Below are 114007 nucleotides of genomic sequence, written 5' to 3'. Positions count from 1 at the left end.
CGTTGAACTGCGGGACGGTGAAAGCTTTGCCATCGCCGGCCTGATCCAGGACAACTTCCTTGACGATGCATCTCAGTTGCCCTGGCTGGGAGACGTTCCGGTGCTTGGGTCACTGTTCCGCAGCGCCGAATATCAGCGCCAGCAGTCCGAACTCGTGATCATCATCACCGCGCATCTGGTTTCTCCGACCCGCGGCGAGGCGCTGGCCCTGCCCACGGATCGGGTAAAACCGCCGAGCGAGCTTGACCTGTTCCTGAACGGCCGCGTTGCCAACACCGTGCGCGTCGGAAGTGGCGCGGCGGCGGAAGTCGCCAAGCAGGACTTCGGCAGCTCCTACGGCTACGTGTTGGATTGATTGGAAGGATGGGACCAATGAGAAAGTGGATAGTCACGTTAGGTCTTACGGTCTCCGTCGCGGCCTGCGCACGTGAAGTCGGCTATGAGATCGATCAAGGCACATTCGGAAACGCGACGCTGAACAACGTTCAGATCATGAACGGTGAACTCAGCTACGGCCAGATCCTGGCGCAGCGTTTCGCCGCCGATGTGCCGACGCAGATCAACTTTGCCTTCGACAGTGCGCAGTTGGACGCTTCGGCCCAACAGATCCTGATCCAGCAAGCCAACTGGATACGCCAATTCCCCGAAGTGCGCTTCCGGGTTTACGGCCATACCGACGCCGTCGGATCGACCTCCTACAACTACAACCTCGGCCTGCGCCGTGCCCAGGCGGTCGTTTCCTTCTTTGCAAGCCAGGGAATCTCGCGGTCGAGACTGGAAGCCCTTGTTTCCGAGGGTGAAACTCAACCGTTGATTCCCACGGCGGAACGCGAGCGGCGCAACCGCCGAACAGTGACCGCGGTTTCCGGCTTCGTCGGGCGTCATCCGAATGTGCTCGACGGTAAGTATGCGCAGGTAATTTACCGCGAATACATCAAGAGTGCCGTTCCGATATCGAACCTCTCCACAGAGAGCGGCGCGGACGTTTTCGCCGCCACTGGACAATAAAAAGAATTGGGCGGCATCGTCGCCCAATTCCTTACAATTGGTTCCTTTGCGCCCAAATCTCGCCCAACTTCCCAGTAACACTGTCAACGATAGGTGAGTTGCGGCCAAAATTGACCGCACCGGGGCAACGGCGGACCGAACCAGGCGAAATGTGTCTCCTGTGGCCTGCCGAGCCTCTTCAAAGAGGATTGTGTTAATGAGCAGCGCGACGCCGCAACCCGAATCGAGCGCCATCCTGGCCTGCACGGTCAGCAGGGACGTACAGAATTTCGATCTTCTGATCGAAGACATGGAATCCGCGCTTGGGGAACAATGGGGCGATCTTGGTTTCGCCGAAGCGCTGGCCTTCTTCACCCAACCCGAAGCGGAATCCCTGCAGTTCATCGCATTGGCCATCGACGGCGAGGATGAGGACAACCTGTCCCTGATGGGCGAGATCATCACGCAGGCCAAATCCCGCGGCATCAAGATCGTCCTCATCGCAGAGGATGTCACACCCGCATCGCTGCACCAGTTGCTTCGCAAGGGAGCGGACGAATTTGTCCCCTACCCCTTGCCCGAAGGTGAACTTCAGGAAGCGATCGACCGGATGAACAAACCGGAGCCGATTCTGCAAACACAGCAGGAAACCGTTGCGCTCAAATCCGGTGAGGCCAAGGAAGGGGCTCTGTTTGTCGTTCACGGTCTGGCCGGCGGCGTCGGCGCCACGACGCTGGCCGTAAATTTGGCCTGGGAACTCGCCACCGTGTCGGCCAAGGAGGCCCCGAAGGTCTGTCTGATAGATCTGGACCTGCAATATGGGTCGGTTTCCACCTATCTCGATCTGCAGCGCCGCGATGCCGTCTTTGAAATGCTCTCCGATACCGCCTCGATGGACGAGGAGGTCTTTGGCCAGGCCCTGCAAACCTTCAATGACAATCTGCAGGTACTGACCGCCCCGGCGGACATGATTCCGCTCGACATCATCACGCCCGATGACGTGCAAAAGGTGATCGATATGGCGCGGGCCCATTTCGACTATGTCATCGTGGACATGCCGAAAACGCTGGTTCACTGGTCCGAGACCGTGCTGAACGCGGCACATGTCTATTTTGCCCTTCTCGAGTTGGACATGCGCTCGGCCCAGAACGCGTTGCGCATGAAGCGCGCCCTTCAGGCCGAGGATCTGCCCTTCAACAAGCTTCGGTTCGCGCTGAACAAGGCGCCGAAATTCACCGACCTCAGCGGAAAGAGCCGTGTCAAGCGCATGGGCGAAAGCCTGGGCATCTCGATCGATCTGCAACTCCCCGATGGCGGGAAAACCGTCATGCAAAGCGGCGATCACGGTCTGCCGCTGGCCAGTTCAGCTGCCAAGAACCCCCTGCGCAGGGAAATCGCGAAACTCGCGCAATCGCTCCACTCCCTCGGCAGCAGAGATGCCGAAGCCGCGTAACGTCAGCCTCAGAGGGTAGAAGATGTTTTCCAGATACAAGAAACAGCCTACCGCTACACCCGTCGCGGCGCAGAACCAGGCTTCGAAATCCAGTTCACAAGCCGCCGCGGCCCCGCCCGCCGCAGCCACAACTGCAATGATCCGAAAACCGGTGCATAAAAAATCCGCCGAACCGGTGGCGGCTGACCGGGACCGCAAACGCAAAGAGCGTTTGGGCGAAATCAAAGTCGACCTGCACCGTGAACTGCTGGAAAACCTGAACCTGTCGGCATTGGAAAACGCTCCCGAAGCCGAGCTTCGCGCCGAAATCAGCGCGATCGCAAACGAGGTCCTTGAGCAGAAGAGCATCGTCCTGAACCGTGAAGACCGGACGCAGCTCAACAACGAGCTGTTCGACGAAGTCACCGGCCTGGGTCCGCTGGAAACGCTGCTGCGGGACGACACGGTCAGCGATATCCTCGTGAATGGCCCCCAGCAGATCTTCATCGAACGCGAAGGCAAGCTCGAACTCAGCGACGTCACGTTCAAGGACGAAAGGCACCTGATGCGGATCATCGACAAGATCGTGTCCGCTGTGGGCCGTCGCGTCGATGAATCTAACCCTTACGTTGACGCCCGGCTTGCAGACGGTTCGCGTTTCAACGCGATGGTTCCCCCAATTGCAGTGGACGGATCGCTGGTTTCGATCCGGAAATTCAAGAAAGACAAGCTCAGCATCGACGATCTGGTGAAGTTCGGGGCCTTTACCGAGGAAATGGCCGCGTATCTGCAGGCGGCGGTGTCCACACGCCTGAACATCATCGTTTCCGGCGGTACCGGTTCGGGGAAGACGACGACCCTGAACGCCTTGTCCAGCTTCATCGATGATTCCGAGCGTATCTTGACCATCGAGGATACGGCGGAACTCCAGCTTCAGCAGACGCATGTCGGCAGGATGGAAAGCCGCCCTCCCAACGTGGAAGGCAAGGGCGAGGTCAGCCCGCGCGACTGTCTCAAGAACGCCCTGCGGATGCGCCCTGACCGCATCATCGTGGGCGAGACTCGGGGGGCCGAGGTGATCGACATGCTTCAGGCCATGAACACGGGCCATGACGGTTCGATGACCACCATTCACGCCAACTCGGCCCGCGACGGCATCTCGCGTCTCGAGAACATGATCGCCATGGCCGGGATCGAAATGCCGATCAAGGCGGTGCGCAGCCAGATCGCCAGCGCCGTGAACCTGATCGTCCAAGCCAGCCGCCTGCAGGACGGTTCGCGCCGGATGACGTCGATCACCGAGATCACCGGCATGGAAGGCGACGTGATCTCGATGCAGGAAATCTTCCGTTTTCAACGGGTTGGCCTGACGCCGGACAACAAGATCATTGGACACTTCACCGCGACGGGTGTCCGCAGTCATTTCTCGGAACGGTTCCGTCTGTGGGGGTACGACCTGCCCCCATCGATCTACGAACCGACCACGATGTAGGAGGCCGAAAGATGCAAATCAGCATGGAGCCGGTAATCTACGGCCTCATCTTTCTTGGCGTGTTGGCACTGGTCGAAGGCATCTACCTGGTCGCTTTCGGCAAGTCCATCAGCCTGAACAGCCGTGTCAACAGACGCCTCGACATGCTCGACAAGGGCGGCGCGCGCGAGCAGGTTCTGGAACAGCTGCGCAAGGAAATGCAGCAGCACATGCGGACAAAGAGCATTCCGCTCTACTCGCTGCTGGCCGACAAGGCGCAAAAGGCGGCGATCGCGTTCACTCCAAGCCAGTTGATCATGATCATGGCCTTGTTGTCCGGCGTCGCGTTCGTCGGGCTGAGCATCGGCACGAACACGGACACGGGTCTTCGCGCCGCCATATCCGTGGCGATCGGTGTCGGCGCGGTCTATGCATGGGTGAACCGCAAGGCCAAGGTGCGCATGAGCATGATCGAGGAGCAGCTTCCCGATGCCGTGGAACTGATGGTGCGCTCGCTGCGCGTCGGACACCCCTTTGTCTCGGCCATTCAAATCGTCGCCAAGGAAGTCGATGACCCCCTGGCCACCGAGTTCGGCATCATCGCCGACGAAAGCGCCTATGGCCGCGACGTTGGGGATGCACTCAAGGAAATGGCCATTCGCCTGGACATGCAGGATCTTCGCTTTCTCGCCGTTGCCGTCGCGATCCAACGTCAGTCGGGCGGCAACCTGGCCGAAATTCTAGCCGGCCTCGCCAAGGTGATCCGCGCCCGATTCCGCCTGTTCCGCCGTGTCAAGGCCATCACCGCCGAAGCGCAATGGTCGGGCAAGTTCCTGTCGGGCTTTCCGATCTTCTGCCTCGTCGTGATCCTGGTCAACGACCCTGGCTACTACGATGCGGTCATTGACCATCCCATGTTCATCCCGGCCTGCTTTTTTGTCGGCATCATGCTGACGGCGAACCTGATCGTGATGCGCATACTGACCAACATCAAGGTTTGAGGAGGCCGGAATGGAGTTTCTGACCCGCATCAACGACTTCCTGACAGAGCATCTGGGAGAGTTTGGCCCGCTCATCGTCGTGGGCGCCTTGGGTCTGTTCATGATCCTGCTGACCATCCCGGCGATCATGAACCAGCCCGAAGACCCGCTGAAGAAACTGCAGCGGGCCAATGCGCCCAAGAAGGCGACAAAGAAAAGCAAAAAGGAACAGCTACGCCAGGCCGGGCGGAACGAGCAGTTGGAGCGGTTTGCCAATTTCCTTGAACCGCAGGACGCTGATCAGTTGTCGGCCATGCAGCTCAAGCTCCGGCAGGCCGGGTACCAGACCAAGGATGCGGTGCGGTTTTTCCACTTTGCCCAATTCGCCCTGGGGATCACCGGTCTTTTGGGCGGCGTCATTTTCGTGACGTTTTTCGCGGGCGATCAGGAATTCGACGCGCAGCAGTTGGCGATCCGGGTTCTGGTGCCCGGGGTGGTCGGATATTTCCTGCCGAAATACTGGATCACGCGCCGTGTCGAGACACGCAAGGAAAAGATCACTCAGGGTTTTCCCGATGCGCTGGACATGATGCTTGTTTGTGTCGAGGCGGGTCAGTCGCTTGACCAGTCCATCGTGCGGGTGGCGCAAGAAACCCGCGCTTCTTACCCCGAAATCGCCGAGGAGTTCGAAGTTGTCGCCTACGAAATGAAAGCCGGCAAGGAAAAGGACAAGGTGCTGCGGGACATGGGTACGCGCTGCGGCGTGCAGGACGTAAGCTCGTTCGTTACCGTGCTGATCCAATCGGCCACTTTCGGCACATCGATCGCCGAGGCCCTGCGCGTCTATGCCGGAGAAATGCGCGACAAGCGCGTCATGCGCGCCGAAGAGGCCGCGAACAAGTTGCCAACCAAAATGACCCTTGCCACAATGACGCTGACTGTGCCGCCGCTGCTGGTAATCCTCGTCGGACCCTCGGCCAAGGGCATCGCGGAACTTGGCAATATGTGAGCAGAAACCATTATGAAAATAACGGGTGCGTACGGACCCGCAACCTACCGCAAGATGTTCCTGGCCACCGTGGTTTTTGCCGCGGTGGCTTCTTGCACGGATCCTGATCTGCCCGAAGGCCCCTACCCGCCCGGAGTGGATCCTCGCGGCGAGTCCGTGGACGGGATCGAAGTCGGCAACCGTCTGATGGAGGCGGGCGAATATGAGCTGGCGATCAACGCCTTTACCCGAGCGGCGCTCGAACAGGGCATGACCACTGAAATCCTGACCTCGATAGGGACAGCCAACCTGGGTCTCGGACGCCTGAGGCAAGCCGAAGAACTGCTGCGCCGGGCGGTCGAGGGCGATCCTGACTGGCCGGTGGCGTGGAACAATCTCGGCGTCCTGCTGATGGAAAAGGGCGAGTATCCGGAAGCCTCCAAGGTGTTCGAAAAAGCTTATGCCTTGGACAATGGCGAAAGTGACGCAATCAGGGACAATTTGCGGTTGGCACTCGCAAAAATTGAAAATCCTGATAATAATGATGTCCAAGAAAAAGAAGAACTAAAACTGGTGCGGCGGGGCGAGGGCGATTTCGTCATCCGCAAGACGCCATGACACAGGCAAGAGCAGTAAAGGACGCAAAGAATGCGCCAACCTATTCTGATTCCGACCGTGATCGCGTGCGGGCTGGTTCTGTCGGCTTGCGCAAAAAAGGAAGAAGAGGCCGTCGAACGCGCCTTTCAGGAAGTCAACGTCATTGACGAGACCAACCTCAACGACGTGATGCTGAGTTCGGCCAACCCGAACGAGGCGGTCACCTACTTCCAAAGAGCCACCAGCGAGAACCCCGACCGGGCGGATCTGCAGCGCGGCCTCGCGATCTCTCTGACCCGCGCGAAACGCAACACCGAAGCGGTCGCCGCATGGTCCAAGCTGAACTCGATGTCGGGCACCACCGTCCAGGACAAGGTGAACATGGCGGATGCCCTGGTCCGCAACGGCGAATGGAAGCGCGCCGAAGAGGTTCTGAACTCCATTCCCCCGACGCTCGAAACATACGAGCGTTATCGCCTCGAAGCGATCGTGGCCGACGCCAAGAAGGACTGGAAGCGGGCAGACACATTCTACGAAACCGCCATCGGCCTGACCACCCGCCCCGCGGGCGTCATGAACAACTGGGGCTACTCCAAGCTGACACGCGGGCAATATGCCGAGGCTGAGAAACTGTTCACCGAGGCGATCCGACAGGATGGCTCGCTGTATACCGCGAAGAACAACCTCGTTCTCGCGCGCAGCGCACAGGGCAACTATTCGATGCCGGTGATCCCGATGAGCCAGGTCGAACGGGCGCAACTGCTGAACACGATGGCGATTTCGGCGGTCAAGCAGGGTGATGTCTCTACAGCCAAGAACCTGTTCAGGGATGCGATCGAAACCCATCCGCAGTATTTCGAGGAAGCAGTGCGCTCGCTGGCGGCTCTCGAGGAAACCTGATCCATGGCAATTCCGGCAATGGCGGCATTGTGGTTCCTGCCATTCGTGCTGCCCATCTGCTTTTATGTCGCCTTCACCGACATGCGGGAGATGCGGATCAAGAACCACGCGGTCTGCGCCTTGGCCCTTGTATTCCTGATCGTCGGCTTCTTCGTGCTGCCACCCTGGAGCACGGGTTGGTCCGTGGGCGCGATCGGTCCGTGGACCGTTTCATTGCCGGTCTATGTCTGGCAACTGCTGCATCTGGCCGTCGTTCTTTTGATCGGCTTCCTGCTGAGTGCCGGCGGCGCAGTCGGAGCGGGTGACGCAAAATTCGCGGCCGCTGCAGCGCCCTTCGTCTGGAGCGCAGACCTGCGGCTTCTGCTGGCCATTTTCGCCGCGACCGTTCTGGGCGCCTTTGCTGCGCACCGGATCGGAAAGCACACCGCCCTGCGCCAGATCGCGCCGGATTGGACAAGCTGGGAAATGGGCAAGCTGTTTCCGATGGGGCTGGCGCTTGCCGGGACCCTGTCCATCTACCTGATAATGGGCGCTTTTCTAGGAGCGTGACGCTCCATCAGTCCGCCCTGCCTCTGCCATTCTGCTGACACATTGCTGGACCAGATTCACCATATGCGAGTTCGGTACGCAGAATTTTGACGTGCAATTGGATAGGCGGGCATCTCTCATGAACATGCAGACCACCGACGTGATTTCTCCCCCAGCGCCCAAGGGCCTGGAGGAAATGAAGCTGCCATTGGTGATGATGCGGGACATCCTGCTCAAGACTGTTTTCCGCAAGAACGTGAACATGGTCAGCGAAATCGCCGAAGCAATCTGCCTGCCGAACTCGGTGACGCAGGAACTCGTGGACATCGCCCGCAGTCAGAAACTCCTCGAAGCGACCGGCACGCTGAACGCCAACAATGGCAACGAAATGGGCTACCAGTTGACCGATGCGGGCAAGGCGCGGGCGTTGGATGCACTCAGCCAGTCCGAATATTTCGGCGCCATGCCTGTGCCGCTGGACGTCTATCGCGAACAGGTCAAGCGTCAGTCCATCCGCAACATCCAGGTGACTCGCGATCAGCTGATCAACGCGATGGGGCATCTGGTGCTGCCCAACAGCCTTCTGGACCACCTTGGGCCCGCTGTCAGCGCCGGGCGGTCGATCCTGATGTACGGCCCGCCGGGCAACGGTAAATCCTCGATTTCCAACGGAATTCGCGACGCCTTGGGTGACAACGTCTACGTCCCCCGCGCCATCGAATATGCCGGTCAGGTCATCACGGTCTATGACCCGATCGTCCACAACGCGATCGAACAGGAGCCGGACGACCCGAACCAGTTGCGTCGCCGCAAGCGCTTCGACACCCGCTACGTTATGTGCGAGCGGCCGACCGTGATCACAGGCGGTGAACTGACGCTCAACATGCTGGATCTGGTCTACAATCCGACAGCGCGCACCTATCAGGCGCCGCTGCAGCTCAAGTCGACCGGCGGCATCTTCATCGTCGACGACCTTGGCCGTCAGACCGAACCGCCACAGGCGCTGATCAACCGCTGGATCGTTCCGCTGGAAGAGGGCAAGGACATCCTCGGCCTGCAGTCGGGCGAGAAGTTCGAGGTTCCCTTCGATACGCTGGTGATCTTTTCGACCAACTTCCACCCGAATGAGATCTTCGACCAGGCAGCGCTGCGCCGGATCTTCTTCAAGATCAAGATCGACGGCCCGAATCAGGAGAACTTCCTCAAGATCTTCGCCATGGTGGCCCGCAAACGTGGCATACCGCTGGACGAAAGCGCGCTGGTGCATCTGCTCAAGGTGAAATACCCGACGATCAACAACGTCTACGCGAACTATCAGCCGATCTTCCTGATCGACCAGATGATCGCGATCTGCGAGTTCGAAGGCATCCCCTACCAGATGAATCCCGAACTGATCGACCGGGCCTGGGCCAACATGTTCGTCAGGGACGAAGAGATCGTCAGATGATCGGAGTCGCCGGTTGCGGCCGGATGGGTGCGCCGATGCTGGCGGCCCTCCGCCGCGCCGGTTTCGACGCCAAGGGGTTTGACATCCGTCCCTCGGACGAATTCGACGACTTGTCCCCTTTTGTCACGAATGACGCCCAGGTCTTTGTCGGTGGCCTGCAAACACTGATCACGGTCGTGCGGGACATCCCGCAGACCGAAGACGTGCTGTTCGGGGCGCAAGGATTCGCCCGCTCGGAAACTATGCAAAGGGTGATCCTGTGTTCGACCCTTTCCCCGCGCTACGTCCTTGCGTTGCGCGACCGGGTGCCGGGCCATATCAAACTTATCGATGCGCCCATGTCGGGGGCCCAGATCGCCGCACAGGAAGCACGGCTGTCCTTCATGCTGGGCGGCCAGGACTCCGATCTGGACCTGGCCCAACCGCTGTTCGACGCGATGGGCACCCATTTCCATCGGATGGGCGGCTTCGGTACGGGGATGCAGGCCAAGGTCCTCAACAACCTGCTCGCCGCCTCCAACACTGCCATGACGCGCCTGGTTCTGGACTGGGCCAAGGCCGCCGGACTGGATCAGCGCAGGCTTCTTGCCCTCATTCACACCAGTTCCGGTCAGAACTGGTTTGCGTCGGGGTTCGATCAGATAGAATTCACCCGTGACGGCTACGGCGACGACAACACGATCGGTATTCTGGTCAAGGACGTGGAAAGCGCGCTGGACGCCGCCCCGCACGGTGCCGACATCGACTTGCCGCTCGCTGTTCAGCGCGTGATCCGCGATCTGAAACCGATACGATAGGACACCGTTTCCGTCCCTGTACAGCCGGGGTAATCTGCCCGCATGCCGCAGATTCCCGCCCAAATCCGAAACTGGTTCGCCGCCAAGGGCTGGTCCGTCCATCCCCACCAACAGGAACTGTTCGACAGGGCCGGAGACGCTGCGACCCTGCTGATCGCACCCACCGGCGGCGGCAAGACGATGGCCGGTTTCCTTCCGACGCTTGCCGAATTGGCGGACGGGTCGCATGTGGGCCTGCATACACTGTACGTCTCGCCACTCAAGGCGCTGGCGGCCGATATCAAGCGCAACCTGCGCGCCCCAGCAGACGAGATCGGCTTGGCTATCCGCATCGAGGACCGAACCGGCGACACTCCGGCCACGCAGAAGAAACGGCAGCGCGCAGACCCGCCCCACATACTGCTGACCACGCCGGAAAGCCTTGCCCTTCTTACTTCCTACGAGGATGCGCCCCGGATGTTCGCCGGGTTGCAGCGCGTAGTCGTCGACGAAATTCACGCCCTTGCCGAAAGCAAGCGCGGCGATCAACTTATGCTGGCGCTGGCCCGGCTGCAGAACCTGCGCCCCTCGCTTCGGCGCGTCGGTCTGTCGGCAACGGTCGAAGATCCGGCGGCCATAGCCGGTTTCCTCGCCCGCCACCCTGACCCCTGCGAGATCGTACTGGCCGACCCCGGCCCGGACCCCGACATATCCATGCTGGAGACCGAAGAAATGCCGCCGTGGTCCGGCGGCGGGGCGGCCTATGCGATTCCGGCGGTATTGGAGCAGGTCAGACGGCACAGGACGACCCTGATCTTTCACAATACGCGTGCGCAGGCCGAAATCTTTTTTCACAACCTTTGGCTGGCCAATGACGATGGACTGCCGATCGGCATCCATCATGGCAGCCTAGACAGGCAACAGCGCGAGCGGGTCGAGGCCGCCATGGTCCGGGGCGAGTTGCGCGCCATCGTCTGTACAGGCTCTTTGGATCTGGGCATCGACTGGGGTGACGTGGACCTGGTGATCCAGATCGGCGCGCCCAAGAACGTCAAACGTCTGGTTCAGCGGATCGGGCGCGCCAACCATCGCTACAACGCGCCCTCCAAGGCGCTGCTGGTGCCCGCCAACCGGTTCGAGGTGGTGGAATGCGTGGCGGCGCTGGAAGCCGTCCGGGCACACGATCTTGACGGCGAACCCCGCGGACCGGGCCCGCGCGACGTTCTGTGCCAGCACATCCTTATCGCCGCTGCCGCCGGACCGTTCGACGCCGGTGCGCTTTTCAACGAAATGACCAGCGCCGGCCCGTTCGCCGCGCTGACCCGGGCCGAGTTCGACGCCTGTCTCGAGTTCTGCGCCACCGGCGGATACGCCCTGCGCGCCTATGACCGCTGGCAGCGATTGCAGCGACGTCCGGACGGAACGTGGCAACTGCGCGACCCTCGCGCCGCGCAGCGCATTCGCATGAACATCGGCACGATCCAGGATACCGATACGCTCAAGGTCCGGCTCAGGCGCAATCGGGGCGGCAAGCCGCTGGGCGAGATCGAAGAAGGGTTTGCCGCCTCCCTCACGCCTGGGGACACATTCCTGATCGGCGGGCAGATCGTCCGATACGAAGGCCTGCGCGAGATGGTCGTCGAAGTGACCCGCCGCGCCGACAAAAAACCCAAGATCGCCACCTTCATGGGCACGAAATTCGCAACGTCGACCCAACTGAGCGACCGCATCCTCGACATGTTGGCGCAACCCGACTGGCCGCAATTGCCGCGACACACCGCCGGCTGGCTGGCCTTGCAACGCGATGTCTCGCGCCTGCCCGAGCGCGGGAGGCTATTGATCGAGAGCTTTCGGCACGACGGGCGGGAACATGTCTGTGTCTACGGCTTTGCAGGACGCAACGCGCAGCAGACGCTGGGCCTTCTGCTGACCAAACGCATGGAGGAGTTGGATCTGGCGCCTCTCGGTTTCGTGGCGACCGACTATGCGACGCTTATCTGGGGCCTCGATGCGGTAACCGACCCTCGCCCGCTGTTCCGCATCGAGGCGCTCCGGCAGGGGCTGGAGACGTGGCTGGCAGGCAACGCGGTGATGAAGCGCACATTCCGCGCCAGCGCCACCATCGCCGGCCTGATCGAACGCAACACCGCCGGGCAGCGAAAGACGGGGCGGCAGGCCACATTTTCGTCGGATATCCTTTACGACACCTTACTGAGATACGACCCTGATCACCTGCTGATGCAGATCACCCGGGAAGAGGCGATGCGCGGGCTGGTCGATTTCGGCCGAATCGAAGCCATGATCGAACGTGTGGGCGGGCGGATCGACCTGGTGCGCCTGGATCGCGTCTCACCCCTTGCCGCGCCGTTGTTCCTTGAGGTCGGCAAGGTCCCGGTACAGGGCGCCGCCGAAGAACGCCTGCTGGCAGCGGAAAGCGAACGGTTGCTGCGCGAAGCAGGGCTGGTGCAGGCAGAGGCAGGTTGAACCGCCTTGCATTGCGATGTGGAACAGGCGAAAGAACGTTCCATGAACGGCTACGAATTTTCCTTTTCCGGCCAGCGTCTGAGCGCGTTGGCTTCCGGCGCGTTGTTCTGGCCGGACCAGCGTCTGCTCTGCGTGTCGGACCTGCATCTGGGTAAATCCGAGCGCACGGCGAGACGCGGCGGCCCTGCCCTGCCGCCTTACGAAAACCGCGACACGTTGAACCGGTTGGCTGACGACCTTGACCACACGAAGGCGCATACCGTCATCTGCCTGGGGGACAGTTTCGACGATCTCGGAGCGGCGGAGTCCCTTACCGAGGCGGAAAGGTTGCAGGTTTCGACCCTTCAGGCCGGACGCAGATGGATCTGGATCGAAGGCAACCATGATCCCGGCCCGGTCGAACTGGGCGGCACGCACTTGGCGGCATGGACCTGCGATGCCCTGACGTTCCGGCACATCGCCCTGCCCCAAGCACGGTCGGAAATCTCGGGGCACTACCACCCAAAGGCGACGCTGCGTACTTCGGGCCGCTCCATCACCCGGCCAGCATTTTTGGTGGACAGGTCGCGCGTCATTCTGCCGGCCTATGGCACCTATACCGGCGGGCTGCGCAGCAGCGACCAGGTATTGAAGGGGGTGATGGGACCGGGGGCCATGGCGATCCTGACGGGCAGGCATCCTTGCTGCATACCCATGCCCCGTTAGTACGCCGGGAGCCCGCGGGTCAAGCCGCGCCCACACGCGCGGCCTGACCCCGTTTCTTACGCCGTCAAGCCCTCGGGTTCGGGAAGCCCATTGGCGCGGCAGCACGCCGTCAGGGTGTTGGCCAACAGACACGCGATGGTCATGGGACCGACGCCGCCCGGCACAGGGGTGATCGCTCCGGCCACGGCCGCGGCGCTTTCATAGTGGACATCGCCAACCAGCACGTTCTTGCCGTCGCGCTCGATACGGTTGATGCCCACGTCGATCACGGTAGCGCCTTCCTTGATCCAGTCCCCCTGCACCATTTCGGGCCGACCCACGGCGGCCACCACGATATCGGCACGGCGAACGACGTCCGGAAGATCCTTGGTGCGCGAATGCGCGATCGTCACTGTGCAGCTGTCGCCCAGCAGAAGCTGCGCCATCGGTTTGCCCACGATGTTCGAACGGCCGATGACGACCGCGTCCTTGCCCGACAGGGAACCATGGTGGTCGCGCAGCATCATCAGACAGCCCAACGGGGTACAGGGCACCATCGACTTCTGGCCGGTTCCCAAGAGACCCACGTTGGAAATGTGGAAACCGTCGACATCCTTGGCCGGGTCGATGGCATTGATTACAAGGTCCTCGTTCATGTGCCTGGGCAGCGGCAGTTGGACCAGAATGCCATGAACCGCCGAATCGTTGTTCAGCTTGTCGATCAGGTCCAGAAGGTCCTTTTGCGGGGTATCCGCGCTCAGCTTGTGCTCATAAGAGTTCATGCCGACTTCGACGGTCTGCTTGCCCTTCGAGCGGACATAGACCTGGCTGGCCGGATCTTCGCCGACCAGCACGACGGCCAGACCCGGGGTGATGCCGTGTTCTTCCTTCAGCCGCGCGACGTGATCCGCCACGTGGCCCCGTACAGTGGCCGCAAAGGCCTTGCCGTCGATGATTTCCGCTACCATCTTGATCCCTTCCTTCAAAATCCGCCCGGGCGTCGCCGCGCCCGGTCGGGCCACCCTTCATTCAGCGCCAAGCACCCGCTCCTCGCGGGCGATCGACCAGTCAATCAGAATGCGCCAGAGCCGTTCCGCCAGATCGGGATCCATCCCGGTGGCGGCGGCCTTGGCGCGTACGTTTTGAACCACCTCTTCCACCCGGGCCGATATTCGTGCCGGCAAGCCTTCGCCCGGTTTCAGTTCGGCGGCACGGTCGATGTAGCCTGCGCGTGTCGCCAGCATGTCGATCAACTGCCGGTCAAGCCTGTCTATCTGGGTCCGCAATTCCTGCATCGAAGCGCAATCCTGCGGCGGTATCAGAGGGGGCATGAGAATCTCCTGCGGCCCGGGTGGTTTCTCCCGGGCCACGGGATGTCTTATTTGACGGCTTAGAACAAGCCCTCGATCTGGCCCGCCTCGTTGAGGCGGATCGTCTCGGCAGCCGGCGTGCGGGGCAGGCCGGGCATGGTCATGATCTCGCCGCAGACCACCACGATGAAACCCGCACCGGCGCTCAGACGCACTTCGCGGACCGGGACCGAGTGGCCGACCGGCGCGCCGCGCAGGGCCGGGTCGGTCGAGAACGAATATTGGGTCTTGGCCATGCAGACCGGCAGGTTGCCATATCCGGCGGCTTCCCATTCCTTCAACTGATTGCGGATCTTGGCGTCGGCCAGAACCTCGTCTGCGCGATAGATGCGCTTGGCGATGGTCTCGATCTTCTCGAACAGCGGCATCTCGTCCGGGTAGATCGGCGAGAAATTCGCGGTGCCTGCATCGGCGAGTTCCACGACCTTCTTGGCCAGCGCCTCAGAGCCTTCCGAGCCTAGTTCCCAATGACGCGACAGGACCGCTTCGACACCATGATCGCCGCAATAGGCCTTGACCGCCTCGATTTCGGCATCGGTGTCGGTGACGAAGTGGTTGATGGCAACCACGACCGGCACGCCGAAGGACTTTACGTTCTCGATGTGGCGGCCCAGGTTGGCGCAGCCCGACTTGACCGCGGCGACGTTCTCGGCGCCCAGATCGGCCTTGGCCACGCCGCCGTTCATCTTCATCGCGCGCACGGTGGCCACGATGACCACGGCCGACGGAGCGATGCCCGCCTTGCGGCATTTGATGTTCATGAATTTCTCGGCGCCCAGGTCGGCGCCGAAACCGGCCTCGGTCACCACGTAGTCTGCAACCTTCAGGGCGGTCTTGGTGGCGATGACCGAGTTGCAGCCATGCGCGATGTTGGCGAAGGGGCCGCCATGCACGAAGGCCGGGTTGTTTTCCAGCGTCTGCACGAGGTTGGGCTGCATCGCGTCCTTCAGAAGAACGGTCATCGCGCCTTCGGCCTTGATGTCGCGGCAATAGACCGGGGTCTTGTCGCGGCGATAGGCCACGATGATGTCGCCCAGGCGCTTTTCCAGGTCCTTCAGGTCGTTGGCAAGGCAGAGGATCGCCATCACCTCGGACGCCACGGTGATGTCATAGCCGGCTTCGCGCGGGAAACCGTTGGACACGCCGCCCAGAGCACAGGTGATCTGACGCAGGGCACGGTCGTTCATGTCGACCACCCGGCGCCACACGACGCGGCGCATGTCGATAGCCTGCTCGTTGCCCCAATAGATGTGGTTGTCGATCATTGCCGACAGCAGCGAATGGGCCGAGGTGATCGCGTGGAAGTCGCCGGTGAAGTGCAGGTTCATCTCTTCCATCGGGACGACCTGTGCGTAACCGCCACCTGCAGCGCCGCCCTTCATGCCGAAGTTCGGGCCAAGCGAAGCTTCGCGGATACAGACCATCGCGTTCTTGCCGATGCGGTTCAGGCCGTCGCCCAGACCCACGGTTGTGGTCGTCTTGCCCTCACCCGCCGGGGTCGGGTTGATCGCGGTCACCAGGATCAGCTTGCCGTCCTCGCGGTCCTGGACCGAATTGATGAAGTTCTGGCTGACCTTCGCCTTGTCGTGCCCGTAGGGCAGCAGATCTTCGCTGGGAATGCCCAGCTTGGCGCCGATTTCCATGATCGGTTTCTTGTTCGCTTCGCGGGCGATTTCGATGTCGGATTTGTAGCTCATTGGGCAGGGTCCCTGATTGAAGTCCGTGCAAAACCGACGCAGGGCGTCGGTGCTGGTCACTCCATACCGTCGCGTACAAACGTATTGGATATGGATTCCGACATATTCACGCCGTGAAGCGGCGTAGCCCGGATTCGCCGGTTTCAGATCGGAAACCCGAACCCGCTATGGCTTCCATTGCCGCTGGTCCGGAACGAACAGCGTCAGTTTGTCGCCAAGCTTCAGGTCTCCGGGGCGCTCGACCCAGGCGGTGACGCCCCGCCGTCCCTCTGCTGCCGTTTTGAAAGCGGCGCCAAAACCGGGCTTGTCGGCCTCGATCTCGCGTCCCGGAAGGACGCAGGGCCGGTTCTCCATGTCCACCGTCACGGTCAGGCCGCTTTGCCCCTGCAATCTCGATGAGGGTGGTACATGCGTGAAATCCGGGATGCCCCGCACGACGATACTGGCACCCAGGAACGCGGGATCCAGATGGTCCAGCCCCATCTCCGCCGCGATCACGTCCAGATCCTCGGCGGACAGGATCGACAATTGCCGCACGTTGCGAATTTCGGTTCCCCTTGGATAGAGGTTCGTGACACGGCTGCAGGAGGGGCGGTTTATGCCCTCGTGCCGGGCGCCGCGGTCCCCCGAAAAACCCAGGTCAAGCCTGTCGACCGGCGCGGCGCGCAGGGATCCACCCGCCGCCACGTGACCAAGCCAGATCACTTGTCCTTCTAACTCGGTCCTGCGCAAACCGGACATGCCCGCCTCCCTGCTCTCGCCAACTTGACTTCACGCCTTGTTCTCTCTGAGGAGATGGGCGTCGTCAAACGGGAAAGACCCGGAATTACCCGGGTCTTTGGCAAATCATCAGGAAGTGGGTTCAGGCTCCATCCCTTCGTCGGGGGGCGACTTCTTGACCTTGGTCTTCGGAATAGCGGTGACGCTCGGCGCGCGTCCCTCATCCGAGTCGTCGCTTTCGTCGTCGTTTTCCTGGGGCGGCTCGCCTTTCATGACGCGCTTGATCTCATCTCCGGTCAGGGTTTCGTATTCCAGCAACCCTTGCGCCAGACGCTCCCATTCTTCCTTGTGTTCCATCAGGATCTCGTGAGCGCGTTCGTATCCTTCCTGGATCAGGCGCTTGACCTCGCCTTCGATCAGTTCCTTGGTATGAGCGGAAACCGAGAACCCGGCGGTATTGCCGCTATAGCCCTCATGCGCCTCGGCGTAGTCGATGTTGCCAACCTTGTCCGACATGCCCCAGCGCATCACCATGGCGCGCGCCAACTGGCTGGCTTGCTGGATGTCGCCGGCGGGGCCGTTCGACACGTGGTTTTCGCCGTACTTGATGATCTCGGCAGCCTTGCCGGCCATGGTCATGGCAAGCTTCTGCTCGCATTCGTCCTTGTGCCAGTTCAGCCGGTCCATTTCCGGCAGCGAGACCACCATGCCCAGCGCGCCGCCGCGCGGAATGATGGTCGCCTTGTAGACCGGATCGCATTCCGGCAGGACCAGCCCAACGACCGCGTGACCGGCTTCGTGATAGGCGGTCTTTTCCTTCTGATCGGCCGTCAGCACCATCGAGCGGCGCTCGGCCCCCATCATCACCTTGTCCTTGGCGTTCTCGAAATCTTCCATGGTGACAAAGCGGCGGCCCACGCGTGCGGCCATCAGCGCAGCCTCGTTGACCAGGTTCGCCAGATCGGCGCCCGAGAACCCCGGGGTGCCGCGCGCGATGATGCGCAGATCGACGTCAGGTCCCAGAGGTGTCTTGCGGGCGTGAACACCCAGAATTTTCTCGCGGCCCTTGATGTCGGGATTGCCGACCGTCACCTGGCGGTCGAACCGGCCCGGGCGCAGCAGCGCCGGGTCCAGCACGTCCTTGCGATTGGTCGCGGCAAGGATGATCACGCCTTCATTGGCCTCGAACCCGTCCATCTCGACCAGCAGCTGGTTGAGGGTCTGTTCCCGTTCGTCGTTGCCGCCGCCATAACCGGCGCCGCGATGGCGCCCAACGGCGTCGATCTCGTCGATGAAAACGATGCAGGGGGCGTTCTTCTTGGCCTGTTCGAACATGTCGCGAACCCGCGAAGCACCGACACCCACGAACATTTCCACGAAATCCGAGCCCGAGATCGTGAAGAACGGCACGCCCGCCTCACCCGCAATTGCGCGGGCCAGAAGCGTCTTGCCGGTGCCCGGAGGGCCGACCAGCAGCGCGCCCTTGGGGATCTTGCCGCCAAGGCGCGAGAATTTCTGCGGGTTGCGCAGGAATTCGACGATCTCTTCCAGTTCTTCTTTGGCTTCGTCGATGCCCGCCACGTCATCAAAGGTCACGCGGCCATGTTTTTCGGTCAGCATCTTGGCCTTGGACTTGCCAAAACCCATCGCGCCGCCTTTGCCGCCGCCCTGCATCCGGTTCATGAAATAGACCCAGACACCGATCAGCAGCAGGAACGGCAACAATGTGATGATGAAGGACTGGAACCCAGATTGCTGCTGCTTTTCGGCGCGCACCGGGATGTTCTTGTCGATCAGAAGCTTGGTAACCTCGGCGTCGGTGGGCTTGATCGTCACGTAGTCGCGCCCGTCGCTCGTCCGATACCGGATCTGCTCGCCATCCAGCGTCACCCTGCTGACATCGCCCGCGTCCACGGCGCTGACGAATTCGGAATAGGTCTTTTCGTGGCTCTGGAGCGTTCCGCCCGACCCGCTGAACAGATTGAACAGAGCGAGGATAAGCAGAAACAGGACGACCCAGAAGGCGATGTTACGAGCGTTGCCCAAGGAAATACTCCCAAATCTTTTCGGCTTCGGAGGAGACTGCCGACTTGTGCCTTAAAATAGAGATGATTGAGGCAGGTTCAATGCGATAAAAGGAAAGCAAAGAACTCTTCGTCCCCTGCCGGCAGTTCCGCCTGCCAATGGTTCGCGAATCCAGCTAGAGGCGCGGCCAGTACTTCATCACCCTTCCATACCGCCGGCGTGCCGGACAGGACCGCGTAGGGGCGGCCGGTGTCTCGCCAATCCGGGACCTGCCGCAACCCCTCTTCGCCCAAGGCGCGAACCACCGCACCTTGGGTCGCCGGGCCCGTGATGACCCAGCGGCGGTCCCATGTCTGGCCCGGCTGCGCGACGATGTCCCGGACAGCGTTGTATTCGCGGCAAAAACGCACGACCCCTCCCGCCGGCAGAACCAGGCACCCGCCCAGCACGCCGGGCAAGTCCGCATTCACCGCCGACAGGGTGTGTTGCACCGCACCGCTCCGCGGCGGATATGTGCCGCCCCCGATCCAGTTGACGATGCCCACCAGCAAGCGGCGTGAAATCTCCTCGGGCAGCGCAAGAAAACCGCTACGATCCACCAGAACATCGCCCGCGTCGATCCGCACGAGCCTGCGGGCGGTTTCCTGCGTACACCGCTCCAAAGCGTCGCGCGCCTGTGCCATGTTCTGCGCCACCCGGGCAAGTGTTCCGGCGGTGATCCCCAGCGGTTCCAGCCCGGCCAACGCTTCGCGGGCCTTGATCCGGTCAAACCGCAAATCCCGATTCGACGGGTCTTCGGCCCAGGACAACCCGCGTTCACGCAGGTGGTCACGCAGGCGCGCGCGGGTAATTCCGAGCAGAGGCCGCACAAGCAGCACACCGTTTTCCATTCGCTGATGCGGCATCGCCGCCAAACCAGTGACACCTGCGGAACGCGCAAGGCGCATCAGCACGGTTTCGGCCTGATCATCCGCCGTGTGGCCCAGGGCGACCGCCTCGACGTCATGTTGCCGCGCCCAGTCGGTCAGCAATGCGTAGCGCGCCTGCCGCGCTTGATCCTGAAGATTGCCGGAGCCGTCCCAGCCCTTCCACCGAAGGATCTCGTGCGGCACATCGAGACGTTCGGCCAATCGGGCAACGCCCGCTGCTTCTTCCGATGAACCCTCGCGCAACCCGTGATCCACAGTTGCGGCGAACAGCTTCGTGCCTTCATCCGCAGCCAGACCGGTCAGCAGGTCAAGAAGAGCGACCGAATCGCCGCCGCCCGAAACGGCGACACCCAAGCGGCGCGGCAAGGTGTCCGGAAGCTGCGCGCGGACCTCGTCCCGAAGGGATTTGGCCCCTGCCGTCAAGTACAGCCCAGCGCCGCCATTTCCTGGCTGGCCTTGGAAACCGAGTCCGAGGATGGAAAACGCACCGAAACTTCGCCCAGCGTGATGCAGGCCTGGTCGATCTGTCCAAGACGGCCCAGTGCTGCACCCAGTTCGAAAAGCGCCTGGGGCGCAACCGGGCCCTCGGAGTCACCCGTAAAACTGGCGAGGAAGGCGCGCGCGGCCTCCCGCGTGTCGCCAAGCCCTTCCAGAGCCCGCCCGCGTTTCAGGTTGGCCTCGGGCGCCAGAGGGCTGCCGGGATAGTTCGCCTCGAAATTGGCGAGCAGCGAGGCTGCGGTCTGGAAATCCCCCTCGTCCAGCGCCTTTGACGCCGCATCGAATTCGGCGCGCTCACCGACGGCCAGTTCTTCGCTGCCGCCGGCAGGGGGCACGGCAGGCGTGGGAGTGCTGACGACGGACGTTCCGCCCTGATCACCACCCAACGTCGACGTCTCACCCAGCGCGCCGAGATCGCCGCCTTCCAGTTCGACCAGCCGGAATTCGAGATCGCCGATCCGGTTGGTGCCGTCGGCGACGATATTCTCGATCCGCTGGTTCAGCTGTTCGGTCAGGCTGGTCAGGCGCTGCAATTCGGCCTCGATGGCGTCGACTCGTTCCAGAACCGAACTGCCGGCCAGATTGGGCGACGGTGCGCCGGTGGTGGAGAATTCGCGCTTTAGGCGCTGGATCTCCACGTGCAGCACCGTCAGTTCCTGCCGGATATCCGCAAGCGTCTGCTGATCCTGCGCGCAGGCCATGCCCGCCGTCGCGACAGCCGCAATCAGAACCAATGCCGCAATGCGCATCGACTTACCCCGTGGTTGCGCCGGTCAGCACCGTGACGGCCCGGCGGTTCTTGGTGTAGCAGGATTCGTCACTGCAGATCTCGATCGGGCGTTCCTTGCCGTAGCTCACGGTCGTCAGCCTGCTGCCCGCGACGCCGCGCGAGATCAGGTATTCGCGCGCCGCATTGGCCCGGCGTGCGCCAAGCGCAAGGTTGTATTCGCGCGTTCCCTGCTCGTCCGCATGGCCTTCGATGGTTGCCGAGTAGTCTGGGTTGGCCATCAGCCATTGCGCCTGGGCCTGCAGCGTGGACTGCGCCTCGGGCGACAACGTGGACTGGTCCACGGCAAAGAGCACACGGTCGCCGACCGCCTGCTGGAAATAGGCCGGCGAGCGCGGATCACTGACCGATCCGGGCGCAAGCGTGCTGCCACCGATACCGGTGCCGGTTCCGCTGCCGTCGCCCCACGAGGACGGATCGTTGTTGCTGCAGGCCGCAATCAGCGTCAGCGCGCCGAGGGCGGTGATTTTGCCCAATATGTTCATTTCCGGTTGCCTCACGTTTCCATTGTTTCTTTGTCTCTGTCTACCACACCGCCAGGCTCATGGGAACGCTACCGGGCGGTGTGATTTTCGTCAGTTCTGCAGCGGCGACCAGGACGGATCGCTGGCGCCGTCCGGCGTCCGCACCGGGCGCAGGTTGCGCCCCGAAATGTCCACCGAATATAGCGAAGATTGACCGCTTGCGCCCTGAGTTTCCCGCGTGAACATGATCACGCGGCCATTGGGCGACCATGTCGGCCCTTCATCAAGGAAGGATGCCGTCAGCAGGCGTTCTTCGCTGCCGTCAATCCGCATCACGCCGATATGGAACCGGCCCTTGTTCTGCTTGGTGAAGGCGATCAGGTCACCGCGCGGCGACCAGACCGGAGTACCATACCGCCCTTGCCCGAAACTGATGCGCGTCGCCTCGCCGCCATTCGCCGGCATGACATAGAGTTGCGGCGTGCCCGAGCGATCGCTTTCGAACACGATCCGGCTGCCGTCGGGCGAATAGCTGGGTGCGGTTTCGATGGACGGGGCGCTGGTCAGCCGTACGCTGTTGCCCGTGGAGATATCCATCCGCCACAGATCCGTGTTTCCGCCTTGCGCCAGCGAATAGAGCACCGTCTTGCCGTCCGGGGCAAAGCGGGGCGCAAAGCTCATCGTGCCTTCCTGGGTCGGCAGAACCTGCCGCTGGACCCGGTTCACGTCCAGCACGTAGATGCGCGGCGTGCCGCTTTCGTAGCTGGTGTAGAGCAACCGATCGCCCGCCGGCGAGAACCGCGGCGCCAGCACGATCGAGGAACTGTCGGTCAGGTACTGCACGTTGGCGCCGTCGTAATCCATGATCGCCAGGCGCTTGCGGCGCTGATCCTTGGGACCGCTTTCGGACACGAAGGCGACCCGGCTGTCGAAATAGGCGCCCTCGCCGGTGATCCGGCTGTAGACCTGATCGGCGACCTTGTGTGCCATGCGGCGCCATCCGTCCGTCGTGCCGGCGAATTGCAGCCCGCTGCCCAATTCCGCGCCCGAGAAAACATCCCAGATGCGGAACCGCACCGACAGGCGGTTGCCTGAAACGTTGACCGCCCCGGTCACCAGAGCCTGCGCATTGATCGCCTTCCAATCGGCGAACTGCACCGGCGCCTCGAAACTGCTGACCCGGCTGATGAAGGCGTCCGAGGAGATCTCGCGGAACAGCCCGGTTCCAGTCAGGTCGGCCGAGATCACCCTGGAAATCTCCCTGGCATAGTCCGCCGCCGCCGCGCTGTCCGGCACGAAATCCGGCACCGCGAAGGGCATCGGTTCGATAACCCCCTCGTCGATGACGATCCGGAGCGGCTGGCCCTGCGCATGTGCAGGCGCGGCCAGCAAGGCCGCGCCAAGGAAGAGGCTGGTCAGGAATTTCATCATTTGATCCGCATCCTCTCGGGATTGAATGTCATTTCGATTGCCTGCCACTGGTCATATTTGTCAGCGGGCAGGTCGTAACCTTTGGCGCCACAGCGAATGATCGCACGGCGCGCGGCGTCGAAAGCCTGTTTCGCGGCGCCGGAAGAACCGCCCGAGCTTTCGAGCATCCGGATGCTGTCGGTGACCGGCGTGCCGTCGCGGTTCATGGTGACCGAGACCACCACTGTCGTCTTGAGCGCCTCGGTGGACAGCGATCCCACGTTCCAGCAATTCGAAACAGCCACGCGCAGCGCGTCCTTTTCGCCGCCGGTCAGTGGCGGGCCGGACGGAGTCGTGTCACTCTGCTGCGCGTCGCCCAGAGCTTCCGCCAATGCATCCTTGACCGCATCATCCGTGCTTGACGACGGCTTGTCCTCGGCAACGGGCTTTGTGGGCTCGGCGGGTTTCTCGACTTCGGCGGTTTGTGCCGGCTCGGACCGTTGCGGACGTTTCGAAGGCGGGCGTGGCGACCGGTCGGGCGCGAGTTCCTTGCTTTGCTCGGCTTCGGTCACGATCTGATCGGTGGCTTCCTCGGGCGCGGTCTGCTCCTGCTGCTCGCGCGGCGTGTCAGCGCCCTTTTCGTCGGCGACCGGAGGGGTTTCCACTTCGTCGGGCTTGGCTTCGGGCGGCGGCGGCGCGACCGGCTGCGGCGCGACCTTTTCGGCCGGGCGCGGTTTCGGTTTCTTGCCTGGCGGAACCGGCAGGGCGACAACTTCGGGTTCCGGCTGCACCAGTGTCGGCGTCTGCTCGACCACCTCGGGATCCGGCGTGTCCACGACGACCTCGGGCTGCGTTTCCGGCGCTGGCTGCGGTTCCGGAGGAGTGACTGGCTCGGGGCGCGGTTGCTGCACTTCCGTCTGCTCCGGCACCTTCACCTCGTCGTCCTGTTTCGGCGGTTCCTGCAGATCCGACGGCGCGTCGGACACCACCGGCGCCGGCGTGGGCGCGAACAGTGCTGCATATTCCTCGGCCGAAATCACGGACACATCCTGTACCTCAAACGGCAACGGTTCGGACCGGAAGGTGCCGCCGAACAGCGCCCATCCGACCAAAGTCACATGGGCAATCGCCGAGATCTTGGTGCCGGTCTGCAAACCGCTGCCTCACTCTCAGCCGCCGTCCAACGTCGGCCCGCCGGTATCGGTCACCAGGCCCACATTGGAGAACCCACCGGCATTCAGCGCGCCCATGACCTGCATCACCTGTTCATAGGGAAGCCCGCCGTCTGCGCGCAGGAACACCTTGTCACTTGCGCGTTCTGCCGCAATCGCGCGCAACTTCCCGATCAATTCCTCGCGAGCGACATCCGTGGTCTGGATCTGCACCCGCCCATCAACGGTCAGGGTGACCGTCAGCGGCTCTTCGGTGTCCGACGGCAAGGCGCTGGCGGCGGTCTTCGGCAATTCGACCGGAACGCCTACCGTCAAAAGCGGCGCCGCCACCATGAAGATGATCAGCAGCACCAGCATGACGTCCACAAAAGGCGTGACGTTGATTTCGGACATGGGCCGCGCCCTGCCCCGACGCCGCCCGCGCCTGCGACCGTCGCCCCCGCTCTGTTGAACCGCCGCGCCCATCGCTCAACTGTCCAACTGGCGCGAGAGGATGGTGGCGAATTCGTCGGCGAAGGCTTCATAGCCCGCGACGATCCGGTCACTGTCCGCGCTCAGCTTGTTGTAGAAGATCACCGCCGGAATGGCGGCCAGCAAGCCCAGGCCGGTCGCCAGCAGCGCCTCGGCGATGCCTGGCGCCACCACGGCCAGGTTGGTGTTCTGTTGTTCGGCGATCTCGACGAAGGCGTTCATGATCCCCCAGACGGTTCCGAACAGCCCGATGAAGGGTGCGGTCGAGCCGACGGTGGCCAGGACCGGCAGTCCTTTCTGCAGGATCTCCGTCTCCTTCGCGATCGCGACATCCATCGACCTGTCGATGCGCGCCTGCGCGCCTGCGATCATGCCGCCGTCATTGCGATGGGATCGCCGCCATTCGATCATGCCCGCCGCAAAGATCTTCTCAGAGCTTCCCTCGGGCTGCGGCCCGGTCTGGTCGAACAGTTCGTCCAGCGGGTTGCCGGACCAGAACACCTCGTCGAAAGCGTCGGCCTCACTCCGCGCCGAACGGTAGTTGATCAGCTTCTGGATGATGATGGCCCACGACCAGAAGGACGCCACCACTAGCATCAGCATCACCAATTTCACGATAAAGGTCGCGCGGGCAAACAGCCCCCACATGGAGAAATCTATCTCCTGCGCCAGCGCCAGCGTCTCAGCTTCCATGAACCTGCTCTTTTCTGCCTTATGGCCTGTTCGTTCGGCCTTATTTTGCAGAACGCTAACGCAGTTCAAGGGGAAATACCAACAGAACCACTGCTGTTGCAGAAAATGTTACAGCAATGCGCGAATCTCTGCCGGCAGACGTACCGGTTTCCCGGCCGAGTTCATGCAGACGGCGGTGACATTCGCCCGGAACACGTCGATGTCACCGCGCCGGACCACCTGCGCCATGGTCAGCCGCGCCCCTGACAGGGCCATGATTTCTGTTTCGACGGTCAGATCGTCCTCGAACCTGGCGGTCGAGAGGTATTCTGCCTCGATTTTCCGGACTACCCAGACGATCCCGGCGTCGCGCATGGCGTTCTGGTCATTGCCCAGCCGCCGAACCCAGTCCGAACGGGCGCGCTCGATGTAGCGAAGATAGTTCGCGTGATAGACGATGCCCCCCATGTCGGTGTCTTCGTAATAGACGCGAACGGGGAAGACATGCTTCATTGCGGACGCTCCAGGCGGGCGAACAACCTCAGCGCGTGGGAGCTGTCCCGCGTCGCCCCCGGCAGGACCGGATCATAGGCGGCACGTATGAGACCGGCAATATCGGGGCGCAGGATCGTCGCGTCACCCGCCAGCGCCAAGGGCGATTGCGTTCGGAACGCCGTATCCGACCACAGTAGGATGGTCTGCGCGACCTGGCTCAGCGCCAGGGTCTCGGCCGGCAGTGCCTGAAGCTGCTCATCCATGCGCAGGAAGACGAAGGCCGCCTTGATCGCGCCATCCGCCTCGAAGCGGAACACGCGGTACTGGTTGGCGCCCGCTTCGATCAGCCGCTCGACCAAGGGGCCCAGGTCCGGGATGAGCCGGTCGAGGTCTGGGACCTCCAGCAGCTCGTTCCATTCCCGAAAAAAGAAGACCATGCAATTGGCGCCAAGTTCCGGATCGGTTTCGGCCATCTTGTGCCCGGCCAAGGCCACCACCGCCTCGAAAGCCCCCTTGACCACCGACAGTGTCTGCTCCTCGACCCCAAAGACGACCGGCACGATCGGTCGACCCCAACGGGCAAACAGGAATTCCCCGGTTTCTCGGGTGAACAGTGCTTCTATCTCTTGTGGTGTCACGCGCCGATCTTCATCATTTTGCAAATACTCCCGCCGGAGGCATAAAATCTCCGGCGCGCGGCTTCAACCAAAGAGATCGCTCTGCCGTTTTGGCATCGGCAAGCCCAGGTGTTCCCACGCCTTTTGCGCCAGCATCCGACCGCGCGGCGTGCGCTGGATCAGGCCCTGCTGCAGCAGGAACGGCTCGATAACTTCTTCCAGCGAGTCCCGGCTTTCGGACAAAGCTGCGGACAGGGTTTCAATTCCCACCGGTCCGCCCGAATAGTTCTCGGCGATCAGGCGTAGGTACCGGCGGTCGGCCCCGTCCAGACCCAGATGGTCCACCCCAAGTCGCGTCAAGGCGTTATCCGCCAGATCCCGGGTGATCCGCCCGTCCCCTTCGACCACGGCAAAGTCAACGACCCGGCGCAGCAGGCGCCCGGCAATTCGGGGCGTCCCGCGCGAGCGCCGCGCGATCTCGCGCGCGCCATCCAGTTCCGCCGGTGCCCCCAGTTTGCGCGCGTTCCGGGTGACGATCTCGTGCAATTCGTCGACGGTATAGAATTGCAGCCGTGTCGGGATGCCGAACCGGTCACGCAGAGGCGTGGTCAACAGCCCCATCCGCGTGGTCGCACCCACCAGCGTGAAGGGCTGCAACTCGATCCGCACGGTGCGCGCGGCGGGGCCCTCGCCGATCACGAGATCAAGCTCGAAATCCTCCATCGCGGGGTACAACACTTCTTCTACCGCCGGGTTCAGCCGGTGGATCTCGTCTATGAACAGAACATCCCGCGCCTCGAGATTGGTGAGGATCGCGGCAAGGTCCCCCGCCTTGGCCAGCACCGGGCCCGACGTCATGCGGAAATTCACGCCCAGCTCCCGCGCCATGATCTGCGCCAGCGTCGTCTTGCCCAGACCCGGCGGTCCATGAAACAGCGTGTGATCCATCGCCTCGCCGCGTTGGCGGGCGGATTGGATGAAGATGCGCAGGTTCGCCCGAGCCTCGGCCTGCCCGATGAATTCGTCCAGCCCCTGCGGGCGCAGCGCGCGGTCGTTGTCCTCGGGCAGAGGCTCCGGCCTTATGGTGGGATCCGCGTCGATCATCGTTCATTCACCCTTTCGGAGCCAAAAGCCGCAACGCCGAGCGGATAAGCTCTGCCTCACCCGCCTCGGGCGTGGCGGCGGCGGCTTCGGCGACAGCGGCTGCGGCCTCGGATGGGCCGTAGCCCAGGTTGGACAGGGCGGACAAGGCCCCTGCCGACGCGGCCGCCGCTCCCACCGGCTGCCTGGCGACGGGTTTGCGTTCCGGAGCGGGCGCGGCCTCGTCAGGTTCCAAAACGTCGGTGACTGGGCCGTCCATCGCATCGACTACGGTTCCACCCATCGCCATCACGCCCGGGGCCTTGTCCTTGAGGTCAAGCACGATCCGCTGCGCCGTCTTGGGGCCGACGCCCTTGGCGGCCTTGACAGACGCCCAGTCGCCCAAAGCGATCGCCCGGCTGACGCCATCGGGCCCAAGCGCCCCCAGGATCGCGAGCGAAACCTTGGCCCCGACGCCCTGCACCGAGCAGAGAAGGCGGTGCCATTCCTTCTCGACAAGCGACGTGAAGCCGTAAAGCTGCATCAGATCCTCGCGCACCACCATGTCGGTATACAGCGCGACCGCCTCGCCCACGCCCGGCAATGCCGCCATGGTCCGGTCCGAGCAATAGACGATGTACCCGACCCCGCGCACGTCGATCAGGATGTGATCTGCCGCGCGGTAGTCCAGACGCCCTGTCAACTTGCCGATCATGCCCGCGCCTCCTTCGGCCGCCCAAACTGCGCCTTGCCGTAGTAGGCGTGGCAAATGGCGATCGCCAGCGCGTCGGCAGCGTCCGCCCCTTTCGGCTGGCACCCCGGCAGTTGCAGCTTGACCATGTGCAGGACCTGCTCCTTTTCCGCATGACCGACGCCGACCACCGTCTTCTTGACCCGGTTGGGCGCGTATTCCCCGACCGGCAGTCCTGCCTGCGCCAGCGTCAGCAGCGCCACCCCCCGCGCCTGCCCCAGCTTGAGCGTTCCAGCGCCATCCTTGTTCACGAAAGTCTGTTCGATCGCGGCCTGATCCGGCGCAAACTCGGCGATGACCTCGACGATCTGGTTGTGAAGAGACAAGAGGCGTTCACCCAAATCGTCGCCGTCGGAGTGGCACAGCCCGTTGGCGACATGGCTAAGGCGGCTGCCATGCGATTCGATGACGCCCCATCCCAGGGTTCTCAACCCCGGATCAATGCCCAGAATCCGCATGTTTCGCCTCGGCCTGCTCGGGTTATGGTTCTTTTGTTCCGAATTAGCACGAACCGAGAACATTTTCCAAGCGATTTGACCTCACGCACGAAAACGACGGAACTGTCCGAAACACGACATTCCGGGCCAAATGCGCCGTTCGGCGGTTCGGAATCGACATCCGGAAACCGTGAAAAAGGCCAATGTTTCAAAGGTATTGCGCGCTGCCAAACCATTGCAGGAAACGCATGGCACACATGCATTTTCTGCACTTGCACAGTCGATCCGGCGCGACTAGATGCCCGCTCACTGAAAGAACGGAATAGTAGCTCCAATCGGAAAGGAACAGGATATGGCTGCACTGGACACCACCCGCGCCACCACCGGCTCGTTCGGCCTTGCAGGCCGTATCGGCGCAATCTTCGCATCGGTCGTGAACGCCGTTGTGGAATGGAACGACGCCCGCGTTACCCGCAACGCGCTGGCCGGTCTGACCGACCGTGAACTGGAAGATATCGGTCTCTGCCGCGGCGACATCGACGTCGTGGCCGAAGGCCGGCGTTAAGCCAACCACTCACTCATTGCCCCTCTCCTCCCTCGGGGGCGAAAAGAAAACGCCGCGTGACCTCCCTCACACGGCGTTTTTCTTTTTCCTAGCGGAGAACCTTGGTGAATTGCGCAGCCAGGAACTCGGATACGGGTTCGGCCTGCATCACCCAAGCGCCTGCCTTTTCCACCGGCGTTCCGTTGCTCAGCCGTTGAACGCGCTCGTCATAGGAAGTCGCTCCTATGGTCGACAGCAGGAATGCCTTGAACGCAAAGAACGCGCAGAGCGCCATGACGATCACCCGCGTCGGGATCGCCGAGCGAACCCGGTAGGGTTTCATGACGACCAGGCCGTCCGAGCGGACCTGCGTACGGTAGCCGCGCGACATCTTCTGGTGCTTCTTGTTCAAGCGATGAACGCGCTGGTCGAATTCCAGTTGTTTTCCGGTCATGGCAGCCTCCAAACCGCCCCCCATCAAATTCAAGGACGGTACTGAAACAATGCGACAAAACCGTGGCGGAAAACCAGAAAACTCCCTGAAAGCGTCTAATTCGCGCCCTGTTTCCTTAAAATCAGCGTCGTCCACTCACCAATCTGGTCCCGCGCACACAGATTGACGCCGTTCTCGAAATAAACCGATATGACGTCATCCGCCTGTTCATTGAGTATTCCCGACAGGATCGCATGTGCGCCGGCCTGCAGATTCGCGGCCACCTCGGGCGCCAGGGCCACCAAGGGACCTTTGAGGATATTGGCGAAGATCAGGTCGAACGGACCGGCGGCCCGCAACTCGGGATGGTCGAATCCCGCCGCTTCAAGACAACGGACGGCCCCTTCCATCCCGTTCGCGCGCAGGTTCGCCTCGGCCACATCTACGGCGACCTGGTCGATGTCGCTGGCCAGGACATCACCCTGCCAGATCCGAGCGGCAGCCATGGCCAGAACCGCGGTACCGCATCCGATGTCGGCCACTTTCGACGCCTCGAAACCGTCTTCAATCAACTTGTCCAGCGCTTTCAGGCAACCAAGCGTGGTGCCGTGATGGCCGGTGCCGAACGCCATCGCCGCTTCGATCAGCAGCGGCACGCGCCCCTCGGGCAGCTTGTCGGCGTCGTGGCTGCCATAGACGAAGAAGCGGCCCGCCTCGACCGGCGCCAGTTCCCGCCGCACATGCGCGACCCAATCGGTCTCGGGCAGTTCAGACACGACGAAGGGCTTGGACCCGAAAGCCGCTGCAAGCACCGCCAGCGCCGCGTCGTCCGGCGGGTCGGTGAAGTAGCCGCCCACCTCCCACAATCCCGACCCATCCTCGACCTCGAAGATGCCAACGCCGGTGGGTTCCGGGTCCAGGCGTTCCATCGCTTCGCCCAGCCCTTCGGCGGCGGCCTTGCCCTTCAGCGTGGTCAGAGCGGTATATGTCGGCATCAGCGTCTCCTGAATCTGTCAGGATGCGCGTAGGACCGTGGCGGCGCGAGGTCAAGCTTGGGCAGCGTCTCGCGCCCCAGCGTTCCGACATAGCGCCAACCCCAGAACGAGGCAGCCAGCCCGACGATCAGACTGCACAGCGCCTGGGCATAGATGACGCCCGGCGCGCCAAAGGTCGAGGCCAGCCATATGGCCGCCGGCAATGTCAGCACCACGTCCCGCGTCCAGTTGGTCATGGTCGCGCGCCTTGCCCGGCCCAGCGCATTGAAAGCCGCATTCGAAACGAACAGCAACGAGGCAAAGACGAATCCGCCCGCACCGACGACCGTGAATGCCGCCAGAACCTTGACCGCCGCGTCCGGCAACGCGAACCAGCCCGCTATTGCCGGTGTCGCCATGAATAGGATTGCCCACATCACCAGCGTGTATCCAAGCCCGAAGAGGATCGAGTCGCGATAGGTACATCTCACGCGGTCGAATTCCCTTGCTCCGTAGTTCTGGCCGAATATGCCGCCGATTGCCCCTGCCAGCGAAAAGATGCCGCCAAAGGCCACCACGGTCAGCCGCCCGACCACCGCCCATCCGGCCATGGCCTGATCGCCAAAGGGGGCCATCACCGTCGTCAGGATGTAGTTGCCGACCGGCGCGGCAAGTTGCGTCAGGATCGCGGGAACGGCAATCAGAAGATAGGGGCGCAAACTTCCCAGACAGTCGCGCAATCTGGGGCGGGCCAGCAGGTCATGCGGCACCGTCGCAAAATAAATAGCCATGCCGAACATCACGAACCGGAAAAGCACGACGCCATACGCCGCCCCGTCCAACCCCATCTCCAGCACGTAGATCAGGATCGGGTCGATCACCATGGCCACTCCGCCCGAGGCCAGGGTGACTGACATGGAGCGCATCGCATCTCCTTCGGCGCGCAGCGCGCCGTTGGCGATCATTCCGGCCGCCATGATGCCCAGCGAAGGAACGGTGATGGACAAATAGCGCGCGGCCAGCGCGGCGGTCTCGCCCTCTGCGCCCGAAAGGCTCACGATCTGGTGGCGGAATGCCAGGATCAGCAGGCCAACGGCGCTCTGGATCAGGAAGGCGAGGAACATCGCGCTGGTGGCTTGCCTGCGTGCCAGGCCGCGCCGCCCCTCTCCGATCCGGCGCGAGATCAGGGCGGTCGCGGCGATCATCAGACCGATCCCGACGCTGACCGACAGGAACTGGATGGCAAAGGCAAATCCGATTGCCGCCATCAGCCGCGGCTGTTGCAGTTTCGCGATCCAGAACAGGTTGGCCGCGTCCACCAGAAAGACAAAGGTGATGCCCATGGCGCCCGCCAGGGTCATGCGCACCACATGCCCCATGGTCGAACCGGTCAGGAACCGCCCTCTATTTGCCATGCGCGCTCATTCCGCCGGCGCCGGGGCAAATCGGGAGAAGACCGTTTCGTTTCCCGGTTCCGGGTGGCGCGGGATCAGCAAGGACAGCGACAGCGACACCAGCGCCATCGCCGCCGCCAAACCGAACACTGCCCCGGGCGAGACCACCCAAAGCAGCCCAAGCAGAACCGGCAGGAACACCGCGGCGATGTGGTTGATCGTGAAGGCCACGGCCGCGGTGGGGGCGATGTCCGCGGGGTCTGCAATCTTTTGGAAATAGGTTTTCAGCGCCAGCGCCAGTGCGAACAGGATATGATCGATCACGTAGAGAATGGCCGCCAGTACGACACCCCAACCGAACCAGTAGATGCCGCCATACGCGGCGAACACCGTGGCCAGCCCGGCATATTCGAAGATAAGAGTGCGGCGTTCACCGAACTTGGCGACGGCCTTACCCAGCAGTGGCGCGACCAACATGTTGATCAGCAGGTTGATCAGATAAAGCCCGGTCAATTCGTGAACTTTGAAGCCGAATTTCTCGACCATCATGAAGCCCGCGAAAACGACAAAGATCTGCCGGCGCGCGCCGGCCATGAATTGCAGCGCGTAATACAGCCAGTACCGCCGGCGCAGGATCAGTTTCTTGGTCTGCGGCGTCGGCGAATCGAACTGTGGGTAGGCGACGAGGCTGAACAGCGCCAGCAGAACGGTCAGACCGCCGGCCGCCATGAAGACCGTGTTGTAGGCCAGATCGAACCTCTCCCACGTAAGGACGATCAGCCCGTAAACCACCAGCGTCGCGGCCGAACCCGCTGCAACCAGCCATCCAAGGACCTGCGGCGCACGATCCTTGGGCAACCATTGCAATTGCAGCGACTGGTTTACCGTCTCGTAATAGTGAAACCCGATGGAACTGAAGAGGGTGACGAACAACAACCCGCCGAGGTTGGGAAACCAGGCCGTGACCGCCGTGGCCACCCCAAGCAGCACCAGCGAGATCATCGCCAGAACCTGTTCGCGGATGAAAAGGATCACCGCGATCACCCCGATCGCCAGAAAGCCGGGGATCTCGCGCACCGTGTGGAGAAGACCGATATCCGCACCGTCGAAGTCCGCCATTTCGATGACGAAATTGTTGAGCAGCGCGTTCCAGGCGTTGAATGCGATGGGCATGGTCACCGCCATGACGAACAGAAGCGTGACGGGACGGCGCCAGAGAGGCAGATTCCGCGCCTCGGACAGGGGTACGGGTTTCATCATGAGATGTCCTCTACGCCGATCGGGGTCCCTTGGCGAGAGGAATCCGGTATGCGCACATCTGATCTGCATCAAAGCAGAGGCCGGGTTGAAGCATTACATAGCAATGCGTGAATGCGATGGGAGAGTGCCGTGGACCTCGTCAACCTGGTCGAACGAATGGGAGAAGCGCCGACCGCCGCCCTGTTCGGCCTGATCACCGGTATCACCTTCGGAATCGCCGCGCAGCGGTCCCGGTTCTGTCTGCGCGCGGCGACCGTCGAATTCGCCCGCGGCCGGGTCGAGGACAAGGTGGCGGTCTGGCTGCTGACTTTCTCGACCGCGGTGGTCTGGGTGCAGGGCGCACAGCTTCTGGGGCTGATGGACTCCGCCGACGCGCGGATGATGGCGGTGCCGGGCAGCTGGTCCGGGGCGATCATCGGCGGGCTGATGTTCGGCGCCGGCATGGTCCTTGCGCGGGGCTGTTCCGGACGCCTTTTGGTGCTGGCGGCGACGGGCAACCTCCGGTCGGTGGTGTCGGGGCTGATCTTTGCGGTTGTCGCGCAGATGAGCCTGTCCGGCATCCTCTCCCCTGCGCGCGACGGGATCGCGGCGCTCTGGATCACCGACGGTGGGAGGAACATGGATCTGCTCGCCGCCCTGGGCATCCCGCATGCCGGCGGTCTGATCATCGGCGTAGCTATCGCAGCCGCGGCGCTTGCGCTGGCCTATCGGCAACGGATCGGCATTTCGCGGCTGATCTTTGCGTCGGGCGTCGGGTTCGCCGTCGCTGTGGGCTGGGTGTTGACCTATTCGCTTGCACAAGTGGCCTTCGAACCGGTCCAGATTGAAAGCGCAACGTTCACCGGCCCGTCGGCACACACGCTGATGTTCTTTCTTGAACGCGACGCCATCCTGGAATTCGACGTCGGACTGGTGCCCGGCGTCTTCATCGGCGCGATGCTTGCCGCATGGTTCGCGGGCGAAATGCGGTTTCAGGCGTTCGACGATGCCGTCACCATGCGCAAGGCCATGATCGGCGCGGCTCTGATGGGGTTTGGCGGCATGCTGGCCGGTGGTTGCGCCATCGGCGCAGGTGTCACCGGCGGGTCGATCTTTGTCGGCACGGCATGGCTCGCGCTGTTCTGCATGTGGATCGGCGCGATGGCGACCGACTACCTGGTGGATCAGAAGGCCGGAACCGTCACGGCCTGACCCCGCTCAGAAGAAACTCTGCGGGTCGATATCCACAGCCAGCCGGATGTCCCCCTTGAGCGTGACCGGCGCGATCCAGCGGGCAATGGCATCCTGCAGCGGAGCACCCTTGGGCGCCTTGACCAACAGCCGCACCCTGTGCCGTCCGCGTATCCGCGCGATCGGAGCCGGAGCGGGGCCGAAAACCTGGGCTCCGACCTGCCGCAGCGGCCCATCGTTGCGCGCGAGCGCATTGCCGATATCGAAGACCGGGCCGACCTCGGGACCCGACAGAATGATCCCGGCCATGCGCCCATAGGGGGGAACACCTGCTGCCTGCCGCCCCGCCGCCTCGGCCCGCCAGAACCCTTCCTCGTCTCCGGACAGGATTGCCCGGATCACCGGATGCTCGGGCTGAAAGGTCTGCAGAAGCGCCTGGCCGGGACGTTCCGACCGCCCGGCGCGGCCAGCAACCTGGCGCATCAGCTGAAAGGTACGCTCGGCGGCGCGCAGATCCGACCCCTGCAGCCCGAGATCCGCGTCGATCACGCCAACCAGGGTCAGCTTGGGAAAGTTGTGGCCCTTGGCGACAAGCTGCGTGCCGATGATCAGGTCCGCATCTCCTTCGGCGATTTCCTCGATCTTGGCCTTGAGCGCACGCGCCGATCCGAACAGGTCGGAACTTAGCATGGCAATGCGGGCTTCAGGAAATGTCGCCGCGGCCTCTTCTGCCAGACGTTCGATACCGGGACCGACAGGCGCCAGCTTGCCCTCGACCCCGCAGGACGGGCAGGCGTCAGGCATGGGTTTGGTCTCGCCGCACTGGTGGCACATCAGGCGCTTGAGGAACCGGTGTTCGACCATCCGCGCGTCGCAATGATCGCAACCGATCTGTTGACCGCAGGCCCGGCACAGCGTGACCGGCGCATATCCCCGGCGGTTGATGAACAACAGCGACTGTTCGCCGCTGTCCATCCGCGCGCGAACTGCCTGGCGCAGGGTCGGCGAAATCCACGAGCCCGGCTGCAGCTGCTCGGCCCGCATGTCGATCGTCTTCATTTCCGGCAGAACCGCAGCGCCGAACCGGGCCGAGAGGTCCAGACGTTCGTATTTGCCCGCCTCCGCATTCGCCCAGCTTTCCAGCGAAGGCGTGGCGCTGGCCAGAACCACCTGCGCCCCGCAGATCGCCGCACGCAGGACCGCCATGTCCCGCGCGTTGTAGAGAACGCCATCCTCCTGTTTGTACGAGGTGTCATGTTCTTCGTCGACGATGATCAGGCCAAGGTCGCGAAACGGCAGAAACAGCGCCGAGCGAGCGCCCACCACCAGTTGCGCGTCGCCCTGCCCCACCATGCGCCAGACCCGCCGCCGCTCGGTCATGGTCGCGCCCGAGTGCCATTCGGCCGGACGCGCGCCGAACCGCACCTCGACCCGGCTCAGGAATTCTGCCGTCAGCGCGATTTCCGGCAACAGCACCAACGCCTGTTTGCCCAGGCGCAGGGACTCGGCGACGGCTTCAAGATAGACCTCTGTCTTTCCCGAGCCGGTCACACCTTTCAGCAGCGTCGTGCCATATTGTCCGCCGCGCAGGGACCGGCACAGGGCATCCGCCGCAGCCGACTGATCCTCGGTCAGTTCCTTGCCCGGCAGATAAGGGTCCAGAACCGGATAAGGCAGATCGCGCGGGCTGTCCTCCTCGCGCACCGCGCCCTGCTTCACGAGGCCCTTGATCACCGAGGACGTGACGCCGGCCATTTCCGCCAGCTCCTTCAAGGTAAAGGCCAAACCGCCATAGTCCCGCAGGACTTCAAGCACCCGCGTGCGGGCATCGGTCAGCCGCTCGGGCGCACCACTACCCAACCGATAGATCTTGCGCATCGACGGCGGATCGCCAAGCCCCGGCGCGCGGGTCGCAAGCCGCAGCATCGCCGGCATAGGCGTCAGCGTGTAATCCGCAGCCCGCCCGAGAAATGCGCGCATTTCCTCGCGCATCGGCGCCGCTTCCAGAACCCGGATGACCGAGCGGATCTTGGCGGGATCGAAATTGCCCTGCCCCTGCCCCCAGACAACTCCCAGAACCTTGCGCGGCCCAAGCGGAACCTCTACGAAAGCGCCCAGGAAGCAGCCCCCTTCCGGAGCCTTGTAATCGAGCGTCCGGTCCAGCGGTTGTGTCGTCAGAACGGCCACCAGTTCGCCATGTTCGAAGTATTCCGGTCCGCTCAACTGTCGCCATTCCTCAGCAGGGGTTTCAGCAGGTGTTCCTTTGGGGTAAAGGCAAGCGCGACAGAGGCCAACCCATCAAAGGACTGCCCCCATGAAATTCTTTGTAGACACCGCCGAGATCGACGCGATCGCCGAACTCAACGATCTTGGCATGGTGGACGGTGTGACAACCAATCCCTCGCTGATCCTGAAATCCGGCCGCGACATCCTCGAGGTCACGAAAGAGATCTGCGACCTGGTCGACGGTCCGGTCTCGGCCGAAGTCGTGGCGACCGAAGCCGACGCCATGATCGCCGAGGGCCGCAAGCTGGCCGCGATCGCGCCGAACATCGCCGTGAAAGTACCGCTGACCTGGGACGGGTTGAAAGCTTGCAAAACGCTGACCGGCGAAGGGCAGATGGTCAATGTCACCCTGTGCTTCTCGGTCAACCAGGCGATTCTGGCCGCCAAGGCCGGCGCGACCTTCATCTCGCCCTTCATCGGGCGCCTGGACGACATCAACCTCGATGGCATGGACCTGATCGCCGACATCCGCCAGGTGTATGACAACTACGGCTACGAGACCGAAATCCTCGCCGCGTCGATCCGCTCGGTCAACCACGTGGCCGACAGCGCCCGTATCGGCGCCGACGTGATCACTGCACCGCCAGCGGTGATCAAGAAACTGGCCGATCATCCGCTGACCGACAAGGGGCTGGAAGCGTTCATGGCGGACTGGGCCAAGACAGGCCAGAAGATCCTCTGACGCCAAGAATACCTCGCTTGAGGACGGCGCGGGAGCCAACGCTCCCGCGCCGTTTTTTATAGCGGGCCTCGTGCGCTGTGAGTGGAGGTTCAACCTGAGCGATGCGCGAGGCGTCCAACAATCAACCGGAAAACCCGCGCGCGACTCAAGAGACACACAGATTTCCCAACCGGACTTTTTTCTGCGGCAAGCCGAACATCCCATGTTATAAGTCCCACCAACAAAAGAATAACGGACCAGACATGAGCAGCAGCCCAAAACTCGAAGACCAACTTCGCGCGGCGATTCTCGCCAAACCCGACGCCATCCTGGACGACAAGGACCTGATGCAGGCTCTTGTCGCCGCCAACGAGCGGGCTCTGGGCGAGAACATCATCGACCTGCGCGGCATCGCCATGGAGCGGCTCGAGGCCCGGTTGGACCGGCTCGAAGACACCCATCGCTCGGTCATCGCAGCTGCGTACGAGAACCTGGCCGGAACCAACCAGATCCACCGGGCCATTCTGCGGATGCTGGAGCCGATGGACTTCGAAGAATTCCTGAGCGACCTCGACGGAGAAGTGGCCGAGATCCTGCGGATCGACACCATAACGCTGGTACTCGAATCCACTCTGGATGACGAGGACCCCGCGATCAAACGTATGGGCGGGGTGTTGTGCGTGGCCGAGCCCGGCTTCATCGACGCCTACCTTACCCACGACCGCAAAGGCCCGCCGCGTCAGGTCACGCTTCGGCAGATGCAGCGGGGATCGCGCCAGATCTACGGCGAGCGCGGCGACCAGCTCCGGTCCGAAGCCTGCCTGAAGCTGGATCTCGGCCAGGGTCGGCTTCCGGGCATGATCGCGCTCGGGTCCAACGATCCGCGCCATTTCACGCCGCAGCTCGGCACCGATCTTCTGACCTTTTTCGCGGGAGTGTTCGAGCGCGCGATGCGCCACTGGCTGTCGTGAACCTGATCTCGCCCGCCTGCCGGGACGCGCTTCAGCATTGGCTGGAGAGTCAAAGGGCGCTTTCCGGCCGCGCCGAGAACACCCTGACCGCCTATCGCGGGGACGTTGCCGATTTCCTGGCCTTCATGACGGTGCATCACGGCGCTCGCGAAGGCTTGCCCGCGCTGGAGAGGATCACCGTTTCGGACATGCGGGCCTGGATGGCGCAGCAGCGTGGTGCGGGCATTGGCGCCCGTTCGCTGGCGCGCAAGCTCTCGGCCGTCAAAAGCTTCTATCGTTGGCTGGCAGAACGCGAAGGGTTCGAGCCCACGGCCGTTTTGTCCACGCGCGCTCCGAAATTCAGCAAGAAACTGCCCCGACCGCTGGCCGAGGACGCCGCCCGCGCGATGATCGATACCGTCGAATTGCAAACGGCCAGCGATTGGGCCTCCGCCCGCGACGTCGCGGTGGTCACGTTGCTCTATGGCTGCGGCCTGCGCATATCCGAGGCCTTATCCCTGACCGGTGCGGACGCGCCGCTGCCGCAGACCCTGCGGATCGTCGGCAAGGGCGGTAAGGAAAGGATCGTCCCGGTCATTCCCGCCGCGCGCGAAGCCGTGGCCCACTACCTTCGCCTGTGTCCGCACCCGCAGGAACCAGCCGAGCCGCTGTTTCGCGGTGTGCGCGGTGGAGCATTGAACCCACGCGCAATCCAGGGCGTGATGGCCAAGGCGCGGATGCAGCTCGGCCTGCCGGCGTCGGCCACGCCGCACGCGATGCGGCACAGCTTTGCCACCCATCTGCTGGCAGCGGGCGGTGATCTGCGGGCGATCCAGGAACTGCTGGGGCACGCCTCTCTCTCCACCACCCAAACCTACACAGCGGTCGATACGGCGCGCCTGATGGAGGTTTACGAGCGCGCGCATCCGAAGGCCTAGGGACACAGCCGCAACGTTTCCGCGCGCCCAATGGCGCAACCGTTTGCAGTCAGCTTGGTTTTCGGTAATGACAGGCTCATGACACCCCAGTTCAAAGCCCTTGTCGTCCATATCTTCACCGCCACCGGCGCAGTGTTCGCCATGCTGGCCATGCTTGCCGCAGTCGATGAGAAATGGAGCCTGATGTATCTGTGGCTTGTCGTGTCCTTCATCGTGGATGGAATAGACGGTCCGCTTGCGCGGCACTTCCATGTCAAGAAATACGCCCCCGAATTCGACGGAGAGCTGCTTGACCTGATCATCGACTACCTGACCTATGTCTTCATCCCGGCCTTTGCGCTGTTCAAATCGGGCCTGATGGATGGGTGGACCGGATGGTTCGCGATCATCGTCATCACTTTCGCCAGCGCGCTGTATTTTGCCGATACGCGCATGAAGACCAAGGACAATTCCTTTTCCGGCTTTCCCGGCTGCTGGAACATGGTCGTCATCGTGATCTTCGCGCTCGAGCCGAATTTCTACTTCAGCCTGGGCCTGGTGACGGTTCTATCGATCGCGATGTTCCTGCCGCTGAAATTCGTGCACCCCGTCCGCACCCAACGCTGGCGCGGCTTGACGCTGCCGATGGCCTTTGCATGGACCTTTTTCGCCGGTTGGGCCGCCTGGGTCGATTTCCACCCCGACAGTTGGGCGCATTGGGGTTTGGTCCTGACCAGCATCTACCTGATCAGCGCGGGGATCGCACAGCAGATCATCCCCGAACGGGACAATCCGCAACGTGAAGAAAGCGCGTCGTAGCGCGCGTTCTTCGCCAACCTGCCAAAGGGCGGATTCAAAGGACGTCTTCGACCTCGAATTCGGTGCCGTTATGGGTGAATAGTTCGCCTTTCTGCAGGCCCGCCATGGCCAGGTAGATCGGGCTTTGCGTCGAGATGCCCATGTAGGTTTCGCCATCGACCTCGAACCGGCTCGTCGATACGCAGACGACGAAATTCCTGTTGCTGAACTTCACCACTGCCCCCGGAGCCACGGTATCGGTCAGACGGAAGTTCGTGTTTTCGATCACGTCGATCTTCGCGTGATGCGCATGAACCGGCGCATCGAACGCAGCTGCGAGGTCGGCGTTTTCACGAGAGGCGGCAATGTCGTCCTTGTCATGGCCTTCCCGGTCGTCGAGCTGCGAGTCCTTCATGAACGCTTCGTAATGCGCTTTGGCGGTTGCCAGCTCCTCGGCCTCAAGGGACATGAGGCGATCGACGATAGCCTTCTTTTTTGCGGCGCGGTCTTGCTCGGCAGTCATTCAGCGGTGTCCTTCAAATTCGATAGTCAGGATAGGTTGTGTCGCAAATTGCGCAAATGCAACTGCTTTTCGCGTTTCAGATCAGCAGGCCAGCAGCGCCTTCGTGACGCAGCAACGCCACCTTCGTCTCGATCCCGCCCGCGCCGGAAAAGCCGCCCAATCCGCTTGCCGCCAGGACGCGATGGCAGGGGATGATGACCGGAATGGGGTTGGCCCCGCAGGCTTGCCCGACCGCCTGTGCCGGATGATCGAGGTCGCGGGCGATGTCGCCATAGGTGCGGGTGTCGCCGAACGGGATGGCGGACATCGCGTCGCACACCTGCTTCTGAAACTCAGATCCCTCGATCCGCAGCGGCAGATCGAAACGCCGCAGCTGTCCCGCGTCATAGGCCCTGATCTGCGCCGCAGCCTCGTGCAACAGGGGCGAAGCCGCGGCCCCATTGTCCTCGGCATCGTTCCAGGTCAGACGGACGATGAACCCATTCTGCTCTTCGACCACAAGTCGGCCGAAACTGGTATCGACAATGATTTTTGGCACAAAGCGAAGCTGGCAGAAGGCATGCACCTCTGCAACCGGTATGTAGTGCTGCGAGACTCTGCCATGCTTTCGGGCCTGGCTATCGCCCATTTGCTTCAACATCGCATTCCGAGCATGATGATTGCCCAATAGGGGCGGAACGATGTCATGGTAAGCACCGCGAAAATTCACTCGGTGTGCAACTGGCTGATTGCTGGCGCACAACCGCCGAAAGGCATCGAGGCTGTGGTCGAAGACTGCGCGCATCGGCTAAACGAGGCGGGTATCGGGCTTGACGCCCTCATCATCAACGGACTGTTCATTCATCCTCGCATCCGCGGCATCCAGACACGGTGGACGCGAAAAGGGGGTGTTCGACGCGTTACGTTCCTGCACGAGTACTTTGACACAGTTGATTTCAAAAAGACCCCGATCGATGGCAGCATCTCAACAAAACGCTCCATACGTCTGCGTCTGGCAGAAGCTGCAAAATCGGCGGACAATTTCGAAGCCTACAAACGGAACTACAAGAAAGCGGGATACACTGACGTTCTGGTGCTTCCACTGATCAACTTCGATGGAACCGTAACTGGTTGTGTGGAGTTTGCCACCCAAGCCCGCAATGGGTTCGACGATGAGCAAGTCACGGCCTTGCGGCGGGTACAATCGTCCTTGGCGCGGATGAAGGAGTATTTCACCGAGCGCTTGGACAAACAGATCACCCTTGCGACCTATTTGGGAGAGGCCACCAGCCAGAAAGTCCTGAGCGGCAAGATCGTTCGCGGAGAGGGTGAGACAATCTCGGCCGTGGTGCTGTTTGCCGACATCAAGGGATACACCCAGCTTTCCAACAGCATGGAGTCGCAGGATGTACTGCAACTCTTGAACCATTTCTTCTCGGTGATCGACGACTCGGTCAGCCGCAACAACGGCGAAATTCTCAAGTTTCTGGGCGACGGTGCCCTCGTGATTTTCCCGACGCCGGACGACCTGACCGCCCAAGAGGCGGCGGCGGACGGCGCATTGCAGGCCATCGCTCAGGCGCGGGAGGCCATGGCTCATGAGCACGCCACCCCGTCTCCCGAGTTTCGCGCGGCCTTGCATGTCGGGGATATCTTTTACGGCAATATCGGCAGCAGAACACGGCTAGATTTCACGGCCATCGGGCCGACGATCAATCTTTGCTCGCGTATGCTGCAGGAAGCCTCGCGCCAGAATGCCCGAACGATATGCTCGAAACAGTTCATGGACATTTCGACAATCCAAACCGGCAACCCCGTATCGTGCGAGGTCGCCGGTTTTGACGAGACCGTCGGGTTTTTTCGTTCTCGAATAAGCGATGCCCCTCGTCGGACTACGGGCAACCGCAGGTTCCAGGCTCAACCCAAGGCGTCGTTGCAACGCCCGCAGACGCCCGCATGGGCATGGCGGCCGACATCCGGCAGGATCTTCCAGCACCGCTGGCACTTCTCGCCCTCGGCCATTTCGAAGACGACGCCGACACCTTCGACCTCGGGCAGGCGGAACGCCTCGGCCGGGGCCGGATCGCCGGTCACGGTCAAGCCCGAGGTGATGCACATATCGTCCATGTCGATCTGGCGCAGCAGGGCGCGCACGCCATTGTCTTCGACATGCACGACCGGCGCCGCCTCCAGGCTGGAGCCGATGACTTTGTCCCGGCGCTGGATCTCGAGCGCGGCGGTCACCACGCGGCGCACGCGGCGCACCTTGGCCACGTTCGCCTCGTTCTCAAGGTCGCGCCACGCGGCCGGCGTTTCGGGGAAGTCCACCAGATGCACCGAACTGTCGTCGCCCGAGTACCGCTCCAGCCAGACCTCCTCCATCGTGAAGACGAGGATCGGAGACAGCCAGGTGGTCAGCCGGTGGAACAGGATGTCCAGCACCGTCCGCGCGGCACGGCGGCGCGGGCTGTCGCCGTCGCAATAGAGAACGTCCTTGCGGATGTCGAAGTAGAAGGATGACAGGTCGACCGTGGCAAAGTTGAACACCGCGCTGAAAACGCCCTGGAAATCAAACTCGGCATAGCCCTTGCGAACCTGCGCGTCCAGTTCGGCCAGACGGCTCAGCACCCAGCGTTCCAGCGGCGGCATGTCCGCCGGGTTCTCGACGCGGTCGGTCTCGGAGAAATCCGACAGCGAACCCAGCATGAAGCGCATCGTGTTGCGCAGACGCCGATAGCTGTCGGCGACGCCTTTCAGGATTTCGGGCCCGATCCGCTGGTCGGCGGTATAGTCGGTCTGCGCCACCCAGAGCCGCAGGATGTCGGCGCCGTACTGCTTGATGACCTCGGCCGGCACGATGGTGTTGCCGAGCGATTTGGACATCTTGTTGCCCTTCTCGTCCAGCGTGAAGCCATGCGTCACGACATTGCGGTACGGCGCGCGTCCCATCGTCCCGCAAGCCTGCAGCATCGAGGAATGGAACCAGCCGCGATGCTGGTCGGTTCCTTCCATGTAGACATCGGCGATGCCGTCCTCGGTCCCGTCGGCGCGGTCGCGCAGCACGAAGGCGTGGGTCGAACCGGAATCGAACCAGACGTCGAGAATGTCGAACACCTGATCCCATTCCTCCGGATCATAATCGGGGGTAAGGAACCGTTCCTTGGCGCCATCCCTGTACCAGGCATCGGCGCCCTCGGCCTCGAAGGCTTCAAGGATGCGCGCGTTGACCTTCTCGTCGCGCAGCAGAAAGCCCGGATCGGTCGGCAGAGCGCCCTTCCTGGTGAAGCAGGTCAGCGGCACGCCCCAGGCGCGCTGTCGCGAAAGCACCCAGTCGGGCCGCGCTTCGATCATCGAAAATAGACGGTTTCGGCCGGTCTGCGGCCACCATTTCACCAGCTTGTCGATCGAGTTCAGCGCACGGGTCCGTATGGTGGTGCCCATCTCGTCCTTCCCGTCGCCCACGGTCTTGTCGATGGCCGCAAACCATTGCGGCGTGTTGCGGAAGATGAGCGGTGCCTTGGAGCGCCAGCTGTGCGGGTAGGAGTGTTTGACCCGGCCGCGCGCGATCAGCGCGCCGCAGCCCGCAAGCGCGTCGATGACCCGCTTGTTGGCGTCGCCTTCCTTGCCCTTGTGGTCCATGATCTTGGCGCCGCCGAAAAGCGGCAGCGACTCGCGGAACGAGCCGTCCTCGATCACGTTGTGGGTCATCTGCAGCCCATGCTTTACGCCAAGAACGAAGTCGTCGGCGCCGTGGCTGGGGGCGGTATGAACGAAACCGGTTCCGGCCTCGTCGGTCACGTGGTCGCCGGGCAGCATGGGCACGTCATAATCCCACTCGCCCTCGCCGCCGTCGGCGCCGCGGAACGGATGGGCGCAGATCATCAGGTCAAGCTGCGCCGCGGTCACGTCGCGAAGACGCTTGAAGCCGTCGACGCGGGCCGCGCGGAACACGTCACCGGCCAGACGGTCCGACAGCAGGAACTGTTCGCCCACCTTGGCCCAGTTGTCCTCGGGCGCCTCGGTCACTTCGTAGAGGCCGTAGGACAGATCCGGGTTGAAGGCCACGGCCCGGTTCGACGGGATGGTCCAAGGGGTCGTGGTCCAGATCACCACGTTCACGCCCATAAGCTCGGATCGCCCTCCGGCCGGCTCGATCGCGCGCACAACCGGGAACTTGACCCAGATGGTGTGGCTCTGGTGGTCGTGGTATTCGACCTCTGCCTCGGCCAGCGCCGTCTTTTCGACCGGCGACCACATCACGGGCTTGGACCCCTGGTAGAGCGTGCCGTTCATCAGGAACTTCATGAATTCCTCGGCGATCACCCGCTCGGCATGAAAGTCCATGGTCAGATAGGGGTCTTCCCACTTGCCGGTCACGCCAAGTCGCTTGAACTCGTCGCGCTGGATGTCCACCCAGCCCTCGGCGAACTTGCGGCATTCCTGCCGGAAGTCGTTGATCGGAACCTCGTCCTTGTCCTTGCCCTTCTGCCGGTATTGCTCCTCGATCTTCCACTCGATCGGCAGGCCGTGGCAGTCCCAGCCGGGAACATAGCGCGCGTCGAACCCCATCATCTGGTGGCTGCGCACGATCATGTCCTTGATGGTCTTGTTCAGAGCGTGGCCGATATGCAGGTTGCCGTTGGCATACGGGGGGCCATCATGCAGGATGAAGGACTTGCGGCCGGTTTTCTCGCGCAGGCGGTCATAGACCCCGATCCGCTCCCACCGCGCCAGCCATTCCGGCTCTCGCTTGGGCAAGCCGGCCCGCATCGGAAAGTCGGTCTTCGGCAGGTTGAGCGTGTCTTTGTAGTCGAGTTCTTCGGTGGTCGTGTCGGCGCACATTCGGGGCGTCCTTCGGATTGTCTGATGCGGTTGCAGGCGATCTGGCGGTGCGAGGTCTCAAACACCTTTGCCCGGCGTCTCGATTTCTCAGAGCGCCGGGGAAATAATTCGAATGATGATGGCCTGCCTGTCGAACATGGCGGGCTTATAGGACGGGAGCGCCTATTGGTCCAGTGGTTCCGGCGCCTGCGGCGAATGGCGCAACATGGCCCAGCGGTTGAGCCAGGCAAGGCCCGCCAGGGCCAGACCCAGCGCCAGCAGCGAAAACACCCGGATCAGACCTCCGAGGCCGGAGATGTCGACAAGAAACACCTTCGCGACCGCCAGTCCGATCACCGCCAGCCCGGCCTTGCGCATCAGATCCGACCGGCGCGCGAGGGACTGGTAGAACAGCCCGGCCCCGATCACCAGAAGGGCCAGCGTGTAGGTGTAAAGCTCGGGCTGTGTGACGCCATGGCTTTCGTGCATTCCCGCCGCACCCTGCCAGAAATGCCGGATCGTCAGCCCCAGCCAGATGGCACAGAGCGCCAGCGCAGCTGCGCCGCTGACCTGCCTCATCCATCGCGGCATCGATCGGATCCTCCATACCGCAATCCCGATCAAAAGCGCCGGTAAAAGATAGGCGACCGCCAATGTGTTGACGATCGGCGGCCCAATCACCGGCGCGGTGCCGATCTCGAGCAGCGGGTTGGCTTCCGTCAGGGCTCCGCTCAGGGCTGCGACGCCCAACAGCCCGAACACCGCCGCCAGCCCGGTGCGGACCATCTGGAATCTACCTCCCAGTTCCCACCGCCGAACCTGGGCAAAGGCCAGCGCCAGCCAGATCACCGCAAACAGCCCCAGCGCCCAGTGGCTGTTTTCGGCCCCGCTCACCGTCAAACTTTCCAGCCAGCGCAGCAGCAGCAACGACAGGAATAGCCCCGCCGTGGACCAGGCCGCGCTTTCGAGCATCAGCTTTGCCGCCGGGCGCGCCAGCGGCAGCAACAGCCACAAGGCAAGCAGGAAACCGGCCAAGGTCCCACCATAGGCCAGCACCAGTTCCGGCAGCGGCGCGTTCTGGGCCCAATCCAGACCCGGATCCACAACCAGCCGATATCCCAAGGTCACCACACCCGCGTGGGTGAACCAACTCATCGGCGGCAGCGTGAATTTCCGGTCCAGCGCCGCGGCGACCACTACCGTGACGGCCAGGGCAGCCGTCAGCGCCGCCGAACTCAGGACGATGATGCAGGCAAATGCCAGGCTGGACAGCGCCGAGAGAGTGGCCAAGGCGGCCCGCATCCTGTCCGCGCCATCCGCCCGGGCAAACCGTTCGGCCAGCAGGACCATCAGCGCACCAATGGCAAGCGCGTGCAGCGCCCAGGGGTAGGCGCCGATCACGTCGGCGGGGCGCCAGCCGATTTCGAGCATGATCGCCAAAGCGGGCGCGAACAGCGCCGCCGCCCCGGCCCAGACCGCCGCAGTCTCTTCCTCTCGGTACGAGCGCCATGCCGCGGCCACCGACACCAGCGCCCCAAGCGCCACGAGCATCGTCACCAGGAACGGATAGTCCGCCTCGGGCGTTTCCGCATATGTGGCGGCGAACCGCAGATAAGCCGCACTGCCGTCGATCCCGTGCGCAAGAACGACCCAAAGCAGGCCTGCCGCCGGAAACAGGGTGGTATCCTGCAGCGCCCGTGCGCCGTTTGCCCACAGGATCAGGGCCAGCGTCATGGCGGCCAGCAGCAGAACCGCCAGCCAGAACCCCGCCTCGGTCTCGGCCCAATGCAGGGCGATGATGGCGGAACTGGCCGCTACGGCGCCGAAAGCCAGCCGCGTCGGGAATTCCGGCCAGGGATCGCCCTTTTTACGCAGGAAAACCTGGGACACCATGCGCCCGCCGTGTACCGGCACCAGGCTGCGCGCAGGCACGACAACCGCAGCCATCGCAAGCGCCACCGAATAGATCAGGTGCTCTGCATCCGTCGCAGGTGACGCCAGCACGAGCAGCCAGGCCGCCGAGTAGGCGCCGAGCAGCGTCAGGACCGAGATCCAGGCCCATCGCCGCACGGTGTCGATGCCCAACCCCAGCAGCGCGACGATCAGGAAATAGGCATAAAGCCACGATGGATCGCTCGAGGATCCGCCCACCAGAAACGGGGCCGCAAAAGCGCCAATCAAGCCGACCGCGGCCAGCAACGCGCCGTGGAACCACCCAAGTACCAACCCCAGCAGAGCGATCGCCATCATGCCCGCCAACGCCGTCTCGGGTCCGATCAGGTCGTACAACTGACGCGCCGCAAGCACGCCGCCGAACAGCGTGACCAGACCGGCCCCGGAAAAGACCGAGGGCAGGTAGGCGGTGCTGGATGCCTCGTCATCGCCGAACCTGCGGCGCAGAACCTCGCCGGCGACGATCAGGAGTGCACCGAAGGCCAGGGCCGCAGCGACCCGCGCCGCGGGCGACAGAAGCCCGGTCTCGACCCCGTATTGCACAAGAAAAATCCCGGCCAGCGCCAGCGACAGGGCCGAAACCGCGTAGAACCAGTTCTCGCGCAGCCAACTGCCCAAGGCGTCGATGCGGTCCTTTCGGAACACGACCGCACGAGGCGTCGAAGCGGTCGCAGCGGGTTTCGGAGTTTCACCAACCTCGGCACCGACCGGGCGTGACGGTCTCCAGGGGCCAGGTTTTGCCCGATCCTCGACAGGTTCAGGCTTGGCATCCGCTGGCTTCGTTTCATCCGCCTGCGGTGCTGCCTGACCGTCCGTTTCAACGGCACCGCCCATGCCAGCGAGCCGTTTTTCAAGCTCGTCGACGCGCCGTCGCAGACGGGACTGCCCCACAACTAGAAAGACGACCGTGACCGGAATGGCCAGAACGATCAGGCCGATCAGAACAAGCAGCGATTCCACAACCAGCCTCCGAACTGCAACGGAACGAGTCTAAGGCCAGCCATACCGGCAACCTAGTCCGGAAAACCATGCGAAATGAAAGCGTTGCCTCGGCCCCACAACCTGCCGCGGTAAGGGATCAGACGTGGAACAGCGATCCGACACCGAACGCGATCAGCGCGGCCGCGCCGCCGATCGCAAGCGTCTCGCCGCCCGAACGCCACCAGGGCGCCAGAGACCAACGGCTCTTGAGTGCACCGATGGCGAAGAAAACCCCCATGGTCACCCAGACGGAAACCACAAACGCATTCTCAAGCCCGAAGAGGAAGGGGAGCAAGGGGATCATGCCGGCGATGAGAAACGCCAAAAACGTCGCCATCGCGGCCTTCATCGGGTGCGGATCGACGCTGCCCAGCCCGTATTCGCCTTCCAGCATCAGGTTGATCCAGTTCTCGCGATTGGCGGTGATGGCCTGGGTCGCTTCATCCAGCACCGGCCCCGCCAGACCCTTCTGTGTCAATATCTCGCGCACCTCCTGCCTTTCGCCGTCCGGATAAAGCGCGATGTGCCGTTCCTCGATGGCTCGGATGCGGCGGATGTTGTCCAGCTCGGCCTTGGTTCCGGAATAATTGCCCGCTGCCATCGAAAATCCGTCGGCCAGGACGTTGGCAATGCCCAGCGCGACGATGACAAAGGGCGACAACCCAGCCCCGGCCACCCCGGCGACGATGGCAAAAGTGGTGACCGATCCGTCGATCCCGCCATAGACCACGTCGCGCAGCACGCCGCGCCCCGGCGGCGCGTTGATCCGGTCGGCAATCTCCTTCTGGCTGTGGCCGTGATCCGCCATGGCACCCTCTCGCGCTTTTCATGATCCTGCGCCAAGGGGGCAAAAGTGGCCTTGCGTCAGATCAACCCTTGGAAAACAACCCGCCCAGCGCGCGTTTGACCATGCCTCGGGTAGAAGGCTTGTGGCGCGGCGAAAATGGCAAGGGGCGGCAGACCTCCATCGCTGCGACGCCGACGCGCGCGCTCAGGGCGCCGTTGACCAGACCTTCGCCAAAACGGCGGGACAGCTTGCCGAGGATCGAGCCGCCAAGGATCGGCTCCAGCAAGTCGTCGCCCACCGCGACCGCGCCGGTCGCCACCAGATGCACGAAAACGGCCCGGGTCAGTCGCCAACTGCCGAGGAATCCGGCCCGCCCACCGTAGATCTCGGCGATCCGGCGGATCATTCGCAGGGAAGCGGCCAGCGCCGTCGCCACATCAGCCAGCGCCAGCGGCACCAGCGCAGTCACGGTTGCAACCTGCCGCGCGGCCGCCTCGACCTCGCGGCTGGCGGCGTCGTCGAGCGGGGCGAGGAGTTCATCCTCGGCCAATGCCAACAAGGCAACCGCATCGAACTGGTCGTCGGCCCGCTCGCACAGGCGCTCCCTTCCCCACCGGGTTTCGTCCCGGCCCTTGTAGAAGGAAACCAAACGCTCGGTGACCGCGCGCGCCTGCGCCAGATCATCGGCCGCCAGCGCCGCATCGGCGGACCGGCGCAACTCGTCCACGCGCGCAAGGCGGCCAATAGCAGCCATCTCGCGCAGCGCGATAACGAGCGCGACAAGTACCAGCGCCGCCAGCAGCCCGGTGACGATCCACCCCAGGATCGGCGCGCGTTCGACCAGCGATGTCGCGAAATCCCAGGCCGCGACGGAAACCACCGCGCCGATCACCGCCAGCGCCAGCCCCCAGAACCACTTGGTCAGCGCTGAAGGTTTGCGCGCCGCCATCCGGGCCGCCGCCTGCATCGCCTGACCCTGCGGCGGGATCATGTCCGGAACCGGAGGCGCCTGGGACACGTTCGGAGCGGATTGCGCTTCGCCTTCGAGGTCAATCAGAACCGGACCGTTGGTCATGGCCGTCGTCCTCCTTTTGCCAGACATATGTGATGTCAGGCAGGTTTTCATCGTTTCGCGCACCATCGCTGCGCCCGGCTTCGACGAACCCGTTCCGTTCGTAGAACTGGCGGGCGGCAGTGTTGGCCTCGAACGTTCTGAGTGTCAGACGCGCCCGTTTTTCCTTGGCGTCGTCCAGCAGTTGCCGCCCGACCCCCTGTCTCCGAGCCGGGCCAGAAAGATAAAGCGCGCAGATTTCCTGGCCGTCGCGCGCCAGAAATCCGAGTACCTGGGCTTGTTCCTCGACCACCGTGACCCAGCCCCGGTCGATCATCGTGCCGCAAAAGGCGATGGCTTCGGCCAGCGAATGCAGCTCGGGCATCCAGTCGTTTTCGCGCGAAAAACCGTGCAGGATTGCTCCGGTCGTGCCGGCGTCGGTACTGCGTGCAGGGCGCAGGATCGGGTTCATAGCCGGTCTCCGATCAGGAACTGCGCGGCCCTATCCAGCCGGATATGCGGCGGCCCGTCGCCCGGCTGCAACGTCAGGCGCGCGGGCGAAAAGGCCATGAAGCCATAATCCTCGGACAACCACGCCTGCGCGCCCTCCCTCGCCGGGCCCAGCAGATGGGCAGGATCCTCGGGCAGTGCGCCGGGATAGAAGGCCGCCTGCTTTTTCGTCTCGAGAAGCGTGCCCCTGACGCACGGCAGTTCCCGCCCGTCATGGCAGCGCATTTCTTCGGTGGTCGCGCGCAGGGCGGCAAGCGACAGGGCTGACGTCTCGGCCCCGGCAAAACTCGCGCGGTCACGGGCGTCGCGGGTCAGCGCCTCCATGATGGCCGTCAGCTTGGGATGCTGCAGGTGGTGCAGATGATCGGCCTTGGTTGCCGCGAACAGGATCTTCTCGACCCGTTTGCCCAGTAAAAGCTGGCTGAGCCAGGCGTTCCGCCCCGGCCGGAAGGCCCCGAGGATATCCGCCATCGCCCGACGCATATCCTCGACCGCCCGTGGACCGCTGTGGATGGCCCCCAGTGCATCGACCAGCACGATCTGCCGGTCGATGCGCGCGAAATGGTCGCGAAAGAACGGCTTCACCACCTGCGCCTTGTAGGCCTCGTACCGCCGCTCCATCTCGCGGTGCAACGATTTCCGGCGGGAAGGCCCATCGACCGGCAGCGGCGCAAACGTCAGAACCGGAGAGCCCGCCAGATCTCCGGGCAGCAGAAACCGACCTGGCGTGCAGTCATAGAAACCGGCGTCCCGCGCGGCACCAAGGTAGTCGGTGAAAGACCGGGCCAGTCGCTGCGCCACAGGTTCCTCATGCGAACCGGCCGGATCGGCGCCGCGCGCCTCTGCCAGATAGGCGGCCGCTTCCGAACGGGGTCCGATCCGCGCCAGTGTCTCCGCCGACCACTCATCATAGGACTTGTCCAGAAGGCCCAAATCCAGCAGCCACTCGCCGGGATAGTCGACGATATCCAGGTGTACGGTGCGCGGCCCCTGCAACCCGGCCAGCAGGCCAGCGGGCCTGACCCTCAGCGACAGGCGCAGTTCCGACACCGCACGGGTGCTGTCCGGCCAATGCGGCGCAGGGCCGGTGAGCGCGGCCAGATGGGTTTCATAGTCGAAGCGCGGCACGGTGTCGTCCGGCTGCGGCTGAAGATAGGCGGCCGCGATCCGCCCTTCCTGCGCGGCGGCCAGCCCGGGCATCCGCCCCCGGTCCAGGAGGTTCGCCACCAGCGAGGAGATGAACACCGTCTTGCCCGAGCGGGCCAACCCGGTGACGCCCAGCCGGATCACGGGTTCGAAGAAGGTTTCGGAAATCCGGTCTCCGACGGTTTCGACGCCGCGCACAAGGTTGTCTGCCAGAGTTGAGATGACCAAGCCGCTGCCCTGCCCTTTTCGTTTCTTTCAAGATAGGAAGGGGTTGCCCTGGTTGCCAGAGCTTTTGCAAAGGCCGGCCTTGCCGTGGCCTGCAGTGCGCGATACCAGCGGCACATGCCACGTTTCGCGTTGAAAGTCGAATACCAGGGCGCGCCTTTCGCGGGTTGGCAGCGCCAGAAGGAGCTGCCGTCGGTTCAAGGCGCGATCGAGGACGCGCTGGCGCGTCTCGAACGGGGGCCGCACATGATCGCGGCGGCCGGGCGAACCGACGCGGGCGTTCACGCCTTGGGACAGGTCGCCCATTGCGACCTCATCAAGGACTGGGATCCATTCCGCCTGTCCGAGGCCCTGAACTATCACCTCAAACCGCTGCCCGTCGCGATTCTGGCGGCCGCGCAGGTCGAAGACGACTGGCACGCAAGGTTCACGGCGACCGAACGGCAGTACCTGTTCCGCATCCTGATCCGCCGGGCCCCTGCTACGCATGACAAAGGTCAGGTTTGGCAGATCAACCAGACGCTGGACGTGGCGGCGATGCAGGAAGCGGCGGACAAGCTGGTGGGGCAGCACGATTTCACGACCTTCCGCTCGTCGATCTGCCAGTCCGCCAGCCCGGTAAAAACTCTGGACGAGTTGCGGATCGAACCGGTTGACGGATTTTCGGGGCCCGAGGTGCATTTCCACGTGCGTGCCCGGTCTTTCCTGCACAATCAGGTGCGCAGCTTTGTCGGCACGCTTGAGCGCGTCGGAGCCGGGGCCTGGTCGCCTTCGGACGTCAGGCAGGCGCTCGAAGCGGCGGATCGCGCGGCTTGCGGGCCGGTCAGCCCTCCGCAGGGTCTGTATCTGGCACGAGTCGGATACCCGGCCGACCCTTTCGCCTGACCTTATCCGGGCGGGAACAGGACCAGCGTCTGCAGCGCGGTCGCGACGGGCCCGTTCGTGTCGTATAGCACTGCCTGAGCCATGCCGATGCCATTTGCGTGCCAATGCGAAACAGATTCGGAAGCGAGCCATTCCGAGACCGGCTCGCGATGGACATGGACGGACAGGTCGGTGTTCATGAAGCCCATCTCGGTGGGCGGCGCGTTCCAGGAAATGCCGTTGCCGCAATCTGCAAGCGGGCAAAGCGACTGGATCGGCGATTGCCGCTCCCCCTCCAACAGCGGCGGCGCGCGCATCCAGATGGTCTTGGGTCCCGGATCGTGGCTTTGGCCTTTGGGATACAGGACATCGACGAACTGCGCGAAATACGGCAGATCGTGACGCGCCTGTCGGATCGGGAACGGTCCCGGTTCGGCGTCTTCAATGCGGGGGGACGGCACCTGCGCGTTCCGCACCTCTCCCATCTTCTTGCGCACAAGGTGCATCGTCGTGGCGGTGGCGCAGAGCGTCTCGTCCGGATCATGCACCGTCACGCGTGTCGTCGCCAATGTCCTCGTGTGGCGCACGGTCTCGGCCGATACCCTGAGCCCGGTCAAGGGCAAGGGGCGCAGCACGTCCACCGTCAGGCGGGTCAGCATCTTTTCCGGACCTACCTCCCGCTCGGCCGCTCGGGCAATCAGCCCCGTGACCGGACCGGCATGGCAATGGTCCGGCGACCACGGCCCCCGGACCGGGTCGTTGCCGACGAAAACGCCGCCCGCCCCGAGGTGGAAATATGATTCGCGGACCCGTTCCTTTTCCATCACGCCACCCGGGTCAGACTTTCTCCTGCGTGTGCTTCTTCAACTCGGCCCGCGCCACCTGCCGTCGATGAACCGCGTCCGGGCCGTCGGCCAGACGCAGCGTCCGCACATGAGTCCAGGCGATGGCCAGCGGCGTGTCCTGGCTGACGCCCTGCCCGCCGAACATCTGCACCGCCTCGTCGATCACCTTGAGCGCCACGCGCGGGGCCACGACCTTGATCTGGCTGATCCACGGCGCCGCCGCCCGGGCATCGCCCTGATCCATGTACCAGGCGGCCTTGAGGCACAGCAGACGCGCCATCTCGATCTCCATTCGGCATTCGGCGATGATGTCGTAATTCGCGCCCAGTTGCGCCAGCTTCTTGCCGAAAGCTTCGCGCTGCATCGACCGCTTGCACATGCGCTCAAGCGCGATCTCGGCCTGACCGATGGCGCGCATGCAGTGGTGGATACGGCCCGGCCCCAGGCGGCCCTGCGCAATCTCGAAGCCCCGGCCCTCGCCCAGAAGGATGTTCTCGGCGGGAACGCGCACGTTGGTAAGCCGGATGTGCATGTGCCCGTGCGGCGCGTCGTCGTGACCATAGACTTCCATCGGCCGCAACACCTCGATGCCGGGCGTATCCGCCGGCACCACGATCATCGACTGGCGCTGATGTTTGGGCAGTTCTTCGCCCCCGGTCTTGACCATGACGATATAGACCTTGCAACGCGGGTCGCCGGCCCCCGAAGCCCACCATTTCTCGCCGTTCAGTACGTATTCGTCCCCGTCCCGGACGCAGGACATCGAGATGTTGGTGGCGTCGGAACTGGCCACTTCCGGTTCGGTCATCAGGTAGGCCGAGCGGATCTCGCCCTCGAGCAGCGGCTTGAGCCATTGCTTCTTCATCTTTTCCGAGCCGTAGCGTTCGAACACTTCCATGTTGCCGGTATCGGGCGCCGAACAGTTGAACACCTCGGCCCCCAAGGGCGTCTTGCCCATCTCCTCGGCGAAATAGGCGTATTCGACCGTTGTCAGGCCAAACCCCTTGTCGCTGTCGGTCAGCCAGAAATTCCACAGACCCGCGGCCTTGGCCTTGGCCTTCAACCCCTCGAGGATCTCGGCCTGACGCTCGGTATATTGCCACCGATCGCCCTTGCCGATCTCGGCCTGGTATTCCTCTTCCAGCGGCATGATCTCGTCCCGCACCATCGTGGCGACGCGCTGCAAGAGCTTGCGGTTCTCGTCCCGCATCCCGAATGTCATGTTCATGAAACTGTCTCCTCCGACCGGCCTACCGGGCTTTACCTTGGGCCGAAGGATGACTTAGCTGCGCGGACAAAGTCCAGTTGCGTGACGGAACGTCACAAGCGTGAAAATGCAAGGGAGGCCGAGCTCATGGCGCTGTTGATCGAGACCGGAATGTCGGGGTGGATGACCGACGCGGAAATCGCCGAACAGGTGCGGGACCAGTTCCCCCAAGCGGACATCCGCACGCCGGATGCAATCGGAAACCCCGATGAAATCACCATGATGGCGGTGGTTGGCTTGAACCCGGAACGCGTCGCGCAGCTGCCGAACCTGCGGCTTGTCCAGAAACTTGGCGCGGGCGTGGAAACCATCGTCCGCAATCCGGCCCTGCCCGGCCATGTCCGCGTGACGCGGTTGAAACCCGACGCGCCCGCCCGCGAGATCGCCGAGTGGTTCCTCGCCTACATCCTGCGCGCACATCGCAACATGCCGATGCACGAAGCGGAACAACGCATGGCTGCTTGGACACCGGTCGAACCGAAGTACACGCCGGATACGGTCGTCGGCGTCTTCGGCCTTGGGCACATCGGTGCGCGCACCGCGCGGATGCTGCGCGATCTCGGGTTCCAGGTGAAAGGGTGGAGCCGTTCGCGCAAGGACATCGAAGGTATCGATTGCCGCGATGGCGCGGCAGCCCTTCCCGCGCTGTTGGCAGAATGCGATCACGTTTGCGCCATCCTGCCGTCGACGCCGGAGACAGTGGGATTGTTTGACGCCGGGCTTCTGGCGGCGATGAAGCCCGGCAGCCAGCTGCTCAACGCCGGGCGCGGCGATCTGATCGACGAAACCGCCCTGATGTCGGCACTGGATGCCGGGACGCCGGGGCACGCGGTTCTGGACGTGGTGCGCGAGGAACCTTTGCCCGCCGAAAGCCCGCTTTGGCGCCATCCCCGCATCACCATCACGCCGCATGTTTCGGGGTGGCACCTGGGCGACGCCATGAAAGACGTGGCCGAGAACTTCCGCCGCCTCGGCGCCGAGGAACCCCTGTTGCACGAAGTGGACCGAAATCGCGGTTACTGACGCCCTATCCGATGAATTCGTTGTAGGCCGCTTCGTCCATGTAATCGTCCATCGGCGACATGTCGGTGACCTTGATCTTGAAGAACCAAGCGTCGCCGGTCGGATCCTCGTTGACCAGTCCCGGGTTGTCGGTCAGCACCTCGTTCACCTCGACGATCTCGCCATCCAGCGGGGCAAGAATGTCGGACGCGGCCTTGACCGACTCGATCACCACGATCTCGTCGTCCTTGCTTACCTCGGTGCCCACTTCGGGCAGTTCGACAAATACCACGTCGCCCAACTGCTCCGCGGCATGAGCGGTGATTCCCACCGTCACCACGTCACCGTCGGCCTCGAGCCACTCGTGTTCTTCCGTGTATTTCATGTCCCTGTTTCCCCTGAACTGCGGTTGTTCCCTCTCCTTGCGCCAGAGCAGGCAAGGCGAGCGCATGGAATCTGCATAGTCGATTATTGCGCTCGCTCAAGCAGCGATTGGATCGGCGGCGGGACGGCACCTCAGGCTTCAGGGCGTCAGGATCCAGTTGCCGCCGGCATCCAGGCATCGCCGCGTGCGGATTTCGCGGGTCTGGCCGGTCTTTCCCGACACGACGAAATGCTGTAGATGCGCGCAATCTTCCTGCATCTCGCGAACGCGAACGGTGCCCTTCGATCCGGTGTCCGGATTGGACCATGACGCCTCCTGCCCCACTAGCGGCCGGCCCTTGGCAAACAGCGAAGCTGCGGCCGCATTCTGCATCTCGAAATCCGCCGGGCTCAGCCCCAGTTCCGCGACCATTCGCGACAGTGGCTTGGCCTGCCCTTCCGATCCCGAAAAGAACAGCGCCGCAGTCACCAGGACCGTGCATACCCAAGCTTTCATGACTGCCTCGCGAAACCGAAATCCATGTCTCGTCAACGATATCCCTCCGTAGGCCGCTTGTCCAAACCCGGCCGCCATCTTCAAAATATCCCGAACAAACCTATCAGGACACCGCCGCTAGGACCGCCCCGGCTTTGCGCTCATATTGCCCGGAAACGAACAGAGGATCCCGATGGAACGTCCTTCCTATTATGCCCCCACAGGCGGTCATCCGGGCCAGGAGCAACTCCTGACCGACCGCGCCATGTTCACCGAAGCCTATGCGGTTGTCCCGAAAGGCACCATGCGCGACATCGTGACCAGCTTCCTGCCCTTCTGGGAGGGCACCCGCCTCTGGGTCCTGTCCCGCCCGCTGAGCGGCTTTGCCGAAACCTTTTCGCAATACATAATGGAAATTCAGCCCGGAGGCGGCAGCGACCGGCCCGAGACCGACCCCGAAGCCGAAGGCGTGATCTTCGTGGTCGAGGGGGCCGTGACGTTGACGATCGGCGGCTCAATTCATGTGCTCGAAACGGGCGGATACGCCTATGTCCCGCCGGGCAGCGACTGGACCCTGCACAACCGCGCCGGTCCGGTGGCCCGCTTTCACTGGATCCGCAAGGCCTACGAGGCCGTTCCGGGCTTGCCGGCGCCGGACCCGGTCATCGCCAACGAACGCGACATCGCACCGACACCGATGCCCGGAACCGAAGGGCGCTGGGCCACCACGCGCTTTGTCGATCCCGCCGACCTGCGGCACGACATGCACGTCACCATCGTCACCTTCGAACCCGGTGGCGTGATCCCCTTTGCCGAGACGCACGTGATGGAACACGGGCTATACGTTCTCGAAGGCAAGGCGGTATACCGGCTCAATCAGGATTGGGTCGAGGTCGAGGCGGGCGACTACATGTGGCTGCGCGCCTTTTGCCCGCAAGCCTGCTATGCGGGCGGGCCGGGGCGTTTCCGCTACCTTCTCTACAAGGACGTCAACCGGCACATGCCGCTTTCCCTGACCCGCCGCTGAGTGGCCAAGATCCCGCCGCGACAGTGTTTTTTCGCGCCAGGGCTTCACAGCAGGCTCGGAATTTGCTCAAATCAGGCCAAGGATTTTGAGACTTGTCGGAGATTGTTCAATGAAACTGCGCAGAACGATGGCGGCGATTGCCGCGCTTGCCGCCCTTGTGGCGGTCGATACGACACAAGCCGTGGCCAAGGAAGAGACCAGATCGGTCTTCGTCATGAGCCGCACATGGGCAGTGACCAAAGTGTCCGACGCGCCGGTCATCTACCGGGCGACGCGCGACAACAACAACCTCAACCCGTTCGGCCCGCCGCCGCGCCTGCGCACCATCCAGGCCATTGCCGCCATTCAGCAGGCGACAGGGTGCAGGGTGATCCGGTCCAGCATGTATCAGAACATTTCCGGCCAGTTCTTTTCGCAGGTCGTCTGCGGCTGACACATGCGCAGGAACGGGCATTGAGGTCGGTCAGACACCCTGCCATAGCTTGCGCATGAAACTCGCGATCAACGGATTCGGCCGCATCGGCCGCACGATCCTGCGGCAGGTTCTTTCGCTGCCGCAGGGGTCGGGTGTCGAACTGGTGCAGATCAACGACATCGCGCCGCTCGAAACATGCGCCTACCTGTTCAAATATGACAGCACGTTCGGCCCGTATCCCGGCGAGGTTACCGCCGGAAACGAAGTTCTGATGGTCGATGACCAGGCAATCCCGGTCACGCACAGCCACGATCTGGCGCGGGTGGATCTGACCGGTGTGGACGTTCTGCTCGATTGCACCGGCGTCGCTCGGACCTCGGACGTGGCAAGCCGCGGCCTGACCGCCGGGGCGGGCAAGGTGCTTATTTCGGGCCCCTCACCGGCCGCCGAGATCACGATTGTTCTGGGCGCGAACGAGGATCAGCTGGGCAATGCGCGGATCGTGTCGAACGCCTCCTGCACCACCAATGGGCTAGCGCCCCTGGCCAAGGCGATCGACGCGATCGGCGGCATCGCCTCGGCGCATATGACCACCATCCATTGCTATACCAACAGCCAGCCCATGGTGGACGCCCCGCGGGGCGATCTGGCGCGGTCGCGGGCGGGGGCCCTGTCGATGGTGCCTACGACATCCAGCGCGACCCATTTGATCGACGCCGTTCTGCCGCATCTTGCGGGCCGTATCTCCGGCGCGGCGGTAAGGGTGCCAACCGCCAGCGTTTCGGCGGTGGATCTGGTTGTGCAGCTCGAACGGGGCATGGGCGCAGACGTGTTCGACAATGAGCTGCGAAAGGTGGTCGCCGCGTCACCCGTGCTTGGCTGGACAGACCTGCCGCTGGTGTCCTCGGACCTGCGCGCCCGTTCCGAGTCGCTGATCATCGCGGGACCCGAAACCCGGATGACCGGAGACCGTCAAGTCCGGGTCTTTGGGTGGTACGACAATGAATGGGGATTCTCGGCCCGGATGCTGGACGTCGCCCGCCTGATGTCCGGCGGTTGACCGGAACGCCTCCGCTCGACACAAAGTGGCGCGGAATTGCCTGACGGCAGGTCAAAACCCTTTTCATCCGCGGGCTCCGATGCTCTAACTCATAGGTGAAAAGCCGCGACTTGTTCGCCGGCCAAAAACGATTTCGAGTTGGGGCAGACTGGAGCCGTATCATGCCGTTCGACGGGCCGCAGAGTATAGTGAGGGCTTGGCTCTTCACGCTCGTTGCCGCCCTGGCGCCAAATGCCGCGCTGGCCCTTGAAACCGTGCTGTCCGCGCCCGGCGCTCCGGCGGCGCTGCAAAAACGAATGGCCGAGACCTCGTCGGTCATGACCTCGGAATCGCGGGGCCTCGACACGCCAATCGAAATCCTGTCCGCCGCGGTTTCCGACTATCGAACGCTGGTTCAGATCCTCTATGACGAGGGCTATTTCAGCCCCACGGTCAGCATCCGGCTGGATGGGCGCGAGGCCGCCGACATCGACACGCTCGAACTTCCGCGCCAGATCAACCGCGCCGTCATCACCGTGAACACGGGCCCTACATTCACTTTCGGCACGGCAGTCATCGCGCCCCTGGCCCCCGGAACGCAGTTGCCCGAGGGTTTCGCGACCGGAAAACCGGCGACGACGGGCATCATTCAGGACGCCGCCCGCACCGGCGTTCAGGCCTGGGAGGATGTGGGGCACGCCAAGGCCGACGTCGGCGGTCAAAGGATCACCGCGCGCCACGCGCAGGCGCGGCTGGACGCACAGATAGACCTGCGCCCCGGCCCCAGGCTGACATTCGGCAAGATGCACATCAAGGGCGGCACCGACGTCCGCCACGATTCCATCCGGAAAATCGCGGGATTTCCAACAGGTAAGGTCTATTCCCCCGAGCAGTTGAAAAAAGTCGGCACCCGGCTGCGCCGCACCGGCACGTTCAACTCCGTGACGATCGTAGAACATGAAACCCCCAATCCCGACGGCTCGCTTGATTTCGACGCCACGTTCGAGGATCTGCCAAAACGGCGCCTTACCTTCGGTGTCGAGATATCGTCGCGCGAGGGTTTGGACGTCAGCACCACCTGGACCCATCGCAACGTTGCCAGGCGCGCGCAACGGTTCCGGTTCGAAGCCTCCATCCGGAACATCGGCGGATCGGAAGACATCGACGGGCGGCTCGGAATGCGCCTGGACCAGCCGGACCGGCTTGGCCCCGACGACAGCACGTTCTACACCGCGTATATCGAGCGGCGGAACACCACGCATTACAATGTCTCGGTCGCTTCGGCGGGCTATGGTGCAAGGCGGACGTTTTCCGACCGGCTCTACGCCGAGGCCTATGCGGGTCTGTATTTTTCCGATGCGGACGACGCCTATGGCAGCGGTCGAAAATTCAACTACCTAATCATCCCCTTCCGGTCCGAATGGGATCAGCGCGACAACAAGGTCAGCGCCACAAGGGGCTACTATCTTGACGCACAAGTGATGCCCTTCGCGGGCTTTTCGGCCTCTGATTCCGGGCTGCGGCTGTTTTTCGACGGGCGCAGCTACTGGAGCCCGGTGGCCAGCGGTCGCCTGGTTCTCGCGGGGCGGGTTCAGCTGGGCTCGGTCCTTGGTCCGTCGCCGGACGGGGTCACTCCGGATTTCTTGTTCTTTTCGGGCGGCGCCGGAACGGTTCGCGGCCAGCCCTTCGAAAGTCTGGGCATACCGGTCGGAACCGGCGTGGCCGGCGGCCGGTCCTTTCTGGGCCTGTCCGGCGAGGTCCGCGGGCACGTGACGGGAAAACTGTCGCTCGTGGGGTTCTACGACTTCGGCACGGTGGACACCTCGTCCTTCATCGGCGCCGATGCCGAATTTCACTCGGGCGCAGGTCTTGGGGTTCGCTACGATCTGGGCGGTTTCGGCCCGCTCCGCGTGGACCTGGCGTTTCCGGTGCAAGGGGATACGGGCGACGGCTTTCAATTCTACATCGGGATAGGGCAAGCGTTTTGAAACGCCGGGTTGCATATCCTTTGGCGATCCTCAGCCTGACGCTCGGCCCTTCGGTCCTAGCACAGGACCAGGCCGAGGAAAGCGGCGGAATGCTTGTCGATTTCCTGCAGAACACCCTGTCGGGGGACGGACGTACCGTGTCGGTCAGGGGGCTGAGCGGTGCGTTGAGCGCGCGCGCCACCATCGAGCAGATCGCGGTCTCGGACGATGAAGGCGTTTGGCTGACCATCGACAATGCCGTGCTTGACTGGAACCGGCTCGCCCTGATCCGCGGACGCTTTTCGGTGAACGCGCTGACCGCAGAGGAAATCAACATCGAACGGGCGCCCGGCCCCACCACGACGGAAGAGCCGCTGCCGACCGCCGAGGCAAAGCCGTTCCAACTGCCGGAACTGCCGGTGGCGATCGAGATCGGCGAATTGCGCGTCGACCATCTGGTTCTCGGAAAGCCGCTGATCGGCGTGGCCGCGGATCTCAAGGTCGACGGGGCGCTGGACCTGGCCGATGGCGCGCTGGACACTCATCTCGACGTCACCCGGCTGGACCGTCCCGGCGATACGATCAACCTGACCGCACGGTTCGAGAACGAAAACAGCATGATCGGTCTGGATCTGGAGGTCATCGAGGATGCCGGCGGGTTGATCTCGACTGCGCTCAGGATCCCGGGTCAACCCTCGCTGCAACTGACGGCCAAGGGCGATGGGCCGGTCACAGACTTCACCGCCGACATTTCGCTGAGCACCGAGAATACCCAACGCGTCGCCGGACAGGTCCGGCTGCGCGAGGTACCGGCCCCGGATGGCGGGTCCGGGCAGGAGATCGCCTTTACCGCCGATCTGGGCGGAGATTTGACGCCGTTCCTGGCCGACGATCTCGACACTTTCTTCGGGACGGAGACGCGCCTCCACGTGGATGGCCGGGCCGGTGCCGAGGGTCGCGTCGAACTGTCCGAACTGGACGTGACCTCAAACGCCCTGCGGCTTGAAGGTGAGTTGAGCCTCGCCAGGGGCCAACTCGAGAAGGCCGCGCTTCAGGCCCGCATCACCCCGCCGCAAGGCGAAACCGTGGTGCTTCCGGTCCCCGGGGGTCAAACCACGATCGGTGCGGCTCAGCTTTCGGGCCTGTTCGATCAGGCCAATGGCAACATCTGGGATCTGAGCCTGACAGCCGACGATCTGAAGACGCCCGAAATGCAACTGGATCAGGCCTTGCTCACCGCTCAGGGAACTCTGCAGCAAGGCGCGGCGCTGCAGCTGGACGGCGACCTTCAGGCGGCGCTGGACGGGTTGAAAATGGCGGACCCGGCTTTAGATTCCGCGCTGGGGCGCCGGATATCTCTGGACAGCCAATTCGGGTTGCGGGACGACCAGACGCTCGAGGTGACGGGTCTGGAACTGGTGGGCGCGGACTACGTCCTCGACGCCGACGCCGTGATCGACGGGCTGGAGAGCGGATTTCACCTCGACGGCTCAGCGTCGCTCGACGCCAAGGACCTGTCACGCTTTTCCGGCCTCGCAAAGATGGATCTGGCCGGGTCCGTGTCCGCCAAGGTGGTGGGCAACGGCTCTCCGCTTGCCGGCAGTTTCGACGGCAAGCTGGACGTCGCGGGCCGGAATCTGGCCACCGGCAGGGCGGACATCGACCCGCTCATCGCCGGCGAGACCACGATATCGCTGGACGCAAAACGCGGGCCGGACGGGTTGACCATTCGCGAGCTTGCCATCGACGGCGCCGCCCTGACGGCCCAGGCCGCCGCGGTCGTGACCAGCCCGAACGGAAACCTGACCGTCGACGGCACGGCCACGGTCGAAGCGCCTGACCTTTCAGTATTTTCCGGATTGGCCAGGATGAATCTGGGCGGCGCCGCGCAAGCCTCGGTCGACGGCAAGGCCGCGCTCAAGACACTGGATTTCGACGGCACGGCCGACATCACCGGCCAGAACCTGAAGACCGGTCGCGCCGACATCGACCCGCTTATTTCGGGGCAGACGGAAATCCATCTGGACGCCTCGCGCACCGCCGAGCAGATCGTGATCCGCAGCGCGAAGGTGAATGGAGCCGCCCTGCAGGCGGATGTGGTGGCGACCATCACCGATCCCGATGGCGCCTTGTCAGTCGAAGGGCGGGCGGAAGTCGACGCGCCGGATCTGTCCCTGTTTTCGGGCCTCGCCGGCATGGACATCGCCGGCTCGGTAAAGGCTACGGCCGAAGGCAGCGGAACCCGTCAGACCCAAGCCTTCGACATTCGCGCCGATCTGGATGCCGAAGATCTGGAAACCGGCTTGGCCAAGATAGACGAACTGATCCAGGGGCGCACGACACTCGACCTGGATGCGGCAAATGGTGAACTCGGGTTGCAGATCCGGACCTTCAGGCTGGACGGAACCGCGCTTACGGCGACGGCGCAGGGTCGACTGAGCCGCGACACGGGCGAGTTGAAATTCACGGCCACGCTCGACGATCTGTCGCGGATCTCCACCACGACTAAAGGCCCGCTGGTCCTGAGCGGAGGCGTCTCTCCGGCCGACAACGGTTTGCAAGGCCACGTAAGCCTGAAAGGGCCGGACACATCCTTTGCGGACCTGTCCGGCACGGTGGGATCCGATGGCAGCGCCGACCTGGATTTCGACGCAAGACTGGACAGGCTTGAACGCTACGCGCCTGAATTCCCGGGCAGCATCGAAGCCAAGGGAAACGCGAAACGCGACAATGGGGTCTGGACGATAGATGCAACCGCAAAAGGGCCGGCCCAGATCGACGGCACCGTGGCGGGTACCTACAATGAAAGCACTTCCGAAGCCGACCTTGGCGCCAAGGGCACCGTCGCCATTGGAATTGCGAACAAGTACATATCACCCAACCAGATCAGCGGCACCGCCCGGTTCGACATGGCGTTGAAGGGCAAGCCCGGCCTTGACGCGCTGAGCGGCAAGATTTCCACGTCTGGAACGACGATGGCACTGCCCAACCTCGGTCAGACGATCACCGGGATCGGCGGCGACGTGACCCTCGCCAACGGCACGGCGACCGCGGCGCTGCAGGGCGGGATGCGCGCGGGCGGCAGTTTCACGGTGTCGGGTCCGGTCGAACTCAAGCCGCCGTTCAACGGGCAGATCACCGTCGCACTGAACGACCTCGTCCTGACCGATCAACTGCTCTACGAAACTTCGCTGAACGGGCAAGTCACGATGTCCGGCCCCCTCGCGGGCAACAGCGCGATTGCCGGGCAGATCGATTTCGGGGAAACCAACATCAACCTGGCCGCTGCATCCGGAGCCGTCGGGGCCGCGCCGATCCCTCCGATCCGCCATGTCAACGAACCAGGACCCGTGCTCGTCACCCGCGAGCGGGCGGGCCTGGTCGAACAGGAAGGCAAATCCGGCGAAGCCTCGCGCATCTCGCTGGACGTGAGCCTGCTGGCACCCAAGGCCGTTTTCGTCCGGGGCCGCGGGGTGAACGCGGAACTGGGCGGACGCATCCATGTCGGGGGCACCACGAAATCCATTTCGCCATCCGGACAGATCGATCTGATCCGCGGCGTTCTGGACATACTTGGCCGCCGCCTGACTCTGACCAAGGGTGTCATCTCGCTTCAAGGCAACCTGACGCCTTATATCGAGTTCGAATCCGCCGCCAGCACATCGGACGGCACGGCCGTCATCGAGATCGCGGGACCATTGGATTCGCCCAAGGTGGAGATCACCTCTGACCCGGAGCGCCCCCCGGAGGAAGCATTGGCCATGCTTCTGTTCGGAAACCGTTTTTCCGAGCTTTCGCCCTTTGTCATCGCGCAGATGGCGGCGTCGCTGGCGGAACTCAGCGGCGCAGGCGGTGACGCGACCAAGGGGATCCGGGACGCGACCGGCGTCGATACGATCGACCTCGGGGCGGACGACAATGGCCTTGGGCGCGTCGGCGTCGGGGCTTATCTGGGCGAGAACATCTACACCGATCTGACCGTCAACACCGAAGGCGAAACCGAAGTGAACCTGAATCTGGACCTGACCGACAAGTTCACGGTTCGGGGAACGGTGGACAGCAAGGGCGAAACCGGTTTCGGCATATTCTACGAGCGCGACTACTAGCCGAAGCTGAGCGCCCATGACTTGACCCTCTCTGGCAAGCATGCAGGATCGGCGCGAACAGCAAACGATCCGCCATGACCTTTACGACACGTCCCGAAATCGCAGGAACCTATGGCGTCGTCGCCTCTACCCACTGGATCGCATCCGCCGTCGGCATGCGCATCCTGGAACGGGGTGGCAATGCTTTTGACGCCGCCGCCGCCATGGGCTTCGTGTTGCATGTGGTGGAGCCGCACCTGAACGGCCCGCTGGGCGACATGCCGATGCTGATCAGGCCGGCTGGCGCAGGTGAACCCATCATGGTTTGCGGGCAGGGAACCGCGCCTGCGGGCGCGACCATCGCGCGCTACCGCAGCGAAGGGCTCCGGCGAATTCCCGGCTCCGGCCTGCTGGCCACCGTCATTCCGGGCGCCTTCGATGCCTGGATGCTCGTGCTGCGCGATCACGGCTTGCTGCCGCTGCGCGACATTCTGGAGCCCGCCATCCACTATGCCGCGAAAGGCCACCCCGTCCTGCCGCGCGTAGCACACACCATTGCCGGGCTGGCGGAGTTCTTTCGCACCGAATGGCCGACCTCGTTCGAGACCTGGCTGCCCCTGGGCCGCGCACCTCAGCCGGGCCAACTCATGCGCAACCCGCAACTGGCCGCGACCTGGGAGCGGTTGCTGCGCGAGGCCGAGGCAACACCAGAGCGTGCTGCGCAGATCGATACTGCGCGCGATGCATTCTACCGGGGTTTCGTGGCCCAAGCGATCGACACCTACCTGCGCGACGCCTGCGTGATGGACGCCGCCGGCGAACGGCGGAAAGGGGTTCTGACCGGTCACGACCTGGCCGGCTGGCAGGCGCATTACGAGCAGCCCATTGCGGGCGAGTATCGCGGCTGGGCGGTGTGGAAGGGCGGCCCCTGGACCCAAGGCCCCACCCTGCTGCAATCGCTGAACCTGCTTGAAGGTTTCGACCTGGATACCGCCGACGCCGCCGGTTTCGTTCATCTGGTCACCGAAGCCATGAAACTCGGCTTCGCCGACCGCGAAGCCTATTACGGCGACCCGGAACACAGTGACATCCCGATGGCAGAGTTGCTTTCACAGGACTACGCCGGAAAGCGGCGGACGCTGATCGGTGAGGCCGCCTCGACCGAGCAATGGCCGGGCCGCCTGCCGGGGCGCGAGCATTGGGCGGAAGCGGCGATTGCCCGGGCGGCAGAGCCCTATGTGACCGGCGGGCAGATCGGCACCGGAGAGCCCACCATGGCGCATCTTGCCGAGAGGCGTGGCGACACCGTGCATGTGGACGTGATCGACCGTTGGGGCAACATGGTCTCGGCGACGCCGTCGGGCGGCTGGCTGCAATCCTCGCCAGTGGTGCCGGGGTTGGGAATGCCGCTCAACACCAGGGCGCAGATGTTCTGGCTGGACGAAGGTCTGCCTACATCGCTGGCGCCGGGCCGCCGTCCGCGCACCACCCTGTCGCCGTCGATGGCCCGCAGCCCGGACGGGGTGGAAATGGCGTTCGGAACGCCGGGCGGCGATCAGCAGGATCAATGGCAACTGATCTTCCTGTTGCGGCTGATCCACTGCCGCATGAACCTGCAGCAGGCGATCGACGCGCCCCTGTTCCACACGGCCCATTTCCAAAGCTCGTTCTACCCGCGCGAGGCACGCCCCGGGCATCTCATGATCGAACCGGGAATCGGAGAGGCGGTGATCGCGGACCTGCGCAGGCGCGGACATGACGTGGAACTTGCCGAACCCTGGACCGTCGGCAGGCTTACTGCCGCCAGCAGAGCGCCGGACGGGTTGCTGCGTGCGGCCGCGACGCCGCGCCTGATGCAGGCCTATGCCATCGGCCGGTGATCCCCGGCCTGTTTTCGACGGATGCCGATAGGCTGGCCGATCTGCGGCGCGGGTTCGAGCGACTTGTGATCTTCGACCATGCGCGCCAGACGCGCCGCGGCCCATTCCGGGTAGGGCGCCGAACGTCCGGTTGCATGGCTGACGTTGATGAAAAGCCCCTCCTGCGTCGCGCAGAGCGCACCGTCAGCCTCGGCAAACATCTCGGCGAAATAGTGGCCCCGCTTTCCGTCGGCGTCGAGCAGGCGCAGGCGATAGTAGAATGGCTCGCCCTCGCGCAGCTCGCGCAGGAAATGCAGATGCGACTGGATCATGTAGGGGCCCTCGCCCGTGGCCTCGACTTGTACGCCTCCCAGGCCCAGGTGTTCGACCATCACCTCCTCCAGCGCCAGATCGAAGGCGACGCCGTAGTAGCCCACGTTCATGTGGCCGTTGTAGTCGATCCATTCGGGTTTCACCGTAAATCCCCGCACCTCGACCGGAGCCGGATACGGGCCGTCATGGCCGCCGGGTGGCGTCTGGGTCATCTGTGTTCCCTCCCTTTTGACTGAAGGTCAGAGTGCCCGTCCTGCCCTGCAAGTCCAGCCCTATCGGCAAAGAAAAAGCGGCCCCCGAAGGAGCCGCCTTGAACGTCCATAGTCCGTCGCTTACTCCGCAGCGATCGCCTCGCCGGCCTTTTCGACCCGAACTGCCGCGTATTTGAACTCGGGGATCTTGCCGAAAGGATCCAGCGCCGAGTTGGTCAGGATGTTCGCCGCCGCCTCTACATAGGCGAAGGGCAGGAACACGTTGTCCTCGGCAATGGCCCGGTCGGCGCGGACCATGACATCGACCGAGCCGCGGCGCGTGGTCAGCTTGATCATGTCGCCCGGCTCGACCCCCATGCGGCGCAGCGTGGCGGGGTTCATCGAACAGTTCGCCTCGGGCTCGACCGCGTCCAGAACATTCGAACGGCGGGTCATCGAGCCGGTGTGCCAATGCTCCAACTGGCGGCCGGTGATCAGGACGAAGGGATATTCCGTATCGGGCCGCTCGTCGGGATCGATGATCTTGGCCGGTGTGAAGCGGGCGCGCTTGCTGGCGCGCGGGAAGCCGTCGCCGAACACGATCGCCTGCCCCGGATCCTCGGGCGAGAGCGACGGATAGGTCACCGCCTCGGATTCCAGACGTTCCCAGGTGATGTTGTCGAGCGAGCCCATGTTGAGCTTCATCTCGGCGAACACCTCCTTCGGGTGGGTGTAGGACCAGTCGAGGCCGAGCCTCTTGGCCAGTTCCACCTCGATCCACCAATCCTCCCTCGCCTCGCCCGGAGGCGTGACCGCGGGACGGCCCATCTGCACCTGGCGGTTGGTATTGGTCACTGTGCCGGTCTTTTCCGCCCAGGCCGAAGCTGGCAGAATGACGTCGGCATAGTTTGCCGTCTCGGTCAGGAAAATGTCCTGCACCACCAGGTGATCCAGCATCGCCAGCGCGGCGCGGGCATGGTCCACGTCCGGGTCGGACATCGCCGGGTTCTCGCCCAGGATATACATGCCCTTGATGTCGCCGGCATGGATCGCTTCCATGATCTCGACAACGGTCAGGCCCTTCTGGTTCGAGAAGTCCGGGCTGTTCCACACCGAGGTGAAGGCCGACCGCACGCCATCGTCGGTCACCGACTGGTAGTCCGGCAGGAACATCGGGATCAGGCCCGCGTCAGAGGCGCCCTGCACGTTGTTCTGCCCGCGCAGCGGGTGCAGGCCGGCGCCGGGCTTGCCGACATTGCCGGTCATCAGCGCCAGCGAGATCAGGCAGCGCGAGTTGTCGGTGCCGTGGATATGCTGGCTGACGCCCATGCCCCAAAAGATCATCCCGGCCTTGCCCTTGGCGAAGGTACGGGCCGCGTCGCGCAGAACCTCGGGTTCGATGCCGCAGATCGGCGCCATCTTCTCGGGCGTGTACTCGGCCAGATGCGCCTTCATCTCTTCCCAGTTCTCGGTGAACTGCGCGATGTACTCGGCGTCGTACAGCTCTTCGGTGACGATGACATTCATCATCGCGTTCAGCATCGACACGTCGCCGCCGGGTTTGAACAGCAGGCGGTGGCTGGCGAACTTGCCCAGACCGACACCGCGCGGATCGCAGACGATCAGCTTGCCGCCGCGCTTGGCGAACTGCTTGAAATAGGTCGCCGCGACGGGATGGTTTTCGATCGGGTTGCAGCCGATGACGATGGCCACATCCGCGTTCTCGATCTCGTTGAAGGTCGCTGTCACCGCGCCCGAGCCCACGTTTTCGATCAGGGCCGAAACCGAGGAGGCATGGCACAGCCGGGTGCAATGGTCGACGTTGTTGTGACCAAAGCCCTGACGGATAAGCTTCTGGAACAGATAGGCTTCTTCGTTCGAGCACTTGGCCGAGCCGAAGCCCGCGACATAGGTTCCCTTTCGGGCGCGCAGATCGGCCAGACCCTTGGCGGCGAAATCCAATGCTTCTTCCCAGCTCGCCTCGCGGAAGTGGGTGTGCACGTTGCCCGGATCGACGTTCAGCCCCTTGGGCGCGCCCTCCTTGCGGATCAGCGGCTTGGTCAGGCGATGCGGGTGGTCGATATAGTCGAACCCGAAGCGGCCCTTGACGCACAGGCGGTTTTCGTTGGCCGGGCCATCGACGCCGGTCACGTACTTGATCTTGTTGTCCTTGATCTTGAAGGACAACTGGCAGCCGACGCCGCAGAACGGGCAGACGCTTTCGACCTCGCGGTCGAAATCCTTGCTGTCGCCGGCCTGGCTCTCGTCCAGCACCGTCGCGGGCATCAGGGCGCCGGTCGGGCAGGCCTGAACGCATTCGCCGCAGGCGACGCAGGTCGAGGCGCCCATCGGGTCGTCCTGGTCGAAGGTCACCTTGGCCAGATGCCCGCGATAGGACATGCCGATCACGTCATTGACCTGAACATCGCGGCAGGCGCGGACGCAGAGGTTGCAGTTGATGCAGGCATCGAGGTTTACGCGCATCGCAACGTGGGACGCGTCGAGCAGCGGAACGCTCTCGGCCTCCCTGGCCGGGAAGCGGCTTGTCGAGACATCGTTCAGCCGGGCCATGTCCCAGAAATGCGAAGAGGAGTCGTGGGCCACCTCGGGCTGATCCGCCACCAGCAGTTCCATCACCATGGCGCGGGATTTCTCGGCCCGGTCGGTATCGGTCTTGACCTTCATCCCTTCGGCCACCGGACGGATGCACGAGGCGACCAGCGTGCGCTCGCCCTCCACCTCGACCATGCAGGCGCGGCAGTTGCCGTCGGGGCGATAACCCGGCTCGGGCTTGTGGCAGAGATGCGGGATCACCAGACCACGCCCGTTGGCCGCCTCCCAAATGGTCCAGCCCTCGGGCACGGTGACCTCTTCGCCGTTCAGGCTGAAGGTGACAGTCTTGGTTTCGCTTGCGTCAAGCATTTCCGAATTCCTTATTCAGGATTGCCAGAAGCTGGCGTGCGGAGTTTTCGTCGAATTGCAGGGTCTGGCTTAGTTTATCAGGCATATCTCTTTCAGCCGACCCGTAGGTGTTGAGTTGTAGAACCTTTTTTCCGCCGCTCTCGGAAACCAGATACTTGCATACGACTTGGGTGGGATGGAGCGATCGAAATTCGCGCTCGTCCCGCTCAAACTGGGTTACAAGCGCCAATTAGATTTCCTCCGAGAAGTGTTTCATCACCAGCCGGATCGGGTTCGGCGCCGCCTGCCCCAGTCCGCAGATCGAGGCATCGGCCATCACCTGGCACAGGTCCTCGAGCAGGTCGGTATCCCAGCGGTCGGCCTCCATCAGCTTGACGGCCTTTTCGCAGCCGGCCCGGCAGGGCGTGCACTGGCCGCAGCTTTCGTCCTCGAAGAACCGCAGCATGTTCAGCGCCGCGCCGCGCGCCGTGTCCTGATCCGACAATACCACGACCGCGGCGGACCCGATGAAGGTGCCCAGCGGTTGCAGCGTGTCAAAGTCGAGCGGGACGTCGTCTATACTGGAGGGGAGAAGACCTGACGACGGCCCGCCCGGTTGATACGCCTTGAACGCATGGCCCTCGGCCATGCCCCCGGCCGCATCAATCACATCAAGAATGGTCGATCCCGCAGGCAGCAGGTAGACGCCCGGCTTGGCGACCCGGCCCGAGACCGAGTAGCTGCGCAGGCCCTTGCGACCATTCTTTTCGACCGAATTGAGGATCTCCGGGCCTTCCCGGCAGATCTTTGAGACCCAGTAGAGGGTTTCCACGTTGTGCACCAAGGTCGGGCGGCCAAAGACCCCCACCTGCGCCACGAAGGGCGGGCGGTGGCGCGGCAGGCCGCGCTTGCCTTCGATCGACTCGATCATCGCGCTTTCTTCGCCGCAGATATATGCGCCCGCGCCGCGGCGCAGGTCGATATATCCCGGCTCGACGATCCCGGCCTTTTCCAGCGCCGCGATCTCGGCTGCAAGAATTTCCAGCACCGCCGGGTATTCGTCGCGCATGTAGATGAAGCAGGTCTCGGCTTCGACCGCCCAGGCGGCGATCAGCATGCCTTCGAGAAAGACATGCGGCGTGCGTTCAAGGTAGTAGCGGTCCTTGAAGGTGCCCGGCTCGCCCTCGTCGCCGTTCACGGCAAGGTAGCGCGGCCCCTCGTTCATGCGGACGAAGCCCCATTTCCTGCCCGACGGGAACCCGGCGCCGCCAAGCCCGCGCAGGCCCGATGCGAGGATCTTTTCCTGAACCTCTTCCCATTCGCCGCTCTGGCGGAGGGATCTCAGCGTCTCGTAGCCGCCGTCTGCGGCATAGCTGGCGAAGGTCTCGTAATCGGGGAGATGGGCGTGTGTGTCGCCCGCCGCGATGGCGGCCTGCACCTTTTCCGGGGTGGCATGGTCGATATGGTTGTGCCCGATTTCCAGCACCGGGGCAGTGTCGCAACGGCCCATGCAGGGCGCGCGCAGCACGCGGACCTTGGCGGGATCAAGGCCGTCTTCCAGCGCCTTCTTCAGTTGCTGGGCGCCGGCCATCTCGCAGCTGAGCGAATCGCAGACGCGGATGGTCAGCGCGGGCGGCGGCACCTCGTCCTCTTTCACCACGTCGAAATGGGCATAGAAGGTTGCGGTTTCGTAGACCTCGGCCTGACCGACCTTCATCTCGGCGGCCAGCGCGCAGATGTGTTCGGCGGACAGGTGGCCATGGGCATCCTGGATCAGATGCAGGAATTCGATCAACAGGTCGCGGCGGCGCGGACGGTCGCCCAACAGGCGCTGCACTTCGGCCAGCGCCTCGTCGGTGAATTGCCGCCCCTTGGGCGTGCGACGCCCCTTGCCTTTACCTGACTTCCAGACGCCCTTCCGGTCGTCCGATGGCTTGGTGTCCAATGGTGCCATGATGCCCTCCGCTTGAGGCTTCCGTCTTTCATCAGCGGACCATATCGTCAAATCGCAAAATCCAATCGCACGATAACGACTGTTTATCACCGCAAAGACGTCACCACCCGGCGCAAGGCGTCGATCGTCGGCAGTTCCGGGTCGCGTGTCAGGGTCGCCAGGCAGATTGGCTTGCTGACTTCGGGATCCGTCAAAGGCAGCACCCGCGTCCCATCCAGATTGCCCAGCGCCCGCATCAGAACACGCGGCACGACCGTCGCCGCAAGCCCTTCGCAGGCCATGACCATCGAGGCGGTGAACCCGCTGGTTTCGGCCACTACGTCGGGATGTAGCCCCAATTCCGCAAAAATCCGGTCCAATATGCGCCGGTTCTGCATCTGCGGTTCCAGCAGGCTGATGGGGAATTCGGCGACCCGCGCCCAAGGTATCGGGCCGGTTTCCTCGGTCATGTGTTCGGGAACCAGCAGCACATAGGTTTCCTCGTAGAGCGGATGGACATGGCGCAGGTCGGTGCCGATGCTGTCGCCGTAGGTCACGCCCGCATCGATGCTGCCCTCGTCGAGCCGGTGCTGGATCGCGGTGGCCGACATCGTTTCGATGCGGCTCAGGATGCGGGGATGGGCGGCCTGCAGTCTTTTGATCAGGCGGCCGGTAAAGGCTACGGCGGTGGGGATAACGCCCAGGATCAGCGTGCCCGAGATTTCGCCGCGCGAGGCCAAGACTTCCTGTTCCAGCGCCTTGGTGTCGTCGAGGATGCGGCGGGCGCGGCGGACGATCATTTCGCCCTCTTCGGTCAGGCCCTGGAAGCGGTTGGCGCGGCGGACGATGGACACGCCCAAGCGGTCTTCCAGGTTGCGGATCCGCATGGAAAAGGCGGGTTGCGAGATGCCGCATTCCTCGGCGGCCTTGGCGAAATGGCGGTGGCGCGCCAGGGCGTTCAGCAGTTGAAGGTCACGGATTTCAAACACTTGGAGGCCTCGGCGCAGGGGTTCCGATGCGCTAGCATAGCGTGCCGCGGCGCCTGCGGAAGCCCCCGAAAAAGCCGTGCCAAACGCCGATCACCCAGCGGTGATGCAAGTTCATTTGCCAGGCCGCGGGAATGCGGCGAGGCTGGCGGCGGTCCTGTCCGGGGCCGGAATCCTCCGACTTGTACAGGAGCGGAAAGAGCGATGTTTCGATTTGTACCACCCGCAATCCTGGCCGCCGCGTTCCTGAGCCTGCCCCAGATCGCCGCCGCCGATGAAAGCGCGGCCGGGTAACCGGCCAAGGAACCTGCCGCCGCGACCAAGACCGACGACAATCCCTACTGGTCCAACTGGCCGCATGACCCCGAGCGCCAGGGCGGGCGTTCCTACAGCAAGCGCACCAGGATCGAATACGGCGGACCGGTCGAGCGCAACTTCGAGTCGGGCCGGCGCTGAGAGCGGTCAGGTGTTGAAGAGGAAGTGCATCACGTCGCCGTCCTTGACGACGTAGCTCTTGCCTTCGGACCGCATCTTGCCGGCTTCCTTGGCGCCCTGTTCGCCGTTGCACGCGACGAAGTCGTGATAGGCGATGGTTTCGGCGCGGATGAAGCCCTTTTCGAAATCGCCGTGGATCACGCCCGCCGCCTGCGGCGCTGCGGTGCCGGTGCGGATGGTCCAGGCGCGCGCCTCTTTCGGGCCGACGGTGAAATAGGTTTCCAGCTTGAGCAGGTCGTATCCCGCCCGGATCAGTCGGTCGAGGCCGGGTTCGCTGAGGCCCATTTCTTCCAGGAACATCTGCGCCTCGTCGGCGTCGAGCAGGCTGATCTCTTCCTCGATGCGGGCGCTGATGATGACGTGGGCGTTGCCCTGCGCGGCGGCCATCTCGGCCACGCGCGCCGAATGTTCGTTGCCTTGGGCGGCGTCTTCCTCGGCCACGTTGCAGACATAGAGAACCGGCTTGGTCGTCAGCAGCTGCAGCATCTTCCAGGCGCGGGCGTCCTCGTCGCTGACCTGGACCATGCGGGCGGGGTTGCCGGATTCCAGCATCGCCTGCGCGGCGGCCAGCAGACGCTCCTGCTGCTGCGCCTCCTTGTCGTTGCCCTTGAGCTTGCGCACCAGGTTGGCGCGGCGCTTTTCGATGCTTTCGAGATCGGCCAGCATCAGCTCGGTCTCGATGGTCTCGGCGTCGGCGACGGGGTCGACGCGGCCCTCGACATGGGTCACGTCGCCGTCCTCGAAGCAGCGCAGGACATGGGCGATGGCGTCAACTTCGCGGATGTTGGCCAGGAACTGGTTGCCCAGCCCCTCGCCCTTGGACGCGCCCTTCACCAGGCCGGCGATGTCCACGAAGGTCATGCGGGTGGGAATGACCTGGCGCGACTTGGCGATCGCCGCCAGCTTCTGCAGACGCGCATCGGGGACCGCCACGTCGCCCACGTTGGGTTCGATCGTGCAGAAGGGGAAATTGGCCGCCTGCGCCGCAGCCGTCTTGGTCAGCGCGTTGAACAGGGTCGATTTGCCCACGTTCGGCAGACCCACGATTCCCATTTTGATGCCCATGACGGTCTCCTGATGCCATTCGAGCGCCGCTTCTAGGCAGGTCGCGCGCGATGCGCAAGCTGGCATTCCGCGCGCCGGCGGCGCATCCCTTTTGACATGCAACACATTCGTGAGAAGAATGTGCGGTCATTGACACTGAAAACCCGCGTCGTGATAACCAGTTAATGTTCCGACCCGAACCAACGGAAGATAGGTAACGATGAAATTCCTGTTAGCTTCACTCGCAATTCTGGCTGGCGCCTCGGTCGCGCAGGCCCAAACCGTGATCTTCGGCGCGGGCTATGCCGACTATTCGCACGACCAGGGCGAGGACGAGGCCGTCATCTCGCTGGAATACCAGCACAGGCCGTTTCACCAGGCCACGCATTTCAGCGCCGGCTGGGGCGCGGTGGCGTCGGTGGACGCGGCCAGCGATTTCCACGTCGGGCTGGGCCTTTACGGGATCTACGATTTCAGCAACCGCTGGTTCACCGAGATCAGCGTCATGCCGGGCTATTACGACGCCGGCACCGCCGCGAACGATCTTGGCGGCAGCTTCCAGATTCGCAGCCTGCTGGCGGTCGGCTATGCCTTCGACAGCGGCAACCGCCTGTCCTTTGCCGTCACCCACCATTCCAACGCCAGCACCGACGAATTCAATCCCGGCGTGAACACGGCGCTGGTGCGGTTCCACAGATCTTTCTGAGCCGCACCGTCCGCAGCGGGATTGATTTTCGGGCCGAGTTTCTGCACATCAGGCCGAAACCCGATTGCAAGGACATCCGATGACCCGTATCGACGCCAAGTTCGCCGCCCTGAAGGCCGAGGGAAAGAAAGCCTTTGTCGCTTACGTCATGGCGGGGGATCCCGACTATGAAACCTCGCTGGAGGTGGTCCGGGGGCTGCCGGGGGCCGGGGTCGACGTGATCGAACTGGGCCTGCCCTTCACCGATCCGATGGCGGACGGGCCGACGATCCAGGCGGCGGGGCAGCGGGCGCTGGACGGCGGCATGACGCTGGACCGGACGCTGGAACTGGCCCGCAGCTTTCGCGAGACGGATGACAGCACGCCCATCGTGCTGATGGGCTATTACAACCCGATCTACAGCTGCGGCGTGGATCGGTTCCTGGACAAGGCCAGGGCCGCCGGGATCGACGGGCTGATCGTGGTGGACCTGCCGCCCGAAGAGGACGAGGAACTGTGTCTGCCGGCACAGAAGGCCGGGCTGAACTTCATCCGCCTGGCCACACCGACCACCGATGACAAGCGGCTGCCGCGGGTGATGCAGAACACCTCGGGCTTCGTCTATTACGTGTCGATCACCGGCATCACCGGCGCCGCCGAGGCGCAGGCGGTGGACGTCGCGCCGGAGGTGGCGCGGATCAAGGCGGTGACCGACTTGCCGGTGATCGTGGGGTTCGGCATCAACTCGCCCGAGAAGTCCCGCGCCATCGCGAGCGTCGCCGACGGCGCAGTTGTCGGTTCGGCCATCGTCGGCAAGATCGGCGCCGGCAAGCCGGTGGCCGAGGTTCTGGACTTTGTCAGAGGGCTGGCGGAGGGCGCGCATTCCGCCTGACGCGGCAGGAGCGATCGGACATGGCCCAGGCAAGCCCTGAACGGCTGCCGGGGTTTTTCGTGCCGGCGCGGGTCTGCGGGTGCGGCGTCATGCGCGCATTGCGCCGGGCGGGATTAATTGGTAAAGAAATCTAACCAAAGTCGCAGGAGCCGCCGCACATGCCAGTGATCACCAACATCCAGGACCTCAAGCGCATCTACGAACGCCGCGTGCCGCGCATGTTCTTCGACTATGCGGAAAGCGGCAGCTGGACCGAGCAGACCTTTCGCGAGAACACCTCGGATTTCGAGCAGATCCGCCTGCGCCAGCGGGTCGCGGTGGACATGTCGGGCCGTTCGACCGCCTCGCAGATGATCGGGCAGGATGTGGCGATGCCGGTGGCGCTGGCCCCTGTCGGGCTGACCGGGATGCAGCATGCCGACGGCGAGATCAAGGCGGCGAAGGCGGCCGAGGAATTCGGCGTGCCGTTTACGCTTTCGACCATGTCGATCAACTCGATCGAGGACGTGGCCGAGGCCACCGCGAAGCCGTTCTGGTTCCAGCTTTACACAATGAAGGACGAGGACTACATCCGCCGCCTGATCCAGCGCGCCAAGGACGCCGGGTGCTCGGCGCTGGTGATCACGCTGGACCTGCAGATCCTGGGGCAGCGCCACAAGGATCTGAAGAACGGCCTGTCGGCCCCGCCCAAGCTGACCGTCAGGACGATCGCCAACCTGATGACCAAATGGGCCTGGGGCATCGAGATGCTGGGGGCCAAGCGGCGCGAATTCGGCAATATCGTGGGGCATGTGCAGGGCATTTCCGACGCCTCGTCGCTGGGCGCCTGGACCGCCGAGCAGTTCGACCCCTCGCTGGACTGGGGCAAGGTCGAGAAGCTTATGGAGCTGTGGGACGGCAAGGTGATCCTGAAGGGCATTCTGGATGCCGACGACGCCAAGATGGCCGCCAAGCTGGGCGCCGACGCCATCGTCGTCTCGAACCACGGCGGCCGCCAGCTGGACGGCGCGCTGAGTTCGATCCGGGTGCTGCCCGAGATCATGGACGCGGTCGGCAGCGAGGTCGAGGTGCATCTCGACAGCGGCATCCGCTCGGGCCAGGACGTGCTCAAGGCGCTGGCCCTGGGCGCGAAGGGCACCTATATCGGGCGGGCCTTCGTCTATGGCCTGGGCGCGATGGGGCAGAAGGGCGTGACCACGGCGCTGGAGGTCATCCGCAAGGAGCTGGACACCACGATGGCGCTGTGCGGCGAGAAGAACGTCGCCGATCTGGGCCGCCACAACCTGCTGGTGCCGGAGGATTTCGGCGGCCGCTGGCAGGCGTGACGGCGCGGGCCGGTCAGACGGTCCGGACCTGCGGGTTTTGACATGGCGGCGAATCCGCAGGATAGTCCGCCGAAAAGGACCCGAGGCCGCCCGTCGTGCAAGTCTATCTGAAGCAGAACCTGGCGTTTCTGGCGGTGCCGAAAACCGGCACCACCGCCATCGAGACCCGCCTGAAAAGACATGCGGACATCGTGTTCGCCAATTCGCGCAAGCACGTGAACGCCGCGCAGTTCCATAACCGGGTGGCGCCGTTCCTGGCGCGGTTCTGCGGCGCCCGGCCCGAGCGGGTGGCGGTGATGCGCGACCCGGTCGAGCAGCTGCGCAGCTGGTACCGGTACCGGGCGCGCCTGTCGCCCAGGGAGCACGCCGAAAGCACGTCGGGGATGAGTTTCGACGACTTCGTGCTGGCGGTGATCCGCACCCCGAAACTGCCCCTTGCCGCCATCGGCAGCCAATACGCCTTTCTGACCCTGCGGGACCGGACCGTCGCCGTGCATCACCTGTTCGACTATGACGAGCATGAGCGGATCGCGGACTTCTTCTCGGACAGGTTCGGGGAGGAGGTGGCCTTTCCGATCCGCAACGTCTCGCCCTTCAAGCTGACGCCGCTGTCGCCCGAGGTCGAACAGGAGCTGCGTCAGGCCAGGGCCGCGGAGTTCGCGCTGTTCGCGGATCTGAAGGCGGCGGGGGGGTATCTGCGGCCGATGGCGGTGTGATCGCGGCCCGGCGCCGGACAAAGTGGCGGGGAATCACGAATCTCCCTTTTCAATTGCGCCGATCCGCTGTATGGGCAGCGCTTCACGCGGGGTGACAGCCTTGGAGGCACCCTGCCCTAACATTGGAGAATTAACATGGCTGGTGAGATTCCTGATCTCGTAGCTCTGGAACGGACGGGGACAGGCAAGGGCGCCGCTCGTCAGGCACGCCGCGACGGCTTGGTTCCGGGCATCGTTTATGGTGGCGAGAAAGACCCGCTGCCGATCAACATCCCGTTCAACAGGCTGTTGAAAATGCTGAAGGCGGGCCGGTTCAAATCGACGCTCTTCAACCTCAAGGTCGAAGGCCACGAGGACGTGCGCGTGATCTGCCGCAACGTGCAGCGGGACGTGGTCAAGGACCTGCCCACGCACCTGGACCTGATGCGCCTGCGCCGGTCGACCAAGATCGCGCTGTTCATCCCGGTCGAGTTCATCAACGAGGGCGCGGCCCCCGGCATCAAGAAGGGCGGCGTTCTGACCGTCGTCCGTCCCGAGGTCGAACTGGTCTGCGTCGCCGGCGAAATCCCGGAGAAGATCACCGTCGATCTGTCCGGCATGAACATCGGTGACGTGGCGACCATCTCGTCCGTCGATCTGCCGGCCGGCATCAAGCCGACCATCGACCGCGACTTCGTGATCGCCAACATCTCGGCTCCGTCGGGCCTGGCCTCGGAAGACGAGGAAGAGGAAGGCGCAGAAGAGGCAATCGAAGCCGTCGAGGGCGAAGAAGAAGCCGAAGTCGAGAGCGCCGAATAGTAAGTCTTGGCGACACCTTGGCAAGCGTTTGAACGGGGTCCTTCGGGACCCCGTTTTCATTTTGCTCCGTAAATCCCCGCAGGCGGGCCAAAATCGTCTATGATGTCCCATCGGCCGGAACTTGGGGCCGGATGACGAATTTTTTGTCGATGGGGAGATTGTCATGACTTGTTTTACGTCGCGCGCCGGCGCCCTGCTGGGCGCGGTTCTTCTGGGGTCCATTGCCACCGGGGCCCTGGCGCAGGTGCAGGATATGCTGCCCAACAAGGAGGACGTGGCGGAGAAATTCACCTCGGACCACTTCTCGCCCTATGCGGGGCGGACCTTTCCGACCAAGCTTTTGTGGGGCGACACGCACCTGCACACCCAGGTCTCGGTCGATGCCGGGACCATGACCCGCCTGAGCCAGGAGGACGCGTTCCGGTTCGCGCGGGGCGAGGAGGTCACCACCACCCACGGCCTGCGGGCGCGCCTGGGGCGGCCGCTGGACTGGCTGGTCATCTCGGACCATTCCGAGATGTACGGCCTCATGCCGCAGCTGCTGGCGGGCGATCAGGACATTCTGGCGACCGAGCAGGGCAGGACGTGGTACGACGCCCTGACCAGCGGGGACAACGACGTCGTGTTCAACACCGCGATGGAGATCGTGGCGTCGCTGTCGGGCGACGTGCCCCCGATCGACAATCCGAAAGCGACCAAGAAAGCCTGGCGGCATTACACGGCGCTGGCGGACCAGTACAACGAACCCGGCGTGTTCACCGCGCTGATCGGGTATGAATGGACCTCGGAAGGCGGCGACAACATCCATCGCAACGTGATCTTCCGGGGCGGCGCCGAGATCGCGGATCACGTGGTGCCGTTCTCGCAATACGACAGCAAGAACCCGGAAGACCTTTGGGCGCATCTTGCCGATTTCGAGGAGCGCAGCGGCAGCGACGTCCTGGCGATTCCGCACAACGGGAACCTGTCGAACGGCCGGCTGTACTCGGTCTCCAATTTCGACGGCACGCCCCTCACCGAGGACCTGGCCCGGCTGCGCGCGCGCTTCGAGCCGGTGATCGAGACGACGCAGATCAAGGGCGACAGCGAGGCGCATCCCTTCCTCAGCCCGGATGACGAGTTCGCGGATTTCGACACCTGGGATGCCTCGAACCTGAACGGCACCGAGGCCAAGACCCAGGACATGCTGCAATACGAGTACACCCGCGAGGCGCTGAAGACCGGGCTGCTGCTGGAAGAGCAGCTGGGCGTCAACCCCTACAAGGTGGGCCAGATCGGTTCGACCGACGCGCATACCGGCATGACCGCGGTCGAAGAGGACAATTTCTTCGGCAAGCACTCGGGCGTCGAACCCGAGCCTCATCGCTGGGAACACCTGGTGATCGAGGCGCCGGACCCGGAGTTTTCGATCTACGGGTGGAAGCAGGCTTCGGGCGGGTATGCGGCCGTCTGGGCGACCGAGAACACCCGCGAGGCCATCTTTGACGCGCTGGAACGGCGCGAGGTCTATGCCACCACCGGGTCGCGCATCATGGTGCGGTTCTTCGGCGGCTGGGACTTTGCCGAACAGGACGCGCTGGCGCGGCTGCCCGGCGACATCGGCTATGCCAAGGGGGTTCCGATGGGGGCCGACCTGCCGGCGCGGACCGGTGACGGGGCGCCGAATTTCCTGATCGCGGCGCTCAAGGATCCGTACAGCGGCAATCTAGACCGGGTGCAGGTGATCAAGGGCTGGCTGAACGCGGACGGCACCCGCGGCGAGAAGGTCTACGACGTGGCCTGGAGCGGCGACCGCCAGCCGGGCGACGACGGCAAGCTGCCACCGGTCGGCGACACGGTGGACGTGGCCAACGCCACCTGGACCAACACCATCGGCGCGCCGGAGCTTCTGACCGTGTGGCAGGACCCGGACTTCGACCCGGACCAGCGCGCCTTCTACTATGTCCGCGTGATCGAGATTCCGACGCCGCGGTGGACCGCCTACGAGGCCAAACGGTTCAACGTGCAGATGGACGACATGGTGCCGATGACCACGACCGAGCGCGCCTATACCTCTCCGATCTGGTACACGCCGAAGGGATGAGGAGGCAGGGCCGCCGGAACGCGCGGCGGCCCGTCTGGATTTCCGCCCGGTTTCGGTGCATGTAGGCGCCCGAGCAACTTGGAACTGCGCGGGGCCGCCTCATGAAACTGATTGTCGGGCTGGGAAATCCGGGGGCGAAATATGCCCGCAACCGGCACAATATCGGTTTCATGGCCGTGGACCGGATCGCCGAGGATCACGGGTTCGGCCCGTGGAAGTCGAAATTCCAGGCCGAGATCGCCGAAGGCCGGCTGGGGCCGGAAAAGATCCTGCTGCTGAAGCCCATGACCTTCATGAACCGCTCGGGCCAGTCGGTGGGCGAGGCGATGCGGTTCTACAAGCTCGACTCCACCGATGTCATCGTGCTGCATGACGAGCTGGACCTGGCCCCCGGCAAGGTGCGGGTCAAGGCGGGCGGCGGCCATGCGGGACATAACGGGCTGCGGTCGATCCACGACCACATCGGCGCGGCCTATGACCGGGTGCGGCTGGGGATCGGGCATCCGGGGCGCAAGGAAATGGTGTCGCCCTATGTCCTGAGCGATTTCGCCAAGGCGGATGCCGATTGGCTTGACGATGTTCTGCGCGGCGTGTCGGACGGCGCGACCCACTTGGCGGCGGGCGACGGCGGCAAGTTCATGAACGCGGTCGCGCTGCGGACCGCGCCGCCGCGGTCGTCCACCACCCGCAAGGCGGAGGATGCGCCGGCGGCGGGACCCTCGGCGGCGGAGTCCCCGGCGGCGGAACCCGAGGCCGGGGAAGACACCCGGTCGGCCATGCAGAAGCTCTTGGACAAGTTCCGGTGACGGGCCCGGCTGTCCCTGCCTGAGAGCGCCGCCTGTCTTGCCGTGACGTAGCGATTGCGCATTGCGGTCTCTCGCGTTCCAATGCCGGCGACGAGGGAGGTGAGACATGCGAACTGTCCTGAAGTGGCTGGGCCGCATCCTGCTGGTGTTCATTCTGGCGGCTGCCGTTGTCGGTTTTGCCAAGCGCGAGGAGATCCAGCGGCTGATGGCCGTGAACTCTTTGTTTTCCGAAGACAAGATCGTGGCGAATTTCTCGAACATGGACGCGGCCTTCCTGACCGTGCCGCTGCCGCGCGGCGCCGGTCCGACATCCGAACTGGCCTATGGCGCGGCCTACGAGCTGCCCGACGGCGCGGCGGGCTGGATCGAGGAGCGGGCGGTGACCTCGCTGCTGGTTCTGCAGGACGGCAAGATCCGCTACGAGGAATATTTCCTGGACACCGGCCCGGATGACCGCCGGATTTCGTGGTCGATCGCCAAGAGCTATCTTTCGGCGCTGTTCGGCATCCTGCTGGAGGAAGGCGCAATCGCGTCGCTGGACGATCCGGTGATCAAATACGCGCCCAAACTGGAAGGCAGCGCCTATGAAACGGCCACCATCCGCAACGTGCTGAACATGTCCAGCGGCGTGACCTTCGACGAGGATTACCTGGACTACAATTCGGACATCAACAGGATGGGCCGGGTGGTGGCCCTGGGCGGCGAGCTGGACGATTTCGCCGCCTCGCTCAAGGACAGCTTCGCGGCGCCGGGCGAGACCTGGCAGTATGTTTCCATCGACACGCATGTGATCGGCATGGTGATCCGGGGAGCGACCGGGCGTTCGGTGGCCGAGCTGCTGTCGGAAAAGGTCCTTGCGCCGCTGGGGCTGGAACGCAACGGCTACTACATCACCGACGGGGCCGGCGTGGCCTTCGTGCTGGGCGGGCTGAACTTCACCACCCGCGATTTCGCCCGGTTCGGCCAGATGATCCTGCAGAACGGCGAATATGGCGGCGAGCGGATCGTGCCCGCCGCGTGGATCGCCGAGTCGACCTGGCCCAGCGCCCCCACCGAGCCCGGCAGGATCGGCTACGGCTTTCAGTGGTGGATCCCGGTCGGGGCCCATGAGGGCGAGTTCATGGGGCGCGGGGTCTATGGCCAGTACCTGTATTTCGATCAGCCGCGCGGCGTGCTGATCGTGATGACCGGGGCCGACCGCAAGTTCCGCGACGAGGGCGTGAACGAGGCCAATATCGAAATGTTCCGCAAAATCGCGCAAAGCCTGTAGACTGGGGCCATGCAGAAGCAAGACAGCATCAACGTGCTTGGCGGCGTGCTGGGGAGTTGCTCGCGGTCGCCGCTGACCGGGTTCTTCCGGGACGGGGCCTGCAACACCTGCCCCGAGGACCGCGGCAGCCACACCGTCTGCGCGGTGATGACGGCGGAGTTCCTGGCCTATTCGAAATACGTCGGCAACGACCTGAGCACGCCGCGGCCCGAGTTCGATTTCCCGGGGCTGAAGCCGGGCGACAGCTGGTGCCTGTGCGCCGCGCGGTTCCTGCAGGCGCATGACGAGGGCTGCGCGCCGAAGGTGCATCTGGAGGCCACGCACCGGCGGGCGCTGGACGTCGTGCCGCTGAGCATCCTGGCGCAGCACAAGGCCAAGGACTGACCGGCCCGCGAAAGGGCCGGTCCCATGCGGATCAGTTCGCCTCGCGGCCTTCGGTGTCGGACATGTCGAAGCCGAGGAATTTCGCCACGGTGAAGATGTCCTTGTCGCCGCGGCCGCACATGTTCATGCAGATGATGTGGTCCCTGGGCAGGTCCGGCGCGATCTTCATGACATGGGCCAGCGCGTGGCTGGGTTCGAGCGCGGGGATGATGCCCTCGGTCGCGCAGCAGAGCTTGAACGCCTCGAGCGCCTCCATGTCGGTGATCGCCACATACTGGGCGCGGCCGACCTCGTGCAGCCAGGAATGCTCGGGGCCGATGCCGGGGTAGTCGAGACCGGCCGAGATCGAGTAGCCCTCGAGGATCTGGCCGTCGTCGTCCTGCAGCAGATAGGTCCGGTTGCCGTGCAGCACGCCGGGGCGGCCGCCGGTCAGCGAGGCGCAGTGCTCCATCTTCTCGTCGACGCCCTTGCCGCCGGCCTCGACGCCGATGATGTTGACCGAGGTGTCGTCGAGGAACGGGTAGAACAGACCCATCGCGTTCGAGCCGCCGCCGATGGCGGCGATGATGGTGTCGGGCAGACGGCCTTCGGCCTTCATCATCTGCTCCTTGGCTTCCTTGCCGATGATCGACTGGAAGTCGCGCACCATCGCCGGATAGGGGTGCGGGCCGGCCACGGTGCCGATGCAGTAGAAGGTGTCGCGCACGTTGGTCACCCAGTCGCGCAGCGCGTCGTTCATCGCGTCCTTGAGCGTGCCGCGGCCGGAGGTCACCGGGATCACCTCGGCCCCCAGCAGGCGCATCCGGAACACGTTCGGCGCCTGGCGCTGCACGTCATGGGCGCCCATGTAGACCACGCATTTCAGGCCGAACTTGGCGCAGACCGTGGCGGTCGCCACCCCGTGCTGCCCGGCCCCGGTTTCCGCGATGATCCGGGTCTTGCCCATGCGGCGGGCGAGGATGATCTGGCCCAGCACGTTGTTGATCTTGTGCGCGCCGGTATGGTTCAACTCGTCCCGCTTGAGATAGATCTTAGCGCCGCCGAGATGCTCGGTCAGGCGCTCGGCGAAATAGAGCGGCGACGGGCGGCCGACGTAATTCGCCCAGAGATCATCCATCTCGGCCCAGAAGTCGGGATCGACCTTGGCCTTTTCATATTCCTCTTCCAGCGACAGGATCAGCGGCATCAGGGTTTCACTGACGAACCGTCCGCCGAAAATGCCGAAGCGGCCCTTTTCGTCGGGACCGGACATGAAGGAATTGAAAAGATCGTTGGCCATGCGTGCGCCCTCTGTTGGCTTTCCCCTGTCCTAGTGCGCACGCGCCGAGAGGGCAAGCCAAGCCAGCCGGAAATCGCGCGGCCCGGGATCAGCCCTGCGCCGCGCCGATGAAGCTGCGAATGAGTTCGGCATCCTTGACGCCCGGCGCGGTCTCGACGCCCGAGGAGACATCGACCTGCTGCGCGCCGGTCATGCGGATCGCCTCGGCCACGTTCTGCGGGGTCAGGCCGCCGGCCAGCATCCAGGGCCGCCGCCAGTACTTGCGCCCCGCCAGCAGGCGCCAGTCGAAGGCCAGGCCGTTGCCGCCGGGCAGGACCGCGTTCTTCGGCGGCTTGGCGTCGATCAGCAGCTGGTCGGCCACCTCGGAGTAGAGATCGATCTGCGCCAGGTCCTCTTCGTCGGCCACGCCGACCGCCTTCATCACCGGCAGGCCGAAGCGGTCCTTGACCGCGGCCACGCGGTCGGGGCTTTCCTTGCCATGCAGCTGCAGCATGTCGAGCGGCACCGCGCCGACGATCCGGTCCAGTTCGGCGTCGGTCGCGTTCACCGTCAGCGCCACCTTGGCGAGGCCCACCGGCGCGTCGGCGGCCAGTTCGGCGGCCCTTGCGACCTCGAGATGCCTGGGGGATTTGGGAAAGAACACGAAACCGGCATAACGCGCCCCTGCCCGCGCAGCAGCCTGCACGTGTTCGGGCGCGGTCAGCCCGCAGATCTTGACGTTGACGTCTTGCGGCATCGGCCTTTCTCAGCCGGCCTCGTCCAGAAGGGCCAGCACTTCGTCCTTGCCCTCGTTCTGCTTCTTCTTGAGCTTGTTCACTTCGCGCTCGAGTTGGCGCACCTCGCGCTTCTTCACGTCGGCCTGCCGGCGATGCTTGTGCTCGCGCAGCCATTCCCAGATGAAGCCGATCACCAGGCCCGCCGCGACGCCGCCCAGCACGACCAGGAACAACGGCAGCGAGACCGAGAAGTTGAAGCCGAGGAGCCCGGCGAGTTCATCTGGCATCAGCTTCAGTTCGACCAGTGCGAAATTGGCAAGAGAGACGGAGACCAGGACGATCCCCAGCGCGGCCAGAAAGGCGTAGCGAATGTAGCGCATCATGAGTTCAGGCTTTTCCGTTCAATCGATCCCTGAGCAACTTGCCGGTCTTGAAGAACGGCACGTACTTTTCCTCGACATGCACTGTTTCGCCGGTTCTTGGATTGCGACCAATCCGCGCGTCGCGCTTCTTGACCGAGAACGCGCCGAAACCGCGCAGTTCCACCCTGTCGCCGCGCGACATGGCATCCGTCACTTCCTCGAACACGGTGTTCACGATCCGCTCGACGTCACGCTGATAAAGATGCGGGTTCTCATCGGCGATTTTCTGGATCAGTTCTGAACGGATCATGCGTGCGACCTCCCAGGTGTCAGGTTTTTCCCGTCTATTTGTTTGTGAGTATAGAAAAAAACCCGGATCGGGGGAACGCAGACTCTTTGCCTGCAAGGCGCATTTTTGGGGTTTACCGGCGCGAATCGCGGGGCGAAGGCCGGATTCCGGCCCGTCGGCGGCGCCGAAGACCCCTTGGTGGGGCGCTTTGGGAAGCTATTGATTCGCAACAAAAACGGCCCCGCGCATATGCACGGGGCCGTATTCTTGCGGTCGCGACGCGACCTGGGCTTATTCGCCCGACTTCAGGGCCGCGCCCAGGATGTCGCCCAGCGACGCACCCGAGTCGGACGAGCCGTACTGCTCGACGGCCTCTTTCTCTTCGGCGATCTCGCGCGCCTTGATCGACAGACCCAGACGGCGGGTCTTGCTGTCGACGTTGGTCACGCGGACATCGACCTTGTCACCGACCGAGAAACGCTCGGGGCGCTGCTCGGAACGGTCGCGCGACAGGTCCGAACGGCGGATGAAGGACTTCATGCCTTCGTATTCCACCTCGATGCCGCCATCCTCGATCGCGGTGACGTTCACGGTGATGACCGAGCCACGCTTCACGCCGCCCACGGCCTCGGCGAACTTGTCGCCGCCCAGGGCCTTGATCGACAGCGAGATGCGCTCTTTCTCGACATCCACTTCCGAGACGACCGCCTGGACGACGTCGCCCTTGCGGTAGTTCTGGATGGCGTCCTCGCCACGCTCGTCCCACGACAGGTCGGACAGGTGGACCATGCCGTCGATGTCGCCTTCGAGGCCGATGAACAGACCGAACTCGGTGATGTTCTTGACTTCGCCTTCGACCTGGGTGCCTTCGGGATGGGTTTCCGCAAAGACTTCCCACGGGTTGCGCATGGTCTGCTTGAGGCCCAGCGAAACGCGGCGCTTGGCGCCGTCGATTTCCAGTACCATGACGTCGACTTCCTGGCTGGTCGAAACGATCTTGCCGGGATGGACGTTCTTCTTGGTCCAGGACATTTCCGAGACGTGCACCAGACCTTCGACACCCGGCTCCAGCTCGACGAAGGCGCCGTAGTCGGTGATGTTGGTGACGCGGCCCTTGTGGACCGAACCCAGCGGGTACTTGGCGCCGACCAGATCCCACGGATCTTCCTGCAGCTGCTTCATGCCCAGGCTGATGCGGTGGGTTTCCTTGTTGATCTTGATCACCTGGACCTTGATGGTCTCGCCGATGTTCAGGATCTCGGACGGGTGGTTCACGCGGCGCCATGCCATGTCGGTGACGTGCAGCAGGCCGTCAACGCCGCCCAGATCGACGAACGCACCGTATTCGGTGATGTTCTTGACGACGCCGTCCACGGTCTGGCCTTCGGACAGGTTGCCGATGACTTCGGCGCGCTGTTCGGCGCGCGATTCTTCCAGGATGGCGCGGCGCGAGACCACGATGTTGCCGCGGCGGCGGTCCATCTTGAGGATCTGGAAGGGCTGCTTGAGGCCCATCAGCGGGCCGGCGTCGCGCACGGGGCGCACATCGACCTGGCTGCCGGGCAGGAAGGCAACGGCGCCGCCCAGATCGACCGTGAAGCCGCCCTTGACGCGGCCGAAGATGGCGCCTTCGACGCGGGCATCGTCGGCATATGCTTTTTCCAGGCGGTCCCATGCCTCTTCGCGGCGGGCCATCTCGCGCGAGATGACGGCTTCGCCGCGGGCGTTCTCGGCCGCGCGCAGGAAGACCTCGACCTCGTCGCCGACGGCGATTTCAGGGGCTTCGCCGGGATTTGCGAATTCTTTGAGTTCGACGCGGCCTTCCATCTTGTAGCCTACGTCGATGATGGCCTGGCCGGCTTCGATAGCGATGACCTTGCCTTTGACGACAGAGCCCTCTTCGGGGGTGTCCATTTCGAAGCTTTCGTTGAGGAGGGCTTCGAATTCCTCCATGGATGCGTTAGCCATGTGGCGTTGTTTTCCTTTACGTTTCGCTTTTTCTGGCCGAGCGGTTGTCTCCGCCGGTCTTGATTGATGCCCGCCTTCGGCGGAACGGATTGGTCAGACGACCTGGGTCTCATGCCGCAAAACAAAGAGGGCCGGCTGTTCCCGACCCTGCTCGTCTCATTGTTTTATGGCTCAAATCGCCTTGTCGACGCAGGCTCTATACCGAGTTCACCCAGGCACTGCAAGGACGAATGCCGAAAACGGGCGGCGTGGCGCGCATGGGCGGCTGGCGGGTCAGCCCGCCGACGGGAATTTCTGCTGAATCAGGGCGACGGCGCGGGCCAGCGCGTCCTCGATGCTGAGGTCCGATGTGTCCAGCAGCACCGCGTCGTCGGCAGGTTTCAGCGGCGCCTCGCTGCGTTCCGTGTCGCGCGCGTCGCGTTCGCGCACATCCGCCAGAACCTGCGCGCGGGTCACGTCCGCCCCCTTGGCGTCGAGTTCGAGGAAGCGGCGCTCGGCCCGCACCTCGGGGCTGGCGGTGACGAAGAGCTTTACCTCGGCCTCCGGGCAGATCACCGTGCCGATGTCGCGCCCGTCCAGCACCGCGCCGCCCGCGCGCCGCGCGAAGGCGCGCTGGAAATCGACCAGCGCCGCGCGCACTTCGGGGATCACCGCGACCTTGCTGGCCGCCTGCGCCACGTCGGCGCCGCGCAGCGCCTCGGGTTCCAGATCCTCGGCCACCAGCGCCTCGGCGGCCGCCACCGGTTCCTCGCCCTGCAACATGCGCCAGCCGACGGCCCGGTAGAGCAGGCCGGTGTCCAGATGCGCGAAGCCGAAATGCCGGGCGACGCCCCTGGAGACCGTGCCCTTGCCGGCGGCGGCGGGGCCATCTATGGCGACGGTGAAGCTCATGCCCGTTCGAGGCTGGCGCCCAGGCCCGCCATCAGCGGTTCGAAGATCGGGAAGGATGTGGCGATCGGGCTGCCATCGTCCACCGAGACCGGCTTCTGCGCCCCCATGCCCATGACCATGAAAGACATGGCGATGCGGTGGTCCAGGAAGCTTTCGCAGGTCGCGCCGCCGGGCACGCCGCCGATGCCCAGGCCCTGGACCGTCCACCAGTCCTCGCCCTCTTCGACGGTGACGCCGTTGGCGCGCAGGCCGCGGGCCATGGCGTCGATGCGGTCGCTTTCCTTGACCCGCAACTCCTTGACGCCGCCCATCATGGTGGTGCCGGTGGCATTGGCCGCGACCACCGAGAGCACCGGGTATTCGTCGATCATCGACGCCGCGCGTTCGGCCGGCACGGTGATGCCCTTCATGTCCGGCGAGTAGCGGGCGCGCAGGTCCGCCACCGGCTCGCCTCCCTCGTGGCGCTCGTTCTCATAGGTCAGATCCGCGCCCATCTCGCGCAGTGTGGTGAAGAGCCCGGCGCGGGTCGGGTTCAGCCCGATACCCGGCACCAGCACGTCCGAGCCCGGCGTGATCAGGGCCGCGCAGACCGGGAAGGCGGCGCTTGACGGGTCGCGCGGCACGGCGATCACCTGCGGCTTCAGCTCGGGACGCCCGGTCAGGGTGATGACCCGGCCCTCGTCGGTATCCTCGACGGTGATCTCGGCGCCGAAGCCGGCCAGCATCCTCTCGGAATGGTCGCGGGTGGCTTCCTTTTCGATCACCACGGTCTTGCCCGGCGCGTTGAGGCCCGCCAGCAGCACCGCGGATTTCACCTGCGCCGAGGGCACCGGCACCTCGTAGCGCACCGGCACCGGGTCGGCCGCGCCCACGATGGTCATGGGCAGCCGCCCGCCCGAGCGCCCGACCGCCTGTGCGCCGAACAGCGCCAGCGGATCGGTCACGCGCGCCATCGGGCGCTTGTTCAGGCTGGCGTCGCCGGTGAAGGTCGTGGTGATCGGGGAACTTGCCATCGCGCCCATGATCAGGCGCACGCCGGTGCCGGAATTGCCGCAGTCGATCACCTGATCCGGTTCCGCGAAACCGCCGACGCCAACGCCATGCACCGACCAGTTGCCGCCGCCGTGGTCGATCACCTCGGCCCCGAAGGCGCGCATCGCCTTGGCGGTGTCCAGCACGTCTTCGCCTTCGAGCAGCCCGGAAATCTTTGTTTCTCCGACCGCCATCGCCCCAAGAATGAGCGAGCGGTGCGAGATCGACTTGTCGCCGGGAACCTCGGCCGATCCGGTCAGCGGGCCGCAGGGATGCGAAGTCATCGGGATGGGCGTGCCGTGTCCGGACATGGAAGCTCCTTTTGCGCTATCGGTACCAGCCGATTAGCGAATTGGCGGCAGAGGGTCCAGCCGCAATGAGCCTGTCGCGCGGCGTCAGCCCTTGCGGCGGAAAGTCAGGTAATGCGGCACCCGCCCCTCGCGCAGGGCCTTTTGTTCGTAGCGGGTCGAGATCCAGTCGTCCCACGGCTCGCGCCAGTCCGCGGGGCGTTCGGCGAGCCATTCGAACCCGGCCTTCGGGACCTCTTCGAGCGTCTGGCGGACGTAGTCCGGGATGTCGGTCGCCACCCGGAAGATCGCGCCGGGTTTCAGCACGCGGGCGAGCGGGCCCAGATGCTCGGGCGTGACGAAGCGGCGGCGGTGGTGGCGTTTCTTGGGCCAGGGGTCGGGATAGAGCAGGAAGGCGCGCGAAATGCTCTGGTCCGGCAGCACGTCGAACAGGTCCCGAACGTCGCCGGGGTGAACGGCAAGGTTTTCGACACCCGCGCGGCGGATCTTGCCCAACAGCATCGCGACGCCGTTGATGAAGGGTTCGGCCCCGATGATGCCGATATCCGGATTTCCCGCGGCCTGATGCACCAGATGCTCGCCGCCGCCGAACCCGACCTCGAGCCAGACCGGCTTGCCCGCGAACAGGGCGCCCAGATCCAGCGGCCTGCGCTCGGGGTTGCTGTCCCAGTCCACCGCGCCGGGAGAGAGGGCGGCGAGGTCCTCGGTCAGGTAGGTTCTCTGGCTTTGCTTCAGGGTCTTGCCCCGGATGCGGCCGTAGAAATTGCGGTAGGGTCGGTTGGCTTGGGTCATGTCCGAGGGTCTAGCCGCTGTCCGCCGCCTTCGCAACGGGTCAGATCCCGGCCCCTGCCGGCCCGACCGGCGCGGCGGTGCGGGGCGTCCGCATCACTGGCGAAAATCACACACACCGGCGCGATCGCGACGCGGTACAATTGACATAATCCCGGCCCGATCTATTAGCGATCAACATAACACCCCCGATCCGGGCAAAGGGAATCAGATGAAACGCACCGAATTCTCCTGCACTGCCAAGACCCGCCTCGCGACCTTGGCCTTTGTCTCGGCCGCCGCCATGTCCGGCATGGCCGCCACGCCCGCCGGCGCGCAGAATTTCGACTTTCCCGGCGGTGAGCAGGCGCTGGCCGATCAGGCGCTGGCGACCTGGGGATACCTCGCCCTGCCGAACCGCGCCGCGCGCTTCGTGTCGGCGGGCCGGTTCAAAGGCAGCGACGCCGAGCTGTTGTACGGCCAGATCGGCGATGGGCTGAACCCCTACGAAACCTCGCCTTTCTACACAGAACTGTTCGGCGGCTACCAGAGTTTCGACCCGGTCCTGACGCTGAGCGACGGCAGCAACACGACCACGGCCAATGCCGAATGGAACAGCTTTTCGGTCACCGGCGGCTTTGGCTGGGATTTCGAGATCGACGAATACTGGACCCTGCGCCCCATCGCGAACATCTCGTTCGGCAACGTCCAGGCCGAGGTCGATCCGATCAGCGGCGTCAACTCGGGCAATTCCGGGTCCGGCGTGGATTTCCTGCGGAACGGCGAATTGTGGACGATGGGCTACGGCGCGGCGCTGGAGCTGCAATACAAGCTGCACGCTCCGAACCGCGAGTTCGATTTCTACCTGCGCCACACCGAGATGAAGCTTGAGACCATCGGCGATTCGACCGTGGATGCCGATGCGGATGTCTCGGCAACCACCGCATGGCTGCGGGCGCGCTATCCGATCCGCAATTGGCGGGCCTATGGCCGGCCGGTCCGGTCGGTCTGGCAGGCCGGGGTGGCCGGGCTGTACGGCGATCAGGACGAGGCGCTTGGGTTCGACTGGGTCGCGTCGCTGGGCGCGGGCATCGAGCTGGATGTCGAAGAGACGAGCCTGCCCTGGGTGAAACGCGCCCGGGTGATGCTGGGTTATTCCAAGAGCGATGTGTTCGACGTCTATTCGATCGGGTTCGGCATCAGCTTCTGAGCGGCGCCGCGGCTGAACGGAAAAACCCCGCCGCGAGGCGGGGTTTCTTTTTTGTTGTCGGCTGTCCGGGGCTCAGACCGCGGCTTTCAGCGCCTCGGCCAGATCGGTGCGTTCCCAGCTGAACCCGCCGTCATCCTCGGGGTCGCGCCCGAAATGGCCATAGGCGGCGGTGCGCTGGTAGATCGGCTTGTTCAGGCTCAGGTGCTGGCGGATGCCGCGCGGGCTGAGGTCCATCACCTGGTCGATGGCTCTTTCGATGGCCTCGTCATCGACTTCACCCGTGCCGTGGGTGTCGGCATAGATCGACAGCGGCTTCGACACGCCGATCGCATAGCTGAGCTGGATGGTGCAGCGCTCTGCCATGCCCGAGGCGACCACGTTCTTGGCGAGGTAACGCGCGGCATAGGCGGCCGAGCGGTCCACCTTGGTCGGATCCTTGCCAGAAAAGGCGCCGCCGCCATGCGGGGCCGCGCCGCCATAGGTGTCGACGATGATCTTGCGGCCGGTCAGGCCGGCATCGCCGTCGGGGCCGCCGATGACGAACTTGCCGGTCGGGTTGACGTGCCAGATCGTCTTGTCGGTCAGCCAGCCTTCGGGCAGGGTTTCGCGGATGTAGGGCTCGACGATCGCGCGGATGTCGTCCGAGGTCAGCGCCTCGTCCATGTGCTGCGTCGACAGCACGACCGAGCTGACGCCGACCGGCTTGCCGTCGCGGTAGACGACCGAAAGCTGCGATTTCGCATCCGGGCCAAGTACCGGCTCCGTGCCGTTCTTGCGCACTTCGGCCAGGCGCCGCAGGATCGCGTGGGAATACTGGATCGGCGCCGGCATGAGGGCCGGCGTCTCGTTGGTGGCGAAGCCGAACATGATGCCCTGGTCGCCCGCGCCCTCGTCCTTGTTGTCCGAGGCGTTCACGCCCTGGGCGATATGCGCCGACTGTTCGTGCAGAAGGTTGGTGATCTCGCAGGTGTTCCAGTGGAACTTGTCCTGCTCATAGCCGATGTCCCGGATGCAGTCGCGGGCGATCTGGTCGATCCGCCCCATGTAGTCGTGCAGCTTTTCCTGATCCGACAGACCGACTTCGCCGCCGATCACCACGCGGTTCGTCGTGGCGAAGGTTTCGCAGGCGACGCGGGCTTCGGGTTCTTCGTTCAGAAAGGCATCGAGGACGGCATCGGAAATACGGTCACAGACCTTGTCCGGGTGCCCTTCGGAAACGGACTCCGAAGTGAAGGTGTAGTTCTGTCGGGACATGAAAGCGCTCCATTGAGATTACCCCGCCACGCCAGGAAGCCGTTGTGACAGGCGAAGGATTGGATAAGCAAAGGGATACGGGGGGTCAATCGGAAATTACCGCGCAGGGGGCCGGGCCCGGCGCGACATCAGCGCAATCAGGACAATCAGGGCGAAAAGGACCGGCCCGTCGCCAAGACGGGAATAGAGCGTGGGCGGCAGCGGGTCGGGCAGCGCGGCATCGGCAAAGCCGGCCTCGCCCAGCGCCACCGCGGCGGTGATCCGGCCCAGGGGATCGATCATCGCCGACACGCCGGTATTGGCGGACCGGACCATCGGCACCCCCTGCTCGATCGCCCGCATCTGGGCCTGCGCGAGGTGCTGGTAGGGGCCGGAGCGGGTGCCGAACCAAGCGTCGTTGGTGATCTGCAGCAGCAGGGCGGGACGCTCGGGCGCGGCGCGGACGTCCTGTGGGAACACCGCCTCGTAGCAGATCAGCGGCAGCGCCAGTCCCAGTTCGCCCAATCTCAGCACCGCCGCGCCGGGACCGGCGCTGAAGCCCTGACCCGTGGTCGCCGCGAAACCGTAGAGCCCGAACCGGGCCATCAGGTCGCCGAAGGGGACGTATTCGCCGAACGGCACCAGGTGGTGCTTGTCGTAGAGGCCCGCTTGCCGGCCCTCCTCGTCCAGATAGACCAGCGAGTTGTAGATGCGCATGTCCGCGCTGCGCTGGATGCCGAGCACCACCGGAGCGCCCTGCGCCGCGTCGGCAATGACGCCAAAGGCCGGCGCCGCGTTTTCCAGCCAGACCGGCAGCGAGGTCTCGGGCCAGACGATCAGGTCCGGGCGCGGTTCGGCCGCGGTGTACCCGACAAGGCGTTCGAAGAACACGGGGGCGTATCGCGGATCCCATTTCTGGTGCTGGGGGGCGTTGGGCTGGGTCAGGCGCACGGTTTTCCCGGACGGCGAAACCTCGGGGCGCAGAGCAGCGCAGGCGATGGCCGCGATGCCGAACAGCGCCGCCGGGGCAAGAAGCCGCGGCAAACCGCGCCAGCCCGGCCCGGACACCAGACCGGCGCCCAGCGGCAGGGTGGCGGCCAGGGTCAGGGCGCCCAGCCCGTAGGGCCCGATCAGCGACAGAAGCTGCGCGGCAGGCGAGTCGACCCAGATCTGGGCCAGCCCGGCCCAGGGAAAGCCGGTCAGGACGTAGCCGCGTGCGATCTCGGCCAGCGACAGGGCCAGCACCAGCAGCCAGGCCTGCGCGCCGCGACCTGCGCCGGGCCTGCGGGCAAACCAGAAGGCCGGCGCCCAGAACAGCGCCATGCCGCCCGCCATCAGCACCAGTGCGAAGGGCGCCATCCATGCGTGGCGGTCGGGATCGACCAGAAAGGGCTCGACGATCCACAGCAGGGCATGGCCGAAATAGCCGGTGGCGTAGGCCCACCCGACCCAGGCGGCGCGGACCCTGGTTTCCGCCGTCAGGAACAGGCCCGAGAGCAGGACCAGGGAAACGAGAGTGGCGCCCCAGATGTGGAACGGGGCCAGCCCGATGGCCGCGACGGCCCCCAACAGGGCCGCCATCGCCGCCCGCAGCCAGAAGGACCAGCGGTGGGCAGGCTTCATGCAGCGTGGCCGGGCAGAATGACCCGCAGGCGCTTGATGCGGCGCGGATCCGCGTCGATCACCTCGAATTCCGGGCCTTCGGGGTGGATCACCACCTCACCGCGCGCCGGAACCCGGCCGGACAGCATGAAGACCAGACCGCCCAGCGTGTCGATCTCTTCTTCGTCCACATCCTCGTGGCTGGTCAGCGAGCGCCCGATCTCGGCCTCGAAATCCTCCAGCGGCGCGCGGGCCTGCACGACGTAGCAGCCGGGTTTTTCCTGCACCCAGAGCTTGTCCTCGTCGGCGTCGTGTTCGTCCGCGATCTCGCCCACGACCTGTTCGATCAGGTCCTCGATCGTCAAGAGCCCGTCCACGCCACCGTATTCATCGATGACCAGCGCCAGGTGGCGGCGCTCGGCCTGCATCTTGGTCAGCAGCACGCCGATCGGCATGGACGGCGGCACGTAGAGCAGCGTCCGCAACATCGACATCAGGTCGAACTCGGCCGAACTGCCGTCGAAGCCATGCGTCAGCGCGAAATCCTTGAGGTGCACGAAGCCGAGCGGCGAGTCGATCGTTCCCTCGTAGACCGGTATCCGCGACATGCCGGTGTCGCGGAACACCTGCACGAGTTCGTCCTTGGAGATGGTGCTTGGCACCGCGACGATTTCCGCCGTCGGGATCGCCACGTCCTCGACCCGCATCCGGTGCAGGTTGATCATGCCTCGGGGCTGCGCGCTTGCCACGGCCTGCCCGTTCATCTTGGGATCGTCGTCGGTCTCGGAGGACGAGAATACGTCAATAATGCGTGAAAGAAATCCCGACTTCTCTTCGGTCTGTTCGTCGTCGTTCTGGGGCTGCGCGCTGTGCGCCGCCGTAGAACTGCCCTCTATTTCGCCCATTTTCCTGTTCCAAATGACCGGGTCCGCGGACCCTACCTAACCATTATATGGGTCATCGACACCCAGTTTGCCAAGTACCTCGACTTCGACGCCCTCCATCAAGGTGGCGTCGGCGTCACGAATGTGGTCGTAGCCCAGAAGATGCAACAGGCCATGAACGATCAGATGCGTGACGTGATCGTCGAAGGGCTTTCCGGCCTCTTCCGCCTCGCGCAGACAGGTGTCGTAGGAGATCGCGATGTCGCCGAGCGCGATTTCGCCGGTGAAATCCGGCTCGGGGCGCAGGGGCTGACCGCCGGGCTCGTCCGCGGCCAGATCCTCGGCCGGCCAGCTCAGCACGTTCGTGGGCGCAGGCTTGCCGCGGAATTCCGCGTTCAGCTCGCCGATGCGCGCGTCGCCGCATCCCAGCAGGCTGACCTCGCAGATCTCCGGGTCGAGCCCGCAATGATCCAGCGCCGCCGCGACGGCCCGGGTCGCCAGCGGCTCGAGGTTTCGCCAGCGGGCGTCTTCCAATGTCAGATCGACGGTCATGCGCGGTCTCTGTCGGAGCGGGCGCGGGCCCGGTCCCGTGGTTGTGCGAACCGGGGGTGCGGCCCTCAGCCCGTCTTCGAGGCCGAGTCGCGCCCGGCATCGGCCTCATAGGCGTCAATGATGGCCGCGACAAGCGGATGGCGCACGACATCCTTGGAAGTGAAGTAGTTGAAACCGATCTTCGGGATCGACTTGAGCAGCCGTTCCGCATCCGCCAGGCCCGACGGCACCCCGCGCGGCAGGTCGACCTGCGAGCGGTCGCCGGTGATGACCATGCGGCTGCCCTCGCCCAGGCGGGTCAGGAACATCTTCATCTGCATGGTGGTGGCGTTCTGCGCCTCGTCCAGCACCACGAAGGCGTTCGACAGCGTGCGCCCGCGCATGAAGGCCAGCGGCGCGATTTCGATCCGCTTTTCCTCGATCAGCTTGGCCAGCTGCTTGCCGGGCAGGAAATCGTTCAGCGCGTCGTAGAGCGGCTGCATGTAGGGATCGACCTTTTCCTTCATGTCGCCGGGCAGATATCCCAGCTTTTCGCCCGCCTCGACGGCAGGGCGGCTGAGGATGATCCGGTCCACATGGCCGCCGATGAACATCGACACGCCGACGGCCACGGCAAGATAGGTCTTGCCGGTCCCCGCCGGACCGATGCCGAAAGCCAGTTCGTTCTCGAACAGCGATTGCACGTAGGCCTTTTGCGCGTCGGTGCGCGGCTCGACCAGCTTCTTGCGGGTCTTGATCTCGACCGTGCCGCCCTTGAACATTTCCAGCTGGTCGCCGTCGCGCACGCCGGTGCCGACCTCGGAATTGCCCATCCGCAACTCGCGGTCGACATCCGCCGATTCGACCGTGCGGCCGGCTTCGAGCCGGGCGTAGAGGGCATGGAGCACTTCCAACGCCTGTTTCTGGCCCTCTTCCTCACCGATGATGGCCAACTGGTTGCCGCGCCGAAGGATCTGCACCGAAAGCTTCTGCTCGATGTCGGCCAGGTTGCGGTCGTATTCGCCGCAGAGGTCGATCAGCAATCTGTTGTCGGGAAACTCAACAAGCGCCTCTTGGTGGGGCATGTCGTCTTGCGGTGGGGTCAGTGCACCGATGGCCAATCCGTTCTCCTGTCTTGGCGTTTGAGTCGAGCGTAGCCAGATTGGCCGCGGCAGCGCAAGCGCCAAGGTGAATTTTCGCGACCGGGGGGATCGGGCAAGGCGATAATGCAACTGCGGCGGGCCGTGGTCCGCCGCCTGAGGAACCGGTCGTGGAGGGTTTTGTCCGAGCGGTCAGAAGGCGAAATTCAGCCCCAGGCGCAGGTTGCCGTAGCTTGGGGTCGCCACGGTCGAAGACCCGCTTGCATCGGTCAGGGTCTTGGAGTTGAAGCGCGTGTATTCGTATTCCAGCGTCATCGACAGGTTGTCGCGAAGGACGCGCTCCACCCCAAGGCCAAGCAGGTAGCCGTCGTAGTCCGACTGATCGGAAAGCGAAATCGTGTCGCCGCCCGCGGTTCCCGAAACGGAATAGTCGATGTCGCCGCGCGCATATCCGATGATGCCGTAATACTGCATGTTGCCGCGCGTGTTGGCGAAGCCGCCCTTGAAGCGCAGCACCAGGGTATTCTTCACGTCGATCGACGCCTGGTGCGTGGCGGTGGTGAAACTGTCGCTGATGTCGCCGCCGCCATAGCCCAGCTCGACCCCGTAGACGTAGGCAAGCCCGCTGGTCGGCACCGTGTTGCGCCAGCCGAACCGGAGGCCGTAGTTGAAGCCGCCCGGCTCGAGCGTTCCGGGCGTGGCGACCAGGCTTCCGTTGGGCGCGCGCTGGCCGACGTCGTCGCCGCTTCCGAAGGCGTAGGCGAGGTCGCCGCCGACATAGAAGCCGCGCAGGTCGAGCTTGATCGGCGCGGGGGCGATGACATCGGGTTCGACGAGGGGCGCAGTCGCGCTGCCTGCAACCGCCTGGGAAGCGCCCAGCACACAAAGCGCGATCGGCAGGGTAATCGCCAGCCGGCGGACATACGCAAACATTCTACTCGCCACTCTTCGTACTCACCCTCTCCCGGATGGCCGCCATTTCGGGGTCTGCCACGGAAATTACGACTTCCTACACAAACCGCCCTACATCTTGCAAACTTTCATTTTGGTTAACGCAAGCATGTATTCGCAACATTGACCAAAGATTAAATTCGGTCAATTCTCGCCTTACGTCCTGTGCAGACTGAATTTTTTTCGTGTCTTCCGGGTTTCAGACCAGCACGCCGGCAAGGGAATTCGCACCCGAGGCGGTGATGCGGACCCTGCGCAGATCGCCGACCTGCACATCCGCCTCGCTCACGTGGACGGCATGCAGGTATTCCGACTTGCCGACCATCTGGCCGGCCAGGCGCCCCGGTTTTTCGAAAAGAACGCTCACCTCGCGGCCGACCATGGCGTCCTGCACCTCGCGCTGGTGCCGCGTGATCACCGCCTGCAAACGCTGCAGGCGGTCGTCGGCCTCGGCCGCCGGGACCTGGGGGCGTTCGGCCGCCGGCGTGCCCGGCCGCGTCGAATACTTGAAGGAATAGGCGTAGCCGTACCGGACCTCTTCCACCAGATCGAGCGTGGCCTGGAAATCCTCTTCGGTCTCTTCGGGGAAGCCGACGATGAAATCCCCCGACATCAGGATGTCCGGGCGCGCGGCGCGAATGCGCTCGATCAGGCGCAGGTAGCTTTCGGCGGTGTGGCTGCGGTTCATCCGCTTGAGGATCCTGTCCGATCCCGACTGCACCGGCAGATGCAGGTAGGGCATCAGCTTGCCGCAGGTGCCGTGCGCCTCGATCAGGTCGTCGGTCATGTCGTTGGGATGCGAGGTGGTGAAGCGGATGCGCTCCAGCCCGTCGATCCCGTCCAGCTCCCGGATCAGCCCGGCAAGGGTCATGTCGCCGTCCGGCCCCGCACCGTGATACGCGTTGACGTTCTGGCCCAGCAGCGTGATCTCGCGCACGCCGCGTTCGACCAGATCGCGCGCCTCGCTCAGGATCCTGTCGGCAGGGCGGCTGACCTCGGCGCCGCGGGTATAAGGCACCACGCAGAAGGCGCAGAACTTGTCGCAGCCTTCCTGCACGGTCAGAAAGGCGGTCGGGCCGCGCTTGCCCTTGGGGCGGTTCTTCAGCTTCTCGAACTTGTCCTCTTCGGGAAAATCCGTGTCCAGCGCCTTTTCGCCCGAGCGCGCCCTGGCCTCCAGTTCAGGCAGGCGGTGATAGCTTTGCGGCCCCACCACCAGATCGACCAGCGGCTGGCGGCGCATGATCTCTTCGCCTTCGGCCTGCGCCACGCATCCCGCCACGCCGATCCTGAGATCGGGCTTTTCCGCCTTGAGCCCCTTGAACCGGCCCAGTTCGGAATAGACCTTTTCCGCCGCCTTCTCGCGGATGTGGCAGGTGTTCAGCAGGATCATGTCCGCATCATCGGGGCTTTGCGTTTCCACGTAGCCCTGACCGCCCAGCGCCTCGGCCATGCGCTCGCTGTCATAGACGTTCATCTGGCAGCCATAGGTCTTGATATACAGCTTTTTCGGTTCGGACATCGGGCGGGCCTTTGCGTTCGCGGGATCGGCGCCGTCTATACGGAACGGGCGCCGCTTGCAATGCAGGCGCAATTACCCGAATTTGAGCGCGATTTCCAGAAGCGCAAGCCGGGGCACCCGATGCGATACGACTCACTCGACGACTTCCTCGGACGCGGCGCGGGCGCGCTGGCGAAAGGGCCGGTGGCGATGATCTTCGCCGAGGACGATGTCGAGATCACCAGCACCCTGCGCCACCACCAGCATCTGGGATTCAAAACCGTCCTCGTGCTGATGCCGCGGGATTTCGCGCTGCCCGAGGATGGCAACGGCCGGGTCCATCGCATCGACTTCAACCCGGCGCCGCGCGCCGGCGTCTTTGACGCGGTCAACCGGATCATCGGCGCCGCGCCGGGCGTCTGGATGTATTACTGCTTCAACGCCGAGTACCTGTTCTATCCCTTCTGCGAGGACCGGAGCGTGGGCGAGATGCTTGCCTTTCACGCCGAAGAGCGGCGCGACGCGATGCTGACCTATGTCATCGACCTTTATGCCGACGACCTGAATTTGCACCCCAACGCCGTCGCCCCGGACCGGGCCATGCTGGACAAGTCCGGCTATTATGCGCAGGCGCGGCTGAACCCCGAGAACGGGCATCCGCTGGAACGGCAGCTGGACTTTTCAGGCGGCCTACGCTGGCGGTTCGAAGAGCACATCCCCAAGGACCGGCGCCGGATCGACCGGATCGCGATCTTCCGGTCGAAGCCCGGCCTGAAACTGCTGCCGAACCACACGTTCAACGATCCGGAATACAATACCTACGCCTGTCCCTGGCACCACAACCTGACGGCGGCCATCTGCTCGTTCCGCACGGCGAAGGCGCTGAAGCGCAACCCGGGATCGACATTCGACATCGCCAGTTTCCGCTGGCGCAACTCGGTGCCGTTCGACTGGCATTCGCGCCAACTGCTCGAACTGGGTCTGATGGAGCCGGGCCAGTGGTTCTGAGCGGCCGTCAGCGGCGGTAGAGGACCGGGAACCAGTCCTCGCGCAGACGCTGCCCGGGCTGCATGTCATGGCCCGGAAACGGCGGCGAGGTGCGTCCCGGACGCTCGACGTAGCGGGCGTCGTCGCCGACCAGGCGCAGGGAAAAGGCCCGGCGCCGCGAGGTGGAGGTGTTTCCGCGCGCGCCGTGCAGAACGCGGTAGTTGAAGGCCACGGCATCGCCCGGCTGCATCTCGAATTCGACGATCTTCATGCCTTCGGCCTCGGGATCGGGGACGGGTATGTACTGCCCCTCGTCCGGGAAATACCCTTCTTCCGAGACCCAGCGGGTCGGCAGAACCTCTTTTTCCCACAGGTGCGAACCGGCGACGCAGCGCAACGTCGCCTCTTTCACCGGGTCGAGCGGCGACCAGAAGCTGACGGTCTGTCGGCCTTCGACGAAATAGTAGGGCCCGTCCTGGTGCCACGGTGTCGCCATCGAGGTTCCCGGCTCCTTGACCAGCACGTGATCGTGGAACATCTGCGCCGTGTCCGAGCGCATCAGGTCCGCCGCCACCTGGGCCGCGGGCGAAGTCTCGATCACCTCGCGGAACTGCGGGATGCGGGTCCAGTTGCAGTAGTCGTCGAAGAACCGGCCCGTCTGGCCTTCCTTGCGGTTCTCGGAGGCGTAGGGACCGGGCTCGGCCATGTTCGCCTCGATGCCCGCGCGCAGGGTCTCGACATGGTCGGCAAACAGCCCCGACACCAGCACGACGCCGTCGCGCTGATAGGTGTCGATCATGTCCTGGGTGACAAGGGGGTGCGGCATGGCGGTCTCCGGTCCTGCGAATCTTGGGGGGATTTGCTCATGGTTCGGACGATCGTTCAATTGCCGTCTGCGGAATCGGGATCGTGCAAAGGCGGTGGCTGCGGCGTGTACCGGCCAATCCGGGATTTCGCGGCGGCGGTCAGGCCTTGCGGCGCAGACGGATCACCACGTCGACCGAGGCGATCTCGACCCCTTCGGGCGCTTCCGGCAGGCGCTGGATCACCAGCTGGTCCGAGGGCGCGTCCGACAGGCGGCTTTCGTCCTCCCAGAAGAAATGCGGGTGGTCGTGGGTGTTGGTGTCGAAATAGCTTTTCGAGCCGTCCACGGTGATCTCCTGCAGCACGCCCGCCTCGCAGAACGCGCGCAGGGTGTTGTAGACCGTGGCGAGCGACACCGCCGCGCCGGTCGATTTCGCGGCCTCGAACAGGCTTTCCGCGGTCACGTGGCGGTGCTTGCCGTCGCCGACCAGCAGCTCGGCCAGCGCCACGCGCTGACGCGTCGGCCGCAGACCGGCGTTCACCAGCCAATCGGTGGCAATTTCCTGGCTTTGTGACGTCATGGATTCGATACCCGATATTGCTAAAGGTATATATAAGTGCTGCGATGCGGGAAATTCAAATGAATTTCATTCGCAAGAACGCCTTACCGCCGAAGGATGTGGTTCGGCCGCTCTTGCAGGACCTTGCGCACGGGTGTTAGAGGAGGCCAGATATGACGAACGGACCCCTGGCAGGAGAGGCGCAGAATGGCCCAATTCCCTAGCAGCTTTGACAAGGACGATCTGCTGAAATGCGCCCGCGGAGAGCTTTTCGGCCCCGGCAACGCGCAGCTGCCAGCGCCGCCGATGCTGATGATAGACCGGATCACCGAGGTTTCGGCCGATGGCGGCGCCCACGGCAAGGGCCACATCGTCGCGGAATTCGATATCAAGCCCGACCTGTGGTTCTTCGAATGCCACTTTCCGGGCAATCCGATCATGCCGGGCTGCCTGGGGCTTGACGGGCTCTGGCAGCTGACCGGCTTCAACCTGGGCTGGCGCGGCTGGCAGGGGCGCGGCTATGCCCTGGGCGTCGGCGAGGTCAAGCTGACCGGAATGGTCCGCCCGGACCGCAGGATGCTGACCTATCACGTGGACTTCACCAAGGCCGTTCAGACGCGCCGCCTGACCATGGGTGTGGCGGATGGCCGGGTCGAAGCCGACGGAGAAGTGATCTATCAAGTCAAGGACATGAAGGTTGCATTGTCGGAAAGCTGATCCCAGCTGACGGGCAGGCAACAGGAACGGAACACAGGAGTACGCTTATGCGTCGCGTCGTCGTCACCGGTCTGGGGGTGGTGTCCTCCATCGGGAACAATGCGGAAGAGGTCCTTGCTTCGCTGAAGGCGGGGAAATCCGGCATCGAGGCCAATGAACAGATGGTCGAACACGGGTTCCGCAGCCAGGTGGCCGGCAACCTGAAGATCGACGTGGCCGAGCATGTGGACAAGCGCACCCTGCGCTTCATGGGGCCGGGCGCGGCCTATGCCCATATCGCCATGAGCCAGGCCATCGCCGATTCCGGCCTGACCGAGGACCAGGTGGTCAACCCGCGCACCGGGCTGGTGGCCGGATCGGGCGGCCCATCGACCAGCGCCATGCTGACGGCGCATCAGACGGTGCTGAAAAGCGGCGCGACCAAGCGGATCGGCCCCTTCGCGGTGCCGAAGTGCATGTGCTCGACCATCTCGGCCAACCTTGCGACCGCCTTCAAGATCAAGGGCATCAACTATTCGATCACCTCGGCCTGCTCGACCTCGCTGCACTGCATCGGCAATGCGGCGGAGCAGATCATGATGGGCAAGCAGGACGTGATGTTCGCCGGCGGCGGCGAAGAGCTGGACTGGACGCTGTCCTGCCTGTTCGACGCGATGGGGGCGATGTCCTCGAAATACAACGACGCGCCCGAGAAAGCCTCGCGCGCCTTCGATCAGGACCGCGACGGGTTCGTGATCTCGGGCGGCGGCGGCATCGTGGTCCTGGAGGATCTGGAGCACGCCAAGGCCCGCGGCGCCAAGATCTATGCCGAAGTCACCGGCTTTGCCGCCACCTCGGACGGGCACGACATGGTCGCGCCGTCGGGCGAAGGCGGCGAGCGGGCGATGCGGCTGGCGCTGTCCACGCTGCCCGAGGGGCGCAGGGTGTCCTACATCAACGCGCATGGCACCTCGACGCCGGTCGGCGATGTCGGCGAGGTCGAGGCGGTCCGCCGGATCTTCGGCGAAGGCAAGGTGCCGCCGATCTCGTCCACGAAATCGATGACAGGCCACGCGCAGGGCGCGGCCGGCGCGCTCGAGGCGATCTTCTGCCTGCTGATGCTGCACCACGACTTCATCACGCCTTCGATCAATGTCGATACGCTTGCCGAAGGCATCCTGCCCGGGGAAGTGGCGACCGAAGTCGTTGAAAATGCAGGACTCGACAGCGTCATGACCAACAGCTTCGGCTTTGGCGGCACGAACGGGTCGATGGTCCTTTCCAAGTATCACGGGTGAAAGAAATGTCAGAACTTCTAAAAGGCAAGCGCGGCCTGATCATGGGCGTGGCCAATGACCGCTCCATCGCGTGGGGCATCGCCACCGCCATGCACCAGGCCGGGGCCGAACTGGCATTCACCTATCAGGGCGAGGCTTTCGGCAAGCGCCTGGAGCCGCTGGCACAGAGCATCGGCAGCGATTTCATGGTGGACGCGGACGTCACCGACGACGCCTCGCTCGACCGCGCCTTTGGCGAACTGGCGGCGCGCTGGCCCACCATCGACTTCGTGGTGCATGCGATCGCCTATTCGGACAAGTCCGAACTGACGGGCCGGTTCCTGAACACGACGCGCGCGAATTTCAAGCATTCGATGGACATCTCGGCCTATTCCTTCATAGAGGTGGCCCGCCGCGCCTACCCGCTGATGAAGGACAATGGCGGCACGCTGCTGACGCTGACCTACCAGGGATCGAACCGGGTGGTGCCGAACTACAACGTGATGGGCGTGGCCAAGGCGGCGCTGGAATCCGCGACCCGGTATCTGGCCAACGATCTGGGGCCCGACGGCATCCGCGTCAACGCGATCTCACCCGGGCCGATGCGGACGCTGGCCGGGGCAGCCATCGGCGGCGCGCGCAAGACCTACAAGTTCTGCGACCAGAACGCGCCCCTGCGCGCGAATGCCACGCTCGAGGCGGTGGGCGGCACGGCCGTCTACCTGGCTTCGGACGCGGGCGCCTGCACCTCGGGCGAGATCATCCGGGTCGACGGCGGTTTCCACGTTCTGGGAATGCCGCAACCCGATTTCATGTGACCGCATTTTTCCCTGCCCCTGCCAAGATTTGACCACAGTCTGGGAGCAGGAAATCAGCATGAGCAAAGTCGATCTGATCCTCAGCGCGGCCGCGCAGCGTGGCAAGGCGAAACAGGCGCGGGAACGGGCCTCGGTCCAGCCGAAGGACGCCCTGCGCCTGGCCCTGTTGGGCCTCTGCATGTTCGTGGCGGGTTTGGTGCTGCTGTCGCAGCCACAGGTCATCGACTGGCTGGATGGCGCCTTCCAGGCCGCCAGCAGCCAGGTGCTGGCCGCCACCAACTGATCACACATGCGAGGGGCGCGGGAAGTGCCCCTCGGGAATTTCCGAACCTGCCGCCGGTCAGTTGATCGAGACGATCTCGATGTCGAAGATCAGGTCCTGCCCCGCCAGCGGATGATTGGCGTCCAGCGTCACGGTGGCTTCGTCCACCTCGACCACGGTCACCGGCAGGGCTTGCCCTTCCGGCGTCTGCATCTGCAGCTGCGTGCCCAGATCCAGCGGGATGTCGTCGGGAATGCCTTCGCGCGGAATGGCCTGCCGCATGGCCGGATTGATCGGGCCATAGGCTTCGGTGCAGGGCACTTCGACGCGCTTTTTCTCGCCCACCGTCATGCCCGGCATCGCGGCGTCGAGCCCGGCGATGATCTGCCCCGAACCGACGATGAATTCCAGCGGATCGCGCCCTTCGGAGCTGTCGAAAGTCTGGCCGCCCTGCAAAGTGCCGGTGTAGTGAATGCGAACCGTGTCGCCTTGCTTGATTTCGGTCATAGGATCTCCGGTCCGTTGCGATTGAGTTGAACGGCCCAACCTAAAGGCTGAGGTCCCGTTGTAAACCCCGGCCTTCCCCCTCGTGCCCGACTGTGCAAATCTGCGCCGGATCAGGGAGGACATCATGCCCATCACCGCCTGCGTTTTCGATGCCTACGGCACCCTTTTCGACGTTGCCGCCGCCGCGCGGCAGGCTGCAAGCGAGCCCGCGCACGCCGAGTTGCGCGACAAATGGCCGGAACTGGCCAACCACTGGCGCCTGAAGCAGCTGCAATACACCTGGCTGCGGGCCATTGCCGACGCGCATACGGATTTCTGGGAAGTGACCCAGAACGGGCTGGATTGGGCGCTCGAGGCGACTGGGCTGGACGGCAACGCCGCGCTGCGCCAGCGGTTGCTGGATCTCTACTGGGAATTGCAGGCCTATCCGGAAGTGCCCGCGATGCTGCGCGCCCTCAAGGACGCGGGAAAGCAGACGGCGATCCTGTCGAACGGCTCGCCGGCGATGCTTGACGGCGCGGTGCAGTCGGCCGGTATCGGCGATGTTCTGGACGACGTGCTGTCGGTCGAGAGCGTCGGCATCTTCAAACCCGACGCCCGCGTCTACGAACTTGTGCTCAAACGGTTCGGCTGCGCGAAGGACGAGGTTCTGTTCGTCAGCTCCAACGGCTGGGACGCTGCCGGCGCCAGCGGTTACGGTTTCGTCACCGCCTGGGTCAACAGGGCGGGAGAGCCGATGGACCGCTTGCCGTGGCGACCGGCGCATGTACTGTCCGATCTGACCACGATTCCAGAACTGGCAGGAGGCTGATGCCTTACTTCACCACTTCCGACGACCGGCGCATCTATTTCGAGGACACGGGCGAAGGGCAGCCGCTGCTGTGCCTGGCCGGGCTGACGCGGTGCAGCCGGGATTTCTCGTTCCTCGCGCCGCACGTGACCGACCTGCGCATGATCGCGATGGATTACCGGGGCCGGGGCCGGTCGGATTACGACCCGGATTTCATGAACTACAACGTGCCGCGTGAATCCCGCGACGCGATCGAACTGCTGGACCATCTCGGGCTCGCGCAGGTGACGGTTCTGGGAACGTCGCGGGGCGGGCTGATCGCCATGGCGCTTGCCGCCACCCATCCCGAGCGGCTGTCCGGCGTGATCCTGAACGACGTGGGCCCGGTGATCGAACCCGTCGGCATCGCGCGGATCATGGATTACCTGGGCAGGAAACCGGCATCCAGAACCCACGATCAGGCCGCGCGCGTCCTGAAGGAGGCCATGGAGCCGCAGTTTCCCGGCGTGCCGCTGGACGTCTGGCGCAAGCAGGCGGAAATCCAGTACGAGGCGACGCCGGACGGCCTGGCGCTGCGCTACGACGACGCGCTGCACAAGGCGCTGCTGGAACAGTCGGCGACCGGCGCGATCCCGGACATGTGGCTGTTCTACGAGGCGCTGAAGGACATTCCGACCGGCGCGATCCGCGGCGCCAATTCCGACATCCTGAGCGCGGAGACGCTGGCCGAGATGCACCGGCGGCACCCGGGACTGATCTCGGCCGAAGTGCCCGACCGCGGCCACGCCCCGTTTCTGGACGAAGCCGAATCCCTTGCCATCATCCGCCGCATTCTGGAGACTTCATGAGCAGCCTTGAAATGATCGAAGCCGCCGCCACGCGGCTGAAGGGCCATGCCCGGCGCACGCCCCTGCTCGGCTCGCCGTTCCTGGACGAGATCGCCGGGCGTCGGGTTCTGGTCAAGCCGGAATGCCTGCAGCACACCGGCAGCTTCAAGTTTCGCGGTGCCTGGTCGGCGATCTCGGCTCTGGACCCGGAGACGCGGCGACGCGGCGTGATCGCCTTTTCCTCGGGCAACCACGCGCAGGGCGTGGCGATGGCCGCAACGGGACACGGGATCGCGTCGGTGATCGTCATGCCTTCGGACGCGCCGCAGCTCAAGATCGACAACACCCGCGCGCTGGGGGCCGAGGTGGTCCTGTACGACCGGGCCACCGAAAGCCGCGAGGAGATCGGCGAGGCGCTGGCGTCCGAGCGGGGCTTGACCCTGATCAGACCCTATGACGAGCCGCAGGTGATCGCCGGCCAGGGAACCACGGGGCTGGAGATCGCCGAACAGGCCGCCGAACTGGGCATTCACCGGGCCGATGTGCTGGTGTGCTGCGGCGGCGGCGGCCTGACCTCGGGGATTGCGCTGGCACTGGAAGGCCACGCGCCCGGCCTGCGCGCCCGGCCCTGCGAGCCCGAGGGGTTCGACGACACCAAGCGGTCGCTGATTTCCGGCCGGATCGAGCGGAACCCGTCGATCTCGGGCAATATCTGCGACGCCATCCTGACGCCGCAGCCGGGCGAGATCACCTTTCCGATCCTGCAACGCCTGTGCGGCCCGGGGCTGAGCGTCAGCGAAGATGAAGCGTTGCACACGATGGCTTTGGCCTTCCTGCGGCTCAAGATCGTTCTGGAACCGGGCGGCGCGGTTGCGCTGGCCTCGGCCCTGTTCCGGCAGGACGAGATTGCGGGCGATGCGGTCATCGTGGTCGCGTCAGGCGGCAACGTGGACCCGGACCTGTTTGCCTCGGCCCTGAAACATCTCCGGTGACCACACGCCAGCACCGGACTCGGGGCGGGTTCGGACAAGTCCCGGTGGAACGCGCGAGGATCGTGTCTTATACCGTCCGAAACCCCTGAACCCTAGTTTGCACGACGACAGGATGAGCGCCATGCAGATCGCCGACCTTGGAGATGTCCAGCTTCACTACCGGATCGACGGTGATCCCGACGGTGCGCCGGTCGTTTTCGCCAACTCGCTGGGCACCGACCTGCGCCTGTGGGACGCAGTGCTGCCGCTGCTGCCCGCCGGTCTGAAACTCATCCGCTATGACAAGCGCGGGCACGGGCTGTCCTCGCAGCCGCCCGCCCCCTATTCCATGGGCGCGCTGGTGCGCGACGCCGAGGCCCTGCTGGACCGGCTGGAGATCCGCGACTGCGTGTTCGTCGGGCTGTCCATCGGCGGCATGATCGCGCAGGGGCTTGCGGTCAAGCGCATGGACCAGATCCGCGCCCTGGTCCTGTCGAACACCGCCGCCAAGATCGGCACGCCGGAAATGTGGAACGAGCGCATTGAGGCGGTCCGCGCGGGCGGGATCGAGGCGCTGGCGGACAGCATCATGGAGCGGTGGTTCTCGAAGGATTTCCGCGCCACGCCGGAATTGGCGCTGTGGCGCAACATGCTGGTCCGGCAGCCGGCCGACGGCTACGCGGGATGCTCGGCCGCGATCTCGGGCACCGATTTCTACACGCCCACCAGCGGGCTGCGCCTGCCGACGCTGGGCATCGCGGGCAGCGAGGACGGATCCACCCCGCCGGACCTGGTGCGCGAGACCGTGGACCTGATCCCCGGCTCGCGGTTCGAACTGATCCGCAAGGCGGGACATCTGCCCTGCGTGGAGAAACCGGCGGAATACGCGGCGGTCCTGACGCAGTTCCTGCGGGACGTCGGGCACGTCCGGGGATAGGTGCGGAATGGCTGATTTTCTTCTGGTTCACGGGTCGTGCCACGGCGCCTGGTGCTGGCGCGACCTGATCCCCGAACTTGCGGCGCTCGGCCACGGCGCGCGCGCCATCGACATGCCGAGCCACGGCGAGGACAGGACGCCGGTCGCGGATGTCACGCTGGACAGCTGCCGGGACGCCATTCTGGCGGCCTCGACCCCGGAAACGGTCGTCGTCGGCCATTCCTGGGGCGGTTACCCGATCAGCGCCGCCGCCGAGGCCGCGCCGGACGCGATGCGCGGCCTGATCTACCTGTGCGCCTACGTCCCGATCTCGGGCCTGTCCATCGCGCAGATGCGCAAACGCGCCGCGCGCCAGCCATTGGTGGGCGCGATCCGCAAGGCGCCGGACGGGCTGTCCTACACGGTCGACCCCGAGCAGGCCCCGGCCCTGTTCTATCACGACTGCCCTGCCGAAGCCGTCGCATACGCGATGCCGCGCCTCTGCCCGCAGGCGATCGGGCCGCAGGACACGCCGCTGCACCTGACGGAACGCTATGCCCGCGTGCCGCGCGCCTATATCCGCACCACCGACGACCGGACCGTTCCGCCGGAGTACCAGGCCGAGATGAGCCGGGGGTTCCCTAGCGACGCCCTGTACGAGATCGACAGTTCGCATTCTCCGTTCTTCTCGCACCCGCAACGGCTGGCACGGCTGCTGGCACAGACCGAAAGGCAGTTCTGATGACCGGTTCCGTATTCGACAGTGCGCTGTTTTCGCGGCTTTTTCCCACCGGCGAGATGGGGCGGCTGTTCACCGACAGCGCCGAACTGCGCGCCATGCTTCTGGTCGAGGGGATGCTGGCCAAGGTGCAGGGCGATCAGGGGATCATCCCGCCGGAAAGCGCGCAGGCCATCGCACACGCGGCGATGGAGGTGCAGCTTGATCCCGGCGCGCTGGCGCAGGCCACGGGCGAAAACGGCGTCAGCGTTCCGGCGCTGGTCGCGGCCTTCCGGGCCGAGATGCAGGCGCCGGAACACGCGGCCTACGTGCATTGGGGTGCGACATCGCAGGACATCATCGACACCGGGCTGATGCTGCGGCTGCGGCAGGCGCTGGGGCTGGCGGAAAAGGACCTGTCGGCCATTCTGGCCGGACTGGCGGAACTGGCCGAAACCCATGCCGCGCTGCCCATGGCCGCGCGCACCTATGGCCAGCACGCGACGCCCACCAGCTTTGGCGCGGTGGTGGCCGGCTGGGGAATGCCGCTGCTGGGGTTGCTGGACGAGCTGCCGGAGTTGCGCCGGACCTGCCTTCTGGTCTCGCTGTCCGGCGCGGCGGGGACCAGCGGCGCGCTGGGGCCGAAGGCGGCGGATACGCGCAGGGAGCTGGCCCAACTGCTCAACCTGCAGGATCCCGGGCGCAGCTGGCACACCGACCGGACGCCGGTTCTGCGCCTGTGCGACTGGTTCACGAGGGTCACGCTGGCCCTTGGCAAACTGGGCGAGGACGCGGTGCAAATGACCCAGACCGGGATCGGAGAGATCAGCCTTGGCGGCAGCGGCGCGTCCTCGACGATGCCGCAGAAACAGAACCCGGTCGCGCCGTCGGTGCTGGTGGCGCTGGCGCGGCAGCAGGCCGGCCTGTTCGGCAACCTGCAGGGCGCGGCGCTGCAGCGGCACCAGCGCGACGGGGCCGCCTGGTTCACCGAATGGATGTGCCTGCCGCAGATCGTGCTGGGGGCCGGGGCCGCCTGCCGGACCGCCATGGGGCTGGTTCAGGGGATTGCGCCCAATCCCGATGCCATGCGCGCGGCGCTGGAGCAGAACGGCGGCATGATCCACGCCGAGGCGCTGAGTTTCGCGCTGGCGCAACACATGCCGCGGCCAAAGGCGCAGGCAACCACCAAGGCGCTCTGCCGGGAGGCGGCCGAGACGGGCGTGCCGCTGCGCGAGGTCGTGGCCCGCGCCTGGCCGCAGATCGACTGCGAGCGCCTGTTCGATCCGGCCGAGCAGCTTGGCCTGGCGCCCGACGAGGCGCGGCGTTTCGCCCGACAGGTGACGGGACGTCCCGCCGGGTGACGCCACCGGCGGCCCTTCCCCGCCCTGCCCTGCGCCGCTAGGCTTTGCGCCAAACCGGGACCCGACCGAATGCGCCTGCCCTATCTCTTCGTTCTGAGCACGGTGATGATCGACGCCATGGGCATCGGTCTGATCATGCCGATCATGCCGAGCCTCATCGTCGAGGTTCAAGGCGGGTCGCTGGCCGATGCGGCGATCTGGGGCGGCGTTCTCAGCACCGCCTTCGCGGCGATGCAGTTCCTGTTCGGACCGGTTCTGGGCAACCTGTCGGACGCCTTCGGCCGCCGACCGGTCCTGCTGGTGTCGCTGTTCGTGATGGTTCTGGACTACGTGGTCATGGCCTTGGCGGGCACGATCTGGCTGCTTCTGCTGGGGCGCATCGTCGGCGGCATCACGGCGGCCACCCATTCCACCGCCGCCGCCTTCATGGCGGATGTCTCGAAGCCGCATGAGAAGGCCGCGAATTTCGGCCTGATCGGCGCGGCCTTCGGCGTCGGCTTCGTGCTGGGGCCGCTGATGGGCGGGCTGTTGGGCGAATACGGCACCCGCGCGCCGTTCTGGGCGGCGGCGATCCTGGCCGGGCTGAACTTCGTCGCGGGTCTTCTGGTGATGACCGAGACGGTGACGGAGGCGACCCGCAGGCCGTTCCAGTGGCGTCAGGCGCATCCGTTCGGCGCGTTCCGCGCGATCGGCATCCTGCCCGGCATCCGGCCGCTTCTGTGGGTCTATTTCCTCTATTCGGTCGCGATCTACGTCTATCCCGCGATCTGGTCCTACTTCACGCAGGAGCGGTTCGGCTGGTCGCCGCAGATCATCGGCATCTCGCTTGGCATATACGGCATCGGGATGGCGGCGGTGCAGGGCGGCCTGATCCGGCCCGCGACCCGGCATCTGGGCGAGCGCGGAACCGTCATCTGGGGACAGGTCTTCGACATCGTGGGCTTCGGCATCCTTGCCTTTCTGACCAACGGGATCATCGCGCTGATGCTGATCCCCGTCACCGCGCTGGGCGCCGTCGTCACGCCGGCGCTGCAGGCGATGATGTCGAGGGCGGTTCCCGATTCCCGGCAGGGAGAGCTGCAGGGCGTGCTGGCCGCGATCCACGCGCTGTCGATGATCATCTCGCCGCTCGGCATGACGGCGGTGTTTGCATGGTTCGCCCGCGAGGACGCGCCGGTCTACCTGCCCGGCGCGCCGTTTCTGGTGGCGCTGGTGCTGATGCTGGTCGGGTTCGCGATCTTTCTGCGCGGACCCCGTGCCGTGACGTAAGAACGACACGCGTGTGACGTTTTCCGCCTTGCGAGCGATCTGTCGTCGCGCCACCGTGGCCGCCAAGCAAGGGGAGGAAACCATGCAAACCATCAAGGCGGCCGTGTGCCGGGAATTCAACAAGCCGCTGGTCATCGAAGAGGTTCAGATCGCGCCTCCGGGCATGGGCGAGGTCGAGGTGACGCTGGATGCGGTGGCGATCTGCCATTCCGACATCACCTATGCCAGCGGGGCATGGGGCGGTTTCCTTCCGGCGGTTTACGGCCACGAGGCGGCGGGGGTGATCTCGGCGGTGGGCGACGCGGCTGGGGATTTCAAG

Annotated in this window: 108 protein-coding genes, 1 pseudogene and 1 riboswitch (2 of these 110 only partly in view); of the genes and pseudogenes, 51 read left to right on the top strand and 58 right to left on the bottom strand. The window is 64.3% G+C overall.

What is annotated here, in order from left to right:
* The 13 genes from FGK63_RS09595 to pdeM form a co-directional block, all read left to right on the top strand.
* Positions 1-355 carry the end of a type II and III secretion system protein family protein gene (locus tag FGK63_RS09595; RefSeq protein WP_138841589.1) on the top strand. It extends 1052 nt beyond the left edge of the window, so only the last 355 of its 1407 coding nucleotides appear in the window; its start codon lies beyond the left edge, outside the window; the stop codon is at positions 353-355.
* Between the two features lie 17 nt (positions 356-372).
* Positions 373-1008 (top strand): OmpA family protein, encoded by a 636-nt coding sequence (locus tag FGK63_RS09590; RefSeq protein WP_138841587.1) that lies wholly within the window; start codon positions 373-375, stop codon positions 1006-1008.
* Between the two features lie 196 nt (positions 1009-1204).
* The gene (locus FGK63_RS09585; RefSeq protein WP_138841585.1) at positions 1205-2440 is read left to right on the top strand and encodes a CpaE/TadZ family protein; all 1236 of its coding nucleotides are present in this window, start codon (positions 1205-1207) and stop codon (positions 2438-2440) included.
* Positions 2441-2462: 22 nt separating this feature from the next.
* Positions 2463-3911: a TadA family conjugal transfer-associated ATPase gene (locus FGK63_RS09580; RefSeq protein ID WP_138841583.1), complete on the top strand. Its 1449-nt coding sequence runs from the start codon at positions 2463-2465 to the stop codon at positions 3909-3911.
* Positions 3912-3922: 11 nt separating this feature from the next.
* The gene (locus FGK63_RS09575; protein ID WP_138841581.1) at positions 3923-4891 is read left to right on the top strand and encodes a type II secretion system F family protein; all 969 of its coding nucleotides are present in this window, start codon (positions 3923-3925) and stop codon (positions 4889-4891) included.
* A gap of 10 nt (positions 4892-4901) precedes the next feature.
* The gene (locus FGK63_RS09570; protein WP_138841579.1) at positions 4902-5879 is read left to right on the top strand and encodes a type II secretion system F family protein; all 978 of its coding nucleotides are present in this window, start codon (positions 4902-4904) and stop codon (positions 5877-5879) included.
* Between the two features lie 12 nt (positions 5880-5891).
* Entirely contained in the window at positions 5892-6476 is a 585-nt protein-coding gene (locus FGK63_RS09565; protein WP_246043995.1) for a tetratricopeptide repeat protein, read from the top strand.
* A 30-nt stretch (positions 6477-6506) separates the two neighbouring features.
* Positions 6507-7355, top strand: coding sequence for a tetratricopeptide repeat protein (locus tag FGK63_RS09560; RefSeq protein WP_138841577.1), 849 nt, complete (start codon positions 6507-6509; stop codon positions 7353-7355).
* Positions 7356-7358: 3 nt separating this feature from the next.
* Positions 7359-7904, top strand: a complete 546-nt coding sequence (locus tag FGK63_RS09555) for a prepilin peptidase (protein ID WP_138841575.1) — start codon at positions 7359-7361, stop codon at positions 7902-7904.
* Positions 7905-8022: 118 nt separating this feature from the next.
* Positions 8023-9330: an ATPase gene (locus tag FGK63_RS09550; protein ID WP_138841573.1), complete on the top strand. Its 1308-nt coding sequence runs from the start codon at positions 8023-8025 to the stop codon at positions 9328-9330.
* Positions 9327-10127: an NAD(P)-dependent oxidoreductase gene (locus FGK63_RS09545; RefSeq protein ID WP_138841571.1), complete on the top strand. Its 801-nt coding sequence runs from the start codon at positions 9327-9329 to the stop codon at positions 10125-10127. The genes FGK63_RS09550 and FGK63_RS09545 overlap by 4 nt, the downstream gene beginning before the upstream one ends.
* Before the next feature lie 42 nt (positions 10128-10169).
* The gene (locus FGK63_RS09540; RefSeq protein WP_138841569.1) at positions 10170-12590 is read left to right on the top strand and encodes a ligase-associated DNA damage response DEXH box helicase; all 2421 of its coding nucleotides are present in this window, start codon (positions 10170-10172) and stop codon (positions 12588-12590) included.
* Positions 12591-12632: 42 nt separating this feature from the next.
* Positions 12633-13295 carry a ligase-associated DNA damage response endonuclease PdeM gene (gene pdeM, locus FGK63_RS09535; RefSeq protein ID WP_138841567.1) on the top strand — a complete coding sequence of 221 codons (663 nt, stop codon included), beginning with the start codon at positions 12633-12635 and terminating at the stop codon, positions 13293-13295.
* 56 nt (positions 13296-13351) lie between these two features.
* Here the strand turns inward: pdeM and folD are convergent, their stop codons facing one another.
* From folD to ruvC, 17 genes are all read right to left on the bottom strand, one after another.
* The gene (gene folD, locus FGK63_RS09530; protein ID WP_138841565.1) at positions 13352-14242 is read right to left on the bottom strand and encodes a bifunctional methylenetetrahydrofolate dehydrogenase/methenyltetrahydrofolate cyclohydrolase FolD; all 891 of its coding nucleotides are present in this window, start codon (positions 14240-14242) and stop codon (positions 13352-13354) included.
* Between the two features lie 57 nt (positions 14243-14299).
* Positions 14300-14605, bottom strand: a complete 306-nt coding sequence (locus FGK63_RS09525) for a chorismate mutase (protein WP_138841563.1) — start codon at positions 14603-14605, stop codon at positions 14300-14302.
* 59 nt (positions 14606-14664) lie between these two features.
* Positions 14665-16341 (bottom strand): formate--tetrahydrofolate ligase, encoded by a 1677-nt coding sequence (locus FGK63_RS09520; protein WP_138841561.1) that lies wholly within the window; start codon positions 16339-16341, stop codon positions 14665-14667.
* Positions 16342-16506: 165 nt separating this feature from the next.
* Positions 16507-17082, bottom strand: coding sequence for an MOSC domain-containing protein (locus FGK63_RS09515; protein WP_138841559.1), 576 nt, complete (start codon positions 17080-17082; stop codon positions 16507-16509).
* 108 nt (positions 17083-17190) lie between these two features.
* The gene (ftsH, locus tag FGK63_RS09510; protein WP_138841557.1) at positions 17191-19107 is read right to left on the bottom strand and encodes an ATP-dependent zinc metalloprotease FtsH; all 1917 of its coding nucleotides are present in this window, start codon (positions 19105-19107) and stop codon (positions 17191-17193) included.
* A gap of 77 nt (positions 19108-19184) precedes the next feature.
* On the bottom strand, positions 19185-20438 hold the full coding sequence (gene tilS, locus FGK63_RS09505) for a tRNA lysidine(34) synthetase TilS (RefSeq protein WP_246043994.1): 1254 nt from the start codon (positions 20436-20438) through the stop codon (positions 19185-19187).
* Positions 20435-21262 carry a tol-pal system protein YbgF gene (ybgF, locus tag FGK63_RS09500; protein ID WP_138841552.1) on the bottom strand — a complete coding sequence of 276 codons (828 nt, stop codon included), beginning with the start codon at positions 21260-21262 and terminating at the stop codon, positions 20435-20437. Before ybgF ends, tilS begins: the two co-directional genes overlap by 4 nt.
* 4 nt (positions 21263-21266) lie before the next feature.
* Positions 21267-21785, bottom strand: coding sequence for a peptidoglycan-associated lipoprotein Pal (pal, locus tag FGK63_RS09495; RefSeq protein WP_138841550.1), 519 nt, complete (start codon positions 21783-21785; stop codon positions 21267-21269).
* Positions 21786-21875: 90 nt separating this feature from the next.
* Positions 21876-23195, bottom strand: a complete 1320-nt coding sequence (gene tolB / locus FGK63_RS09490; protein WP_138841548.1) for a Tol-Pal system beta propeller repeat protein TolB — start codon at positions 23193-23195, stop codon at positions 21876-21878.
* Positions 23192-24328 (bottom strand): energy transducer TonB, encoded by a 1137-nt coding sequence (locus FGK63_RS09485; RefSeq protein ID WP_138841546.1) that lies wholly within the window; start codon positions 24326-24328, stop codon positions 23192-23194. The genes tolB and FGK63_RS09485 overlap by 4 nt, the downstream gene beginning before the upstream one ends.
* A gap of 15 nt (positions 24329-24343) precedes the next feature.
* Positions 24344-24811 (bottom strand): protein TolR, encoded by a 468-nt coding sequence (gene tolR, locus FGK63_RS09480; protein WP_138841544.1) that lies wholly within the window; start codon positions 24809-24811, stop codon positions 24344-24346.
* Positions 24812-24814: 3 nt separating this feature from the next.
* Entirely contained in the window at positions 24815-25510 is a 696-nt protein-coding gene (gene tolQ, locus FGK63_RS09475) for a protein TolQ (protein ID WP_138841542.1), read from the bottom strand.
* Positions 25511-25618: 108 nt separating this feature from the next.
* Positions 25619-26002: a tol-pal system-associated acyl-CoA thioesterase gene (ybgC, locus tag FGK63_RS09470; protein ID WP_138841540.1), complete on the bottom strand. Its 384-nt coding sequence runs from the start codon at positions 26000-26002 to the stop codon at positions 25619-25621.
* Complete coding sequence (locus tag FGK63_RS09465) at positions 25999-26622, bottom strand: hypothetical protein (protein ID WP_138841538.1); 624 nt, start codon at positions 26620-26622, stop codon at positions 25999-26001. Before FGK63_RS09465 ends, ybgC begins: the two co-directional genes overlap by 4 nt.
* Before the next feature lie 63 nt (positions 26623-26685).
* Entirely contained in the window at positions 26686-27705 is a 1020-nt protein-coding gene (ruvB, locus tag FGK63_RS09460) for a Holliday junction branch migration DNA helicase RuvB (protein ID WP_138841536.1), read from the bottom strand.
* Positions 27706-27712: 7 nt separating this feature from the next.
* Positions 27713-28396, bottom strand: a complete 684-nt coding sequence (ruvA, locus tag FGK63_RS09455) for a Holliday junction branch migration protein RuvA (RefSeq protein WP_138841534.1) — start codon at positions 28394-28396, stop codon at positions 27713-27715.
* Positions 28393-28890, bottom strand: a complete 498-nt coding sequence (ruvC, locus tag FGK63_RS09450; protein WP_138841533.1) for a crossover junction endodeoxyribonuclease RuvC — start codon at positions 28888-28890, stop codon at positions 28393-28395. The genes ruvA and ruvC overlap by 4 nt, the downstream gene beginning before the upstream one ends.
* A 331-nt stretch (positions 28891-29221) precedes the next feature.
* Here ruvC and FGK63_RS09445 point away from each other — a divergent pair, with 331 nt between their 5' ends.
* Complete coding sequence (locus FGK63_RS09445) at positions 29222-29434, top strand: DUF1127 domain-containing protein (RefSeq protein ID WP_138841531.1); 213 nt, start codon at positions 29222-29224, stop codon at positions 29432-29434.
* An 88-nt stretch (positions 29435-29522) separates the two neighbouring features.
* On the opposite strand, the gene FGK63_RS09440 is transcribed toward FGK63_RS09445, so the two are convergent.
* The 4 genes from FGK63_RS09440 to FGK63_RS09425 form a co-directional block, all read right to left on the bottom strand.
* Positions 29523-29867, bottom strand: coding sequence for a hypothetical protein (locus FGK63_RS09440; protein WP_138841529.1), 345 nt, complete (start codon positions 29865-29867; stop codon positions 29523-29525).
* Between the two features lie 95 nt (positions 29868-29962).
* Positions 29963-30841 (bottom strand): 50S ribosomal protein L11 methyltransferase, encoded by an 879-nt coding sequence (locus tag FGK63_RS09435; RefSeq protein WP_138841527.1) that lies wholly within the window; start codon positions 30839-30841, stop codon positions 29963-29965.
* Positions 30841-32235: an MATE family efflux transporter gene (locus tag FGK63_RS09430; RefSeq protein ID WP_246043993.1), complete on the bottom strand. Its 1395-nt coding sequence runs from the start codon at positions 32233-32235 to the stop codon at positions 30841-30843. Before FGK63_RS09430 ends, FGK63_RS09435 begins: the two co-directional genes overlap by 1 nt.
* 6 nt (positions 32236-32241) lie before the next feature.
* A complete protein-coding gene (locus FGK63_RS09425; protein ID WP_138841525.1) occupies positions 32242-33474 on the bottom strand; it encodes an MFS transporter in 1233 nt (410 codons plus the stop codon).
* A gap of 129 nt (positions 33475-33603) precedes the next feature.
* Here FGK63_RS09425 and FGK63_RS09420 point away from each other — a divergent pair, with 129 nt between their 5' ends.
* A complete protein-coding gene (locus FGK63_RS09420; protein WP_138841523.1) occupies positions 33604-34665 on the top strand; it encodes a YeeE/YedE family protein in 1062 nt (353 codons plus the stop codon).
* A gap of 6 nt (positions 34666-34671) precedes the next feature.
* Here the strand turns inward: FGK63_RS09420 and FGK63_RS09415 are convergent, their stop codons facing one another.
* Positions 34672-36867, bottom strand: coding sequence for a primosomal protein N' (locus tag FGK63_RS09415; protein WP_138841521.1), 2196 nt, complete (start codon positions 36865-36867; stop codon positions 34672-34674).
* Between the two features lie 91 nt (positions 36868-36958).
* Here FGK63_RS09415 and fsa point away from each other — a divergent pair, with 91 nt between their 5' ends.
* The 4 genes from fsa to FGK63_RS09395 all read left to right on the top strand — a co-directional run bounded on the left by fsa (position 36959) and on the right by FGK63_RS09395 (position 40277).
* Positions 36959-37612, top strand: a complete 654-nt coding sequence (gene fsa / locus FGK63_RS09410) for a fructose-6-phosphate aldolase (protein WP_138841519.1) — start codon at positions 36959-36961, stop codon at positions 37610-37612.
* A 242-nt stretch (positions 37613-37854) separates the two neighbouring features.
* The gene (locus FGK63_RS09405) at positions 37855-38562 is read left to right on the top strand and encodes a DUF484 family protein (protein ID WP_138841517.1); all 708 of its coding nucleotides are present in this window, start codon (positions 37855-37857) and stop codon (positions 38560-38562) included.
* Positions 38559-39479: a tyrosine recombinase XerC gene (locus FGK63_RS09400; protein ID WP_138841515.1), complete on the top strand. Its 921-nt coding sequence runs from the start codon at positions 38559-38561 to the stop codon at positions 39477-39479. The genes FGK63_RS09405 and FGK63_RS09400 overlap by 4 nt, the downstream gene beginning before the upstream one ends.
* 78 nt (positions 39480-39557) lie before the next feature.
* Positions 39558-40277: a CDP-alcohol phosphatidyltransferase family protein gene (locus FGK63_RS09395; protein ID WP_138841514.1), complete on the top strand. Its 720-nt coding sequence runs from the start codon at positions 39558-39560 to the stop codon at positions 40275-40277.
* A 34-nt stretch (positions 40278-40311) separates the two neighbouring features.
* Here the strand turns inward: FGK63_RS09395 and FGK63_RS09390 are convergent, their stop codons facing one another.
* The gene (locus FGK63_RS09390) at positions 40312-40779 is read right to left on the bottom strand and encodes a hypothetical protein (RefSeq protein ID WP_138841512.1); all 468 of its coding nucleotides are present in this window, start codon (positions 40777-40779) and stop codon (positions 40312-40314) included.
* 76 nt (positions 40780-40855) lie between these two features.
* Complete coding sequence (locus FGK63_RS09385) at positions 40856-41317, bottom strand: methylated-DNA--[protein]-cysteine S-methyltransferase (protein ID WP_246043992.1); 462 nt, start codon at positions 41315-41317, stop codon at positions 40856-40858.
* Between the two features lie 147 nt (positions 41318-41464).
* Here FGK63_RS09385 and FGK63_RS21205 point away from each other — a divergent pair.
* Positions 41465-42448, top strand: a pseudogene (locus FGK63_RS21205) (adenylate/guanylate cyclase domain-containing protein); the annotation flags it as partial.
* Positions 42449-42675: 227 nt separating this feature from the next.
* On the opposite strand, the gene ileS reads toward FGK63_RS21205, so the two are convergent.
* From ileS to FGK63_RS09350, 6 genes are all read right to left on the bottom strand, one after another.
* A complete protein-coding gene (ileS, locus tag FGK63_RS09375) occupies positions 42676-45600 on the bottom strand; it encodes an isoleucine--tRNA ligase (RefSeq protein ID WP_138841506.1) in 2925 nt (974 codons plus the stop codon).
* Positions 45601-45762: 162 nt separating this feature from the next.
* Positions 45763-48492, bottom strand: coding sequence for a DUF2339 domain-containing protein (locus tag FGK63_RS09370; protein ID WP_138841504.1), 2730 nt, complete (start codon positions 48490-48492; stop codon positions 45763-45765).
* 118 nt (positions 48493-48610) lie between these two features.
* Positions 48611-49321 carry a VIT1/CCC1 transporter family protein gene (locus FGK63_RS09365; protein WP_138841502.1) on the bottom strand — a complete coding sequence of 237 codons (711 nt, stop codon included), beginning with the start codon at positions 49319-49321 and terminating at the stop codon, positions 48611-48613.
* A gap of 61 nt (positions 49322-49382) precedes the next feature.
* Positions 49383-50375 (bottom strand): YcjF family protein, encoded by a 993-nt coding sequence (locus FGK63_RS09360; RefSeq protein WP_138841500.1) that lies wholly within the window; start codon positions 50373-50375, stop codon positions 49383-49385.
* Positions 50350-50823, bottom strand: a complete 474-nt coding sequence (locus FGK63_RS09355; protein ID WP_138841498.1) for a GNAT family N-acetyltransferase — start codon at positions 50821-50823, stop codon at positions 50350-50352. The genes FGK63_RS09360 and FGK63_RS09355 overlap by 26 nt, the downstream gene beginning before the upstream one ends.
* Positions 50820-52235 (bottom strand): YcjX family GTP-binding protein, encoded by a 1416-nt coding sequence (locus tag FGK63_RS09350; protein WP_138841496.1) that lies wholly within the window; start codon positions 52233-52235, stop codon positions 50820-50822. The genes FGK63_RS09355 and FGK63_RS09350 overlap by 4 nt, the downstream gene beginning before the upstream one ends.
* Positions 52236-52349: 114 nt before the next feature.
* Here FGK63_RS09350 and truA point away from each other — a divergent pair, with 114 nt between their 5' ends.
* Positions 52350-53117 carry a tRNA pseudouridine(38-40) synthase TruA gene (gene truA, locus FGK63_RS09345; protein WP_138841494.1) on the top strand — a complete coding sequence of 256 codons (768 nt, stop codon included), beginning with the start codon at positions 52350-52352 and terminating at the stop codon, positions 53115-53117.
* Positions 53118-53119: 2 nt separating this feature from the next.
* Here truA and FGK63_RS09340 read toward each other — a convergent pair whose 3' ends face one another.
* Entirely contained in the window at positions 53120-53920 is an 801-nt protein-coding gene (locus tag FGK63_RS09340; protein ID WP_138841492.1) for a thioesterase family protein, read from the bottom strand.
* Positions 53921-53933: 13 nt separating this feature from the next.
* On the bottom strand, positions 53934-55169 hold the full coding sequence (locus FGK63_RS09335; RefSeq protein WP_138841491.1) for an acyl-CoA dehydrogenase family protein: 1236 nt from the start codon (positions 55167-55169) through the stop codon (positions 53934-53936).
* Between the two features lie 126 nt (positions 55170-55295).
* Between FGK63_RS09335 and FGK63_RS09330 the strand changes: the two genes are divergently transcribed.
* A complete protein-coding gene (locus FGK63_RS09330) occupies positions 55296-56231 on the top strand; it encodes an NAD(P)-dependent oxidoreductase (protein ID WP_138841489.1) in 936 nt (311 codons plus the stop codon).
* 4 nt (positions 56232-56235) lie between these two features.
* On the opposite strand, the gene gcvH is transcribed toward FGK63_RS09330, so the two are convergent.
* Entirely contained in the window at positions 56236-56595 is a 360-nt protein-coding gene (gene gcvH, locus FGK63_RS09325) for a glycine cleavage system protein GcvH (RefSeq protein WP_138841487.1), read from the bottom strand.
* Between the two features lie 138 nt (positions 56596-56733).
* On the bottom strand, positions 56734-57090 hold the full coding sequence (locus FGK63_RS09320; RefSeq protein WP_138841485.1) for a hypothetical protein: 357 nt from the start codon (positions 57088-57090) through the stop codon (positions 56734-56736).
* A 172-nt stretch (positions 57091-57262) separates the two neighbouring features.
* Here FGK63_RS09320 and FGK63_RS09315 point away from each other — a divergent pair, with 172 nt between their 5' ends.
* From FGK63_RS09315 to FGK63_RS09290, 6 genes are all read left to right on the top strand, one after another.
* Complete coding sequence (locus FGK63_RS09315) at positions 57263-58096, top strand: bifunctional allantoicase/(S)-ureidoglycine aminohydrolase (RefSeq protein ID WP_138841483.1); 834 nt, start codon at positions 57263-57265, stop codon at positions 58094-58096.
* Positions 58097-58205: 109 nt separating this feature from the next.
* On the top strand, positions 58206-58529 hold the full coding sequence (locus FGK63_RS09310; protein ID WP_138841481.1) for a hypothetical protein: 324 nt from the start codon (positions 58206-58208) through the stop codon (positions 58527-58529).
* A 55-nt stretch (positions 58530-58584) separates the two neighbouring features.
* Entirely contained in the window at positions 58585-59571 is a 987-nt protein-coding gene (locus tag FGK63_RS09305) for a type I glyceraldehyde-3-phosphate dehydrogenase (protein WP_138841479.1), read from the top strand.
* Positions 59572-59759: 188 nt separating this feature from the next.
* Positions 59760-61538: an autotransporter assembly complex protein TamA gene (locus FGK63_RS09300; protein WP_342777323.1), complete on the top strand. Its 1779-nt coding sequence runs from the start codon at positions 59760-59762 to the stop codon at positions 61536-61538.
* Positions 61535-65623, top strand: coding sequence for a translocation/assembly module TamB domain-containing protein (locus FGK63_RS09295; RefSeq protein WP_246043991.1), 4089 nt, complete (start codon positions 61535-61537; stop codon positions 65621-65623). Before FGK63_RS09300 ends, FGK63_RS09295 begins: the two co-directional genes overlap by 4 nt.
* 74 nt (positions 65624-65697) lie before the next feature.
* The gene (locus FGK63_RS09290) at positions 65698-67482 is read left to right on the top strand and encodes a gamma-glutamyltransferase family protein (RefSeq protein WP_138841475.1); all 1785 of its coding nucleotides are present in this window, start codon (positions 65698-65700) and stop codon (positions 67480-67482) included.
* Here the strand turns inward: FGK63_RS09290 and FGK63_RS09285 are convergent.
* The 6 genes from FGK63_RS09285 to ychF form a co-directional block, all read right to left on the bottom strand.
* Positions 67464-68006 (bottom strand): thioesterase family protein, encoded by a 543-nt coding sequence (locus tag FGK63_RS09285; protein WP_138841473.1) that lies wholly within the window; start codon positions 68004-68006, stop codon positions 67464-67466. The genes FGK63_RS09290 and FGK63_RS09285 overlap by 19 nt on opposite strands.
* 120 nt (positions 68007-68126) lie before the next feature.
* Positions 68127-70907 carry a formate dehydrogenase subunit alpha gene (fdhF, locus tag FGK63_RS09280; protein ID WP_138841471.1) on the bottom strand — a complete coding sequence of 927 codons (2781 nt, stop codon included), beginning with the start codon at positions 70905-70907 and terminating at the stop codon, positions 68127-68129.
* Positions 70900-71136 carry a hypothetical protein gene (locus tag FGK63_RS09275; RefSeq protein ID WP_138841469.1) on the bottom strand — a complete coding sequence of 79 codons (237 nt, stop codon included), beginning with the start codon at positions 71134-71136 and terminating at the stop codon, positions 70900-70902. Before FGK63_RS09275 ends, fdhF begins: the two co-directional genes overlap by 8 nt.
* Complete coding sequence (locus FGK63_RS09270) at positions 71137-72840, bottom strand: NAD(P)H-dependent oxidoreductase subunit E (RefSeq protein WP_138841467.1); 1704 nt, start codon at positions 72838-72840, stop codon at positions 71137-71139.
* Positions 72841-72926: 86 nt separating this feature from the next.
* Positions 72927-73808, bottom strand: coding sequence for a LysR family transcriptional regulator (locus FGK63_RS09265; RefSeq protein ID WP_138841465.1), 882 nt, complete (start codon positions 73806-73808; stop codon positions 72927-72929).
* A 459-nt stretch (positions 73809-74267) separates the two neighbouring features.
* Complete coding sequence (gene ychF / locus FGK63_RS09260; RefSeq protein ID WP_138841463.1) at positions 74268-75365, bottom strand: redox-regulated ATPase YchF; 1098 nt, start codon at positions 75363-75365, stop codon at positions 74268-74270.
* A gap of 199 nt (positions 75366-75564) precedes the next feature.
* On the opposite strand from ychF, the gene FGK63_RS09255 reads away from it, so the two are divergent.
* The 9 genes from FGK63_RS09255 to FGK63_RS09215 all read left to right on the top strand — a co-directional run bounded on the left by FGK63_RS09255 (position 75565) and on the right by FGK63_RS09215 (position 84303).
* On the top strand, positions 75565-76050 hold the full coding sequence (locus tag FGK63_RS09255; protein ID WP_138841461.1) for an acyloxyacyl hydrolase: 486 nt from the start codon (positions 75565-75567) through the stop codon (positions 76048-76050).
* A gap of 79 nt (positions 76051-76129) precedes the next feature.
* Positions 76130-76921 carry a tryptophan synthase subunit alpha gene (gene trpA, locus FGK63_RS09250; protein WP_138841459.1) on the top strand — a complete coding sequence of 264 codons (792 nt, stop codon included), beginning with the start codon at positions 76130-76132 and terminating at the stop codon, positions 76919-76921.
* 158 nt (positions 76922-77079) lie between these two features.
* Entirely contained in the window at positions 77080-78246 is a 1167-nt protein-coding gene (locus FGK63_RS09245; RefSeq protein ID WP_138841457.1) for an alpha-hydroxy acid oxidase, read from the top strand.
* 95 nt (positions 78247-78341) lie between these two features.
* Positions 78342-78962, top strand: coding sequence for a sulfotransferase family 2 domain-containing protein (locus FGK63_RS09240; protein ID WP_138841455.1), 621 nt, complete (start codon positions 78342-78344; stop codon positions 78960-78962).
* Between the two features lie 135 nt (positions 78963-79097).
* Entirely contained in the window at positions 79098-79760 is a 663-nt protein-coding gene (locus FGK63_RS09235) for a 50S ribosomal protein L25/general stress protein Ctc (protein ID WP_138841453.1), read from the top strand.
* A 163-nt stretch (positions 79761-79923) separates the two neighbouring features.
* A complete protein-coding gene (locus tag FGK63_RS09230) occupies positions 79924-81843 on the top strand; it encodes a DUF3604 domain-containing protein (RefSeq protein ID WP_138841451.1) in 1920 nt (639 codons plus the stop codon).
* 101 nt (positions 81844-81944) lie between these two features.
* Positions 81945-82649, top strand: a complete 705-nt coding sequence (gene pth, locus FGK63_RS09225) for an aminoacyl-tRNA hydrolase (RefSeq protein WP_138841449.1) — start codon at positions 81945-81947, stop codon at positions 82647-82649.
* A gap of 106 nt (positions 82650-82755) precedes the next feature.
* Positions 82756-83919 (top strand): serine hydrolase domain-containing protein, encoded by a 1164-nt coding sequence (locus FGK63_RS09220; protein ID WP_138841447.1) that lies wholly within the window; start codon positions 82756-82758, stop codon positions 83917-83919.
* 9 nt (positions 83920-83928) lie between these two features.
* Positions 83929-84303: a DUF2237 family protein gene (locus FGK63_RS09215; protein WP_138841445.1), complete on the top strand. Its 375-nt coding sequence runs from the start codon at positions 83929-83931 to the stop codon at positions 84301-84303.
* Between the two features lie 31 nt (positions 84304-84334).
* Here FGK63_RS09215 and trpB read toward each other — a convergent pair whose 3' ends face one another.
* The 8 genes from trpB to trmB all read right to left on the bottom strand — a co-directional run bounded on the left by trpB (position 84335) and on the right by trmB (position 91940).
* Positions 84335-85582, bottom strand: coding sequence for a tryptophan synthase subunit beta (gene trpB / locus FGK63_RS09210; RefSeq protein ID WP_138841443.1), 1248 nt, complete (start codon positions 85580-85582; stop codon positions 84335-84337).
* 88 nt (positions 85583-85670) lie between these two features.
* Positions 85671-86318 carry a phosphoribosylanthranilate isomerase gene (locus tag FGK63_RS09205; protein WP_138841441.1) on the bottom strand — a complete coding sequence of 216 codons (648 nt, stop codon included), beginning with the start codon at positions 86316-86318 and terminating at the stop codon, positions 85671-85673.
* A 9-nt stretch (positions 86319-86327) separates the two neighbouring features.
* The gene (locus tag FGK63_RS09200; RefSeq protein WP_171052630.1) at positions 86328-86678 is read right to left on the bottom strand and encodes a lipopolysaccharide assembly protein LapA domain-containing protein; all 351 of its coding nucleotides are present in this window, start codon (positions 86676-86678) and stop codon (positions 86328-86330) included.
* A gap of 7 nt (positions 86679-86685) precedes the next feature.
* Complete coding sequence (gene ihfB, locus FGK63_RS09195) at positions 86686-86970, bottom strand: integration host factor subunit beta (protein WP_138841437.1); 285 nt, start codon at positions 86968-86970, stop codon at positions 86686-86688.
* 270 nt (positions 86971-87240) lie between these two features.
* Positions 87241-89007, bottom strand: a complete 1767-nt coding sequence (gene rpsA, locus FGK63_RS09190; RefSeq protein ID WP_281282117.1) for a 30S ribosomal protein S1 — start codon at positions 89005-89007, stop codon at positions 87241-87243.
* Positions 89008-89190: 183 nt separating this feature from the next.
* The gene (locus FGK63_RS09185; protein WP_138841433.1) at positions 89191-89808 is read right to left on the bottom strand and encodes a (d)CMP kinase; all 618 of its coding nucleotides are present in this window, start codon (positions 89806-89808) and stop codon (positions 89191-89193) included.
* Positions 89805-91151 (bottom strand): 3-phosphoshikimate 1-carboxyvinyltransferase, encoded by a 1347-nt coding sequence (gene aroA / locus FGK63_RS09180; RefSeq protein ID WP_138841431.1) that lies wholly within the window; start codon positions 91149-91151, stop codon positions 89805-89807. The genes FGK63_RS09185 and aroA overlap by 4 nt, the downstream gene beginning before the upstream one ends.
* A gap of 84 nt (positions 91152-91235) precedes the next feature.
* Positions 91236-91940: a tRNA (guanine(46)-N(7))-methyltransferase TrmB gene (gene trmB / locus FGK63_RS09175; RefSeq protein ID WP_138841429.1), complete on the bottom strand. Its 705-nt coding sequence runs from the start codon at positions 91938-91940 to the stop codon at positions 91236-91238.
* 208 nt (positions 91941-92148) lie between these two features.
* On the opposite strand from trmB, the gene FGK63_RS09170 reads away from it, so the two are divergent.
* Positions 92149-93126: a hypothetical protein gene (locus tag FGK63_RS09170; RefSeq protein ID WP_138841427.1), complete on the top strand. Its 978-nt coding sequence runs from the start codon at positions 92149-92151 to the stop codon at positions 93124-93126.
* A 72-nt stretch (positions 93127-93198) separates the two neighbouring features.
* Here the strand turns inward: FGK63_RS09170 and metK are convergent, their stop codons facing one another.
* The 7 genes from metK to miaB form a co-directional block, all read right to left on the bottom strand.
* On the bottom strand, positions 93199-94380 hold the full coding sequence (metK, locus tag FGK63_RS09165; protein WP_138841425.1) for a methionine adenosyltransferase: 1182 nt from the start codon (positions 94378-94380) through the stop codon (positions 93199-93201).
* A 5-nt stretch (positions 94381-94385) separates the two neighbouring features.
* Positions 94386-94434: riboswitch (SAM-SAH riboswitch) on the bottom strand.
* 42 nt (positions 94435-94476) lie between these two features.
* Positions 94477-95982, bottom strand: a complete 1506-nt coding sequence (gene lnt, locus FGK63_RS09160) for an apolipoprotein N-acyltransferase (RefSeq protein ID WP_138841423.1) — start codon at positions 95980-95982, stop codon at positions 94477-94479.
* Positions 95979-96866, bottom strand: a complete 888-nt coding sequence (locus FGK63_RS09155) for a hemolysin family protein (RefSeq protein WP_138841421.1) — start codon at positions 96864-96866, stop codon at positions 95979-95981. The genes lnt and FGK63_RS09155 overlap by 4 nt, the downstream gene beginning before the upstream one ends.
* Positions 96867-96902: 36 nt before the next feature.
* Positions 96903-97397: an rRNA maturation RNase YbeY gene (ybeY, locus tag FGK63_RS09150; RefSeq protein ID WP_138841419.1), complete on the bottom strand. Its 495-nt coding sequence runs from the start codon at positions 97395-97397 to the stop codon at positions 96903-96905.
* A 65-nt stretch (positions 97398-97462) separates the two neighbouring features.
* Positions 97463-98497 carry a PhoH family protein gene (locus tag FGK63_RS09145; protein WP_138841417.1) on the bottom strand — a complete coding sequence of 345 codons (1035 nt, stop codon included), beginning with the start codon at positions 98495-98497 and terminating at the stop codon, positions 97463-97465.
* A 171-nt stretch (positions 98498-98668) separates the two neighbouring features.
* Entirely contained in the window at positions 98669-99409 is a 741-nt protein-coding gene (locus FGK63_RS09140; RefSeq protein ID WP_138841415.1) for an outer membrane protein, read from the bottom strand.
* A gap of 217 nt (positions 99410-99626) precedes the next feature.
* Positions 99627-100946 (bottom strand): tRNA (N6-isopentenyl adenosine(37)-C2)-methylthiotransferase MiaB, encoded by a 1320-nt coding sequence (miaB, locus tag FGK63_RS09135; RefSeq protein ID WP_138841413.1) that lies wholly within the window; start codon positions 100944-100946, stop codon positions 99627-99629.
* A 120-nt stretch (positions 100947-101066) separates the two neighbouring features.
* Between miaB and FGK63_RS09130 the strand changes: the two genes are divergently transcribed.
* On the top strand, positions 101067-101933 hold the full coding sequence (locus FGK63_RS09130; protein WP_138841411.1) for a hypothetical protein: 867 nt from the start codon (positions 101067-101069) through the stop codon (positions 101931-101933).
* 7 nt (positions 101934-101940) lie between these two features.
* Here the strand turns inward: FGK63_RS09130 and FGK63_RS09125 are convergent, their stop codons facing one another.
* On the bottom strand, positions 101941-102738 hold the full coding sequence (locus FGK63_RS09125; protein WP_138841409.1) for a phytanoyl-CoA dioxygenase family protein: 798 nt from the start codon (positions 102736-102738) through the stop codon (positions 101941-101943).
* A gap of 139 nt (positions 102739-102877) precedes the next feature.
* Positions 102878-103297 (bottom strand): iron response transcriptional regulator IrrA, encoded by a 420-nt coding sequence (gene irrA / locus FGK63_RS09120; RefSeq protein ID WP_138841408.1) that lies wholly within the window; start codon positions 103295-103297, stop codon positions 102878-102880.
* A gap of 186 nt (positions 103298-103483) precedes the next feature.
* On the opposite strand from irrA, the gene fabA reads away from it, so the two are divergent.
* The 4 genes from fabA to FGK63_RS09100 are packed head-to-tail and all read left to right on the top strand — an operon-like array spanning position 103484 to position 106350.
* Positions 103484-103993: a bifunctional 3-hydroxydecanoyl-ACP dehydratase/trans-2-decenoyl-ACP isomerase gene (gene fabA, locus FGK63_RS09115; protein ID WP_138841405.1), complete on the top strand. Its 510-nt coding sequence runs from the start codon at positions 103484-103486 to the stop codon at positions 103991-103993.
* Positions 103994-104040: 47 nt separating this feature from the next.
* Positions 104041-105270 (top strand): beta-ketoacyl-ACP synthase I, encoded by a 1230-nt coding sequence (gene fabB, locus FGK63_RS09110; RefSeq protein ID WP_138841403.1) that lies wholly within the window; start codon positions 104041-104043, stop codon positions 105268-105270.
* A gap of 5 nt (positions 105271-105275) precedes the next feature.
* Positions 105276-106067, top strand: coding sequence for an enoyl-ACP reductase FabI (locus tag FGK63_RS09105; RefSeq protein WP_138841401.1), 792 nt, complete (start codon positions 105276-105278; stop codon positions 106065-106067).
* A gap of 58 nt (positions 106068-106125) precedes the next feature.
* A complete protein-coding gene (locus tag FGK63_RS09100) occupies positions 106126-106350 on the top strand; it encodes a hypothetical protein (RefSeq protein WP_138841400.1) in 225 nt (74 codons plus the stop codon).
* A gap of 57 nt (positions 106351-106407) precedes the next feature.
* On the opposite strand, the gene FGK63_RS09095 is transcribed toward FGK63_RS09100, so the two are convergent.
* Complete coding sequence (locus tag FGK63_RS09095) at positions 106408-106836, bottom strand: FKBP-type peptidyl-prolyl cis-trans isomerase (protein ID WP_138841398.1); 429 nt, start codon at positions 106834-106836, stop codon at positions 106408-106410.
* Between the two features lie 124 nt (positions 106837-106960).
* Here FGK63_RS09095 and FGK63_RS09090 point away from each other — a divergent pair, with 124 nt between their 5' ends.
* From FGK63_RS09090 to FGK63_RS09055, 8 genes are all read left to right on the top strand, one after another.
* Complete coding sequence (locus FGK63_RS09090) at positions 106961-107647, top strand: haloacid dehalogenase type II (protein WP_138841396.1); 687 nt, start codon at positions 106961-106963, stop codon at positions 107645-107647.
* Positions 107647-108474: an alpha/beta fold hydrolase gene (locus FGK63_RS09085; RefSeq protein WP_138841394.1), complete on the top strand. Its 828-nt coding sequence runs from the start codon at positions 107647-107649 to the stop codon at positions 108472-108474. The genes FGK63_RS09090 and FGK63_RS09085 overlap by 1 nt, the downstream gene beginning before the upstream one ends.
* Positions 108471-109445: a threonine ammonia-lyase gene (locus tag FGK63_RS09080; protein ID WP_138841392.1), complete on the top strand. Its 975-nt coding sequence runs from the start codon at positions 108471-108473 to the stop codon at positions 109443-109445. Before FGK63_RS09085 ends, FGK63_RS09080 begins: the two co-directional genes overlap by 4 nt.
* A gap of 121 nt (positions 109446-109566) precedes the next feature.
* Positions 109567-110361 (top strand): 3-oxoadipate enol-lactonase, encoded by a 795-nt coding sequence (pcaD, locus tag FGK63_RS09075; protein WP_138841390.1) that lies wholly within the window; start codon positions 109567-109569, stop codon positions 110359-110361.
* Positions 110362-110368: 7 nt separating this feature from the next.
* Complete coding sequence (locus tag FGK63_RS09070) at positions 110369-111082, top strand: alpha/beta fold hydrolase (RefSeq protein WP_138841388.1); 714 nt, start codon at positions 110369-110371, stop codon at positions 111080-111082.
* Positions 111082-112419 (top strand): class-II fumarase/aspartase family protein, encoded by a 1338-nt coding sequence (locus FGK63_RS09065; protein ID WP_138841386.1) that lies wholly within the window; start codon positions 111082-111084, stop codon positions 112417-112419. Before FGK63_RS09070 ends, FGK63_RS09065 begins: the two co-directional genes overlap by 1 nt.
* A 69-nt stretch (positions 112420-112488) precedes the next feature.
* The gene (locus tag FGK63_RS09060) at positions 112489-113688 is read left to right on the top strand and encodes a TCR/Tet family MFS transporter (RefSeq protein ID WP_138841384.1); all 1200 of its coding nucleotides are present in this window, start codon (positions 112489-112491) and stop codon (positions 113686-113688) included.
* 82 nt (positions 113689-113770) lie between these two features.
* Positions 113771-114007 carry the beginning of a Zn-dependent alcohol dehydrogenase gene (locus FGK63_RS09055; RefSeq protein ID WP_138841382.1) on the top strand. It continues 870 nt past the right edge of the window, so the window shows 237 of its 1107 coding nt (coding positions 1-237); its start codon is at positions 113771-113773; its stop codon lies off the right edge, out of view.

This window comes from Ruegeria sediminis (assembly GCF_005938215.1).
GTDB lineage: Bacteria > Pseudomonadota > Alphaproteobacteria > Rhodobacterales > Rhodobacteraceae > Ruegeria > Ruegeria sediminis.
Note: the sequence above shows the minus strand (reverse complement) of the source record. Positions and strands in the feature narration are given on the sequence as shown.

Bases quoted from the DNA above. Each gene is read 5' to 3' on its own strand.
- FGK63_RS09590 (WP_138841587.1), top strand. From the start codon at position 373: ATGAGAAAGTGGATAGTCACGTTAGGTCTTACGGTCTCCGTCGCGGCC.
- FGK63_RS09585 (WP_138841585.1), top strand. From the start codon at position 1,205: ATGAGCAGCGCGACGCCGCAACCCGAATCGAGCGCCATCCTGGCCTGC.
- FGK63_RS09580 (WP_138841583.1), top strand. From the start codon at position 2,463: ATGTTTTCCAGATACAAGAAACAGCCTACCGCTACACCCGTCGCGGCG.
- FGK63_RS09575 (WP_138841581.1), top strand. From the start codon at position 3,923: ATGCAAATCAGCATGGAGCCGGTAATCTACGGCCTCATCTTTCTTGGC.
- FGK63_RS09570 (WP_138841579.1), top strand. From the start codon at position 4,902: ATGGAGTTTCTGACCCGCATCAACGACTTCCTGACAGAGCATCTGGGA.
- FGK63_RS09565 (WP_246043995.1), top strand. From the start codon at position 5,892: ATGAAAATAACGGGTGCGTACGGACCCGCAACCTACCGCAAGATGTTC.
- FGK63_RS09560 (WP_138841577.1), top strand. From the start codon at position 6,507: ATGCGCCAACCTATTCTGATTCCGACCGTGATCGCGTGCGGGCTGGTT.
- FGK63_RS09555 (WP_138841575.1), top strand. From the start codon at position 7,359: ATGGCAATTCCGGCAATGGCGGCATTGTGGTTCCTGCCATTCGTGCTG.
- FGK63_RS09550 (WP_138841573.1), top strand. From the start codon at position 8,023: ATGAACATGCAGACCACCGACGTGATTTCTCCCCCAGCGCCCAAGGGC.
- FGK63_RS09545 (WP_138841571.1), top strand. From the start codon at position 9,327: ATGATCGGAGTCGCCGGTTGCGGCCGGATGGGTGCGCCGATGCTGGCG.
- FGK63_RS09540 (WP_138841569.1), top strand. From the start codon at position 10,170: ATGCCGCAGATTCCCGCCCAAATCCGAAACTGGTTCGCCGCCAAGGGC.
- pdeM (WP_138841567.1), top strand. From the start codon at position 12,633: ATGAACGGCTACGAATTTTCCTTTTCCGGCCAGCGTCTGAGCGCGTTG.
- folD (WP_138841565.1), bottom strand. From the start codon at position 14,242: ATGGTAGCGGAAATCATCGACGGCAAGGCCTTTGCGGCCACTGTACGG.
- FGK63_RS09525 (WP_138841563.1), bottom strand. From the start codon at position 14,605: ATGCCCCCTCTGATACCGCCGCAGGATTGCGCTTCGATGCAGGAATTG.
- FGK63_RS09520 (WP_138841561.1), bottom strand. From the start codon at position 16,341: ATGAGCTACAAATCCGACATCGAAATCGCCCGCGAAGCGAACAAGAAA.
- FGK63_RS09515 (WP_138841559.1), bottom strand. From the start codon at position 17,082: ATGTCCGGTTTGCGCAGGACCGAGTTAGAAGGACAAGTGATCTGGCTT.
- ybgF (WP_138841552.1), bottom strand. From the start codon at position 21,262: ATGCGCATTGCGGCATTGGTTCTGATTGCGGCTGTCGCGACGGCGGGC.
- pal (WP_138841550.1), bottom strand. From the start codon at position 21,785: ATGAACATATTGGGCAAAATCACCGCCCTCGGCGCGCTGACGCTGATT.
- tolB (WP_138841548.1), bottom strand. From the start codon at position 23,195: ATGATGAAATTCCTGACCAGCCTCTTCCTTGGCGCGGCCTTGCTGGCC.
- tolR (WP_138841544.1), bottom strand. From the start codon at position 24,811: ATGGGCGCGGCGGTTCAACAGAGCGGGGGCGACGGTCGCAGGCGCGGG.
- tolQ (WP_138841542.1), bottom strand. From the start codon at position 25,510: ATGGAAGCTGAGACGCTGGCGCTGGCGCAGGAGATAGATTTCTCCATG.
- ybgC (WP_138841540.1), bottom strand. From the start codon at position 26,002: ATGAAGCATGTCTTCCCCGTTCGCGTCTATTACGAAGACACCGACATG.
- ruvB (WP_138841536.1), bottom strand. From the start codon at position 27,705: ATGATCGACGCGGATCCCACCATAAGGCCGGAGCCTCTGCCCGAGGAC.
- ruvA (WP_138841534.1), bottom strand. From the start codon at position 28,396: ATGATCGGCAAGTTGACAGGGCGTCTGGACTACCGCGCGGCAGATCAC.
- ruvC (WP_138841533.1), bottom strand. From the start codon at position 28,890: ATGCGGATTCTGGGCATTGATCCGGGGTTGAGAACCCTGGGATGGGGC.
- FGK63_RS09445 (WP_138841531.1), top strand. From the start codon at position 29,222: ATGGCTGCACTGGACACCACCCGCGCCACCACCGGCTCGTTCGGCCTT.
- FGK63_RS09440 (WP_138841529.1), bottom strand. From the start codon at position 29,867: ATGACCGGAAAACAACTGGAATTCGACCAGCGCGTTCATCGCTTGAAC.
- FGK63_RS09435 (WP_138841527.1), bottom strand. From the start codon at position 30,841: ATGCCGACATATACCGCTCTGACCACGCTGAAGGGCAAGGCCGCCGCC.
- FGK63_RS09430 (WP_246043993.1), bottom strand. From the start codon at position 32,235: ATGGCAAATAGAGGGCGGTTCCTGACCGGTTCGACCATGGGGCATGTG.
- FGK63_RS09425 (WP_138841525.1), bottom strand. From the start codon at position 33,474: ATGATGAAACCCGTACCCCTGTCCGAGGCGCGGAATCTGCCTCTCTGG.
- fsa (WP_138841519.1), top strand. From the start codon at position 36,959: ATGAAATTCTTTGTAGACACCGCCGAGATCGACGCGATCGCCGAACTC.
- FGK63_RS09405 (WP_138841517.1), top strand. From the start codon at position 37,855: ATGAGCAGCAGCCCAAAACTCGAAGACCAACTTCGCGCGGCGATTCTC.
- FGK63_RS09395 (WP_138841514.1), top strand. From the start codon at position 39,558: ATGACACCCCAGTTCAAAGCCCTTGTCGTCCATATCTTCACCGCCACC.
- FGK63_RS09390 (WP_138841512.1), bottom strand. From the start codon at position 40,779: ATGACTGCCGAGCAAGACCGCGCCGCAAAAAAGAAGGCTATCGTCGAT.
- ileS (WP_138841506.1), bottom strand. From the start codon at position 45,600: ATGTGCGCCGACACGACCACCGAAGAACTCGACTACAAAGACACGCTC.
- FGK63_RS09365 (WP_138841502.1), bottom strand. From the start codon at position 49,321: ATGGCGGATCACGGCCACAGCCAGAAGGAGATTGCCGACCGGATCAAC.
- FGK63_RS09360 (WP_138841500.1), bottom strand. From the start codon at position 50,375: ATGACCAACGGTCCGGTTCTGATTGACCTCGAAGGCGAAGCGCAATCC.
- FGK63_RS09355 (WP_138841498.1), bottom strand. From the start codon at position 50,823: ATGAACCCGATCCTGCGCCCTGCACGCAGTACCGACGCCGGCACGACC.
- truA (WP_138841494.1), top strand. From the start codon at position 52,350: ATGCCACGTTTCGCGTTGAAAGTCGAATACCAGGGCGCGCCTTTCGCG.
- FGK63_RS09340 (WP_138841492.1), bottom strand. From the start codon at position 53,920: ATGGAAAAGGAACGGGTCCGCGAATCATATTTCCACCTCGGGGCGGGC.
- FGK63_RS09335 (WP_138841491.1), bottom strand. From the start codon at position 55,169: ATGAACATGACATTCGGGATGCGGGACGAGAACCGCAAGCTCTTGCAG.
- FGK63_RS09330 (WP_138841489.1), top strand. From the start codon at position 55,296: ATGGCGCTGTTGATCGAGACCGGAATGTCGGGGTGGATGACCGACGCG.
- gcvH (WP_138841487.1), bottom strand. From the start codon at position 56,595: ATGAAATACACGGAAGAACACGAGTGGCTCGAGGCCGACGGTGACGTG.
- FGK63_RS09320 (WP_138841485.1), bottom strand. From the start codon at position 57,090: ATGAAAGCTTGGGTATGCACGGTCCTGGTGACTGCGGCGCTGTTCTTT.
- FGK63_RS09315 (WP_138841483.1), top strand. From the start codon at position 57,263: ATGGAACGTCCTTCCTATTATGCCCCCACAGGCGGTCATCCGGGCCAG.
- FGK63_RS09310 (WP_138841481.1), top strand. From the start codon at position 58,206: ATGAAACTGCGCAGAACGATGGCGGCGATTGCCGCGCTTGCCGCCCTT.
- FGK63_RS09305 (WP_138841479.1), top strand. From the start codon at position 58,585: ATGAAACTCGCGATCAACGGATTCGGCCGCATCGGCCGCACGATCCTG.
- FGK63_RS09290 (WP_138841475.1), top strand. From the start codon at position 65,698: ATGACCTTTACGACACGTCCCGAAATCGCAGGAACCTATGGCGTCGTC.
- FGK63_RS09285 (WP_138841473.1), bottom strand. From the start codon at position 68,006: ATGACCCAGACGCCACCCGGCGGCCATGACGGCCCGTATCCGGCTCCG.
- fdhF (WP_138841471.1), bottom strand. From the start codon at position 70,907: ATGCTTGACGCAAGCGAAACCAAGACTGTCACCTTCAGCCTGAACGGC.
- FGK63_RS09270 (WP_138841467.1), bottom strand. From the start codon at position 72,840: ATGGCACCATTGGACACCAAGCCATCGGACGACCGGAAGGGCGTCTGG.
- ychF (WP_138841463.1), bottom strand. From the start codon at position 75,365: ATGGGCATCAAAATGGGAATCGTGGGTCTGCCGAACGTGGGCAAATCG.
- FGK63_RS09255 (WP_138841461.1), top strand. From the start codon at position 75,565: ATGAAATTCCTGTTAGCTTCACTCGCAATTCTGGCTGGCGCCTCGGTC.
- trpA (WP_138841459.1), top strand. From the start codon at position 76,130: ATGACCCGTATCGACGCCAAGTTCGCCGCCCTGAAGGCCGAGGGAAAG.
- FGK63_RS09245 (WP_138841457.1), top strand. From the start codon at position 77,080: ATGCCAGTGATCACCAACATCCAGGACCTCAAGCGCATCTACGAACGC.
- FGK63_RS09235 (WP_138841453.1), top strand. From the start codon at position 79,098: ATGGCTGGTGAGATTCCTGATCTCGTAGCTCTGGAACGGACGGGGACA.
- FGK63_RS09230 (WP_138841451.1), top strand. From the start codon at position 79,924: ATGACTTGTTTTACGTCGCGCGCCGGCGCCCTGCTGGGCGCGGTTCTT.
- pth (WP_138841449.1), top strand. From the start codon at position 81,945: ATGAAACTGATTGTCGGGCTGGGAAATCCGGGGGCGAAATATGCCCGC.
- FGK63_RS09220 (WP_138841447.1), top strand. From the start codon at position 82,756: ATGCGAACTGTCCTGAAGTGGCTGGGCCGCATCCTGCTGGTGTTCATT.
- FGK63_RS09215 (WP_138841445.1), top strand. From the start codon at position 83,929: ATGCAGAAGCAAGACAGCATCAACGTGCTTGGCGGCGTGCTGGGGAGT.
- trpB (WP_138841443.1), bottom strand. From the start codon at position 85,582: ATGGCCAACGATCTTTTCAATTCCTTCATGTCCGGTCCCGACGAAAAG.
- FGK63_RS09205 (WP_138841441.1), bottom strand. From the start codon at position 86,318: ATGCCGCAAGACGTCAACGTCAAGATCTGCGGGCTGACCGCGCCCGAA.
- FGK63_RS09200 (WP_171052630.1), bottom strand. From the start codon at position 86,678: ATGCGCTACATTCGCTACGCCTTTCTGGCCGCGCTGGGGATCGTCCTG.
- ihfB (WP_138841437.1), bottom strand. From the start codon at position 86,970: ATGATCCGTTCAGAACTGATCCAGAAAATCGCCGATGAGAACCCGCAT.
- FGK63_RS09185 (WP_138841433.1), bottom strand. From the start codon at position 89,808: ATGAGCTTCACCGTCGCCATAGATGGCCCCGCCGCCGCCGGCAAGGGC.
- aroA (WP_138841431.1), bottom strand. From the start codon at position 91,151: ATGTCCGGACACGGCACGCCCATCCCGATGACTTCGCATCCCTGCGGC.
- trmB (WP_138841429.1), bottom strand. From the start codon at position 91,940: ATGACCCAAGCCAACCGACCCTACCGCAATTTCTACGGCCGCATCCGG.
- FGK63_RS09170 (WP_138841427.1), top strand. From the start codon at position 92,149: ATGAAACGCACCGAATTCTCCTGCACTGCCAAGACCCGCCTCGCGACC.
- metK (WP_138841425.1), bottom strand. From the start codon at position 94,380: ATGTCCCGACAGAACTACACCTTCACTTCGGAGTCCGTTTCCGAAGGG.
- lnt (WP_138841423.1), bottom strand. From the start codon at position 95,982: ATGAAGCCTGCCCACCGCTGGTCCTTCTGGCTGCGGGCGGCGATGGCG.
- FGK63_RS09155 (WP_138841421.1), bottom strand. From the start codon at position 96,866: ATGGGCGAAATAGAGGGCAGTTCTACGGCGGCGCACAGCGCGCAGCCC.
- ybeY (WP_138841419.1), bottom strand. From the start codon at position 97,397: ATGACCGTCGATCTGACATTGGAAGACGCCCGCTGGCGAAACCTCGAG.
- FGK63_RS09140 (WP_138841415.1), bottom strand. From the start codon at position 99,409: ATGTTTGCGTATGTCCGCCGGCTGGCGATTACCCTGCCGATCGCGCTT.
- miaB (WP_138841413.1), bottom strand. From the start codon at position 100,946: ATGTCCGAACCGAAAAAGCTGTATATCAAGACCTATGGCTGCCAGATG.
- FGK63_RS09130 (WP_138841411.1), top strand. From the start codon at position 101,067: ATGCGATACGACTCACTCGACGACTTCCTCGGACGCGGCGCGGGCGCG.
- FGK63_RS09125 (WP_138841409.1), bottom strand. From the start codon at position 102,738: ATGCCGCACCCCCTTGTCACCCAGGACATGATCGACACCTATCAGCGC.
- irrA (WP_138841408.1), bottom strand. From the start codon at position 103,297: ATGACGTCACAAAGCCAGGAAATTGCCACCGATTGGCTGGTGAACGCC.
- fabA (WP_138841405.1), top strand. From the start codon at position 103,484: ATGGCCCAATTCCCTAGCAGCTTTGACAAGGACGATCTGCTGAAATGC.
- fabB (WP_138841403.1), top strand. From the start codon at position 104,041: ATGCGTCGCGTCGTCGTCACCGGTCTGGGGGTGGTGTCCTCCATCGGG.
- FGK63_RS09105 (WP_138841401.1), top strand. From the start codon at position 105,276: ATGTCAGAACTTCTAAAAGGCAAGCGCGGCCTGATCATGGGCGTGGCC.
- FGK63_RS09100 (WP_138841400.1), top strand. From the start codon at position 106,126: ATGAGCAAAGTCGATCTGATCCTCAGCGCGGCCGCGCAGCGTGGCAAG.
- FGK63_RS09095 (WP_138841398.1), bottom strand. From the start codon at position 106,836: ATGACCGAAATCAAGCAAGGCGACACGGTTCGCATTCACTACACCGGC.
- FGK63_RS09090 (WP_138841396.1), top strand. From the start codon at position 106,961: ATGCCCATCACCGCCTGCGTTTTCGATGCCTACGGCACCCTTTTCGAC.
- FGK63_RS09085 (WP_138841394.1), top strand. From the start codon at position 107,647: ATGCCTTACTTCACCACTTCCGACGACCGGCGCATCTATTTCGAGGAC.
- FGK63_RS09080 (WP_138841392.1), top strand. From the start codon at position 108,471: ATGAGCAGCCTTGAAATGATCGAAGCCGCCGCCACGCGGCTGAAGGGC.
- pcaD (WP_138841390.1), top strand. From the start codon at position 109,567: ATGCAGATCGCCGACCTTGGAGATGTCCAGCTTCACTACCGGATCGAC.
- FGK63_RS09070 (WP_138841388.1), top strand. From the start codon at position 110,369: ATGGCTGATTTTCTTCTGGTTCACGGGTCGTGCCACGGCGCCTGGTGC.
- FGK63_RS09065 (WP_138841386.1), top strand. From the start codon at position 111,082: ATGACCGGTTCCGTATTCGACAGTGCGCTGTTTTCGCGGCTTTTTCCC.
- FGK63_RS09060 (WP_138841384.1), top strand. From the start codon at position 112,489: ATGCGCCTGCCCTATCTCTTCGTTCTGAGCACGGTGATGATCGACGCC.